This is a genomic window from Gallintestinimicrobium sp., from assembly GCF_046968865.1.
Taxonomy (GTDB): Bacteria; Bacillota; Clostridia; order Lachnospirales; family Lachnospiraceae; genus Gallintestinimicrobium; species Gallintestinimicrobium propionicum.
On sequence record NZ_JBKVPW010000005.1, the window covers coordinates 115343 to 199720 of the forward strand.

The 84378-nt window shown below is 47.8% G+C and carries 70 protein-coding genes and 1 riboswitch (1 of these 71 running past the window's edge); of the genes, 64 read left to right on the plus strand and 6 right to left on the minus strand.

What is annotated here, in order from left to right:
* The 6 genes from ACLTOQ_RS06300 to ACLTOQ_RS06325 form a co-directional block, all read left to right on the plus strand.
* A protein-coding gene (locus tag ACLTOQ_RS06300; protein WP_412319095.1) for a M28 family peptidase crosses the window boundary here: on the plus strand, nucleotides 1-369 show its 3' portion. It extends 1767 nt beyond the left edge of the window; 369 of the gene's 2136 nt are visible here — the last part of the coding sequence; its start codon lies beyond the left edge, outside the window; the stop codon is at nucleotides 367-369.
* Nucleotides 359-997, plus strand: coding sequence for a GNAT family N-acetyltransferase (locus ACLTOQ_RS06305; protein WP_021914249.1), 639 nt, complete (start codon nucleotides 359-361; stop codon nucleotides 995-997). Before ACLTOQ_RS06300 ends, ACLTOQ_RS06305 begins: the two co-directional genes overlap by 11 nt.
* A 698-nt stretch (nucleotides 998-1695) precedes the next feature.
* Nucleotides 1696-2085: a MerR family DNA-binding transcriptional regulator gene (locus ACLTOQ_RS06310; RefSeq protein ID WP_337425567.1), complete on the plus strand. Its 390-nt coding sequence runs from the start codon at nucleotides 1696-1698 to the stop codon at nucleotides 2083-2085.
* Nucleotides 2048-3211 (plus strand): RNA-guided endonuclease InsQ/TnpB family protein, encoded by a 1164-nt coding sequence (locus ACLTOQ_RS06315; RefSeq protein WP_412319096.1) that lies wholly within the window; start codon nucleotides 2048-2050, stop codon nucleotides 3209-3211. Before ACLTOQ_RS06310 ends, ACLTOQ_RS06315 begins: the two co-directional genes overlap by 38 nt.
* Before the next feature lie 172 nt (nucleotides 3212-3383).
* Nucleotides 3384-4334 carry a DUF5688 family protein gene (locus tag ACLTOQ_RS06320; RefSeq protein ID WP_337425988.1) on the plus strand — a complete coding sequence of 317 codons (951 nt, stop codon included), beginning with the start codon at nucleotides 3384-3386 and terminating at the stop codon, nucleotides 4332-4334.
* Nucleotides 4324-5601, plus strand: a complete 1278-nt coding sequence (locus tag ACLTOQ_RS06325) for a hypothetical protein (RefSeq protein ID WP_337425986.1) — start codon at nucleotides 4324-4326, stop codon at nucleotides 5599-5601. Before ACLTOQ_RS06320 ends, ACLTOQ_RS06325 begins: the two co-directional genes overlap by 11 nt.
* Before the next feature lie 46 nt (nucleotides 5602-5647).
* Here ACLTOQ_RS06325 and trhA read toward each other — a convergent pair whose 3' ends face one another.
* Complete coding sequence (gene trhA / locus ACLTOQ_RS06330) at nucleotides 5648-6298, minus strand: PAQR family membrane homeostasis protein TrhA (protein WP_021914040.1); 651 nt, start codon at nucleotides 6296-6298, stop codon at nucleotides 5648-5650.
* A gap of 478 nt (nucleotides 6299-6776) precedes the next feature.
* Entirely contained in the window at nucleotides 6777-7043 is a 267-nt protein-coding gene (locus ACLTOQ_RS06335; protein ID WP_021914042.1) for a hypothetical protein, read from the minus strand.
* A 191-nt stretch (nucleotides 7044-7234) separates the two neighbouring features.
* Between ACLTOQ_RS06335 and ACLTOQ_RS06340 the strand changes: the two genes are divergently transcribed.
* On the plus strand, nucleotides 7235-7885 hold the full coding sequence (locus ACLTOQ_RS06340) for a GTP pyrophosphokinase family protein (protein ID WP_021914043.1): 651 nt from the start codon (nucleotides 7235-7237) through the stop codon (nucleotides 7883-7885).
* A gap of 1173 nt (nucleotides 7886-9058) precedes the next feature.
* Here the strand turns inward: ACLTOQ_RS06340 and ACLTOQ_RS06345 are convergent.
* Nucleotides 9059-10366, minus strand: a complete 1308-nt coding sequence (locus ACLTOQ_RS06345) for an IS30 family transposase (protein WP_412319097.1) — start codon at nucleotides 10364-10366, stop codon at nucleotides 9059-9061.
* 313 nt (nucleotides 10367-10679) lie between these two features.
* Here ACLTOQ_RS06345 and ACLTOQ_RS06350 point away from each other — a divergent pair, with 313 nt between their 5' ends.
* The 12 genes from ACLTOQ_RS06350 (at nucleotide 10680) to ACLTOQ_RS06405 (ending at nucleotide 26532) form a co-directional block, all read left to right on the plus strand.
* Complete coding sequence (locus ACLTOQ_RS06350) at nucleotides 10680-11360, plus strand: hypothetical protein (RefSeq protein WP_021914519.1); 681 nt, start codon at nucleotides 10680-10682, stop codon at nucleotides 11358-11360.
* Nucleotides 11360-11938, plus strand: a complete 579-nt coding sequence (locus ACLTOQ_RS06355; protein WP_021914518.1) for a flavin reductase family protein — start codon at nucleotides 11360-11362, stop codon at nucleotides 11936-11938. The genes ACLTOQ_RS06350 and ACLTOQ_RS06355 overlap by 1 nt, the downstream gene beginning before the upstream one ends.
* Entirely contained in the window at nucleotides 11935-13515 is a 1581-nt protein-coding gene (locus tag ACLTOQ_RS06360; RefSeq protein WP_337598573.1) for a M23 family metallopeptidase, read from the plus strand. Before ACLTOQ_RS06355 ends, ACLTOQ_RS06360 begins: the two co-directional genes overlap by 4 nt.
* A gap of 251 nt (nucleotides 13516-13766) precedes the next feature.
* Entirely contained in the window at nucleotides 13767-15059 is a 1293-nt protein-coding gene (locus ACLTOQ_RS06365; RefSeq protein ID WP_412319098.1) for a UDP-N-acetylglucosamine 1-carboxyvinyltransferase, read from the plus strand.
* A gap of 90 nt (nucleotides 15060-15149) precedes the next feature.
* Nucleotides 15150-15275, plus strand: a riboswitch (SAM riboswitch).
* Nucleotides 15276-15420: 145 nt separating this feature from the next.
* Nucleotides 15421-16608 (plus strand): methionine adenosyltransferase, encoded by a 1188-nt coding sequence (metK, locus tag ACLTOQ_RS06370; protein WP_021914515.1) that lies wholly within the window; start codon nucleotides 15421-15423, stop codon nucleotides 16606-16608.
* A 199-nt stretch (nucleotides 16609-16807) separates the two neighbouring features.
* Nucleotides 16808-17512 (plus strand): LytTR family DNA-binding domain-containing protein, encoded by a 705-nt coding sequence (locus ACLTOQ_RS06375; protein WP_337426971.1) that lies wholly within the window; start codon nucleotides 16808-16810, stop codon nucleotides 17510-17512.
* A gap of 2 nt (nucleotides 17513-17514) precedes the next feature.
* On the plus strand, nucleotides 17515-18849 hold the full coding sequence (locus ACLTOQ_RS06380) for a GHKL domain-containing protein (RefSeq protein ID WP_337426970.1): 1335 nt from the start codon (nucleotides 17515-17517) through the stop codon (nucleotides 18847-18849).
* A gap of 91 nt (nucleotides 18850-18940) precedes the next feature.
* Entirely contained in the window at nucleotides 18941-21430 is a 2490-nt protein-coding gene (locus ACLTOQ_RS06385) for a glycoside hydrolase family 3 C-terminal domain-containing protein (RefSeq protein ID WP_337598572.1), read from the plus strand.
* On the plus strand, nucleotides 21427-22002 hold the full coding sequence (locus ACLTOQ_RS06390) for a GtrA family protein (protein ID WP_262585122.1): 576 nt from the start codon (nucleotides 21427-21429) through the stop codon (nucleotides 22000-22002). The genes ACLTOQ_RS06385 and ACLTOQ_RS06390 overlap by 4 nt, the downstream gene beginning before the upstream one ends.
* Nucleotides 21999-24938: a glycoside hydrolase family 3 protein gene (locus ACLTOQ_RS06395; protein WP_262585121.1), complete on the plus strand. Its 2940-nt coding sequence runs from the start codon at nucleotides 21999-22001 to the stop codon at nucleotides 24936-24938. Before ACLTOQ_RS06390 ends, ACLTOQ_RS06395 begins: the two co-directional genes overlap by 4 nt.
* The gene (locus ACLTOQ_RS06400; protein WP_262585120.1) at nucleotides 24935-25333 is read left to right on the plus strand and encodes a hypothetical protein; all 399 of its coding nucleotides are present in this window, start codon (nucleotides 24935-24937) and stop codon (nucleotides 25331-25333) included. The genes ACLTOQ_RS06395 and ACLTOQ_RS06400 overlap by 4 nt, the downstream gene beginning before the upstream one ends.
* Entirely contained in the window at nucleotides 25330-26532 is a 1203-nt protein-coding gene (locus tag ACLTOQ_RS06405) for a hypothetical protein (RefSeq protein ID WP_262585119.1), read from the plus strand. The genes ACLTOQ_RS06400 and ACLTOQ_RS06405 overlap by 4 nt, the downstream gene beginning before the upstream one ends.
* Nucleotides 26533-27065: 533 nt before the next feature.
* On the opposite strand, the gene ACLTOQ_RS06410 is transcribed toward ACLTOQ_RS06405, so the two are convergent.
* The gene (locus ACLTOQ_RS06410; RefSeq protein WP_412319099.1) at nucleotides 27066-28205 is read right to left on the minus strand and encodes an RNA-guided endonuclease TnpB family protein; all 1140 of its coding nucleotides are present in this window, start codon (nucleotides 28203-28205) and stop codon (nucleotides 27066-27068) included.
* Nucleotides 28206-28475: 270 nt separating this feature from the next.
* Between ACLTOQ_RS06410 and tnpA the strand changes: the two genes are divergently transcribed.
* From tnpA to lysS, 18 genes are all read left to right on the plus strand, one after another.
* Nucleotides 28476-28694 (plus strand): IS200/IS605 family transposase, encoded by a 219-nt coding sequence (gene tnpA, locus ACLTOQ_RS06415; RefSeq protein WP_262585245.1) that lies wholly within the window; start codon nucleotides 28476-28478, stop codon nucleotides 28692-28694.
* Nucleotides 28695-28773: 79 nt separating this feature from the next.
* Entirely contained in the window at nucleotides 28774-31125 is a 2352-nt protein-coding gene (locus ACLTOQ_RS06420) for a hypothetical protein (RefSeq protein WP_412319100.1), read from the plus strand.
* A gap of 14 nt (nucleotides 31126-31139) precedes the next feature.
* Nucleotides 31140-34589, plus strand: coding sequence for a DNA polymerase III subunit alpha (locus ACLTOQ_RS06425; protein ID WP_412319101.1), 3450 nt, complete (start codon nucleotides 31140-31142; stop codon nucleotides 34587-34589).
* Nucleotides 34590-34702: 113 nt separating this feature from the next.
* Nucleotides 34703-35677, plus strand: a complete 975-nt coding sequence (gene pfkA / locus ACLTOQ_RS06430; protein WP_021914512.1) for a 6-phosphofructokinase — start codon at nucleotides 34703-34705, stop codon at nucleotides 35675-35677.
* 83 nt (nucleotides 35678-35760) lie between these two features.
* Nucleotides 35761-36546, plus strand: a complete 786-nt coding sequence (locus ACLTOQ_RS06435; protein ID WP_308728507.1) for a TrmH family RNA methyltransferase — start codon at nucleotides 35761-35763, stop codon at nucleotides 36544-36546.
* An 87-nt stretch (nucleotides 36547-36633) separates the two neighbouring features.
* A complete protein-coding gene (gene proC / locus ACLTOQ_RS06440) occupies nucleotides 36634-37428 on the plus strand; it encodes a pyrroline-5-carboxylate reductase (protein ID WP_117959990.1) in 795 nt (264 codons plus the stop codon).
* A 432-nt stretch (nucleotides 37429-37860) separates the two neighbouring features.
* A complete protein-coding gene (locus ACLTOQ_RS06445; protein WP_412319102.1) occupies nucleotides 37861-38982 on the plus strand; it encodes a cell wall hydrolase in 1122 nt (373 codons plus the stop codon).
* A gap of 336 nt (nucleotides 38983-39318) precedes the next feature.
* A complete protein-coding gene (locus tag ACLTOQ_RS06450) occupies nucleotides 39319-40584 on the plus strand; it encodes a cell wall hydrolase (RefSeq protein ID WP_412319103.1) in 1266 nt (421 codons plus the stop codon).
* 56 nt (nucleotides 40585-40640) lie between these two features.
* Entirely contained in the window at nucleotides 40641-41129 is a 489-nt protein-coding gene (locus ACLTOQ_RS06455) for an NfeD family protein (protein WP_337427650.1), read from the plus strand.
* Nucleotides 41130-41151: 22 nt separating this feature from the next.
* Nucleotides 41152-42078 carry an SPFH domain-containing protein gene (locus ACLTOQ_RS06460; protein WP_021914506.1) on the plus strand — a complete coding sequence of 309 codons (927 nt, stop codon included), beginning with the start codon at nucleotides 41152-41154 and terminating at the stop codon, nucleotides 42076-42078.
* Between the two features lie 477 nt (nucleotides 42079-42555).
* Nucleotides 42556-43560, plus strand: coding sequence for an ornithine carbamoyltransferase (argF, locus tag ACLTOQ_RS06465; RefSeq protein WP_337623661.1), 1005 nt, complete (start codon nucleotides 42556-42558; stop codon nucleotides 43558-43560).
* Between the two features lie 81 nt (nucleotides 43561-43641).
* Nucleotides 43642-44436 (plus strand): biotin--[acetyl-CoA-carboxylase] ligase, encoded by a 795-nt coding sequence (locus ACLTOQ_RS06470; protein WP_412319104.1) that lies wholly within the window; start codon nucleotides 43642-43644, stop codon nucleotides 44434-44436.
* Nucleotides 44423-44797 carry a DUF6145 family protein gene (locus ACLTOQ_RS06475; RefSeq protein ID WP_021914112.1) on the plus strand — a complete coding sequence of 125 codons (375 nt, stop codon included), beginning with the start codon at nucleotides 44423-44425 and terminating at the stop codon, nucleotides 44795-44797. Before ACLTOQ_RS06470 ends, ACLTOQ_RS06475 begins: the two co-directional genes overlap by 14 nt.
* 62 nt (nucleotides 44798-44859) lie before the next feature.
* The gene (locus ACLTOQ_RS06480; RefSeq protein ID WP_021914113.1) at nucleotides 44860-45636 is read left to right on the plus strand and encodes a type III pantothenate kinase; all 777 of its coding nucleotides are present in this window, start codon (nucleotides 44860-44862) and stop codon (nucleotides 45634-45636) included.
* A 75-nt stretch (nucleotides 45637-45711) separates the two neighbouring features.
* Entirely contained in the window at nucleotides 45712-46680 is a 969-nt protein-coding gene (gene dusB, locus ACLTOQ_RS06485) for a tRNA dihydrouridine synthase DusB (RefSeq protein ID WP_412279732.1), read from the plus strand.
* An 8-nt stretch (nucleotides 46681-46688) separates the two neighbouring features.
* Nucleotides 46689-47459 (plus strand): hypothetical protein, encoded by a 771-nt coding sequence (locus tag ACLTOQ_RS06490; RefSeq protein WP_412279731.1) that lies wholly within the window; start codon nucleotides 46689-46691, stop codon nucleotides 47457-47459.
* 73 nt (nucleotides 47460-47532) lie between these two features.
* On the plus strand, nucleotides 47533-48015 hold the full coding sequence (greA, locus tag ACLTOQ_RS06495; protein WP_021914116.1) for a transcription elongation factor GreA: 483 nt from the start codon (nucleotides 47533-47535) through the stop codon (nucleotides 48013-48015).
* Between the two features lie 41 nt (nucleotides 48016-48056).
* Complete coding sequence (lysS, locus tag ACLTOQ_RS06500; RefSeq protein ID WP_412319105.1) at nucleotides 48057-50012, plus strand: lysine--tRNA ligase; 1956 nt, start codon at nucleotides 48057-48059, stop codon at nucleotides 50010-50012.
* A gap of 128 nt (nucleotides 50013-50140) precedes the next feature.
* On the opposite strand, the gene ACLTOQ_RS06505 is transcribed toward lysS, so the two are convergent.
* Nucleotides 50141-51373: a site-specific integrase gene (locus tag ACLTOQ_RS06505; protein ID WP_006874387.1), complete on the minus strand. Its 1233-nt coding sequence runs from the start codon at nucleotides 51371-51373 to the stop codon at nucleotides 50141-50143.
* A gap of 52 nt (nucleotides 51374-51425) precedes the next feature.
* A complete protein-coding gene (locus ACLTOQ_RS06510; protein ID WP_003501914.1) occupies nucleotides 51426-51626 on the minus strand; it encodes a hypothetical protein in 201 nt (66 codons plus the stop codon).
* 914 nt (nucleotides 51627-52540) lie between these two features.
* On the opposite strand from ACLTOQ_RS06510, the gene ACLTOQ_RS06515 reads away from it, so the two are divergent.
* The 27 genes from ACLTOQ_RS06515 to ACLTOQ_RS06645 all read left to right on the plus strand — a co-directional run.
* Nucleotides 52541-53608 carry a YqaJ viral recombinase family protein gene (locus tag ACLTOQ_RS06515; protein WP_412319106.1) on the plus strand — a complete coding sequence of 356 codons (1068 nt, stop codon included), beginning with the start codon at nucleotides 52541-52543 and terminating at the stop codon, nucleotides 53606-53608.
* Between the two features lie 14 nt (nucleotides 53609-53622).
* Nucleotides 53623-55896, plus strand: a complete 2274-nt coding sequence (locus tag ACLTOQ_RS06520; protein ID WP_412319107.1) for an ATP-dependent RecD-like DNA helicase — start codon at nucleotides 53623-53625, stop codon at nucleotides 55894-55896.
* 69 nt (nucleotides 55897-55965) lie between these two features.
* Nucleotides 55966-57123, plus strand: a complete 1158-nt coding sequence (locus ACLTOQ_RS06525; RefSeq protein WP_412185290.1) for a hypothetical protein — start codon at nucleotides 55966-55968, stop codon at nucleotides 57121-57123.
* A 42-nt stretch (nucleotides 57124-57165) separates the two neighbouring features.
* Nucleotides 57166-58959: a YodL domain-containing protein gene (locus ACLTOQ_RS06530; RefSeq protein ID WP_029465841.1), complete on the plus strand. Its 1794-nt coding sequence runs from the start codon at nucleotides 57166-57168 to the stop codon at nucleotides 58957-58959.
* Nucleotides 58960-58974: 15 nt separating this feature from the next.
* Nucleotides 58975-59223 (plus strand): hypothetical protein, encoded by a 249-nt coding sequence (locus tag ACLTOQ_RS06535; protein ID WP_118560440.1) that lies wholly within the window; start codon nucleotides 58975-58977, stop codon nucleotides 59221-59223.
* A 72-nt stretch (nucleotides 59224-59295) separates the two neighbouring features.
* A complete protein-coding gene (locus ACLTOQ_RS06540) occupies nucleotides 59296-60198 on the plus strand; it encodes a Cas9 inhibitor AcrIIA9 family protein (RefSeq protein ID WP_412319108.1) in 903 nt (300 codons plus the stop codon).
* Between the two features lie 25 nt (nucleotides 60199-60223).
* Nucleotides 60224-60766, plus strand: a complete 543-nt coding sequence (locus tag ACLTOQ_RS06545) for a hypothetical protein (protein ID WP_006874378.1) — start codon at nucleotides 60224-60226, stop codon at nucleotides 60764-60766.
* Between the two features lies 1 nt (nucleotide 60767).
* The gene (locus ACLTOQ_RS06550) at nucleotides 60768-62954 is read left to right on the plus strand and encodes a PcfJ domain-containing protein (RefSeq protein ID WP_412249094.1); all 2187 of its coding nucleotides are present in this window, start codon (nucleotides 60768-60770) and stop codon (nucleotides 62952-62954) included.
* Nucleotides 62955-63020: 66 nt separating this feature from the next.
* Nucleotides 63021-63278, plus strand: coding sequence for a hypothetical protein (locus ACLTOQ_RS06555; RefSeq protein WP_118560436.1), 258 nt, complete (start codon nucleotides 63021-63023; stop codon nucleotides 63276-63278).
* Nucleotides 63275-63598, plus strand: a complete 324-nt coding sequence (locus ACLTOQ_RS06560; protein WP_003501931.1) for a hypothetical protein — start codon at nucleotides 63275-63277, stop codon at nucleotides 63596-63598. The genes ACLTOQ_RS06555 and ACLTOQ_RS06560 overlap by 4 nt, the downstream gene beginning before the upstream one ends.
* The gene (gene ligA, locus ACLTOQ_RS06565; protein WP_412319109.1) at nucleotides 63598-65622 is read left to right on the plus strand and encodes an NAD-dependent DNA ligase LigA; all 2025 of its coding nucleotides are present in this window, start codon (nucleotides 63598-63600) and stop codon (nucleotides 65620-65622) included. Before ACLTOQ_RS06560 ends, ligA begins: the two co-directional genes overlap by 1 nt.
* A gap of 110 nt (nucleotides 65623-65732) precedes the next feature.
* On the plus strand, nucleotides 65733-67850 hold the full coding sequence (locus ACLTOQ_RS06570; RefSeq protein ID WP_412319110.1) for a hypothetical protein: 2118 nt from the start codon (nucleotides 65733-65735) through the stop codon (nucleotides 67848-67850).
* The gene (locus ACLTOQ_RS06575) at nucleotides 67847-70321 is read left to right on the plus strand and encodes a hypothetical protein (protein ID WP_412319111.1); all 2475 of its coding nucleotides are present in this window, start codon (nucleotides 67847-67849) and stop codon (nucleotides 70319-70321) included. Before ACLTOQ_RS06570 ends, ACLTOQ_RS06575 begins: the two co-directional genes overlap by 4 nt.
* Entirely contained in the window at nucleotides 70314-70943 is a 630-nt protein-coding gene (locus ACLTOQ_RS06580; protein WP_118560430.1) for a hypothetical protein, read from the plus strand. The genes ACLTOQ_RS06575 and ACLTOQ_RS06580 overlap by 8 nt, the downstream gene beginning before the upstream one ends.
* Nucleotides 70944-71179: 236 nt before the next feature.
* Entirely contained in the window at nucleotides 71180-71869 is a 690-nt protein-coding gene (locus tag ACLTOQ_RS06585) for a response regulator transcription factor (protein ID WP_039959333.1), read from the plus strand.
* Nucleotides 71866-72897, plus strand: coding sequence for a sensor histidine kinase (locus ACLTOQ_RS06590; protein WP_412319112.1), 1032 nt, complete (start codon nucleotides 71866-71868; stop codon nucleotides 72895-72897). Before ACLTOQ_RS06585 ends, ACLTOQ_RS06590 begins: the two co-directional genes overlap by 4 nt.
* 128 nt (nucleotides 72898-73025) lie before the next feature.
* Nucleotides 73026-73286: a hypothetical protein gene (locus ACLTOQ_RS06595; RefSeq protein ID WP_412319113.1), complete on the plus strand. Its 261-nt coding sequence runs from the start codon at nucleotides 73026-73028 to the stop codon at nucleotides 73284-73286.
* Between the two features lie 101 nt (nucleotides 73287-73387).
* Entirely contained in the window at nucleotides 73388-75808 is a 2421-nt protein-coding gene (locus ACLTOQ_RS06600; RefSeq protein ID WP_412319114.1) for an ABC transporter permease, read from the plus strand.
* 121 nt (nucleotides 75809-75929) lie between these two features.
* The gene (locus tag ACLTOQ_RS06605) at nucleotides 75930-76595 is read left to right on the plus strand and encodes an ABC transporter ATP-binding protein (RefSeq protein ID WP_003501940.1); all 666 of its coding nucleotides are present in this window, start codon (nucleotides 75930-75932) and stop codon (nucleotides 76593-76595) included.
* A gap of 14 nt (nucleotides 76596-76609) precedes the next feature.
* Complete coding sequence (locus ACLTOQ_RS06610) at nucleotides 76610-78994, plus strand: ABC transporter permease (RefSeq protein WP_412319115.1); 2385 nt, start codon at nucleotides 76610-76612, stop codon at nucleotides 78992-78994.
* A gap of 77 nt (nucleotides 78995-79071) precedes the next feature.
* Nucleotides 79072-81456: an ABC transporter permease gene (locus ACLTOQ_RS06615; protein ID WP_412319116.1), complete on the plus strand. Its 2385-nt coding sequence runs from the start codon at nucleotides 79072-79074 to the stop codon at nucleotides 81454-81456.
* Nucleotides 81457-81588: 132 nt separating this feature from the next.
* Nucleotides 81589-81912, plus strand: a complete 324-nt coding sequence (locus ACLTOQ_RS06620; RefSeq protein ID WP_412319117.1) for a PadR family transcriptional regulator — start codon at nucleotides 81589-81591, stop codon at nucleotides 81910-81912.
* Nucleotides 81909-82496, plus strand: a complete 588-nt coding sequence (locus ACLTOQ_RS06625; protein ID WP_412319118.1) for a DUF2812 domain-containing protein — start codon at nucleotides 81909-81911, stop codon at nucleotides 82494-82496. Before ACLTOQ_RS06620 ends, ACLTOQ_RS06625 begins: the two co-directional genes overlap by 4 nt.
* Nucleotides 82497-82508: 12 nt before the next feature.
* Nucleotides 82509-82928: a nuclear transport factor 2 family protein gene (locus ACLTOQ_RS06630; RefSeq protein ID WP_101879436.1), complete on the plus strand. Its 420-nt coding sequence runs from the start codon at nucleotides 82509-82511 to the stop codon at nucleotides 82926-82928.
* Nucleotides 82929-82953: 25 nt separating this feature from the next.
* Entirely contained in the window at nucleotides 82954-83130 is a 177-nt protein-coding gene (locus ACLTOQ_RS06635) for a hypothetical protein (RefSeq protein WP_002578900.1), read from the plus strand.
* A gap of 121 nt (nucleotides 83131-83251) precedes the next feature.
* On the plus strand, nucleotides 83252-83668 hold the full coding sequence (locus tag ACLTOQ_RS06640; protein WP_077138745.1) for a DUF523 domain-containing protein: 417 nt from the start codon (nucleotides 83252-83254) through the stop codon (nucleotides 83666-83668).
* 136 nt (nucleotides 83669-83804) lie between these two features.
* Nucleotides 83805-84378, plus strand: a 574-nt coding sequence (locus ACLTOQ_RS06645) for a response regulator transcription factor (RefSeq protein WP_412319119.1), incomplete at its 3' end; no start/stop codon positions are given.

The following is an 84378-nucleotide window of genomic DNA, read 5'->3' on the forward strand; positions in this document are numbered from 1 at the left end:
CTGAAAGAGGGAAGGCTTTCGGCGGCACTGCGCAAGCTGTATGAGATCGACAGCAACCGGTACGCATTTTTGTTTGAAGAAGAGGTTTATCGACATTTTACATCGTATGCATTGGATCAGAGTGCAGATCGGCTGAAATGGGGAACCGGAAGAATTATCGGGTTTGAAAACTTTTTCCCGGTTGTGACCGGACTTCTGGAAAAAGAAAAGACGGACTGCAGTGATTTTACGGAAGAAATTGCACAGCTGGAGGCTGCATATGAGCGCCAGAGCGATTTGTACCGGAAAGAAATCGATACGCTGTGCGTGCAGACGGAAAGGATGGAGCGGCTTTTGAGAGAAGCCGGAGTGGAATTTTATGGACAGTGAAAAACTGTATCGGGTACAGGAAGAGGATTTGTCGAAGCTTGAGGAGCTGTTGTGCCGTTCGTTTGCGGCGGACCCGTTGTATGTGGAGCTGATTCCGGATGAAGAGGTGCGGAAACGACTGATGCCGGAGCTGTTTCAATGCGACCTGACGGAATTTTATGAGACGTGTGAAATTTTTGCAGACAGTAAGGATTTAAACGGCATATTGGTCGTTTCGGATGAAACGGAGCCGTACCATCTGCTGCATCGTTATTTTACGGAGGTGCAGGCGACGCTGCGCACGGAGGGCTATCTGATCCGGGAGGATCACAGCCTGAAGACATTTTTTAATTTCGTGCTCGGCAGGGATTACCTGAATTCCAGCTGGACGGATCAGCTGCATCAGGATCGGAGACTGCATATCATTTATCTGGCGGTTGATCCGGAAATGCAGCATCACGGAATCGCGGCGACGCTGGTGGAAGAGGCGGTTGCATATGCGGAACGCAACGATCTGATGATTTCGCTGGAAACGCACAACCCGCGTAACGTTGCGTTTTATCAGCAGTTCGGGTTTAAGGTATACGGCGTCGTGGAAAAGCATTTTTCCCTGAAACAATATTGCCTGGTGCGGGAAATCCAGGCGTAATATTCTAACAGTTCACCGCGCCATTTCATTCGCAAAAGCGCATCTTCGATGTTTTCCGCTGCTTCGCAGCACCTTTTGCTCATGAAATGGCGCTCGGCGCTCCTTTCGTAGTTTCCTGGGAGCAGATTTTCCCGCAAGTGCGAAATCTGCTCCCAGGAAGCTACGAATGAACTGTAGTACCATATTTGGATCGGCTTGAAAGTCATACCGTTTACGGTATTCCCTTTCAAGCCGATTGTGCTATATAATGAGCACGAAAGAAAAACAAGCGACGCTGAAAGCGGCATTTGTTTTTCTCGTGCCATTAGAGAACGAGCAGCCTGCGAAGCAGGCGGTAGAGCGCGCCAGCGCGGGCTCGTGATCGAAGAAGAGAAGCGCGAGCGGGGACAGCCGGGCTGTTCATCGCAAAGGGCGAAGCCGGTTGCTGATAACCGGTTCATTATGTGATAGGAAATTCCTATCACATAAAACGCTCCGCGAGGATGCGCACCTCGCGGAAATGAAGTATATGCTTCGCATACCGCTCGGGCGCGAAAGAGTCGCGAGCGACTCTTTTTCATGACATGTTGGTTTGATCTTGTTATTTCTTTTATTATTCTGATGTTTCTAGTTCAATTCTACACAAGATTCCAGGCATGTACGCAATTTTTCACAAGGAGGTGATTGAACAGCTGAATAAGGCTTATAAAAGTATATAAATTATAGGTGTATCAGCACAGACATTACGAAATTGGGATTCTAATGGAAAACTTCATCCGCATCATACTACAACAAGTGGTTATAGGTATTATTCCGATGAACAGCTCAACCAGGTAATGAATGTAAAGCCTAAAAACCGTATTATCATTGGATATTGTCGTGTTTTAAGCCACAAACAAAAAGATGATTTAGAACGACAGATTGAGATTATTGACAATACTGAAGAATCTGAGCAACAAGAACTCGTTGAAGATTTAGTACAGATAATCACAGTATTTAGCTGCAAGTTACAAGGAAAACGAGCGAATAAAGCGAAGAAACTTATCCGAGAATTGATGCAGGAGGAGACCGATGGTAAAAGCCATAAAAGTAATGTTGATCCCAAATAATGTACAAAAAACTAAGCTGTTTCAGTACGCAGGTGCTTCAAGATTTGCTTATAACTGGGCTTTGGCCAGGGAAAAGGAAAACTATGAAAAAGGTGGCAGATTTATTCCAGATACGGAGCTTAGAAAAGAATTTACAAGGCTTAGAAATTCTGATGAATATGCATGGCTGCTAAACGTTTCAAACAATGTAACTAAGCAGGCAATTAAAGATGCCTGCTCAGCCTATAAAAACTTTTTCAAGGGTTTACAACGGTACCCAAGGTTTAAGGCGAAAAAGAAATCAATGCCTAAATTCTATCAAGATAATATCAAGATACAGTTTCGTGATACGCATGTTAAATTTGAAGGATTTTCTTTCAGCAGGAAAGCTAATAAACAAAAGCTGAACTGGGTAAAACTTGCTGAACATGGACGTATTCCCACAGATGCTAAATATAGGAATCCGAGAGTATCCTTTGATGGATTGAATTGGTGGATTAGCGTATGTGTGGAATTCCCAGACTGCAGGGACAGGTCTAATCATGATGGAATCGGTATAGACCTTGGAATTAAGGATTTGGCGATATGTTCTGATGGTAATACCTACAAGAATATAAACAAAAGCCAGACTGTTAAGAAGCTTGAGAAATGCAAGCGTAGATTGCAACGCAGCGTATCTCGTAAATATGAACACAATAAGAAAGGAGGAAGTTACTGTAAAACTAACAATATAGTAAAAAAAGAAAAACTTTTACTTAAAGTAAATCACAGATTAGCAAATATCCGAAAAGATTATTTGAATCAGACCACATCTGAAATCGTAAATCGAAAACCAAGATTTATCTGTATCGAAGATTTAAACGTTAGTGGGATGATAAAAAATAGACATTTATCTAAAGCGGTTCAGAATCAGGGATTCTTTGAATTTCGTAAACAGTTGGAATACAAGTGTAATGATAGAGGTATTCAGCTCATTGTGGCTGATAGATTTTATCCATCATCCAAACGTTGTAGTTGCTGTGGGAAAATAAAAAAGGATTTGAGATTATCTGATAGAACATATAAATGTGAATGTGGAAATGTTATAGATAGAGATTTCCAGGCATCACTAAACCTAAAAGCTTATGGAGAACAATTTGCAAGCTAACACTTAAATGTTAATGCAAATATGTACGGATGCGTTAATTCGGAATTTACGCCTACGGAGAGTACAAGAACTTGTGAGTAGATAGGTATTTATGCCATCAAAAGCATACTCGTTGAAGTAGGAATGAAACATAAAAGTTTATAACTTTTTATAAGTTTTCAGTAACGGGAGAATGGACGACACACAAAAAATGGAATATGCGAGGGCGTTTCTGCAAAAGGAGGTAGAGTCGGAATTTCCTTACCCGTTTCAGATTCTGACGGAGGAGGACAGTTTTTTATTCTGCTTTAAAAATGGACGCAGGGACTGCTGCGCCCGTTTAAAGGCGACAGAAGGGATGCTCAATAAGCTCTGCAGCGGGGATAAAAAGGTGCAGAAGCAGGAAAAAGAGCGGGTGCTTCGGGTTCTTGAGGCAGCAGTGGAAGCGCAGGAAAATACGACTCTTTCAGAAAAAAGTGAGTACGGAAAAATGAAAAATATGCTGATTCTTCGTCCGCTCAATCTGGATTTTTACCGAAGCGAGCTTGTAAACGTGCCGTATATCCGCATCGGGGATGTAGCGCTGGTGCTGTACTGCGTTTTATCTCATCTGGGAGGAGATTATTTTACGACGAAGGTGTACCGGGATCAGGTTCAGAAATGGATGGTCCCCGAAGCGGAGGTAATGCGGGCGGCGCTGGTCAATACGAGCTTTTTGTATCCGCCGCGGCTGTATTCGATCCAGTGCCTGATGGGCTGGGACGGAAAGCGGTACGAGAACGGCATTTTTATGGGGGAGGACGACGAACAGAAAATCCCGCCGGGCATGCGCAGCTATCTGTTGACAAATACGCTGGAAATCAACGGAGCGATTGCCGTTTTTTATCCGGGTGTTGCGGAGAAAATTGCGCAGGATCTGGGCGGTGACTTTTATATTGCGTTCACGAGTATTCATGAGGCACAAATTCATGGCGTCGGAATGATTTCTCCGGAAATAGTGGAGTACAGTTTGCAGGAAACGAACCGGGAATGTACCAGACCGGAGGAGGTTCTGTCCAATCATGTATATCTTTACAATCAGGAGAAAAAGACATTTTCAATGCTTATGGACGGCGATTTTCTGGAGGTAGAACATGAAGAATAGACGGGGAAAGTATCTGTATTTTTGCAGCGCAGAGCAGGACAGTCTGTATGCGTTGACGCTTTTTCGGGAAAAAGAAAAACAGGGAACGTTAAACGTACAGGAGACAGGATTGCTTCTCTGCATGGAACAACGCGCCGAAGATAGCTGGATTTATTTGATGCCTGCGGCGGTCTATGCGGCTGCCAACCAGAAAGGAGCGAGAAGCTGGATGAACCGGCAGAAGCAGGAGAAAATAGATCTCTGGAATGAGAAGGGGATTGCATGGATGCGCCGATATCCGGTATTTTTGGAGCAGTTTGGATGGAAACAGCGGCGCTACGCGATTCTGGCAGCGGGAATTTTTGAGCAGCTGGAAGAGGAATCCATGGACGAGTTTGAAAAAGGGAAAAATCAGGTTTGCCATTTTTTACAGGGAAGCTGGGGATTTCTCTGGAAGCGTATGCAGCAGTGCGACAGGCTGAGTGTGCAGGAATGGAAAGAAATGAAAGCGCCGTGGAAGGATTCTGTGCGGATGGACTGCGCGATGTCCGGCATCCTTTTATTGATGGCACAGCTTCTGAAAAAAGAACTGGAAGAGCGCGACCGGCTCTGCGTGGGATTTATGAAGCTGCAGCAGTTCACACAGGAGAGCCTGCGAACAAATGGTATCGCTGCGAAGCAATCTGCAAAGGCATCGGGAGTTGAACCAGTAGATGCATGCGGTACAGAAATCCGTTCTGTGGGCGTTGATACGAATCCCACCGCGCTTGTCGAAACCGAAAAGATGGGATGGCTGTTCCAGAAATTTCGCAATCCGGAGCGCCCTGCTTATATCCATGAAAAAGGGCGGATTTCCAGTGAATGGCTGGAACAGTTGCATCAGATTATGGAGCTGGCGGGACTTCCGGCAGGAACATTTGAAGCGGTCAGCCTTTCTGTGCAGGAGGTAAACGGCCTTGTAAATCTGATGGGAGAAAAGCTGACTGCGCGCCAGTATATGACGTTTCTGATGTTGTATTCGGTGTCGCGGGAACTTGCACAGGCAGGGCGCACGGCAGCAGCGCTGCAGTTTATCCAGACATCCCGCCTGAGGGGAGCATCGCCAGCTGCGATGGGGACAGGGATGACAGCGGCGGCACTGATGTCAGGCGGGGCTGGTGCAATGGTGGCGGAGCGAAGCAGGTACGGAGTAAGAAAAATGTCAGATGCAGATGGAAATCTGGTGTCTGCAGAGCAGCCGGCTTTGTATACACAGTCCGTGCCGCAGGCGTCACAAAACAGCTATTGATCGTACGAGGTTCCTTCGGTGTAAGGCGCCTGCGGAATGGAGATTTTTACGCAAGATAGCAGAACATAAACACAAAATGACACAGGCTGCCGGCCATGACGAACAAATGAAAAATTTCGTGTAAGCCGAACATCGGATGCCGTGCGTCAAACAGCGGCAGCCTGAGCGCGTAGATAATGCCGCCTGCAGTATAGATCAGTCCGCCGGCGAGCAGCCATAAAAAGGCGTGAAGCGGAAGCAGGGAAAACAGCTGTCCCAGAACGGACAGGCAGCTCCAGCCCATTGCGATATACAAAACAGAGGAAAACCATTTTGGACAGGTGATCCAGAAGCCTTTGATAAAAATTCCGACCAGCGCGATTCCCCAGACTGCGGCAAGCAGCATCAGACCAGAGGGCTTTGGCAGGGTCAGCAGGCATACCGGCGTATAGGTCCCTGCGATCAGGACGAAAATCATCATATGATCCATTTTCCGAAAGATACGCAGAATGCGCCCGGAGCAGTTAACAGAATGGTATATCGTGCTGGCGGCATACAATAAAACCATGCTGATCATAAAAACTGTCATTGCAGTGAGGCTTTTTACACCGGAGTGGACAGCTGCGCGGACTAACAGCGGGACTGCTGCGCAGAGAGCGAGCAGCATGGCGATAAAATGGGTGAGTGCGCTTCCGGGTTCCCGAATAGTTATGTTCATAGTAGTACCTCCTCCTTACATTTGGATACAATGGAATGCGTATTTTGCGGGCATTCTGGGTCAGGGATAGCAGAATGTTCGTTTAACAAGCGATGTGGCATTACAAAATATTATACGTAGTATTTAAAACTACATGTAATATATGCAGATACTACATGAAAAGTGACAAAATGTCAAGAAGAGATGATAGAAAAAAAGTTACCGTTCACACGCACCATTCGCAAAAGCGCATCTTCGATGCTTTCCGCTGCTTTGCAGCTCTTTTTGCTCATAAAATGGCGCTCCCTTTGTACCCTTCTGAGTTCAGATTTTCGTGCAAGCACGGAATCTGAACCCAGAAGGATACGAGTGAACTGTGACATAAAAAAAGAAACGAGCAGACCGCATTAGCAAATGCCGTACGGTTCTCGTTTCCGTTTCTATACTATATGATATTTAAGATGTCGGGGTCACAAGCTCCCGACCTTGATGCCTGCTTTCAATCCTCCTCAATCACCTGGATTTCCAGGTAATCGAAGTCAATTTCCTCAACAAAAGAATCCTGGCGGAAGCGTGTTTTGGCATGGCGGCGGAAATCATTGATATTGCTGTCGAGCCAGATTGGTTTGCCGAGGTCGAACTGCATGCAGACCTCCTGCAGCGCGTCGAAAACCTTATGGGTTCTGGTTTCTTCGCGGTCGTCGCAGATGACGGTATCGTTTAACATGTGGTTATTTTGAAATGTACGCGCCCATAAACGGAACATGAAAAATCTCCTTTGATGTGAAAGCTGTTTACGTCAGTATAGCATAAATCCCGGAGGAAGTGCATAAATATATTTGTGTAGTGAAAAACCGGAGGAAGATTGGACGGAATATCTAAAATTTTAATGAAATCCGTCTGTTTCCGCATCGGGTATGCTATAATAAAATTATCAAGAAAAGAGAGGCTGAAGGTATGGAACTTTTATTGGATGCAGAAAGCCAGATCGAAACGTGGCAGGAAGTGATATTGGTTTATAATGCCGCCCTGAAACAGATTAATACGAAGCTGGAAATTTTAAACGACGAATTTCAGCACGTTCATCAATATAATCCGATCGAACATATTAAATCCAGAATTAAGACTTCGGAGAGTATCGTAAAGAAGCTACGCAGGCATGGATATGAATCCACGATCGAAAATATGGTGAAGTATGTCAATGATATTGCGGGAATCCGTGTAATTTGTTCTTTTACATCGGATATTTACAGAATCGCGGAGATGATTCGACTGCAGAATGATATTCATGTCATCGCAGTCAAGGATTACATTCGCCTGCCGAAAGCGAGCGGCTATAAGAGCTATCATATGCTCGTGACCGTTCCGGTATTTTTGTCCGACCGCACTGTTGATGTAAAGGTGGAGATTCAGATCCGTACGGTAGCGATGGATTTCTGGGCGAGCCTGGAGCACAAGATCAATTACAAATTCGAGGGCAATGCGCCGGAGCATGTTAAGCGAGAGCTGATCGAATGTGCAGGCATGGTATCTGCACTTGATAACCGGATGCAGGAGCTGAACGAAGAGATTAAGGCATTAAGCAAGGAAGACACGGATGGAGCCTGACGGCTGACCGATCCTGTCAGGGTTCGCTTTATTCATGACAATAGAATGCTCGCGGAGCGTGCATTCTATTGTTTTCGAAAAACTTTTAGGGTATTGAGGCAGTTCGGACGCGGATGCGATCGGGCTGCTTTTTTATTGGCTAGAAACTGCGTTTCTAGCCAATAAAAAACGCTCCGCGAGGATCGCACTGCGGCGGAGAGGAATAATGTCGCTTACGCGACCCGCCGCAGGCGGAGAATCCTGTAAGACATGAAACGGAAAACTTCCCCCTAAAAATGAGGAGTGCCCAGGGCCTCCCGGCACCTGGGCTATTATGAAAAAATTATCTGTGTTTCCTTTGGTAGATCGTTAAGTTCTGTTCCTTAACGACAAACTCAGTATAGCAATTAAATATGAACAAATTATGAACACAATGTTAATATGTAGTTAATTAGCACAAAAACTCGAAAGGCAGAAAAGAAAAACAGTGCAAAATAAATAAAACATTACAGTTCACTCGTACCTTTTTGCGAGCAGATTTCATGCTTGCATGAAAATCTGCTCGCAAAAAGGTACGAAGGGAGCGCCACTTTATGAGCAAAAATGAACTGCGAAGCAGCGGAGAGCGTCGAAGACGCGGTTCATGACAATAGAATGTTCGCGAAGCGTACATTCTATTGTATTGCGAATGGCGCGTGTGAACAGTAGCAATAAAACAAAAGCGCGTCACTTGTAAAAGTTAATTCCACTTTGTAAGGGTAACTTCCACCTTGTAGGACTAACTTCCACGGGGTGGAAGTTTTTTCTTACAAAAATGGTGGTATTTATGTCAAAAAGCATCTATAATAAACCAAAAGCCGGAAAAATGCGCATCAAAATGAGAAGTCGAATTCACGTGGTCCTGGTAAGAGTTAGTGAATTCCACCCCTTAAGGTAACGATAGGAAACTCATCCAACTGCGTAGGACTCCGGCCTTTTGATTGTTTATAAGGAAATTTCTGCAGATGCAGAAATCTTTATCCTTACTTCGCCGGGGTACTTTTTATCTGATGAAATTAGCTGTGTCAAGGCCAAAGCTTTAAAAAGGTGCCTGCGGCAGCCTTGACACAGTTAATTCTCATCAGAATTGTATTAATCAAGCGAAGTAAGGATAGAAGTGTGCAATGCACACAGATAAAGAGAGTGCTTCTTTCTTTATTTGTGTTTCAATAATTCCGGTTTCAGAATGATTTCATTTGCAGGTATTTTGTGAATACCGAGTAAGTCTAATATTTCCTTGCCATAGTAGAATTCAAACATTTCATAAGGTGATTTATCACCAAGTTCAGGTCTTCCATAGGAATTGATGTGATCCATCATGAGATTGATTTCCGCCTGAGCGTACTGCCCAAGATCCGTGAATTTTGGAATGATTCTTCTTATGAATTCATGGTTATTTTCACAAGCTCCCTTCTGACCGGGAGAAGAGGGATCACAATAAAATACCCGAGACCTTATCACACCATCTGAGTCAACTTCAATACCGAAAGGATCTGAAAACTCGGTTCCGTTGTCGGCCAGACATAGGGGGAATAGTTTGGTGAAGTTATCAAACCCAAGTAATTCGTATAGATGATCAAATATGTCAGTCACAGATTTAGAGTCATTTGCTTCCCGCAAAAATGCCAGTTGAAGCTTTGGAAGTACAAAGTGAATGGTGAGTAATACAGAACCGCCCTTTATCCCTTCTACAGAATCAAGTTCAGTAACAGGGAGCGAAGGATTGTTCATTCTGTAAAGCTTATAATCATCATAGGTTCTGCCTATTCTGCAGGATTTATCAACTTTGAGAGGGACTGACTTTTTCTTTCTGGGCTTAAATCGGACCTTTCTGGGCATGTCTATGTTTCTGGCAGAAAAAAGACCACTATCGGCATAAATATAAGCGGTTTTTTCACAGCAGGAAATCTTGTCCTGATTGTTAGCAAGTATGTGATGGATAGATTGACCGTTTTTGAGTAAAGGACTTATTACGGAATCAAGCTGTTTCAATTCATCTTCGCAGAGATTAAAGCCTGAACGTGATTCGCTGCGCACCAATTCATACTCTTTTTGCGCGGAAAGAGCTTTATAGAATCTTTTCTCAAGGGTGCAGCTGTTTAACAGATCACAACCATTACATACGTAGGGAGCCTTGGATAGTTTGGGACATTCCTCTTTGGAGTAGTCCGAACAGGAGGTTGTACAATGCCCACAGGCACTGCATTTGTTACGGTTTTTATGACGTTCGCAGGCAAGGCATATATCGCCGTAATGGAAACAGTGCTTTCTGTTCAGGCAGTCGTTAAAAGGTCTATAAGGAGCACCTTTCTTTTCAAATATGATATGAGCTTTCACTTCTTTGGATACAGTGGTACAGTCCTTAAGAATCTGTTTGCCAATGGCTTTAAAACTCATATTTTTATTAAGAGAATGCTCAATTACGTATCTTTCATCAAAAACTAAATGTTTATTCTTATTCATATGTTTCTCCAGTTCCGGCCGGAGCTTAGAGATGGACGAATAAGAATAAGATAGCATTAAGAATAAGTAACTTCCACACCTGATGTTTGGAGGTAGTAAGTTCCACATCGAATTAGATAGGGGTGGAAGTAAGTTTTACAAATGAGTTAAAACAAAAGCGCTGAAAGAATCTCCGTTTTGATCTTGTTTCAAAATGGTAATAATGATACAATAAAACAGAGTATGCACTGTTGTAAAAAATGCGATTTTGGGGGAAAGGATACTTTGCCCCGGGACATAGGATTGGGAACGGAACAGACAGAGAGGAAAATACATGCAGGATTTGGAAGCAAAGCGTTTGAGAGAATCGCTTGTAGAATACGAAAATTACTTAAATGAAATCCGTCAGGTTACACGAAAAAATGTGGAAGCTCTGGATGTGATTCAGAAATATACGGATCAGAGCGCTGCCGGAATGCAGAATCTGGCGGAGCAGAGCATCGAAGGAATCCAGCGTGTGACGACGGAGAGCGCCGGCGGACTGCGTAAAATTATCGAAACCGGCACGAGCAATTTAAGCCGGATGGCAGAGGGAAGCCAGGACAGCATCAACCGCACCGCACAGGAATGTATGGTTAGACTGCAGAACTATACAAAAGAAGGACTGCTGCGCCTCGACGAAGCACAGCAGAAAAATCAGGAAACTGCAGAGCAGGTCAGTCAGATTGAACAGGCGATCCTGGAGCATATGGATGAGATCAAGCAGCTCTTAAAGCAGTCCGATGATTTTACCCATAAGGAAAACGTAAAGGTATACCGCAACGTACAGGCGGTTGTCGTAGATGAAGTAAAGAAGCAGACCGAAGCGATAGCGGCACAGAATGACGAACTTGTCCGCCGCAATGAGCATTTGCAGAAGCAGGGCAGAGGACTCAGACCTCTGATGATTATTACCCTCGTGACCGCGCTGGCGAATATTGTTCTGGCAGCGGCGCAGATTGCAGGGCTGTTTTAATGGGCCGCGTAAACTGGCGGCCGGGCAATATGCTTTACCCGCTTCCGGCGGTCATGGTTTCGGTTGCGGACAAAGACGGAAAGCCGAATATTTTCACCGTTGCATGGACAGGTACGGTCTGTTCCAATCCGCCGATGGTGTCGATTTCGGTGCGCCCGGAAAGATATTCCTATCATTGTATTGAAGAGACAGGAGAATTTGTCATTAACCTGACGACGAAGGAATTGACGAAAGCAGCAGATTTCTGCGGCGTCAGAAGCGGTCGGGACGTGGACAAATTTGCAGAAATGAATCTGACACCGTGGCCGGGACAGAAAGTGTCGGTACCGCAGATCGCGGAAAGCCCGGTCAGCCTGGAATGCCGTGTGACGCAGAAGATAGAGCTCGGCAGCCACACGATGTTTGTGGCAGAGGTCGTTTCGGTCAGTGTGGACGAGAAGTGGATGGATGAAACGGGACGGTTTCATCTGGAAAAAGCGGACCCGATCGTGTACTCCCACGGCACATATTACGGACTTGGGGAAGCAATTGGGACGTTCGGCTACAGCGTAGCCAAAAAGAAAAAGAAGAAAAGATGAACAGATTGAAGAAATATAGAGGACTGATCAAAAAGACCTGGTTTGCGACGACGGGAATCACATTGCTGGTACTCCTTTTTGGCGTGCCGTCTTTTCCACGATTTCAGAAAACAGGCGATAATTTTTATAAAGTCAGCATCAACGGAACGGAAATTGGCAACAGCAGCGACCCGGAGGAGGTAGAAAGGCTTGTTGCCGAGGCGCGCCGCGAAATCACTGAAACAGAAGGTGCGATGGTATATATCCCGGTTGAAATCACTTCCGAGGGGCAGGAGCTGCTTTTTGGAAATACAGACAGCCGGCACAACTTATATAAAGCGATTTATGATGTTTTAAAAAGCAGCATTTCCACAACGCTGCAGCATGCTTATACGGTAAAAATCAACGAATATACGGTAAACCTGGGCAGCAGCAGTGACGTTCGGGCACTTTTACAGGCTGCACTTGACCGGTACGATACAGAACATGCCTATCGTGCAGATATTGTGATTGACCCGGACAGACAGCTGAACGTCCTGACGACTTCGGTTTCCAAAAAAGACGACAGCACCGGACAGCTGCAGCACGCAGCGGGGGAAGGTGCCGGGGCGGAACGCTTTTTTGACGAGCTGTTTGAAGAGATTGAGCCGGATCAGGGAACGGTGGATTTTTCCCAGATGGAATACGGCACGGTTTCCGTCGATTTCGGTGATACGGTCGAGATCGTGGATGCCTATTTGATGGAAAACGAGATCACGCCGCTGGAAACTGCAATTTCCGAGGTGACGGCGGATCAGCAGAAAGAGCAGATTTATGAAGTAAAAGCGGGAGATACGCTTTCCCAGATCGCAGAGGATAACGGTTTGGCGATTGCGAATCTCGTTGCGATCAATCCGACTCTGGACAATGAAAATTCTGTCATCCGTACCGGTGATGAGCTGATCATCACCGTACCGGAGCCGGAGCTTTCTGTTGTGCATACGGAACAGATTTATATGGAAGATACCTACGAAGCAGATGTGGTATATATCGACAATGACGAATGGTATACGACAAAGACAGAGCTGCGTCAGCAGCCCTCTGCAGGCTTCCGAAAAGCAGCGGCACTTGTGACTTATCGAAATGATGCTGTGGAATCACAGGAGATTTTGAAGGAAGAGGTTATCGTAGAGGCTATTCCGAAGATCGTGGAGCGCGGAACCAAGGTTCCACCGACCTATATCAAGCCGATTTCCGGCGGACGGCTTTCCTCTGGCTTTGGCGGCAGAAAAGCACCCAAGAAGGGAGCGTCCACGAATCATAAGGGAATTGACTGGGCAACCCCCATCGGTACGGCGGTCATGGCATCCAGCGGCGGTACGGTTACAAGGGCAGGCTGGGGCAGCGGCTATGGCTACGTCGTTTACATTCAGCATGCGGATGGCAGAGAAACCCGTTACGGACACTTGAGCAAGGTTTTGGTCAGCGTCGGACAGAAGGTCAGCCAGGGGCAGAAAATTGCCCTGAGCGGAAACACGGGCCGAAGCACCGGACCGCACCTGCATTTTGAAATCCGGATTAACGGACAGGCAGTGAACCCGCTGAATTACCTGAACTGAAAGTTTTAGTTTACAAATGAAGTGGAATATGCTATAACCACAAGGACGGTAAAGGATTCTTTTTGCCGTTTTTGACGTGCATAAACGACGAAAAACAGAAGAAGATTATAATAAATAGATGCTGCGTGCAGAGGTTGCATGCGCAGCAAAACAGATTTGAAAATAAAATTCAGGGATTTCTTTTTTCAGGCGCTGAAAGAGGAAATTGATGCGATGGACAGGCTGCCTGTGCAGCAGAAATAAGAGGAAATATGGAACAGTATGCAATCAATGGCGGAAATCCGCTGGTCGGCGAGGTTGAAATCGGGGGCGCAAAAAACGCGGCGCTGCCGATTCTGGTTGCTTCCCTGATGACGGATGAGACCGTACTGATCGAAAATATGCCGGATGTACGGGATACGAACATCCTTTTGGACGCGATGGCGGGGATTGGCACTCATGTGGAGCGGGTTGACCGTCACACCGTTAAAATTAACGGTTCTCTGATTCATGACTTAACGGTTAATGGTGATTCTGTCAAGAAAATCAGGGCATCCTATTACTTTTTGGGAGCCCTTCTTGGGAAATATAAAAAGGCTACAGTTGTACTGCCAGGCGGCTGCGATATCGGCTGCCGTGCAATCGACCAGCATATCAAAGGGTTCAAGGCACTGGGCGCGACGGTTGAGATTGCGCATGGCATGATTACGGCGGAAGCGTCCCATCTGTGCGGTGCGCACATTTATCTGGACGTTGTCAGTGTCGGAGCGACAATCAATATCATGATGGCTGCAGCGCTGGCAGAGGGCAGAACAACGATCGAAAATGCTGCAAAAGAACCTCATGTTGTGGATCTGGCGAACTTTTTAAACAGCATGGGAGCCAATATCAAGGGCGCAGGTACGGATGTGATCCGGATCCGTGGTGTAGAGCGACTGCATAAGACGGAATATCCGATCATCCCGGATCAGATCGAAGCCGGCACGTTTATGTTTGCTGCCGCTGCGACGCACGGCGATGTGACGGTCAAAAACGTGATTCCGAAGCATCTGGAATCCATTTCTGCAAAGCTGTCGGAAATCGGCTGTGAAGTGACAGAGTCGGATGATGCTGTCCGGGTAGTGGCTTCCAGACCGCTCAAACATACACAGGTAAAGACTCTGCCGTATCCGGGCTTTCCGACGGATATGCAGCCCCAGATCGCGGTGACGCTGGGTCTGTGCTGCGGCACGAGCATTGTAACAGAGAGTATTTTTGAAAATCGTTTCCGCTATGTGGACGAGCTGATCCGCATGGGCGCAAGCATTAAGGTGGAAGGAAATACTGCGATCATCGACGGCGTTTCCCGATATACCGGAGCGAGCATCAATGCGCCGGATCTGCGTGCCGGAGCAGCGCTTGTTATCGCAGCGCTGGCAGCGGAAGGAATGTCTGTCATTGACGATATCCGTTATATCGAACGCGGATATGAGGATTTTCCAGCAAAATTACAGAGCCTCGGCGCCCAGATCGAAAAGGTGGAATCCGAACGGGAATTGCAGAAATTCCGCTTAAAGATTGGCTGAGACACTTTTCATAAATTGTCCTGTTGACAAATACAGGGCGCTATAGTATTTTAAATGAGTACCTGATAAGAAAATTCAATATTGTGCCTTCTCTTATTCAGAGTGGTGGAGATACATAGGATCTGTGAAGCCACGGCAACCCCGTTTTTTCGGAAGGTGCCAGCCTGAGCGAGTAGAAGTCCCATTTCCGGGACGGAAGCAATCGAACAATAAGAGGATTTGATTATCAAACTATCGGATCCGCTTTTTAGCGGATCTTTTTTGTACAGGAAGCTTTGTTTCCAATACAAAAATGCTCTACAGAAAAGAATCCTGTAGAGCAGGATCCTATTTTTCACAGCAAACATCTAAGGAGGAACAGATGGAAAAACGTTTATTTACTTCTGAGTCTGTAACAGAAGGACATCCCGACAAAATGTGCGATGCCATTTCCGACGCAATTCTGGACGCACTGATGGAAAAAGACCCGATGAGCCGTGTAGCCTGCGAGACAGCAAGCTGTACCGGTTTCGTACTGGTAACCGGTGAAATCACCACTAACGCATATGTAGATATCCCGAAGATCGTTCGTGAGACGGTTAAGGAGATCGGCTATGACAAGTCTGAGTATGGCTTTGACGGCAACACCTGTGCCGTTATGGTTTCGATCGACGAACAGTCTTCCGATATCGCAATGGGCGTTGACAAGGCCCTGGAAGCAAAAGAAAACCAGATGTCTGAGGAAGAGCTGGAAGCAATCGGCGCTGGCGACCAGGGTATGATGTTCGGCTATGCAACCAACGAGACAGAGGAATATATGCCTTACCCGATCTCTCTGGCGCACAAGCTGGCACAGCAGCTGACCAAAGTAAGAAAAGACGGCACACTGACCTATTTAAGACCCGACGGCAAGAGCCAGGTTTCTGTAGAATATGATGAAAACGACAAGCCGGTTCGTCTGGAGGCAGTTGTATTATCCACACAGCATGATCCCGATGTAACACAGGAACAGATTCACGAGGATATCAAAAAATATGTCTTTGATCCGATTCTGCCTGCAGAGCTGATCGATGAGAACACCAAGTTCTTCATCAACCCGACCGGACGTTTCGTAATCGGCGGACCTCACGGTGACGCTGGTCTGACCGGCCGTAAGATCATCGTAGACACCTACGGCGGATATGCACGTCACGGCGGCGGCGCTTTCTCCGGTAAGGACTGCACCAAGGTTGACAGAAGCGCAGCTTACGCAGCACGTTATGTTGCAAAGAACATTGTTGCAGCAGGACTGGCTGACAAGTGCGAAATCCAGCTGTCTTACGCAATCGGCGTAGCACAGCCTACCTCTATCATGGCAGACACCTTCGGCACCGGCAAGGTTTCCGATGAGAAGCTGGTTGAGATCATCCGTGAGAACTTCGACCTGCGTCCGGCAGGCATCATCAAGATGCTGAACCTGCGTCGTCCGATCTACAAGCAGACCGCTGCATACGGTCACTTCGGCCGCAACGATCTGGATCTGCCCTGGGAGAAGCTGGATAAGGCAGAAGATCTGAAGAAGTATCTGTAAGATCCACCCTTTTGTAAAATAAGGTACATTATAAAATCCCATGTTCCTGCCGCGGCAGCGTTATGTTGCTTCGGTGGTGGATGTGGGATTTTTTCGCCCACGGAGACACAGAAGAATTCCACTTTGCAGGATTTTTGTTTATTGCTATAATAAATGAAACAAATAGGTGATGCCAAAGATCAGGTGGAGGTTTTGATAAATGATTACCATTGCCATTGTGGAAGACGAGGAAGCTTATGCAAAGCAGCTGACAGAATATATTGAACAGTATCAACAGGAATCCGGCAAACGCTTTCGGGTAATACGGTTTACGGATGGAGATGAAATCGTAGAAAAATATACCGGAGAGTACGACATCATTCTGATGGATATTCAGATGCAGTTTATGGACGGGATGACAGCGGCGGAAGAAATCCGCAAGTTCGATACGAAGGTCGTCATCATGTTTATCACCAATATGACCAATTATGCGATCCGGGGATATGAGGTGGACGCGATGGATTATGTGCTGAAGCCGGTAACGTATTTTTCCTTTGCAAGGAAGCTGGAACGGGCGATTAGCAGAATTCCGCAGAAAACAGGAAAACCGGTAAAGGTTAATACCCCGGACGGCGTTGTGCGGATCGATGCAGGGGATGTTTATTATATTGAAAGCGAAGGACATAACCTGATTTATCATACGTCGAACGGAACCCTGAAAGAGCGGGCAAAGATGCAGGACGCGGCGGGAAAATTTGAACCGCTCGGATTCTTTCGCAGCAATAAGGGGTATCTTGTCAACCTGGAATATGTAGAAGGTGTAAAGGATGGATGCTGCACGATTCAGGGAGAGGCGTTGTTGATCAGCCGAGCAAGGAAGAACGATTTTATGACAGCATTGGCACAGTACATGGGGGAACATTGAAGATGGCAGAATTGCTGACAGGCACTTATGAGGATATTCCACGCTATTATACGGCGATTGCGGAATGGATATCCTGTATGTTGTTTTGTTATTTTTACAGAAGAAAAATAAAAAAGAGCTGCTTTGCAGGAATTGCGGCGGGAATGCTGGTTTTACAGACGGGATGGCTGATGCTTACCGGAAACGTCTCGACGCTGTTTTGGATTCCCTGTATGATCATTGCAATTGGAATGATGTTTCTGTTTTTATGGATGGTCATAGAGGCTACCTGGAAAATGGTAGCGTACTGCTGCATGAAAGCGTTTCTGACGGCAGAATTTATGGCTTCCCTGGAATGGCAGCTGGAATATTTTGCTTACAGGGGAAGGACTGAAAAAGGAGTTTTAAGCATTCTGACGCTGGCGATTGTGTATGGAGCAGTTACAATGATACTCTGGATCATAGAATCCCGGATGAAACGGGATGAGATTGAGCTGGAAATCAGCGTGAAGGAGCTGTACAGTACGCTGTTGATTGTATTGAGTGCGTTCATGCTGAGCAATTTAAGCTTCGTCTATCGCAATACGCCGTTCAGCGGATCCATTGCAACGGATATTTTTACGATCCGGACGCTGGTGGATTTTGGAGGGCTTGCAATCCTGTATGCCTATCAGAGCCTACGGCATGAAGTCGGCGCAGAAAAGGAGCTGTCCAAGATTCAGAGTATACTGACCGCCCAGTATGACAGCTACCGGAATTATCAGGAAGTGACAGACCTGATTAATATGAAATATCACGATTTAAAACATCAGATTGCGGGACTGCGGGCAGAACAGGACCCGGAAAAGCGGTCGAAATGGATTGATCAGATGGAAGACGAGCTGGCAGCCTATCAGCCGGAACGCCAGACGGGTAATCAGGTACTGGACGGTGTGCTGGACGGAAAGATGCCGCTGATCCGTAATGCCGGGATTGCATTTACCTGCGTCGCGGACGGAGAATTGTTGAAGTTTATTCATGTGACAGACATCTGTACGATTTTTGGAAATGCGCTGGACAATGCGATTGAGTATGTTTCCATGATCTCCGATCCGGAGAAAAAAATTATCCATATGGAAATTTCTTCGCGAAAGCAGTTTGTGTATGCAGAGGTCAGAAATTATTGCGATACGGAGATAAAAATTAAAAATGGATTTCCGATGACGACAAAACGGGATGCGGGAAATCATGGATTTGGGATTAAGAGCATTAGCTATGCGGCTAAAAAATATGGAGGAACGATGCAGTTCGGTGTAAAAGATCATTTCTTTTTCATAAGGATTTTGATTCCGAAAGAAGAAATAGAAAGCAGTTTGTGACAGATTTGGAACCATTCGTGCCAGAGGGATATTCCCTCTGGTTTTTTGGTTATAATGAGAATCACAAAAGGCGTCTAAAGAAAAAAAGGAGGTGGGTGAAAAAGTGCGGCATCAGGAGCTGATAGAGAAAATGACTTTGGAAGAGAAAGCCGCATTTCTGACAGGAAAGAATGAGTGGTGTTCCAGAGGCTATAAACATCTCGGAATTGAAAGTATTACCTTTGCAGATGGGCCGAGTGGAGTCCGCAGACAATATGGAAACGGAGACCATCTCGGTTTGAATCCATCGACGCCAGCCACCTGTTTTCCATCCTCGTCCACGCTGGCAAACAGTTGGGACGAAGCGTTGGAAGAAAAGGTTGGAAGCGCGCTGGGGCAGGAGGCGGCATTGGAAGATGTCGCCGTATTGCTGGCACCGGGGCTGAATTTAAAGAGAAATCCGCTTTGCGGCAGAAATTTTGAATATTTTTCAGAAGATCCGTATTTGTCCGGGAAAATGGCGGCAGCTATGATAAGAGGAATCCAGAGGGAAGGAGTCAGCGCTTGCGCAAAGCATTTTGCAGTAAACAGCCAGGAAACAAGGCGGATGGCAGTAAATGCTATGCTGGATGAGCGGACGCTCCGGGAAATGTATCTGACGGGCTTTGAAATCGCCGTAAAAGAAGGAAAGCCGGGAGCGGTTATGTCCTCTTACAATGAAGTGAACGGGGAGTATGCGAATGAAAACAGGTTTCTGATGAAACAGATTCTGCGGCAGGAATGGGGATTTCAGGGATTTGTCGTCACCGACTGGGGCGGCGGCAATGATTTTACAAAAGGAATCCGAAACGGCTCCAATCTTCAGATGCCGGGCTGCGGATTTGACTGCGCAAGACAACTTTTGGCAGCAATAAAGGATGGAAAGATTACAGAAAAAGAGGTGGATGAACGCGTTGATGAGTTGCTGCAGGCGGCGCTGAGCTTACCCAAACAGTCCCGAGAAAAGAAAAAAGAGCTGGAAAAGCAGAAAGAAGAACTGCATCGAAGCCATCACAGGCTCGCGCAAAAGGCGGCAGAAGAAAGCATGGTTTTGCTGAAAAATGAAGCAGAGATACTTCCATTGACTGCTGGAACAAGGGTTGCGGTGATCGGGGATTTCGCTTTTGAGCCGAGATATCAGGGAGTCGGGTCATCCAGTGTCAATGCGATCAGTGTAGAAAATGTAGTAGAAAAAATATCCGATACAGACCTTATGGTAGTCGGGATGGAAAGAGGTTACAGACGGGATGGAAAAGCGGATTACAATCTGGAAGCGCAGGCTTTGGAACTCGCATCCAAAGCGGAGGTGATCCTGTATTTTCTGGGACTTGGAGAAACGGAGGAATCCGAAGGACTTGACCGGAAAAATTTTGAAATACCGCAGAACCAGATTTCTCTTTTACAGAAGCTTACAGAAAAAAATCCGGCAATCGTCGCTGTACTCAGCACGGGAAGCGTTGTCGACATCGGATGGAAAATAGACTGTCGGGCAATTTTGCATACTGGATTGTCCGGCGAAGCTGGAGCTGGAGCTGTTTTGAATGTACTGACCGGGAAAGTTAACCCAGGAGGAAAGCTGACGGAATCCTGGATTTGTCATTATGACGATACGCCGTCCGCTTTTGTTTATCCTGCGAAGGAAAGAACTTTGCCATATGGGGAAGGAATCTATGTGGGATATCGCTATTTTGAAAAAGAACAGATTCCGGTATCCTTTCCCTTTGGATTTGGACTTTCCTATACGACCTTTACGTACAGCGGTCTGGAAGTGGAAGAAAACGGAATTCGCCTGCGGTTAAAAAATGTGGGAGAGATTGCCGGAAGCGAAATCGTACAGATGTATGTGGCGCTTCCGGACAGAAAAATCGAACGTCCGGAGAAAGAGCTCAAGGGATTTGCAAAAGTTTATCTGGAAGCAGGAGAAGAAAAGGAAGTCTGCATTTTATTCGATGACAAAACGTTTCGGGTGTTTGATGAAGAAGCCGGAATGTGGGTAGAGGAAGCGGGAACGTATCGGATTTTCGTCGGCAGCAGCAGTCAGGATATCCATCTGGCAGGAGAGATTTTCCAAACTGGATTACAAAAAGACGGGCAGCACATTCTGGAAGTCCCGGGGAGTAAAACACAGATCTGGAAGACAAGGATGCAGGCATGCAAAATGTCTGGGATGGGAGAAAATACCGGAAATCCGGTTTGGAATGGATATAAGGTTCTGCAAGCAAATGATCCGCTGTCGGATATGCGATATGCGAAAAATCCAGTCGCAAGGTATATTGCAAAAATGCTGAAAAATAAAATAGAAAAGGCGGAAGAAAACGGGCAGACGCCAGACTTAAATACACTATTTCAATATAATATGCCGTTCCGTGCGATTGCCAAAATGACAGGAGGAATGGTGTCCGCCAAAATGGTGGACGGACTTCTTCTGGCGGTAAACGGAAAGACAGGAAAGGGCCTTGTAACAGTAATCTTCGGTTTCTTTGAGAATTGGAAGGCCAATAAAGCTTATGCAGCGATTCTTGCACAGCAGGAAAAAACAGGCGGGGAAGAGGGTGAACTATGAAGGAGCTGAAAGAGTGGAAAGAAAAACACCCGGATATCTACGAATTTGTCATCTTCAATATCCTGTCAAACTGTGCGACAATTACGAATTTTGCAGTGATGTGGGTCTGTACAGAGGTTGGGTTTCGACGCTTTCGGGAAATCCCATTTCAGGTGTTTGTGTTTGACTACACAACAAAGGAAAGCAGGATGCTTTGTGGATTTTTAAGCTTTTTAGTGGCAACGGCAGCGGCGCAAACGGTAAATTTTTTTGTACAGAAAAACCTGGTTTTTCATTCGGATGCGGCATTTGGAAAAGCAGTATGGAAATATGCAATTCTGGCAGTCGTTCTGGTGATTGTTTCGACAGCGCTTCCGGCTTACAGCCAGAGGTGGTTTGCGGGGCTTGGCATTTCGGAAACGATTATTCCGACGCTCGCTAATATACTGAATATCCTTGTGCAGGTTGTGATCAGCTATCCGGCGATGAAATTCTGGGTAATGCCGGAGAAAAAGAAAGAGAGGACAGCAAAGGAGAAAGGAATGCAGAAGAAAAAGAACGATACGGAAAAAGAAGAGGGAGGAAACTTATGAAACGCAATACAGCAATTTTACGTGGACTGGCGGCTGTGACAGCACTGGGAACGATGCTTTGTACAACTGCGACCACACTGACATTTACTTATTCCGGAATTATCAATTCCTATCTGAATATCAATACAACGAAAATTATTCAGCCGGATAACGCGAACGGTGTTGTAGAAGCTGCCTATGATAATGAATATGGAACAGACAGCAGCAATAACCAGATGGCGATGCTTCTGGAGCTGGATGTGGCTTCGGAAAATATCACGCAGGCGGAAGAAGGAACGGTGCTTCTGACCAATCACAACAACGTGTTGCCGCTTTCCAAAGATGCAGGAGTAACTTTGTTCGGTAACGGTGCATTCCATTCCGTAGGGACTTCTTCCAAAAGCCCGTTTGATGCAATTGTGCCTGCAACGCTCACGTCTGCGCTTCAGGAAGCGCTGGGAACCGATCAGGTCAACGCAGTGCTGGGCGAGCAGGTATATGCGGAGCTTGGAACGACGAGCGGGACAACCATTGTAGAGGGAGATATCGCATCCGTAAAAGCGAACGAAAGCAGCTGGCAGAACAGCTGTAACGATGCGGCAATTGTTGTTTTATCCAGAGCCGGCGGAGAGAGCACGGACGCTGCAATGAAAACAGAGGAAGGCAGAAATTATCTGGCGCTTAGCAGTCAGGAAGAAGATCTGATGTCTTACTTAAAGCAGCAGAAGGAAGCGGGTGTATTTGGCAGCATAATCGTATTGGTCAATTCTGAGCAGGCGATGGAGCTTGGCTGGCTCGATGAGTATGACGTAGACGCGTGTCTGGTAGTCGGCAGACCGGGCGCAGTAGGTTATACCGGTATTGTAAATGTGCTGACAGGCGCAGCAAATCCTTCGGGACGTTTGGTAGATACCTATGCTTCCAATTCTCTGTCCGCACCGGCAACTGTTTTTGCAGGAGAAAATACACAGACCTGGGCAAATCTGGACTGGGTAGAAAACAATGACGTCGATTTTGGCACAGACGGTTCGGAAAACAACTGGATTGTGTATGCGGAAGGTATTTATGTCGGGTACAAATATTATGAAACCCGTTATGAGGATACGGTATTAAAAGCAGGAAATGCAGATTCTACGAAAGGCTCCAGTACTGGCAATGCATGGAACTATGCGGATGAGGTGAGCTTTACTTTCGGTGACGGACTTTCCTATACAACCTTTGAGCAGAAGCTGGATCAGGTAAAATATAATGCGGAAACCGATTCCTATGAGGCAGAAGTGACCGTGACCAATACCGGAGATGTTGCGGGAAGAGATGTTGTGGAGTTCTATGCGCAGACACCATATGGTGATTATGAAAAGGAAAACCATGTGGAAAAAGCGGCGGTTCAGTTTGTCGGAATGGGGAAAACAAAGCTGTTGGAGCCTGGAGCAAGCGAAAAAGTAACCGTGTCTGTGGACAGATATTTCCTTGCCAGCTATGACACTTACGGCGCAGAAGGCTATATTATGAGCGCAGGAGATTATTATCTGGCAGTCGGCAACAGCGCCCATGATGCACTGAACAATATTCTGGCAGCAAAAGGATATACTGCGGCAGATGGAATGGATGCTGACGGTAATGCAGATCTGACCTATACCTGGAACCAGGAACAGCTCGATACGGACAGCTACCGATATTCCGAAGAAAATGGAACAGAAGTGACGAATCAGTTTGACTTTGCAGATCTGAACTACTATGGAATTGACTTTACATATCTTTCCAGAAATGACTGGGACGGCACTTATCCGGCGATGATCTCTGTGGAAATGTCGGAAGAAATGTTAAAGGATATGGTGGCGAACTGGTATAATTCTGCAGATTATGATACCGGGGAAACCTATACGACCGGCGCAGACAATGGCATCGCCTTTGCAGATCTGTACTATACGGACTATGACGATGAAGAAACCTGGAACGCTTTTCTGGACCAGCTGACGATTGAAGAGATGCTGACCCTGCTTTCCGATAATGATGGTTACGAAGCAATCAACAGCGTTGGAATGCCCGGAATGAAACGGACGGATGACAATATCGGTATTGGTTCTCTGACCTGCACCGGAACCGATGCGCTGATCTGGGTTTCTGAGGTTACGACATCCAGAACATGGAATACAGAGAGATTTACACAGAGAGGTCATCTGTTGGGCATTGAAGCTGTTTTCTGCGATGCGAACGAAATCTGGTACGGCGGCGGAAACATTCACAGAACTGCATTTGGCGGAAGAAATAACCAGTATTATGCAGAGGACGGAAACTACGGATACCTTGTCGGCGCTTATGAAGCGGAGGCAATGCAGAACGTAGGCGTTATCTACTGCATCAAGCACTTTGCGTTGAATGATCAGGAAATCGGAAGAAATGGTATTTCCACTTTTACCAATGAGCAGGCACTGCGTGAGATTTACTTGAGATCGTTTGAAGGTGCATTCCGAGAAGGCGGCGCAATGTCTGTTATGACAGCCTTTAATCGAATCGGATGCGTTCCCAATAATGCAGATTCAGCGTTGTTGAATGATGTGCTGAGAGGAGAATGGAACTTTAAAGGACATGTTACATCGGATGGTTATTCTTCTCTGGCATATAAGAATCATTTCGCAGAGTTCCTTGTAACCGGTCAGGATTACTATTGCATGGATGCAGGAATGTATGGTTCTTCCATCGGAAAGCTGATCAATGAAGGAGACACGGCGCTAATCGGAGCGCTCAGACGTGCGGCGAAAAATGATCTGTATGTAGACAGCAGAAGTATTGCGGTAAACGGGCTGACAAACGGAAGCGTTGTTGTAACGATCGTACCGGGATGGCAGAAAGCACTGTTAATTGCTAATGCGGTATGCGCGGCAGGATTTGTCGGATGCCTGGTTGCAGGGATTGTAACCATGTTTACCGGTAAAAAGAGGGAGGAAAAAGTATGAAAGGGAAAAGTATGAGTGAAAAGCTCAGTTTGATCGGTGCAGGTATTGGCACAGTGACTCTGGTGATCTTCTGCATATACGGGCTGGTATATGATTATATGGATATTGCAGTTGCGTTCAGTCTTGTGTTGAGTGTTGCGTGTGGAGCAGGATATGTCCTGCTTCATGCGAAGGCTGTGGAAGTACTGAATCTGCTGCAGGTGATGTGCGTATCCTGGGGGATGGGGCTTTTTTTCTTAAACAGCTATCCCGTATGGGCAGACCGTTTAAATGGCATTGATATGTACGGATCGAGAGGCACGCTGCTGCCGGTTATTACCATTCTCGTACTGTGCTTTGCAACGGCGATTATCGGGATTGTTTCCTGCTTTATGAGAAAGGAGAAAGAGGCATGAGCGCAAAGAAAAAAATCGGAGTTGTCATGATGGCTTCCCTCCTCTGTGTCTGCACAGGCTGTGCAAGCTCTGTGGCAGATAACACGAATACTTACTTTTCTCAAGTGAATTCCACATTAAATACTTGGTTTGTGTCCAATCGTACAAAAAACGATGGAGAAGAAAGCTCCGGCAAAGCAAAACTGGATGCACCGGCAGATTTTACACTGGATGAAAACGGGAATTATTCGTTTACAGGAGTGGAAAACGCAGATTATTATCTGGTTTATTTCTGTGCACCGGATGCTGTAAACGATGAAGATGCGTTCCTGTATTCCAGCGATGCGCTGAAAGCAGACGGGAATGGCGGAGAAATCTATGAAGGAAATGTGGACGATTTATTACAGTACGGATACGGGGAATATCTTGTAAAAGTATTCGCGTTTCCCGATATGAATGACAATGAGCACTCGGTATCCGCGGCAGCATCGACGAGTTTCTCCTGTTCCGGAAATCAGGACGCGCCGGTCATCGATTACCTGTGGAATACGTTTGATGATACGGTTGAGGTACAGCTTTCCAATATCGATACCTATACCTATCAGAGCTATCCGGACCGTGTGGAAGTAACTTTTATCAATTCCGAAGACGCAAATGATGTGACAGTTATTACGATGGAGGATCTGTCCCCTGACAATAATACGCTGGTTTCGGGCGATTTGAAGAAAGGAACAACCTATGACATTACTGCGGTCAGCAAGAGCGACAGCGAGTATGTTTTAAACAGCGTATCGGATATGACCGATGTAGCGGAGGGCATAACATTTGATGATACAAACGTGATGTCGGAGAATTATTACTACACGGATGGAATTGCCAGAGCATCTTTCAGCTATCTGGAGGTTTGCGAGAATTTTGATCTGGAAAACGCAGGCGCGATGAACGAACCCGGCGTATCCGTAAAATTCACCTTCACAGCGACACCGACGGTTGCCAATGCGGGCTGTGCGTACAGCTATATTGTAGCAGGCGACTGCAGACCGTTCTCTTTTGAGGATGGAACGCTGGATCTGTATACAGACGGAACGTTTCTGATGTGCCAGAATTCGGAAATGCCTCCGGAAGGACCTTCGACCATTCAGGGAATCTGGAAAGATAACGGTGACGGGACAGCGACGTTGAGCTTTAACCACGCAACGTTGACGACATCGGTTGATTGATAGGACATTGACAGACGGATGATGGATGCTGGCAGATGCCAGCCGTCGATTCGGTTTCCTGAGATGCTTTTGTCGGGGACAGGCACTTAAACAAAATAACAATAAAATCCCATGTTCCTGCCGCGGCAGCGTTATGTTGCTTCGGCGGTGGATGTGGGATTTTTTGTGTTACAGAGCGGGACAAAGCGTTCTGGTATGGGCTGGCGAAACATTTATCGGAAGATGCCAGTCTGATAAGGATGGAATTTTCCAAACGGGCATGGTATACTCAACTCAACAAAATAAAGTGAGAAACAGAATCGGAACCGGTGGTGTAAAAATCAGCAGGAATCATAACAGAGCAGGAATTTTGGAATCCTGCATAAAATAAGGGGATCGATACGAGTCAACTACCCACGACCTAAAGGTCATGGGCTTGTAACTGCCCAGTCGTACTAACGGCTTACACCTCCGACCTTTAATCCCCGATAGATATTGCTATCTAAAGTGGCGTTACATCACAGGGTGGTTGACAGCACCCTTTGTAGCAGAGTTTACTCTGTTACAACTGTATCAGGTACTTGGCTATCAGCAAGATAGTTTATTCCCATACGATACAGATTCATAGCTCCAATACGGTCATCATTAGACGTATAACCGCAGTTTTTGCAAGTAAACAAATGTATTTTCTTATTACGATTAGACTTTTCAGTATGTCCACAAGCAGGACAGCATTGACTGGTATAACGAGGATCCACCTTTATTACAGAAGATTGATTCTGCTTCGCTTTGTAAATCAGCTTCTGCTCAAGGTCATAAAAAGACCATGATACAGAAACATAGCGTTTTTTTGTTTTGACACGTTCTGTAACATTGCGAATACCAGTCAAATCTTCTAATACAAAGAGAGTATGCTTTGGATTACCGGTGGCGAGTGCCTTCGATACCTGATGGTTAATATCCTGCATCCAACGGTTTTCTCGCTGACCGATAGCTTTTAGTCTTCGCCTTGAAGATGGCGTATGTCGCATTTGGAGTTTTTTACGAAGCTTGGAATAGTTAGCACGTTTCTGTTTAATAGCTTTACCACTAACAAATCCAGACTTGTGATGACTGTCATAGGTTGCAACAACGAAGTTAATTCCTCTGTCAATGCCTACGACATTACAAATGTCAGAAATATTACTTTCTTCGACATCATAAGTTACTGGTATGTGAAGATAATATTTACCATGTTTGTTTGTGAGCTTAGCAGTACCAAACCTATAGATTGTGTGGTCAAAATATTTAGACATACCTTCAGCGAAATATGGAAGTTTCACACGACCACTCAGCGTATTCACAGAAAAACAGTTTTGCGTTAAAGAATAATCTCTGTTCCAAACTAAATCATACTGAGGTTTCTTGAAGGTTGGTCGTATCCATTTATTATGATTTTCGAGAATAGTTCTATATCTTGCAATGACCGTTTTCAAAACGGACTGAGCCATTTGCGATTTCAGACCAAATTTTTCTCTTAGAGTAGAATACAAAACTTTATTCAGTGAAAACTGCTTTAAATCATGAGTTTGGAATACATAGTCTGAAACATAATTACAGGCATCACGATAAACAGACATAGTTTCATCAAGCAAAACTTTATCTGCATCAGTAGCGACTATTTGAACTTTTGCTGTTATAGTCATCTGTTCCATAGATGTACTCCCTTCATTGATATTTCACTAGATATAGTATATAATAATGGTTAGTGAGTGTCAATAATTATCAGAGGCAGGCTATGGACAATAGATATAATCGTCATAACAGACGAAAATACAGTCTAAAAGTACATATAGTTCTTGTTAACTAAATATCGTAAGAAACTACTAAAAGGTTCTATTGCCGACGATGTTAAGTAAAAGATTTTTGATATAGCTAATACTCGTGGCTACGAAATAATCGCTATGGAAGCAGACAAAGACCACATGCATTTCTTAATAAGTTATGATACGACTGATAGGGTTTGCGACATTGTTAAGATTGTAAAACAAGAAACAACATATTACCTATGGCAAAAGTATGGTTCGTTTCTGTCTAAACAGTATTGGAAGAAAAGGATATTTTGGTCAGACGGATACTTTGCTTGCAGTATTGGAGAAGTATCGTCAGCGACTATACAAAAGTATATTGAAAGTCAGGGTTAATGGCGAAAGATTCACAAGGCTCCTCCCACCACCTGAAGGTAGTGGGTTTCCGCCTATGGCAAACGAAAGGATTTAATTTATGAAAAGAAAACAGGTAACAGCAGCATGCCTGATGGCGGCAACGATGCTGTTTTCAGGCTGCACGCCGAATATCAGTGAATATGCAGCGCGAGCGCAGCAAGCCGGAAAGAGCTTTTGGGAAGGGGAAACAACAGACGCTATGGCGCAGGATAGCGATGCTGCGGCAACAGCAGAGGGCGAGACGTCTGTAGCAGGTGAAACACAGAATGTCAGTACAGGAACCGGCACCGCTGCAGCGAACGATGATGAGGTGCAGGATAGCACCGCTGCGACCGATGACGAGATACAGGGCGGCACAACAGCGACCGGCGGAGAAGCGCAGCACGGCGATACCGCGGCAACAGCAGACAGCGAGATGCCTGCGACCGGCGAAACGCAGACCGACACCGCTACAGAATCTGCGGCAGCAACAGCTCCTCAAATTCCGGCTCTGATGACAGAAGTGACCGACTCCGTTTATGAAGCATACGCGCAGAAATCGGATGCGTTTACCGGTAAGCTGGCGGGACACGACCGTCTGAGCCGTGCAGAAAACGCAGCGCTGGCGGCAGTTCTTTCACAGAAGGAGTACGGTGATAAGACGCTTTGTCTGCAGAACATGGCGAAGTATGACAGCAACGCAAATGAAAGCTTTCTGCTGATGTTTGAGAGCACGCCGTTGACAGCGCGCGGGCGGATTTCCGGCGATCTCTGGTATTATGACGGCGAGTCGGCAAGGCTTCTGGAAAAAGGAATCGTCGTAACCGGACTGCAGCAGGTGACGGGAATTGGGAATCCGTTTGTTATTCTGGAAACGGAAGTCTCCGGCAAAAAACAGGCGGCTGTCTGGACGGTAAAAGATCAAAAGTGCGAAAAGCTTCTGGAGGATGCCGAGACGATCGAAGCAACAAAGGACGGCGTTTGTACGTTTTATCCTGCGGAGAAGACTGTGTACGATCCGCTTGTTTCGGAATGGGACAGTGCAGAAGAAACGGTTCCTGTTTATTATGAAAGAACAGCGGATGGATTTGCAGAGCGTTCGTATCGGGAGCTGACAGCGTCGGAATATTTGGCGTATGTGTCTGCAGAGGATTCGGATGAAGAGGCACAGGCATGGAAGGAAAAGCTGGAAGAGCAGTTCTACACGCAGACGGATGAAAATACAGAATATACCTATTGGTTTTATGCAATTGGGGAGGACAAAATTGCCTATCGCTGCAGGGAAGTCGGGCAGTCGGTCGGACAGGAAGAAGGAATCGATCATGCGGTTGCAAAGTACAGCTGGTGTATCAGCAGCCTAGATCAGGGAAAGCTGACCAAAGCATCGGAGACGATCAGCGGGGATGGATTTTTCTTCCCGTCGAGATCGGAGCAGGAAGAAGCACTGGAGAGCCTGGAGGATATTCCAAACGAATTTACGAAAAACCGGTTGAATAAAGTGCAGAAAACAGCCCGCGCGACGGTCGGTCAGGCGGTTGCACAGATTCTGGAGGTACAGGAGTACCCGGATGATGCGCTGTGTTTTGCAGAGACGGCGGATTACGATGGGAACGGCAAAAAAGAAACGTTTGCGGCGATCGGCAGGTACGACGGAGCCTTCGGCGCGCCGGTATGCGACCTGTGGTTTGTCGGCGCGGACGGCGCAGTTTTGGAAGAAGAGAATTTTGCCTTTAAGGAGCTGGAAAAGCTGGGAAGCGCCTTTGTGCTGTATCGTGGCTACGAAGTGTCCGGCGTCAGCGACATGCTGTTTGGCGTGCAGGAGCAAGGAGCAGTGCGCCTGTTAAAACAGATGGGGCACTTTGAGCTGGACGATGACGGCGATCTGATGGCATGGACTGCCGGGACAGAAGCCGCGCCGGGATATTATGACATCAGCCTGCGCACACTGACAGAGTATCGATTAGAAGAAATCCGTGAAAAAGAGCTGTTGCAGTATAAAAACGGCAAGGCAGTGTTAAAGAGTATCCTGCGGCAGGTTGGATCAGATTCCGGGAAAATACAGATTTTATCCGGGGAAAACAATAGGATTCATGTCAACCTTTCGGACGCGGAAGGAAGCTGGTACGAGACATGGAAAGTGGAAAACGACAGACTTGTACTGACAGACAGCGGAGAAGGCAGTGTAAAAGAGGTTCATGAAAGCGGTGATGTGTCCGGACAAAACGCAGTCAGTCAAAACAGCGCTGTATCTGACCGGGAAGCAGACAGCATCAGTGAAAACAATGCGGCAGCATCCGACCGGACAGGCAGCATCGACACGAGGTCTGTAACAAAGAGCGGGCAAAAGTCAGAAAACGGGACAGAAAGCCCTGCCTTTGACTTTTCTGCGCCCGATGGGACAGCAAAGGAAACTCAGACAGAACAAGAATAGGAAATTACAAAAATATGGCATTTGCACATTTGCACGTCCATACAGAGTACAGCCTGCTGGACGGTTCCAATAAAATCAAAGAATATGTAAAACGAGTCAAGGAGCTGGGCATGACGGCTGCGGCGATTACCGACCATGGCGCAATGTACGGTGTGATCGATTTTTACCGTGCGGCGCGGGCAGAGGGTATCAATCCGATTTTGGGCTGTGAGGTCTATGTTGCGCCCAATTCCCGTTTTGACCGGGAGATTACCGGCGGGGATGACCGGTATTACCATCTGGTGCTTCTGGCGGAAAATAATACTGGTTACGCGAATCTGAGCAAAATCGTCAGCCGCGGTTTTACGGAGGGGTACTATTACAAGCCGCGTGTCGATATGGAGGTTCTGGAGGAATTTCACGAGGGAATTATCGCGCTGTCTGCGTGCCTGGCAGGCGAAGTGCCGCGCTATATCCAGAAAGGACTGCCGGAGGAAGCAAAAAAATGCGCATTAAAGTATCAGTCGATTTTTGGGAAGGATAATTATTTTCTGGAACTGCAGGATCATGGGATTCCGGAGCAGCAGACCGTAAACATGGCGCTTTTACAGATGTCGCGAGAACTGGACATTCCGTTAGTATGCACGAACGACGTGCACTACACCTATGCGGAGGACGCAAAGCCCCACGATATCCTTCTGTGTATCCAGACCGGCAAAAAGCTTTCCGACGAAAACCGGATGCGTTACGAGGGCGGTCAGTATTTCGTCAAAAGCGAAGAAGAGATGAAGGGACTGTTTCCCTATGCGTGGGAGGCAGTGGAAAATACACAGCGAATTGCAGACCGCTGTCATGTGGAAATCGAGTTTGGTAAGACGAAGCTGCCGCATTTTGATGTGCCGGAGGGCTATGATTCCTGGGGATATTTGAACAAGCTGTGCACTGACGGCATGAAAGAGCGCTATCCGGAGGACGACGGCACGCTGCAGAAGCGTCTGGAATACGAGCTGGGTATTATCAAGCGCATGGGATATGTGGACTATTTCCTGATCGTGTGGGATTTTATCAACTATGCCAGAGAAAACGGTATTCCGGTAGGACCTGGACGTGGAAGTGCAGCTGGAAGCATCGTTTCCTACTGCCTGCATATCACGAATATTGATCCGATCCGTTATAGCCTGCTGTTTGAGCGTTTCCTGAACCCGGAACGAGTTTCCATGCCGGATATCGATATCGACTTCTGTTATGAACGCAGACAGGAGGTCATCGATTATGTCGGACGCAAATATGGAAAAGAAAAGGTTGTGCAGATTGTCACATTCGGTACGCTGGCGGCAAAGGGTGTCATCCGCGACGTCGGGCGTGTCATGGATCTGCCGTATTCCTTTGTGGATTCGATTGCAAAAATGATTCCGAACGAGCTGAACATGACGATTGATAAGGCACTGTCAATGAACGCAGAGCTGCGCAAGCTCTACGAGAGCGATGAACAGGTGCACGTGCTGATTGATATGAGTAAACGGCTGGAGGGATTGCCGCGCCACACCTCGATGCACGCAGCAGGGGTTGTGATCTGTCCGGAGGCGGCAGATCATTTTGTACCGCTTTCACGGGGGTCGGATGGTTCGATCACAACGCAGTTTACGATGACGACGCTGGAAGAGCTCGGACTGTTAAAAATGGACTTTCTGGGGCTTCGAACCCTGACAGTAATCGACCACGCGGTCAAGATGATTGAGCATGACACCGGTGTGAAGCTCGATATGGAGCATCTGGATTATAACGATAAAAAAGTGCTGGATTCGCTCTGCACCGGCAGGACGGACGGCGTGTTCCAGCTGGAAAGCGGCGGGATGAAAAGCTTCATTAAGGAGCTAAAGCCCCAGAACCTGGAGGATATCATCGCGGGTATTTCCCTGTACCGTCCCGGGCCGATGGACTTTATTCCAAAATATATTAAAGGAAAAAACAATCATGACGAAATCACCTATTCCTGTCCGGAGCTGGAACCGATCCTGTCTCCGACCTACGGCTGTATCGTGTATCAGGAGCAGGTTATGCAGATTGTGCGCGACCTCGGCGGCTACACGATGGGACGAAGCGACCTGGTTCGCCGTGCGATGAGCAAGAAAAAGCAGTCTGTCATGGAAAAAGAACGGGCGAATTTCGTTTACGGCAATCCCGAAGAGGGCGTGCCCGGCTGTGTGGCCCGGGGCATTCCGGAAAAGGTCGGTCTGGAAATTTACGCGGAAATGATGGATTTTGCAAAATACGCGTTCAACAAGTCCCACGCCGCATGCTACGCGGTTGTCGCTTACCAGACGGCTTACCTGAAATATTATTATCCGGTGGAATTTATGGCGTCCCTAATGACTTCTGTAATCGATAACCCCGGAAAAGTGGCGGAATACATTCTGGTCTGCCGCCAGATGGGAATCGCGATTCTGCCGCCGGATATCAACGAGGGAGAGCCGGGATTTTCGGTATCGGGAAAATCAATCCGGTACGGACTGACTGCGATCAAGGGTGTAGGACATCCGGTTGCGGACGCGGTGATCGCAGAGCGGAAGCAGCGGGGCGTGTTCAAAAACCTGCAGGATTTTCTATCCAGAATGTCCGATACGGAAGTCAATAAGCGCAACGTGGAAAACTTCATCAAAGCGGGTGCATTCGACAGCCTTGAGGGAACACGCAAGCAGTTTATGAGCGTATTTGTGCAGCTGATGGATCAGAATCAGCAGAATCGGAAAAATAATATGGCGGGACAGCTTTCTTTATTCGATCTGGTGGACGAGTCGGAAAAGAAAAACTATGAAATCCGCTTTCCGGATGTCGGGGAATATTCGAAGGAAATTCTTCTGACCTTTGAAAAAGAAGTCCTCGGTGTGTATGTCAGCGGGCATCCGCTGCAGGAATACGAGCAGCTCTGGCGCAGGAATATTTCTAATACAACGGCAGATTTTATGCTGGATGAGGAGACAAACAGCGTCCATATTCAGGACGGAGCAAAGGCGGTCATCGGCGGAATTATCGAGGAAAAGAAGATCAAATATACCAAAAACGATAAGGTGATGGCGTTTTTACAGGTGGAGGATCTGGTTGGAACGATTGAAGTTATCGTTTTCCCGAAAACCTATGAGCAGTACGGCAGCAAGCTGATGGAGGATGAAAAGGTTCTCCTGCGGGGGCGCGTTTCCGCAGAGGAGGACAAAGACGCGAAGCTGATCTGTGAATCCGTGCAGACGTTTGACGAAATCCCCAAAAAGCTCTGGATTAAGTTTCCGACGATGGAAGCTTATCAGCAGCAGGAAAAAAAGCTGCTTTCGGCAATCGCAGCTTCCGACGGCAAGGATACCGTGGTGATTTATGTGGAAAATCCGCGCGCGATGAAGCAGCTTGGGGCGAATCAGACCGTTCATGGGGACGAGGCGCTTTTAAAGCAGCTGGAAGAGTTGTTTGGAGAAGAAAACGTAAAGCTGATGTAAGTTTCACAAAACCATTGAAAAGAAAGCCCGTTTCGATTAAAATAAAAAATGGTTTTACGGATTTTGAAATCTTAAGATTGAAGTCCAGCCCGCAGCGGCAGACAGGAGGAACAATGGCAGCTAAGATAAAGACAATTGGAGTTCTTACAAGCGGCGGAGATGCGCCGGGTATGAATGCGGCAATCCGTGCGGTTGTTCGGAAAGCGATTTGCAACGGCGTCAAAGTAAAAGGCATTAAAAAAGGCTATCAGGGCCTGTTAAATGAAGAAATCATAGATATGGATGCCCGCAGCGTTTCGGATACCATCCAGAAGGGCGGTACGATTCTGGGAACCGCACGTTGTCTGGAATTTAAGACCGAAGCCGGACAGAAAAAGGGCGCGGAGATCTGCCGCAGACACGGCATCGACGGTCTGGTTGTTATTGGCGGCGACGGCTCTTACAGAGGTGCGCAGGCGATGTCCAGACTTGGGATCAATACGATCGGTCTGCCGGGCACGATCGATCTGGATATTGCATGTACCGAATATACGATCGGTTTCGATACGGCAGTCAATACCGCGATGCAGGCAATCGATAAGGTAAGGGATACTTCATCTTCACATGAACGCTGCAGTATTATCGAAGTAATGGGCAGAAATGCCGGTTATATCGCACTGTGGTGCGGCGTCGGCACCGGCGCGGAGGATATCCTTCTTCCTGAAAAGTACGACTATGACGAGCAGCAGCTGATTAACAATATTATCAACAACCGGAAAAAGGGCAAAACCCACCATCTGATCATCAATGCAGAAGGTATCGGTCATTCTACTTCCATGGCGAAGAGAATTGAAGCAGCAACGGGTGTGGAAACCAGAGCAACCATCCTGGGGTACATGCAGCGAGGCGGCAGCCCGACCTGTCTGGATCGTTATTATGCTTCTATCATGGGCGCTTATGCGGCAGACATCCTCTGCGCAGGCAGCTCGAACCGTGTTGTGGCTTACAAACACGGTGAATTTGTAGACTATGATATCGAGGAAGCACTTGCGATGCAGAAAGAGATTCCCGAATATCATTATCAGGTCAGCAAAGCGCTGGCCACCTGACGATACAGGACGCAAAGGGGCGGCTGCACACGAAACGTGTGTGGCCGTTGTGCGTTTTCATAAAGATCAACGGAGGAACCTGCATGATTACTGCAGCATCCAACAGCCGGATCAAAAGGCTGGTACAATTGAATCAAAAGTCGAAGCTGCGCAGAACGGAGGACGTTTTTCTGGCAGAGGGTGTGAAGATGTTTCTGGAAGCACCGAGAGAGCAGCTGCAGGAGGTCTATGTTTCGGAATCCTTTCTGGAAAAGTGCAGCTGCAGGGAGCATCTGGAAGAGGTTGGCTACGAAGTTGTTTCCGACAGCGTTTTTTCTAAAATATCGGATACCTGCACGCCACAGGGCGTTTTATGCGTGCTGAAACAGTTTCACTATAATATAGAAGAAATGCTGCGGGACAAAGCACCGCTGTTTCTGCTTCTGGAAAATATACAGGACCCCGGCAACCTCGGTACGATGCTGCGAACCGGCGAGGGTGCCGGCGTTTCCGGGATTATCATGAGCAGGGATACAGTCGATTTGTACAACCCAAAGGTTATCCGTTCAACGATGGGCAGCATCTACCGCGTTCCGTTTTATTATGCGGACGATTTTGCGGCGGCGGTTCATCAGGTACAGCAGGCGGGTGTCAGCGTATACGCGGCGCATCTGCGCGGGAAAAATTCCTATGCCTGTCAGGATTACACAAAGGGGACGGCATTTCTGATCGGTAACGAGGGCAACGGTCTGCGGGAAGAGACTGCAGAGCTTGCGGACTGTTACATTCGGATTCCGATGGAGGGCAAAGTCGAGTCGCTAAATGCGGCGGTGGCGTCTTCGATTCTGATGTATGAAGCGCATCGGCAGAGGGCGACGCTTGAAAAATAACATTTTTCGAGCTCGAGATTTGTGTCTGCGCGCACTTGACACAAACTCGACATGCGCAAAAAGCGTGCGCAGAAATGAGAGGCACAGATGAAAATCGGTTTTATCGGACTTGGAAATATGGCGCAGGCGATGATTGGAGGAGTTTTGAGAAATCACCTGGCTGTGCCGGAGGAAATTTACGGTTCTGCAAAAACGGCGGAGACGGAAAGCAAAGTGCATGAAATGTTTGGCATCACGGTGACAGGCGATAACCTGGAAACCGCGCGGCAGGCAGAGCTTTTGATTCTTGCCGTAAAGCCGCAGTTTCTGGAGAAAGTGATCGGACAGATCAGCGACATTGACCTGACCGGTAAGACGATTCTGAGCATTGCGGCAGGCAAAAGTCTTGCGTGGCTGGAAGAGCAGTTCTGTGCGCCGCTTCCGTTTGTGCGTGCGATGCCAAATACGCCGGCGCTGGTCGGGGAAGGCTGTACCGGAGTCTGCTATGGCAGCAGGGTAACTCCTGAGATGAAAGAAAAAACGGCGGCTGTCCTGGACAGTTTCGGCAAGACGGTTGAGCTTCCGGAACGTCTGATGGATGTGCTGACCGGCGTTAGCGGCTGTGCGCCTGCCTGGATTTTTATGCTGATCGAGGCGATGGCAGACGGTGCAGTTGCGGAAGGCATGCCGCGCAGCCAGGCATATGAATGCGCTGCACAGGCTGTGCTCGGCAGCGCGAAGCTGATGCTTGAGACCGGAAAGCATCCGGGAGAGTTAAAGGATATGGTCTGCTCTCCGGCAGGCTCCACGATTCAGGCGGTACGCGTTTTAGAGGAAAAAGGCTTCCGCGGCGCAGTGACCGATGCGGTCATCACTGCGGTGGAAAAGTCCAGAAGCCTGTAAAATAGTTTGTTACAAAAATGTTAAAAACAGGAATAAAGGAAGATCTGATGGAAAAAATAATCCCGTCAGGTCTTCTTTTTTTGATAAAAAATCGAAAAAACCGCAGAAAATGGCTGTCCTTTTTATGAAAAGAGAATTTACTATGTTAAAGCGGCATTTGTTGAAAACTTTGAAAAATAGTAAGAAAAAGGCGATGATTTCGGAGGTTTGTTGTAGAAATATCACAATAGAAGAAAAATCTTTGTGGGGAACTAACGGAAATTTGTGGTTCCGGGCGAACGACTTGACATTTGATTGTAATATTGCTATCATATCATGCGTAACAATTGTTAATAAGTTTGTAACAATTGAAACAGCTCTGTAACAAGGAGCATCCCACAAAAAGCTCCTGAATTTCACCGGCAGAATGGTCGGGGAAGCAGAGTAAGATTTATGGAGGTAAGAATGAACGGAAAAGGCAGAAAGTTGTTTCGTAGTGCAGTCGGCATTTTAACATCTGTTATGATGATGGGTGCATATACGACAACCGCTATGGCAAGTGGTATCGGTGTCATTGATGCGAAAGACATGCTGGACATTCATGCAGAAGCAAATACAGCGTCTGCGGTGGTTGGTCAGGTCATGGAGGACGGTCATGTGGCGATCCTTGCAAAGTACAACGACTGGGTGCAGATCCAGGCGGGAGAAATTGCAGGATGGGTACCGGCTGAAAATCTGGTCGAGACAGAGATTTCCAACGAAGAGGCTGTTGCAGCCAATGAGCAGGTGATCGCTGAACGGACAGGAGCAACAGCATCCGAAGATGAATTCTTTGCAGAGGAAGAAGTACAGCAGGATGAAACAGCAGCTTTACAGGCAGAGGCGAGTGAAGCAGCACAGAATGAGATAGAAGAAGTACAGGCAGCCGAGGAAGCAGCACGCATCGAAGCGGAGGCGCAGGCAAAGGCAGCAGCCGAGGAAGCGGCGCGGCTTGAAGCAGAGGCGCAGGCAAAGGCAGCCGAGGAAGCAGCACGCATCGAAGCGGAGGCGCAGGCAAAGGCAGCCGAAGAAGCCGCACGGCTCGAAGCGGAAGCGCAGGCAAAGGCAGCAGCCGAGGAAGCAGCCCGCATCGCAGCGGAGGCGCAGGCAAAGGCAGCAGCCGAGGAAGCAGCACGCATCGCAGCCGAAGCCCAGCAGGCAGCTTTGGCTGCCCAGGCGGCGCAGACCGCAGCGATATCCGCAGAGGAATTAAAACTGCTTGCAAATATTATTTACTGTGAAGCAGGCAGTGAATCTTACGTTGGTAAGGTTGCGGTAGGCAATGTCATCATGAACCGCGTCAAGAGTGCATCGCAGCCCAATACGATCACCGAGGTTGTTTACGCAAAAGGACAGTTTTCCCCTGTTAGAAACGGTTCGCTGCAGAGGGCACTGAGCAGTGACAAGGCAGATGCAGCCTGCTATCAGGCAGCAATCGAAGCATTAGCCGGTGCACAGCCGGTCGGCGGCAAGCTGTTTTTCAGAAGAAATAACGGTCGTTCCGGACAGGTAATCGGACATCACGTTTTTTACTAAAACAGTATCATAGCCGGGGCATTTGTCTCAACAGCATTGTAAGGGAATCGTCAGAAGATGATAAGAATCCATTGTTTCTGACAGAAAAAGAGCGAAAAAAGGCATGTGGAAAAGGATTGTTTTTCACACGCCTTTTTTGTATTCATGACAATAGAATCCTCGCAGGGCGCACACTTGACAGTAATTGACGGATTTGATATGATGACGCTAATCATGTAATATAATTGTAACATTTGATGAGCCGATTTTGGGAGCGCCAAAGGCGCGGAAAATCAATGGAGGCTCAGCTATCGTTACTGTCTGCGGATATGAGGGGATAGAAAGGATCATCGATTTATGGGCTGGAGCAGAAAATGTGAGAAAAGGGGGAAGCACTGGCTGCGGGCTGCAGCGCTGGGAGTCGTCTTTTTGTGGACGGCCGGAAGCAGTCTGCAGGCAGAGGCAGAATCGAGCAAAAGCGCGCACTGGCACAAGGGCGTTGGCGTGGAGGCGTGGCTGACAGGAGCGGATAAGGAACAGGTCAGTCAGAACGCAGCATCCCAAAATGGGGCGGCAGATGCAGCGACCGGCGCAGCCGGCGGGCAGGAAACGGATGTAGCGTCTGACAGTGCGGACAGCAAAACCAAGGCTTCGTCCGGCGATGGAACGAAAATGGACGACCTGACCGGAACGATCGTGATGACGAGCGTCCAGAATGTATTGAATGTCAGGACGGAACCGGACAGTGAGGCAGAGCTTGCAGGGTATCTGTATGCAGACTGTGGCGGTACGGTGCTGGAACAAAAGGATGGATGGACAAAGCTTGAGTCCGGCGAACTGACCGGCTGGGCGAACAACGATTATCTGCTGTTTGGGGAAGAGGCGCGGAAAGAGGCAAAAGACGCGGGACGGATTGTGGCAACGACCAAAACAGGCGCTTTGAGAATCCGGAAAGAACCTTCAGGAGATGCTGCGATTTATGATCTGCTGGAAGAAGGTGCAAAGTATGAGGTCGTGGATGAAGAGCAGATCCGTTTCAGCGAGGATCAGGAAATCACGGCGGACTGGGTTGCGATCAATTACGGCGGAAAGACCGGATATGTGTCTTCGGAATATGTCCAGGTTGATTTTGAAATCGATTACGGAGAGACGGTTGAGCAGGTAAAAGCGCGCGAGGAAGCGGAAACGGCGAGACTGCAGGCGGAAAAAGAAGTTGCCGCACAGAAACAGAAGAAGGAAAAGGCAGCGCAGGCGGAAAAGGAAGCGAACAAGGCTGCTGCACTGGCTGCGGACGACAGCGTGCTTTTGGCGGCGCTCATTCAGTGTGAAGCGGGAGAAGAGCCCTACGAAGGACAGGTAGCTGTCGGCGCAGTCGTGATGAATCGGGTCAGAAGCGGCGCTTATCCGAATACGGTTAAGGGAGTTATCTATGCTTCGGGACAGTTTACACCGGCGGGAAGCGGACAGGTTGGACGCGTTGTCGCAAGTGGAAAGATCAAGGCAAGCTGCCTGCAGGCGGCACAGGAAGCGATGGCGGGAAGCACCCCGGTTGGAACGGCAACGCATTTTAGACGGGCAGGAAGCAGGGAAGGTATTGTGATCGGACATCATGTATTTTGGTAGACGGGGCATGATTTTTGTAGTATGATAGTCATAAGTCACAGGAAAGGAGGAGTTACATGACGGAAGTATTTGCCTGGCTGGCTCTGTTGATTTTACTTGTGCTGATTGAGCTTGCGACGATGGGGCTGACGACAATCTGGTTTGCAGCCGGAGCTCTTGTTGCGACGATTGCAGCTGCCTGTGGTGCGCCGGTTCTGGTGCAGGTCATCCTGTTTTTGGTAGTGTCCGTGCTGATGCTTGTTTTTACAAGACCGGTTGCCATGCGCTATTTCAATGTTGGAAGGGCGAAGACCAATGTGGACAGCATGCTTGGGGAACGCGGTATCGTGACCGGCAGGATTGATAACCTGCACAGCTGCGGACAGGTTACGCTCAAAGGCATGGAGTGGTCAGCAAGATCTCAGGAAACTGAGGGGACGATTGAAGAGGGTACCGTCGTCATTGTAAAAAAGATCGACGGCGTGAAGCTGATCGTTGTTCCGGACGAGATCGAAACAGAAGAACCTGTAACAAACAGCAGAGAGACTGCTGACAACATGCGGTAAGACCGCGGAAATGAGGGTAATTATGATAGGTGGATTGGTAATACTCATTATTTTAATTCTTGCAATTGCAATTGTAGCGTCCTGCATCAAGATCGTACCGCAGGCGCAGGCTTATGTCGTAGAACGTCTCGGCGCATACCAGGATACCTGGAGCGTTGGTCTTCACTTTAAAGTGCCGATTGTCGATAAAGTTGCAAAGCGCGTACTGTTAAAGGAACAGGTAGCGGATTTCCCGCCTCAGCCCGTTATCACAAAGGATAACGTTACGATGCGGATCGATACCGTTGTCTTTTTCCAGATCACAGATCCCAAGCTGTTTACCTACGGAGTTGAAAATCCGATCATGGCGATTGAAAACCTGACCGCGACAACCCTGCGTAACATCATCGGAGACCTGGAACTGGATCAGACCCTGACCTCCCGTGAAACGATCAATGCCAAGATGCGTGCATCCCTGGATATCGCAACCGATCCCTGGGGCATCAAGGTAAACCGTGTCGAATTAAAGAACATCATTCCTCCCGCAGCAATTCAGGATGCGATGGAGAAGCAGATGAAGGCAGAGCGTGAACGCCGTGAAGCGATCCTGCGTGCCGAAGGTGAAAAGAAATCTACCATCCTGGTAGCAGAAGGTAAAAAGGAATCCGCAATTCTGGAAGCAGAGGCAGAAAAGCAGTCTGCAATCCTGCGCGCAGAAGCAGAGAAAGAAAAGATGATCCGTGAGGCAGAAGGTGAAGCGGAAGCAATCCTGAAAGTCCAGCAGGCGACTGCAAACGGTCTGCGTTTCATCAAGGATGCAGGAGCGGATGATTCTGTACTTCGTTTAAAGAGTCTGGAGGCTCTGGAAAAGGTTGCGGACGGCAAGTCTACAAAGATCATCATTCCGTCCGAAATTCAGAACATGGCGGGACTGCTGACCAGTGCGAAGGAGCTTTTAAGCGACAAATAAGCTCACACGTACCATCTTCGATGCTATCCGCTGCCTGACAGCGTATTTCATCTTTACAAAAAAGGACCGTACATTCTATAATGAATGTACGGTTTTTTATTTTATGATGCCAGGGTCAAAAGGTCTAAGCCCACATGAGCTTGCTCATAGGTGGGTGAAAGACCTCTTGACCCGCCCAGATAGGAGCATAAAAGTGGGATGATAATCCCACGATATGCGACTATCGGGCAGGATTGTGGGAGTGCGCAGCACGGAACAATCCGTAGGCATCAAGGTCGGGGGCTTTTGACCCCGACATCATTTCATAGGAAAATGCGTCCTATGAAATAAAAACGCGCTACGAGGATGCGCACTCGGCGCAGGGGTAGATGGTTGCCGAAGCAACCGCGCCTCGGCGCGAGAATGTGCCAAGGCACTTTCTTTTTTATCAGGAAACAAATCCTGCAGCGCAGGATTTTATGAAGAGGAGGATACATCATGGACCTGACAGGACGTCATTTTTTGAAATTACTGGATTATACGCCGGAGGAAATCAATTATTTAATCGACCTTGCAGCGGAGCTGAAACGCCTCAAAAAAGCAGGCATTCCGGTCGATACCTTACGGGGCAAAAATGTTGCACTGATTTTTGAAAAGACCAGCACGAGAACCCGCAGCTCCTTTGAGGTTGCTGCACACGATCTTGGCATGGGATGTACTTACCTTGATCCGTCCAGCTCCCAGATTGGCAAAAAAGAGAGCATCCGCGACACCGCACGCGTTCTGGGACGGATGTTTGAAGGAATTGAATACCGCGGTTACGGACAGGAAATCGTAGAAGAGCTTGCAAAATATGCAGGCGTTCCGGTATGGAACGGTCTGACCAATGAGTTCCATCCGACCCAGATGCTGGCGGACCTTTTGACGATTCGCGAGCATCTTGGAAAGCTGAAAGGCGTGAATCTGGTTTATATGGGAGACGCCCGCTACAACATGGGCAATTCCTACATGGTCGTATGCGCGAAGATGGGCATGCACTTTACCGCCTGCGCTCCGTCCCGTTATTTCCCGGACAAGGCTCTGGTTGAGCAGTGTCAGGAAATTGCAAAGCAGACCGGCGGCAGCATTACGCTGACCGAAGACGTAGAGAATGGAACAAAGAATGCGGACGTTATCTGCACCGACGTATGGGTTTCGATGGGCGAGCCGGATGCGGTATGGATGGAGCGTATCGAAGACCTGATGCCTTATCAGGTAAACCGCAAAGTGATGCAGAATGCCGGGAATGCGATTTTCATGCACTGCCTGCCTGCATACCATGACCGCAACACCCAGATCGGCAGAGAAATCGGAGAGCGCTTCGGTATCTATGAGATGGAAGTAACGGATGAAGTCTTTGAATCCGACGCGTCGGTTGTATTCGACGAGGCAGAAAACCGCATGCACACCATCAAAGCAGTGATGGCGGCAACACTGGGCTGGAAAAATCCGACAGAGGTATAACGGAAGGACAGCAGCATTTGCTTCGGTGTATGACAATAGCACAGACGCAAAGTGTTTTGTTGCTGAAAAGGAGAAGAGTTCATGTTGGATCAAAAGAAGCTGGACAGCCTCCTTACAGGCTGTCGGTTTTGGGAAAAGGTTCAGTGCTTTGAAACGGTGGATTCGACGAATCTGATTGTCAAAGACTGGGCACGGCAGGGTGCAGAAGAAGGAAGGTGCGCAGTTGCGGAGGCACAGACGGCAGGACGCGGCAGAAGGGGAAGAAGCTGGATTTCCCCGCCCGGAGAAAATCTGTATTTCAGCATTTTGCTGCGCCCACAGGCGGAAGCGTCTCATGTGGCGATGATTACACTGCTGATGGCGATCGCCGTAACGCAGAGCGTACGGGAGCTTCATCTGGATGCGAAGATCAAATGGCCGAACGACGTGGTGGTAAACGGAAAGAAAATCTGCGGAATTTTGACGGAAATGTATCAGTCTGCAGCCGGCAGCTTTTTTCTTGTGATCGGGACGGGAATCAACGTCAATCAGAAGGAATTTCCGGAAGAGGTAAAAAAGACAGCGGGTTCTCTGGCGCTGGAGTTGGGAGCCGATGTGGACCGGGAAGTACTTCTTGCGTCCGTGCTGAGACATTTTTTGGATTGCTACGACAGATTTCTGGAAACAATGGATTTGAGCGGACAAAAAGAGCTTTACGAGAGCTTTCTTGTCAACAAAGGACGCGTTGTAGAGGTGCTGGATCCCAAAGGTGAATGGCAGGGAACGGCAATCGGCATTGAGAAGACCGGCGAGCTGCTTGTCCGGAGAAAGGACGGTTCCGTTGAAGCGGTCTATGCCGGAGAAGTATCAGTGAGAGGAATATATGGATATGTCTGAAACAGGAAAATTGGGAGAAAAAATCGTGCTCTGCGGGGCGAACGCCTACGAGCAGAAATATTATTTTAATCCAAGATTCAGCAAAATCCCGCAGTCCGTTCAGGATGAATTGCACATTATCTGCGTGCTGTTTACCCGGGAAGTGGGAGGAATTTTTACGATCGTATTTGAAGAGGACGGAACGCTCGCGTTTGAAACCAATGCGGCAGACGATGATTTATTATATGATGAAATTTCGAGCGGACTTCTGATTGCGGAAATCAAAAGAAACCGTCAGGAGCTTTTAGAATCTCTGACTTTGTATTATCGGGTTTTTATTCTCGGTGAGGATGTGTCCGCGCTTCTGGAGGAAGAAGATTGAAAAATAAGTTCCTGTTCACCCGCGGCATGCGCAAATGGCGTGCGCAGAAATGAGAGGAAAGAATGATTTTAGTAATTGATGTAGGAAATACAAATATTACATTTGGTGTATACGAGTCCAAAAAACTGGTTACGACGTTTCGGATGACATCCCGGACGATGCGTACTTCGGACGAATACGGCACGGAGATTCTGGCGATGCTGCAGAACAATCAGATCGACCGCCGGAAGGTCGGGGGCGCAATCATTGCGAGCGTTGTGCCGAAGGTCATGCATGCGCTGATCGGCGCGGTTGTGCGCTATCTGCATACCGAACCGTTGATCGTTGGCAGTGGAATCAAAACCGGCATCAAGATCACCTCCGAGAATCCAAAGGAAATCGGACCGGACAGAATTGTGGACGTAGTCGCCGCTTATGAAAAGTACGGCGGTCCTGTGCTGGTTCTGGATTTTGGAACGGCGACGACCTACGACCTCGTTACAGAGGACGGAAGATTTGGTGTCGGCATCACCGCACCCGGCATTCGAATTTCTGCAAAGGCGCTGTGGGAGGATACGGCGCGCCTGCCGGAGGTTGAAATTAAAAAGCCAGATTCCATTCTGGCGCGGGAAACGATTTCCAGTATGCAGGCAGGTCTGGTTTACGGACAGATCGGTCAGACCGAATATATCATCAATCAGGTCAAAAAAGAGACCGGTATCACAGATCTGAAGGTCGTTGCGACCGGCGGACTGGGACGGATTATTGCCGATGAAACAGATACGATCGACATTTACGACAGCGCCCTGACGCTGGATGGACTGCGGATTCTGTACGAGAAAAACTGCAGCGGAAAATAAGTTCCGGGCAGCAGAAGGGTGTGTTCTGCTGTCGGAAAACGCAGGAAGTAAAAATGCTTCCGAAAAAGGAGGAGTATGAAACAGCTTACGATCGGAAACGTGAGCCTTGCAAATCCTGTGATTTTAGCGCCAATGGCAGGTGTCAGCGACCTGCCATTTCGTTTGCTCTGCCATGAGCAGGGGGCAGGAATGGTCTGTTCGGAAATGATCAGCGCAAAGGCGATTCTTTATCATAACAAAAATACCGAAGAACTGATGCAGATTCATCCGGACGAGGGACCGGTTTCCCTGCAGCTGTTCGGTTCTGATCCGGATATCGTCAGCGAGATGGCAAAGCGAATTGAAGAACGTCCGTTTGCAGTGATGGATCTGAACATGGGCTGTCCGGTGCCGAAGGTGGTCAACAACGGCGAGGGCAGTGCCCTGATGAAAAATCCCCTGTTGGCGGGAAAAATTATAGAAAAAACGGCAAAAGCGATTCAAAAGCCCCTGACGGTAAAAATTCGCAAGGGCTTCGATGATGCGCACGTCAATGCGGTTGAAATGGCAAAAATCGCGCAGGAATCCGGCGCTGCGGCTGTTGCGGTGCACGGCAGGACGCGGGAGCAGTATTATTCCGGAACGGCGGATTGGGACATCATCACACAGGTAAAGCAGGCGGTAAAAATTCCTGTTATCGGCAACGGGGATGTCGTGGACGCGGCAAGCGCGCTGCGGCTGTTTGAGCAGACCGGCTGCGACGGCATTATGGTCGGACGCGGCGCACAGGGCAACCCGTGGATTTTCCGGGAAATTCTGGCAGCGCTGGAAGATCGCGAAATTCCGGCACGCCCGAACCGCCGGGAGCTGTACGAGATGATTATTCGGCATGCACAGCTGTCCTGCACCTACAAAGGCGAATATATCACTGTGCGCGAAATGCGCAAGCATCTGGCATGGTACACGACCGGCCTTCCCCACGCGGCCGGGCTGCGCAGGCAGATCAATAGCATGGAAACGATGGAAGAGCTGATGGAGGGAATGAAACTGCTGCTGGAAGCATAAACTGGCGTATGAGAGAAATCGCTTATTTTATGCTGGAGCCGCGTGCCAGGGAAGCGCCGTCAATCTGTTTGGGCAGCCGCGCACTCCGCTGGGAAACGCCTCGACTGGAACGTTTTTTGTGGCACGGCTATCGGGTCAGCCTGTATCTGTTTCCCTGCCGCCTCGAGGGCACGAAGCGACTGCGCTGGTGGATGGAGCGGATTGGCAGCGCCTTGGAAGAGCAGGGGACTGCGCTTTGGCTTGCGCCGGAGCTGGAAGCTGCCTGGGAGGATTGGCAGCCGCCGTTGCCGGATGCAGCGCTGGCGGCAGAAATTCTGCGTGGTCAGCCGTTTCGAGAAAATCTGGTGCTGCTTGCGGATGCAGAGGAAACGGCGGGACAATGGAGCCGTGGACGCGAAAACGGTATCCGTCCCGTGTCTCGTCTCTGGCAGGAGGACTTTTTACGACTGGTGTCAGCGGATTTAAACGGCTTGTATCTGGTGGGGCAGAAGGAAGCGGCGTGGGAGCATTTTTCAGACTGGCTGTATGGGGAAAGCGGTCTGCCGGTCTGTTTTGTGAATAGAATACCAGAAACGGATGGACGAAAAACCGTTCTTGTGGAGCTTCGGGCAAATGCCCGGATTTTGAAGGAACATCCGGAATTTGGAAGCCTGTATGTGGATTTGACGTCTGATGTCGAAAAAAGGCGGCAAATCAGGGAAAAAAGAGCCGATATCTCCTATATCTCCGCCCGAAATTACCTTGACACTGCCCTGAAAGCACGGTATAATGCGATTTGATTAAAAGAAACGAAAGGGCGCGGGAAAATATCCCTGCGCCCGAGATTTTTCATGAGGTAAAAGGAAAAGCAAAATGGAAGAAAAAAAGAATATCCTTACCTATCAGGGACTTCGTAAATATGAAGATGAGCTGCATGACCTGAAGGTTGTCAAACGTCAGGAAGTAGCACAGAAGATTAAAGAAGCAAGAGAGCAGGGCGACCTTTCCGAGAACGCGGAATATGATGCAGCAAAGGACGAACAGCGCGATATCGAAGCAAGGATTGAAGAGCTGGAAAAGATCCTGAAGAATGCAGAGGTTGTTGTAGAAGATGAGGTTGACTTAGACCGTATCAATATCGGCTGTCAGGTTAAGATCCTGGATCTGGAATACGATGAAGAGCTGGATTACAAAATCGTCGGCTCTACAGAAGCAAACAGCTTAAAGGGTAAAATTTCCAACGAATCTCCGGTTGGCAAAGCGCTGATTGGTGCAAAGATCGGAGATATTGTAGAGGTAGAAACCCAGGCAGGTGTGATTAAGTACAAAGTGCTGGAGATTGAACGTTCCAACTAAGGACAGGTCCGATCTGACCAGCTGGAAAAGGAGTAAGTAAGGTGGCAGACGCACAGAATAATCAGAAAAATCAGCAGCAGGATCTGAACCAGATCCTGAAGGTAAGAAGAGAGAAGCTTGCTGCACTGCAGGAAGCCGGAAAGGATCCGTTCCGTCATGTAAAATATGACGTGACTGCACACAGCAAGGACATTGTGGAAGGCTTTGAAGAGCTGGAGGGCAAGACCGTCAGCATCGCAGGCAGAATCATGTTCAAGCGTGTGATGGGCAAGGCATCCTTCTGCAATGTTCAGGATTTAAAGGGAAGCATTCAGGTATATGTAGCCCGCGACAACATCGGGGAAGAGCCCTATGCAGATTTTAAAAAATATGACGTAGGCGATATCATCGGTGTAAAGGGTGAAGTATTCAAAACCAAAACCGGTGAAATTTCTGTACATGCTTCCGAAGTGGAGCTGCTGACCAAGAGCCTGCAGGTACTTCCTGAGAAGTTCCACGGTCTGACCAATACCGACCAGCGTTATCGTCAGCGTTATGTCGACCTGATCATGAATCAGGATGTTAAGGATACTTTTGTAAAACGTTCCAGAATCATCAGCGCCATCCGTCGTTATCTGGATGGACAGGGCTTTATGGAAGTGGAGACTCCCATGCTGGTTGCAAATGCCGGCGGCGCTGCTGCAAGACCCTTCGAGACGCATTACAATGCGTTGGATGAGGATGTTAAGCTGCGTATTTCCCTGGAGCTGTATTTAAAGAGACTGATCGTAGGCGGTCTGGAGCGCGTTTACGAAATCGGCCGTGTATTCCGTAATGAAGGTGTTGACACCAGACATAATCCGGAATTTACCCTGATGGAGCTGTATCAGGCATTTACCGATTATCACGGCATGATGGATCTGGCAGAGAACCTGTACCGTTTCGTTGCGCAGGAGGTTCTGGGCACAACACAGATTCCTTACGGCGAGTATGTTCTGGATCTGGGCAAGCCCTTTGAACGCATCACCATGCTGGATGCTGTTAAGAAATATGCAGGTGTGGATTTCAATGAAATCCATTCCGATGAAGAGGCAAAAGCGGTTGCAAGAGAACATCACATTGAATTCGAAGAGCGCCATAAGAAGGGCGATATCCTGAGCCTGTTCTTCGAAGAATATGCAGAAGCTCATCTGATTCAGCCTACTTTCGTTATGGATCATCCGGTAGAAATTTCTCCTCTGACCAAGAGAAAGCCGGAGAATCCGGATTATGTAGAGCGTTTCGAGCTGTTTATGAACGGCTGGGAAATGGCAAACGCTTATTCTGAATTAAACGACCCTATCGACCAGAGAGCACGTTTCAAGGCACAGGAAGAACTGCTTTCCCAGGGCGATGAAGAAGCGAATACAACGGACGAAGACTTTATGAACGCACTGGAGATCGGTATGCCTCCTACGGGCGGTATCGGTTTTGGTATCGACAGAATGGTAATGCTGCTGACCAACTCTCCTGCGATCAGAGACGTATTACTGTTCCCGACAATGAAGACCCTGGAACCAAAGCGGGCTGAAAACAAAGCCGAAAAAGCAGCGGTAAATGGTTCTGCAGAGGATGCAACTGTGTCCGCGCCAAGCGTACAGATTGATCTTTCCAAGGTGAAAATCGAGCCTTTGTTTGCAGATGATGTAGACTTTGAGACATTCAGCAAGTCTGATTTCAGAGTGGTTAAGATCGAAGCCTGTGAGGCAGTGCCGAAGTCCAAGAAGCTCTTGAAATTCACACTGAATGACGGAACAGACCGGAAACGCACCATTTTAAGCGGTATTCACGAGTATTACGAGCCGGAAGAGCTGGTTGGTAAGACCTGTGTGGCAATCACAAACCTGCCGCCGAGAAAGATGATGGGTATTGATTCCGAGGGTATGCTGATTTCTGCAGTGTACGAGTATGACGGACGGGAAGGCTTAAATCTTTTGATGCTGGATGACAGTATTCCGGCAGGAGCAAAGCTGTACTAAAGAGGTCATTTACTACAAAAAATCGCGTTACTACAACTTTTCTACAACTTTTGCGCGAGACCCTACGAAACCGGATGAAGCAATATGAAAGGCGGATCTGCTTATAAAATGCAGATTCGCCTTTCTTTTTACATCAGCTTCATGTTCACACTAATGTTTTTTGCCTTCTCCTGCATATTCTCTTGTGTGATATGGGTGTAGATGTCCATTGTAGTAGAGAAATCGGCATGCCCCATGACTTGCTGAATGAATTTAACATCGTTGGTGCTTTCGCAGAGCCGGGTACAGAAGGTGTGCCGCAAGTTGTGAACACTAAAATGAGGGAGCAGATCCGGTTCACGGTCTTCCAGTTCAGCCTGATCCATTTCCTCCATGTTGTAAGTTACGCTGATTCTCTCAATCGCCCGATTGATATTGTGGGCGCTCATGAATGAGCCGGTTCTGTTGCGGAAAACAAAACCGTGAACTCCTCCTAACACCAGTTGATCGTCTGGATACAATGCGTCGATGGTTTCAATCTGGAGGCGAAGCTGCTCGGCCACCTCTGGATAGAGGATAGGGATAATTCGTGTACCGCTCTCAGTTTTGGGAGTGGTAATGTGAAATCCGGCTTTTCCGTCAATGACCCGGTAGATTAAGTTGTGGTTGACGGAGATTGTGTTTTCGCTCAAGTTAATATCGCTTTTGGTAATGCCGGTACATTCTGCTACACGCATTCCTGTTCCAAGGAGCACAGTCATGATGGGGAGCCAATGGCTGTATGTAGGGGACTTGGCAATAAAACGCAGGAAATTCTGCTGTTGCGTTTTAGTGAGTGCGATCCGCCGTTTAGGCTTTGGAGCGCTGCCATCCGTCTTGAGCTTGCGGTAAATGCCCTTGCTGGGATTTTTGCGGATGTAATCGTCGTCCACGGCCATTTCAAGCGTAGGGTGAACAATGGTGTTGATGCTCTCCAGTGAGTTGATAGCAAAGCCGTGTTTCAGCAGTTTGGTATAAAACGCGAGAATATCACTTCTGTGGATTTGTGGAAGAGGCATGTTAGCGAAAGGCTCTTCTTTCACATAGAAGTCCCACAGGTAAAGATAATTTGCTCTGGTAGAGGGCTTCAGTTTGATGTTGTTATTCATGTAGACCTTGAACATATCATTCAGGGTAAGCTTCATGGCTTCCTGAGTACGGATGCCATCATCCTTATCTTTGTTGATCTGCTTTTCTTTGACACGAAGACTTGCGAGATCGGAGTCGTAGAGATATTTCTTTTTAGTGCCTAATTTGTAGACATACATATAGCTGCCATCTGCCCGTTGTGTTTCTCCGGGCCGAAGATTTCGTCCTTTGTTGTCTTTTCTCACTTTTGCCATTACTGGTACCTCCTGATTATAAAAGTGTAGTGCGCCTTACTGGCATGGTTATTTAGCCGGAAATATCATAAAGATATTCTTTGATACGCTGGACACTCCATAGGACACGGGTGTTCATGGTAATGCGTGCATTGGCAAGATCCCCAATCTGTACTGCAGTGTGCCTTCCACAGCACAACAGTTTGCAAAGGGTATCGGTATCAACAGCCAAGCACTGCTCCGGCGGTAGGTCATTCGGTTTTCTTTTCTCCATAATCGTCCTCCTTTTTTCGATTACAATGATCCCTTACGATTTGTAGAAGAAGGTTTTCAACAAAAACAATGAAAACGGTCTTGAGGTCAGGAAGTATTGAAATAACAAAAGAACTCTAATGGGGCCATTTCCTACGCCAGAACGGTTCTGCCGTGTATTTCAGGCTGCTGCTGTGCAACACTTCGATTATGGGCGCGCTTCTGTGGTCATCGCACACTGTCCAGAATTCCTGTATAACTCCCCATAGAGGTTATGAACTTGTCAAGGTACTAAAAGAGCGTAGGGATCATCCGGTATTACCAAATGATCCGATACATCCTATAAATAGGCGGGGAAGAAAGAACTTCTGCAAAGAGGAAAGAAAATTTAAAGAAAATCCAAAATCAATATATAGAATGTTTGAATTGACAAGCACTATATATTGTGTTAGAATTGCAATGTAATTGATTTTTGTGCGTTGCCCGTCAGGGTACACAGGCTTTAGGGCTTGTGTTGCGGAGTAATGACTGCATTGCACACGCTGTTAATTTTGTACTTGTGTCAGTAGTATCACTGCGCCTTTTCAGGCCGGTATATTGCTGGCTTTTTTTATTTTACGGGATTTACCCACCATTGCGAGAATGACATCGGTTCATAGGCAACTATGGACGCCAGGCTTTATGCCGTCTGTCATTCTCGCTTTTTTATTGCCTGTAAGCCTGAAAGGGCTTTAAGGATAAATCAAAACTGAGAAAGGCAGGTCATGTACATGAATGTGAAGCAGAAAAGAAAGCAGAATGGTCGGCGGGTCAAGCCGGCACACTCCACGGACTGGAAGATGAAGAGACAGGCAGTATCTTCGCTCCGGCCCCAAAATGTTGCACCAATGGCGAGGGCAGTTATTTTGCCCCGAAGATCACGAAGGGGGATTTGATATGTCTGGCAGCAATAGTGCTGAACGAAAGCGGCATGAACCGCTGGTGCTGGTAGAAACGGCAGATCTTTCAGAAGAAGACTGGCTGGATTACCGGCGCCGTGGAATCGGCGGCAGCGATGTATCAGCAATCTTTGGCACTTCTCCATTCCGGACAGCCAGGGATCTGTACTACGACAAACTGAACATAGCGTCAGTGGAAGATGATGAGGGCAACTGGGTTGCCATGGAAATGGGGCATTTGCTGGAGCCTCTGGTAGCAAAGATATTCGAGCGGAAAACCGGATATCGGGTCTACCAAATCAAAAAGATGTTCCAGCACCCACAGTATCCTTGGATGCTGGCTGATGTGGACTACTTTGTGGAACTGCCGGATGGCACCACAGCGATCCTTGAGATCAAGACCACAAACTATAATGCCAGAGATAACTGGTGGATGAATGGGATGGAGACTGTTCCAGTCTACTATGAATCTCAGGGGCGTCATTATATGGCAGTAACGGATCTTGACCGATGTTTCTTTTGCTGCCTGTATGGTAACAACGAGGAGGAAGTTATTATCCGGGAGGTCAAGCGTGATTTCGAGTATGAGGCTGAGATGGTCTTTTTGGAGCAGTATTTCTGGGAAAACCATGTCCAGCGCCATGTGCCGCCGCCCTATACAGAAAGTGGGGCCTTGATTATTGAGAGCGCACGCAAACACTTTGGCCCGGCAGATAAAAATGCCCCGGCCGTTGCACTCGACCTGGATATGACTGCAAAACTTATGCAGTATTTGCGGCTTCTGGATGAAAAGAAAAATGCAGAGGTGTACTCCAAAGAAATCGACAAGGATATTCAGCGTCTGAAGGCGCTGTTGATTGCGGAAATGGGTACCAGCTGCACTGCAGTCTGTGAGCAGGAGGGAGTGAACTATACGGTTACCTATACCCCTGTTCGCAAGTCCGTCATCGACAAGGATAACCTGCTTCGGTTGAAACTGGAGCATCCGGATATTTACGAGCAGTTTGTTACAGTATCCGAATCCAGACGGTTCAGTGTTAGAGCCTCGATTATGGAGGCCGCTTAGTGAGGTGAAAAAGGATGAATTGTATTGGTACCTACGACGGGACGATTTTTTATAATCCTGCCAATAAGTTTTGTATCATCAGTGTAAAAACCGCAGACCAGAGTGTGCCAGCTGAGGCCAGGTCAAACAGGCGGTACAAAGACTATTTGATCCGCTTTACAGCTGTGGGGTATGAGATTCCACGGACAGATGCGGTAGAGTTGGAACTGGATGGTGAATGGGCAAAAGGCAAGTATGGTGTCCAGCTCCAGGTGGAGCAGTGGCGTGAAATTGTGCCCAGAACAAAAAACGGCGTAGAGGGCTACCTTGCCTCCGGGCTTATCAAAGGGATTGGTCCCAAAACTGCCGCAGACATTGTGGAGCGGTTCGGTGTGGACACATTGGATATTCTGGAACACCAGCCGGAGCGGCTGTTGGAGATCCGGGGCATTACGGAAAATAAATTGGAGGACATCAAAGCTTCTTATGCAGAAAACCGTATGCTCCAAGGAATTATGACCTTGCTGGCACCGTTTAAGATTACTCCCAAGACGGCATTGAAAATATATCAATATTTCGGCCCGACCAGCGTAGAGATTTTGGAAAAGAGCCCATTTGAGCTTTGCCAGATCTCCGGCTTTGGATTTCGGCGGGTAGATGCAATCGTACAAAAGAGCGGGGGCGATCTCCATGACCCCATGCGTATCAAAGGGGCTGTCTTTTGTGCGCTGGATGAGGGCAAGAGTAAACGAGGCCATCTGTACATCAGTTCTGAAGAACTGGAGAAATCAGCGCTGAAACTGCTCAATGAGAAGATACCTGTACCGGAGCTTCGCCTGCATCAGCAGGAAGTCAGGGATATGATGCAGGAAATGATCCTGAATGGAGCAATCGTTTCCGTGAAGGATAATATCTATCTTCCCAGAGTGTTTGCCCAAGAGGATGAAACGGCGCGCCGGATCGCCCAGCGTCTGGTCACCCAGATGCCAGTAGAGCATATTGCGCCGGTGCTGGAACAGGTCAAGGTTGAAATGGGACTGCGCCTGTCTGCACAGCAGGAGGCTGCGGTCTATGCTGCATTTAGGCATGGCTTGTCAGTGATTACGGGTTCTCCTGGTACTGGTAAAACAACAGTGCTGCGGACGATACTTGAGGTTTACCGGCGGCTGCACCCTGATGGCAAAATTGCTCTTATGGCGCCTACCGGTCGGGCAAGCCGCAGGATGTCGGAGAGTACCGGCTTTGAGGATGCCCGAACATTACACAGTGGTCTGGGACTGACCAGTGAAGAGGATGAGGGTAGCCGGAACAGAAAGTCAGAGCCACTGTCGGCCGATTTAATCATTGTGGATGAGTTTTCCATGGTGGATATGTGGCTTGCCGAGAAATTCTTTGAGCGCATGAAGGCAAATGCCAGAATCGTACTGGTAGGCGACCCAGATCAGCTTCCGAGCGTAGGAGCCGGAAATGTGTTTCGTGAGATCATCGAGACCCAAATCGTCCCGGTAACGGTGCTGGATCAGATTTTCCGTCAGTCGAAGGACAGTCTGATTGCCTATAACGCCAAATTTATCAACGAGGGCAATACCAAACTGTTTTATGGACCGGACTTTGTTTTCGTGTCTGGTGATAGTCAGGAAGACACCGCTGAAAAGATTACAGAACGGTATTGTTTGGAGATACAGGAGAGTGGCATTGAGAATGTGCAGATTCTTTCACCTTTCCGTTCAGAAGGCGCCGCATCGTCGGAACAGCTGAATGAAACCATTCGTGAATTGGTCAACCCATTCCGCTCTGCGGAGGAAGAAATCAAGTTTGGCCCCAGGATATTCCGGGTCAATGACCGCATCATGCAGACCAAGAACACAGAAAAGGTCTCTAATGGAGATCTGGGCTTCATCCGGTATATTAAGGACACTGACCAGGGTAAAAAAATCGGCATGGATTTTGGCGCTGGCAGAACACTGGAATACGGCGTAGATGATTTGAGCAATGTGGATCTGGCTTATGCTACTACGATCCACAAGGCTATGGGCTCTGAGTATGAGACCGTTATTATGCCGCTGCTCAAAGCGCACACCATCATGATGTACCGTAATCTGCTCTACACCGGAATCACGCGTGCCAAAAAGCGGGTGATTCTGATTGGGCAGAAACAGGTATTGTTTATGGCAATCCATCGTAATGAGATCGGCAAGCGGAATACGCTGCTGGGTATGCGTATTCAGATGTATTTCAAAGCCTACGCAAAGAAAGCCGGTATCCCCATTCCGGCTGCGTTGGAAGAACAATTAAAGAACGCAAGTTAAAAAAGAGAGGTCAGATGCAGAAATAGCACTTGGCGTCTCCTATTTTTATGTCAGAAAGGAGTTTCCAACATGAACGAAAAAAGTAATCCGATGCCTATGATGTACAAAACAATTCCGGCAGTGGCAGAACTGAACAAGGTGCCGGGCTTTGACCCGCTCAAATTTCTGCGCCATAAGGTATCCAGAAAGACCAATGAGGAAATGCTGCAGTTGGAATTGCCTTATCAGAAACTGTGGTTCCGTCTGCGTCACCCACAGGGCCGCATGAAACTGACTACCCTGCGAATCACGGAACAGCTTGCGATTATGGAGGCCAGAGTCTATCTGGACCGCAGTGATGCAGAGCCCATCAGCAGTTACATCTCGCAGCATAGTGCAGAAGAAGGTACTGACTATGTACAGGCTGCCCAGGATGAGGCATTGAGTGCTGCGCTGTCGGATGCCGGTTTCGGTCTGCAGTTTGCCGATGTTGCTGTTGACAGTACGGGCAAGGTGTTTGGAAGTAGTATTCCGCTTTCCGGGACGGCTCCTATCCGGCAACCGATGCCAAATGCGGCGCAGAGGCCCGTAGAAGCCCCTGGAGCGGCGCTGCGGCAATCTGGTGGGGAAGTTCATGCCCGGCCGGAAAGAGCGCCTCAGAACGCCGTAGAGGGCCGTAATACGCCTGCTCGTCCGGCGCCTATTCAGAAACCTGCGGCAAAGCCGGTTCAGAATGAACAGTCCCCGGTTTCTCCGGTACAGCCAGTTGTCCAACAGATGGTTGCAGAAGAGAAGGAGAATATGGATACACTGCCTGCCGGCAAGGTAGAGGAGAATGCTCCCAATATGGAGCTGCCGGTACCGAGCCGCGAGGTTACATTGGATAGCAGTCCAAAACAGGATGATGTGTCTGAGCAGCCGACCGCCTCCGTATTCCAATCGGATGAACCGGAAGAACTGCCTGTGGCGCCTGTTGTCCAACAGGAAGCACCCGATCAGCCTATGGCGCCTTCTTATACGGAGAGCACTCCGGTAGAAGACATCTTGAAGGTAATGACCTTTGAAGAAGCGCAGAATGTGGTGGTGGATAGTGGTCTGAGCAAAGGAAAGACCATGGCAACAGTTGCCAAGGAGCGTCCGGTGAGTCTGAAATTCTACCTCACCCCCGGCAACAAGAGCACCAACAATATCGTTCGTGCTGCGGCGCAGATCATGCTCGATGGTATGGCCGCACAGAAAGCCGGATGATAAGCAGCCCCATCTATGGGGCCAAGAAGGGAGGGAGAACAGATGGACTCATATCCAGGAGATTTTCCGTTCGGTATTATGGATGTAGTGGAACTTCTACATCTACGAATCAGACGCCGACAGGCAAACAGTGTATATGTGGATTGCCCGTTTTGTGGTGACCGCCGCGGTAAGATGAATGTGAATTTCGTCAAAAATGTCTGGCGGTGCAATTATTGTGATGAGCATGGCGGTATGCTTGCGCTTTATGCGCGGCTAAACAATACGACTACATCCGATGCGTATTGGGAAATAGGAGAAGCCCTGTGCAACGATTTTCACAGGGAACGGCCGAACTCTGGATATGAGATGGCAGGAAACCAGCAGGCTGGCACTGGGTCCCCGGTTTCGGGGACTCAGACCGACCTTGCGGGATATGAGAGGAGGGGCGAACTAAAAACAGTGCAGCAAGCAGAACGGGCCAGCGGACAGGAAATTCATCAAACGCTTTCGCTGCTGCTCGCTATGCTGCCTCTTCAGCCTGCCCACCGCAACCATCTGCACTCCCCAAAACGGGGACTGTCGGATGAACAGATCGACCGGATTGGGTTCAAGAGTACTCCACCCCCATTCCTTTGCCGCTCCATTACCGAGCGGCTGATGAAACAGGGATGCAAGGTGGAGGGGGTGCCCGGCTTTTATCTGGATGACAGCGGGCGCTGGACCATGAACTTCTACCGAAAAAACGCAGGGATTTTGATTCCGGCTGTGGGATACGACGGTATGATACATGGCCTGCAGATACTTTTGGATAGTCCGCTCAAGCAAAAAGATGATCCACCGGATAAGTCAGGAGCCAAATACATCTGGTTTTCGTCCTCGTCCAAAAATATGGGTGTCACATCCGGGAGCCCGGTACATTTTATCGGCAATCCATCTGCTCGGGTGGTCTATGTCATTGAGGGACTGCTGAAAGCAGACATCTCGCACTGCCTGACAAACCGGACTTTTGCGGCGATTGCCGGCGCAAACAACACAAGCCAGTTGGATACGCTGTTTGCACTGCTGGCACAGAATGGCACTGAGGAGATCATTGAGGCTCATGATATGGATAAGTACAGTAACCAAATGACCTCCAACGGGGCATCTAAGATCTATCTGATGGCCCGGAAAAATGGAATGGCATGTCGTCAGCTGACCTGGAATCCGAATTATAAAGGGTTTGATGATTGGCAGCTTGCCCTTCGGGAGAAAGAACAGAAGGAAAAGGAGGTGCAGAGAATGAATTTTAAGCAGCAATATCTGTGCGGTAAGTGTGACTTTACCTATATAGATGGCTGCGTCGAGCTTTGGCACACCAGAGCGGAGAAAGATTTGGACCTGACAGAGTATCTGGGGCTTACAAAGGAAGAGTATCAGATATTTCTTGCTCAGGGCAATCGGGCGCTGAAGGATATTCTGGACAGCCAGAGAGTTTTCCGGAGGTTTTGCATTTACCAGCTTTGCCTAAGTGAGACACAGACAGTACCATTCGCATTCAAGCGACTGGATGCGCTACATAAGGCTGGATATGAACAGCCGCCTGCCGCCGCCTATCAGACGGTATGGAGCGCAGAGGTCTGTTGCCCAAAGGGGCAGAATGACATGGAAGTGCTGGGGCGCCTGTTCCTGGACTTTAATGAGCATTTGCCGGAAGATTACAGAGGTCGCCCGTTGGCTCCATCTGATGTGGTGGAACTGGACTGCCAAGGCAAACGCACATACTTCTATGTGAATGACTGCCGGGATTTTGCGCCGGTACGCTTCTCCCCATTCTTGTGTAAAAGACTTCCGGAGCCTGCTCAAAAACAGGAATGAAGGGATAGGGGTCAGATGCGTATTGCAGAAAAGAAGAAAAGCCAGATTACAGCACTGTATGAGCAGTGCTCCAATCTTCCGGCAGATGTCAGAAGTTGTCTGGAGAATGGCTACTTTACCGTAACGGTACCTCCACCCTGGAATATGAGCAATCAAAAGGCTGCGCAGGAGGTGCAGGACAAAATCAAGGAATGGTCAAGGCAGTATACTGGCGTGGTCTGCTACTGTTTTGACAACTTCAGCACACTTTTATATGTGCTGTGAGCAACACACAATGGCATGGAAAGGGTCATAACGGCCTGCTCCATGCCATTTTTTGCGAAAGGAGATTTTACAATGGGTGTTTTTTCAGAAATAGCAATGGAGCAGCAAAACAGTATGTTCGATTCGTCTGCAGCCTTTGAGCTGGAGGAGATGGAATCTTTGCCTGTGCCGCCTGTAGGTACAGACACTGTCCCAGTATCGGCGGCTTCGGTTTCTGCCGGTGAGACTGCTTCGGCTGATGCAGAGGAAGAACCTGTGGATGAAGTAGCGTCTGATGGGGAAGAGAAGTCTGCTGAGGAGGGGAATTCGGCACAACCGCCCGCCGCAGAAGATGAAGAAAAAAAGCGTGCGGAGCATGAGGCGGCTGAAGCCCAGCGCAAAGCGGAATTTGACGCCAAACAGCAGGCGAAGAAAGCCGCGGAGCAGGAGCAGATCGCCCGTCTGGAAGCGATGAGTGATGAAGAAGTAATCGCGGCCTCTACCCAGAGGGTGAGTACCGATGTGGAAAAACTGACACGGCGAAATATGAAGGAATGTGTGTCCGAGCATATCCAGATGCTCTGTATGGAAGATACGGCGTTTGCCCGTCTGACGATGCATCCGAAAAAGAACATGATCCGCTGTTTCCAGTACATCAACCGAAAGGCATGGGATTATGTGCAGGATGAACTAAAAGCAAGCGGAACCCACCCTGGTCCCGGACAGCAGACATATGGCTGCGATGTGCCGGATGATATGTGCTATCAGTGGGCAGAAGATTATTTCCGTGACCCTGATGCCAAGGAAGACCATGAGGATGAGGAGAAGTTTGTTCCCAAGCCGTATGCTGGGAAGTCCTCTGCAAAGAGCAAACCCAAGAAGGCGGCAGAGAAGAAAAAGACGGAACCCAAGGCGGCACCCAAGCAGGAGGAAAAAAAGCCTTCTCAGGATGGGCAGATGTCGCTGCTGGATTTTGGGATGGCAAAGGCAGGCTGAGCCGGCAAAGGAGGAAAAATGAAGAATGATTGCTTATAAGGGTTTTCGCCCCGGGCTGATATGCCGTGGCTATCAGTTTGTGATGGGGCTCAATACGACTGAAAAAGCAAATTGCAGGGAAAATGGATTTCACTGCGCGGAAGACCCGCTGGACTGCCTTAGTTATTATTCCAGCCTGGAGCATTCGGAATATTATATTGTCAACGCCGGCGGCGACATCGATGAAGATGAGCATGACTCCAAAATCGCCTGTACGGAGCTGACTGTGATTAAGCGGCTCACCAAAGAGGAGCTGTTTTTACATGGTTTGGCCTACATGGCAGATCATCCGCGCAGGGTGTGGAGCTCCCATGTGGCAGCCAACCGGGCAATGGCGAACTGCGGCTATGCGGTGGTACGGGGTAAAGACCCCGTTGCCACCGGCAGACTGGGAGACATCCTTGCTTTTGCGAAGGAAGCACCGGATTCGGAAAGTATCGTACAGGTTGCAGTGGGCCGGATTGACGGCGTTACATTACTGCCTGATGTGTGGTATAGCGTAGATTTGACAAAGAGGATGGTGAATTGAGATGAAAAAAAGAGCCCTGATGGCACTTCCCAAGCTGACAGCGACGGATGAAATGAAGCAAATCGCGACTTCAGACCTGCCAAGAAAGGAAAAAACTGACTACGGATATGTTCGGGAAGTCTGTGAGTATTATACCTATCTAAGATGTATCAAACAGGATGGGATATTGAAGGTGGCTTTCTTTTTCCCGGAGCATCTTCGCCTGGATGGGAGTAATCCGGCCTATGAAGTGTATCTGGATAAAGAAAAGCGGCAGTTTATTACCTATAACAGCCTGATACAGAAATGGAGCGAATCCAAGCTGGACAGACTGGACTGGAAGCGGCAATACTGGTATACCAAAGCCTACTGGATCAGCGATGAAGATGAGACATCTATACAGGCATATCTGAACATCAATAAAAAAGCGGTAGAGGCAATCCGGCAGTTTCAGCGGGATGTGCGTGATGAACAGCTCGAACAGCGGCACCGGCGGGAAACTGACCCATGGGATAAGGATATGGAACAGGTGCCGGAGCTTCCAAAGGACTGGAGCCGCTGGGTGGATAAGGTTGCCATTCTGCAAAATTACATTTACTACCACTATAAAAAGGGCGGCGCCAAAACAGGTTACTGTACCTACTGCGAAAAGGAAGTGCCGATCAAAGTACATCCCCATCACAATCAACAGGGCCGCTGTATTTGCTGCCGGCATCCGGTAGTATTCAAAGCCTATGGACGAGCGGGGTATATGCAGACAGAAAAACATTTTGCCTACCTGATCCAGCGATGCAAAGACGGCTTTGTAGTTCGTGAATTTCAGGCTGACCGGACATATGGGAAAGAAAGCCTTCCAAACTCCAAGCTTTATTGTCAGGAAATCCGGCGCACGATTTATGACCGGGAAAGAAAACCAAGAACCTACTATTGGGGTCTGTATAAACAGCGAAATATGCGCTGGATTTCCGGAAGCCCCTGTTCTTATAGTTGGTCTGGTTCGCATGATGGACGGGTTTATGGCAAAACACTGCCAACTTTGGAACAGCAGGAACTTCGATGCACAGGGCTCGTCAACTGGATTCGGAAGCAGAAAAGCGTTGATCCGGAAAAATATCTGGCTGTGCTCGAACGGATACCTCAAATGGAACAGATCAGCAAGGTGAACCTGCCGAAGCTTACCAAGGAATGTTTCAGTTCCTGCGGAACAGTCAGCGAACTAATCAAAAACCATAGTGCCGGGAGTCTGATTAAAGCTCTGGGCCTTGACAGCAGGAGGTTTCAGCGACTTCGACTCCATAATGGAGGCTGTGATCTGCTGCGGTGGCTGCAATATGAAAAGGGCATCGGCAGGGAAATCCCGGATAATGTCCTTTTGTGGATGTGTCAACAGGATATTGAGCCTGGGGATGTCCAGTTCATTGCTGACCGCATGAGCATGGTGCAGGTCTATAACTATGTACGGCGTCAGATGCCATCCTTCCGGCGAAACAGCCATGAGGTACTGCGTACCTGGGAGGATTATCTTTCCATGGCAAAGAAATTGCACATGAATGTATATGATGAGATCGTATATCGCACCAGAAAACTGCGGCGGCGCCACGATGATCTGGTGCTCAAATGTCAGGAGAAGGATATTGAACTGCAGGCCGAGGAGATGGAGGAGAAATTCCCCCATGTTAATGCCATCTGTCAGGAAATCAAAGCGAAATATGAGTACGCCGATGCGGATTATATGGTAGTGGTGCCAGACGGTATTCTGGACATTATTACCGAGGGGCGTGCGCTCCATCACTGTGCAGGCAGCAGTGACCGCTACTGGGACCGGATTGAGCGGCGAGAAAGCTTTGTGGTGTTTCTGCGTAAAACGGCTGATCCTTTCCATGCCTATTACACGCTGGAAGTGGAGCCGGATGGAACAGTGAGGCAGAAACGGACGGAATATGACCGGCAGAAGAAGGACATTGAGCAGGCGACCGAGTTTCTGCAGAAGTGGCAGCGGGTGATTACTGCCAGGCTGACAGAAAACGACAAGGCGCTGGCTGCGGAAAGCCGGATTCTTCGTGAGAAGGAATTTATCCAGTTGAAGAAGGATCGTGTCATCATCCATACCGGTCATTTGGCAGGAAGGCTTTTGGCGGATGTGCTGATGGCAGACCTGATGGAAAACACGGATAGCATCCAGTCTCCGGTATTGGCTGCTGCAGCGTGACAAAATGAGAATGGCCGGGCGTCCTTGAGGGCGTCCGGTCATTGATGAAGAAGGAAGGAGCAGAGCATGAAACAAATTGGAAATCTGGCAGTGGTTTGCGCCAGGCGACAGGATGTGCTGCTGCAGGTTGGCAGTGAAAAGGTATGTGTCCATGTGGGAGCCGGGCCAGAGCGGAATACGCTTCACGCAGCGTGGAATGATGATGACGCCATTCAGCGTATTGTCCATGAATTGAATTTTGGCAGGTATGCAGCCGGCAGAAATGGGCTTCATACCGCACAGCAGGATTGCCCTGTGGGGCGGGGAAAGGAGAAAATCGCATGATCAAAAATCTGAATCAGCTGCGCAGGACACTTCGGGAAGGGACACAGTTGGAGATATTGGATCACTGTCGGCCGGAGTGTATTGGGCAGATACGGAACATTACGCTGGTAAACACGCAGGGCTTTTATAGTACCGTAGCGAATCAGCCGGATGCGTCTGCCAACAGAGGCAACGGCGGCCGCGGCCCGATCCTTTGGTGGGGCAGAGCCGCCCACTGGCAGTTTGCAGACGGTGTTTGCAGTGTTTTCGACAGTGAACAGAAGCATACGGAAGAAGAACTGGTTATGTCCTTCCGGGTACTTGAAAAGGAGGCAGCATAATGGAACGGAATATTTTTGAAAAGCAGAGGGAATTGAATGACCGGCTCAACCGCTATCGGGATGAGTATTATAACCGCAACGCTCCCAGCGTGTCAGATGAGGTCTATGACAGACTCTTTGACGAGTTGAAAGAGTTGGAACAGGAAACGGGAATCCAAATGGCAAATTCGCCAACCCAGACAGTAGGCTATCCTGCGGTGAGCAGGCTGGAGAAAACCAGACATGATATCCCGCTGCTGTCTTTGGATAAGACTAAGAGCAGTATGGATCTTCTGAATTTCATGGGTGAGCAGCAGGTGATGCTGATGCTCAAACTGGATGGCTTGACTGTAAAGTTGACCTATGAGAATGGAGAACTTCTGGAGGCGGCTACCCGTGGCGATGGTGACGAAGGGGAGATCATTACCCATAACACCCGAGCCATCAGCGGTATCCCTTCCCACATCACCTACAAAGAGAGACTGGTTGTGACGGGCGAGGGCTTTATCAGACCCAGTGATTTTGAGGAACTGAAGACCAGCCTACAGGACAGCAGCGGTAAGCCCTATAAAAACGGCCGCAATCTGGCTGCTGGTTCCATCCGTCTGATGGATGCCAAGACATGCCAGGAGCGTCGGCTGGTTTTCATGCCGTTTGGTGTGCTGGAGGGCTTTCCGCACCTGACCCGGAAATCAGATAAGCTACGGGAACTGCGTGCGTTGGGGTTCCAGCCCTGTAAGTATCTGGTCACAAAGCAGAAACTGACGCTGGAAAATGTGGAAGCCGGTATCTATCAGCTGCGGCAATATGCCACTGACAAAGATATCCCCATTGACGGTATCGTAGTTTCGTTTAACGACATCGCCTATGCCCAGAGCTGCGGCCGCACCGGTCATCACTATAAGGACGGTCTGGCCTATAAGTTTGAAGATGACCTGCATGAGAGCCTGCTGCAGTACATCGAATGGACGCCGGGCAGAACCGGAGAGATTGCTCCGGTAGCAGTATTTACGCCGGTGGAAATCGATGGCTGTGAGGTCAGCAGGGCCAGTCTGCACAACCTGTCCTTTATTGAGGATCTGGAACTGATGGCTGGAAACCGGATTCTGGTAAGCAAACGAAACATGATCATCCCCCACGTGGAGGAAAATCTGGACAGAGGCGGCTTCTCTATGGTGGATACGATTCCCCATGTTTGTCCCTGCTGTGGACAGCCTACCCGCATCCATGAATCAAGTGGAAAGGGTGAAAATGGCGAGGATCGCATCATCAAGACGCTGTACTGTGATAACCCTGACTGCGAGACACGTCGGCTGAAAAAGTTCGTCCATTTTGTCAGCCAGAAGGCGATGGACATTGAAGGGCTGTCGGAGGCTACATTGGAAAAATTCATCGGTCAGGGATTTATCCATAGTTATCTGGATATTTACCGTCTGGATCGTTACCGGGCTGAAATCGTCCGCATGGATGGGTTTGGTGAAAAGTCCTGGCAGCGCCTTTGGGACGCTATCCAGCAGAGCCGGAATACCACCTTTGAACGGTATCTGATTTCTATGGACATTCCTATGATCGGCAACACTGCCAGCAAGGTATTGGGTCGTGTGTTCCACTATGATTTGGATGAGTTTCGGGATGCGGTCTATGGCGGCTATGATTTCCGGCAGCTTCCGGATTTCGGGGAGACATTGCATAACAATATCCACGACTGGTTCTGTGTAGAAGATAATTTTTGTATTTGGGAGGAGTTACAGACTATGATGAGTATTCAAAAGCCTGCTGTGGCAGAACACAGCGAAGGCAGGGTGCAGGATAATCCCTTTGTAGGAAAAACTATCGTAGTTACCGGCAAGGTGGAACCCTACACCCGGGACGGAATCAATGACCTGATCGAATCACTGGGCGCCCATGCCGGCAGCTCGGTGTCCAAGAAGACGGATTATCTGGTCTGCGGCGAAAATGCCGGCAGCAAGTTGTCCAAGGCCAGGGATTTGGGCGTTACGGTACTGTCACCTGCGGAGTTCTTCAGCATGGCCGGCGCTGAGTAAGAAAATATAGCATACCATCGGTATGCTGTCAGTTGATCAATGGGGAGAGAGCCATGTTGCGGCTCTCTCCCCATATCTTTTATGGAAGATTTCAAGTAGGAGGGATTTTAATGCATATCGACAGGATACCGGTTTACCGGGTATATCAGAGGGCTATTGATTTGGAGCTTTACCATGCCTTTGCCGAATTGGTAGTACAGACTTCTCAGGACGATACGGCGGGAAGGACTTACCGACAAACAAGGGCGATGCAGATATGGCAGGTGGAAACGGATGTGTCCGGCTATTTTGAACCATATCATCTGCGTTATCCTGGCGAGGTGTTGGAGCAGTTTGAGGAAAAACTGGGCAATGATGTCCGAGTTCTCCGCGCTCTGGCTCTGGCGCTGGGAAATACCTGTGCGATCCAGTCTGACAATATGTTTGTGGGAAATCAGCGGGGAGCATTCCTCCAGAAATTGCGGCGGTCTGCCGGAGAAGATGTGTACCTGCAGGGCGCTCTGTATCTTTTGGAAACGGACGCTGCCCGGCGGCATGACCTGCTGGATGAGCTGGCGGCAAAGGTATATGTCAGAACGGAGGAGGCTTTGTTTGTACTGTCGTTGTTTGATGATAGGGAACATGGCTATGAGGTAATACATACCCAACTCAGTCATCTATTCACACAAAATCGGACACTTTCACTGGTATATGATTTTGGTGTGTTGGAATGGTTCATCCGGTTCTATGCAGAGCAGGCAAAGAAATACCGCGGAAAAGCCGACCTGGTGCTGCGCACGCTAATGAAACTGCCGTATATGAATATGAAGCCCGACAGCCGCGAATTTTCGGTTTTGACTAAAGCAGGGTATCGCTGCGATGAAATCATTTTGGCAAACTCTCTCGCTGTATGGGCGGACAGGCTGCCGGACCGGTTGAGTTCCAAGAGCATCACTGCCGAGAAAATCGCAACAGCGTGTGGGAGGATGCTTCTGAATGCTCCAAGGGATCTTTCGGAAGAATTTTACGAGTATCTTGGCTGGCTGTTTCGGTTCTATAACAGCTTTACGGTCAAGTACGAAGGATTTCAGGGACTCTGGGAAGCGGTTCAATATGGTTTGAACCCCACAGCGCCGAAAACACTGTTATGGATGAATCAAACGATACAGAAGGATTTTCCGTATCGCTTTGATGTGTTTGATTCTCAGTACGATGATTTGGCGAAGAAACTGGAGCGGGATAACTATATGGAGTTGTTTACCTTGCAAATGCTGCATTCCAGGCAGGCGATCCCTTTGAAACAGTGGCTTTCCAGATACCAAGAACTGACCGGAGCCGATTATGGAGAATATTTCAGAAGCTGCCGTAAAAACAGTAGGCGGGCGTTTGCATTTCTGGTGGAGAAGAAAGAGATCGATTTGTGGGAGTTTTTTGAGCAGCACCATCAGAATGGTGAATACGCACCACAGCTGAAGTTGCTGAGGGAGTATGCTCTGACGATTTCAAGCTGGAGGTGTTTCAGATTTGTGGAGAGACTGTTGGCTGAGTACACTTTTCCTCAGCTTCAAACGATTTTTGGCGAGCGGTTTTACTTTCACGAATGCTTTGTCAGGAGTGAGGGGTATTACAGCAGAAGGGAATATAAAACATACATCAGCCGTTCATTCCTATCTGCAGATCAGCATCGACAGCTCTATGACTGGGTGGAGCGTTCAGTTTTCCAGACTGAGCCAGAAAAATATGAGGACTTCGTTTTAAGTGCCTTAAAAGCACCGGAGATCCAACACCTTTATGATAAAAAAGCGCTGGCAGCGGTGTTGCGGCAGTTTTTGCTCCACAGCGAGTATAACGGCTATGAAATCAACCGGCTGAAGGAAACATTCTATTCCAAGGAAGAGTTGGAAGATGAGCGCAGAGCCGAAGCTGAGAGAAAGAAGCAGGAAAAACGACTGGAGCAGGAAAAACGGACCATACAGAAACGGGAAAAGCTGCAGCAACTTTATAACGGCAGCGCCGAATCTCTGGTTAAATTCATTGGGGGATATTATCATCAGGACGAGAAGAACGAGGTGCTGAATATGGCGTTTGACAAGCTGGTGGAATGGCCTGTCGGTTGTGTACGGACGATGGAAGCCAAAGGCGCACATGCCTTTTTTGAACTGTGTGGTGAACTGGTAAAGTCTGAACCCCGGCCAAGGCATGAGATTTTGAATATGGTACTGACACTGATTGGAGGTGAAGCAGCATGAGAAATACATTAAAACATCTGACCCTATTGACCAGAATGAAAGATGACGGATTGCTCCCGGCGCTTACAGGCAGCTTTTCAGAGGATGCCATAGAGCAGGCATGTGGACAGGTGGAGACACTTCAATTACAGAAACGGCTGCACATCCGAAAGACAAAGCGGATACAGGAAGAACTGATTCGGGTGCCGAACTTTGCAGCGCTCTATGGTGTGTTGTGCAGGCAGGAGATTGGCGATGAAGAAATTGCTTCAGTCTTAGAGTCAGCAGACGGGTATGGAGAGAAACTGACAGCGTATCCCCAAGAGCAGGTGCTGGCAGTCATGAAATTGGAACTGTTGCCTTCCCTGCGGTTTGAATACCTGAAATACTATTTTCCCTTTGTGATGTATGAAGAAGAGGAGCAGGTCATATTGGATAACCTGCAGACTTTTCCCATTGCGGAGTGGAAGGGACTTTCCATGCTGACGGAGCACCAGCGGGATATGATGCGGCAGCCGTTTCTTGGCTCGTATCTGTTTTTCTGGCATCAAAATGAACGGAAAGCTCTGGAACTGTTGGAACAGAATCGTCCGCTCCAGAGAGTCTGCATCTTGCTCTATCGGTATGGTGTGCGGCTGTTTCTGTCAGTAGAACGCCTGAAAGATCTCCGGTGGATGAAAATGACCGATGTGGGAAAATTCCGCCGGCTGTTGGCTGTATTTGAATATGACGCAGAGGATTTGTCTGCTTTTTTTGACCTCTGGCTGGACAACCATGCCGGACAATATGACCTCAACTGGTTTATCTCCCAGCCACATCCTTTGAGCAAGGAACGGAGGGAAGAAATTTTATGCAACCAACTGAGTTATCTGAATGCTCTGTATGCCGGCAGGCTCCATCTGGATTTTAATGCTGTCCGGCAATTCCAGTTTTCAATTCTCATTTATGCGGTGGAGCATAGAAAAAAGCATTTTTTGGAATTGGTGGATCAGAACAGTGAAGTGTTCCTGTCCTTGGGGCGATACTCTCTATTGTTTGAGCCGGGCTTTTGTGAGCACTGTAACATCAATTCCCTGACGCTGAAGAATTTGAAAGCCAGCGATTCTGTGAACCGCAGCGACAGCTTTTTTACGCTTCTGGAAGAAGGGCAGCAGTACACCTTTGAGGAAATGTATCAGCTTTGGCATCAGAAAGAGGTTTATGTCCGGTTATACACTATGCTGACACCTCTTTCCATAGATCAGCGTTTGCTGACACTGCGGCAGCTGATAAAACGGGATCTGGTCAGCCAGTATACAGGAGATGCAGAGTTGGAGCAGCTTGGAAAATGTCTGTTGGAAAGGCCGTTTAGCGAATGGTATCGGGGTTCATTTGGACATATCTGTGGGCTGACCCGGCGGATTGCCATGGGGCTGCTGCAACACTATACGCAGCTGCAGGCATTCATACCGGATTTCACTACAGAGTCGGATGCGGTATTTGCCCTCAATAATATGACGGCTCTTCTGGAAATGACGGATTGGAAGCAGGTGCGGAAAGATATTCTGACAACAGATGCAGACTGGCTGGATCTAAAAGAAAAACTGGCATTTTCAGACGATTTTGTGGAGCAGAACCGGGAGACTGTCACGGAATTTTTACTGCAGGGCGGCGCGGCTATGGTATGCGCTCTCTATGGGGAACTGGACGGGCAGGAGCTGGCTGTTGAAGCGCTGCGACGGATTGTACAGGCTGAATTGATGGGCCAGTTCTATAAACTCAAATATTTTGCCGGTGACCTGCAGCGTGAGATTCGCTACCCTGTCAGCGAGATGCAGGAGAGCCTCTGGAAGAAAAATCTTTCGTTGGCGCGAGGTGCATTTTTGGCAGGGGAGGAGGATGATTTTTACCACACGCTGCAGCTTGGCGAACTTCCTCATAGTACCTGTCTGTCTTACCGTACTGGAAGCCAGAGGGAGTGCCTGTTAGCTGCCTTCGACTCTAATAAGAAGATTGTCCTTGTGAAAAAGGATGAAGCGGTGGTGGCTCGTGCCTGTCTCCGCTTGACAAAGGGTGCATTTCAAAAACCGCCTGCCGTCGATTTTTCTTTTGCTGATCTGTCGCAGGAGAATACGGAGGCCGGAAAATCTGCCGCCGGTGAGAAGGCTGTGCTGTTTCTGGAGAGCATCTATACTTTCGGACTCAATGATATTGAAAAAAAGGAAGTAATGAAACTGGCAGTTTCCCTGACAACACAGAAAGCGGCAGAGCTGGGCGTTGTGGCTGTACTTGCAAGACGGTATCTGGGCTGCTATGAACGGGATGAGTATGTGCTTGCACCGTTCTATGTGTATATCTCAAAATCCAAAAACGGATGGCAGTATCTGGACTCTTTAGGCGGAGCGGCATATACCTCAGCAAAAGAGGAGTATGTAGAGCACCCCTTCCTGGTCATGCAGACTGCCATGCATCATGCAGAGGCAAATAGCAGAAATGAGGTGGAGTATGAATAATAGGACAATGGCAACAGTTTATGTGGATCAGGATAGCATTTCCGTCAAGACCCGTTCCAGAAAAGGCTGTTCGCCGCAACGCTTTATTATTTTGAAAAAGGAATTGCAGCGGCTGGAGGAGAAAAAGTATTTGATCACCAAAGATATTCATTCCTATGTAGAATTGCGGATATGTGATGCCGTAGGCGGTGCCAAAGTGCTGGAGCTTTCCTTCACATGGCTGAAGGATGCTGGCAGAGACAGCGTTTCCGGTTATACCGAGCGAATAAGACTGCCTTATGAGCCGTTCCGCTCATATGTGGCAGGTGAGGGAGAAACCGTTGATAGAACACGGTGGCGGCTGCTGTCCATTCTGGAACAGAACCGGCCAAAGCTGGAGTTTCAAAGCCGGAAAAATCTCAAGGCTGTAGTGGAGAATCCTATCCTGCGGCACAAACTGGGGAAATTTCTGGATCAGCATTTTAATTGGTACAACTACGAACGCATCGTCCTGACAGATGATTACTTGCCTTACAGCTTCTTTTTTGAGGGCTACATGGTACAGGGCGCAAAGACCTGCGGCGGAGTAATCCTGCATGGCGAAGAGAACATCCAAACGGCGAAATACGGGATACATACATAAAAACCTGTAGGAAGATTTTATACATAGTTAACACCGCCGCAATCGTATAGTTTGCGGCGGTGTTCTTGTTGTCCAACATGACATTGAAACTATTGTATGTATTCATATTTTTATTCTTGTGCTGAAAAGTAGGCTATCCTATAATTAAAAAGAAAAATATCTGATTAGGACATTTCTGTAACATTTTGTGTTTATCCTATCAGTATAGTTGAAAAATAAGGAAGGAAGTGAATGTCTTGAAGAAGATTCTAATTGTAGAGGACGATCAGCTTTTGAATCGGACATTGGCATACAATCTGACCTCTGATGGATATGAGGTTATTTCTGTTTTTAATTTTGACAGCGCGGTAAGAAAGCTGCGGGAAAATGAATTTGATGTGGCACTGTTGGATATTAACCTCCCCGATGGCAGCGGACTGGATCTGTGTGAAGAAATCCGGAATCGCGGTCAGCATACCTATATCATCTTTATCACAGCCAATGATAAGGAGAGCGATATGCTCAAGGGATATGAAGTCGGCGGTGCGGATTATGTGACCAAACCATTTTCTGTGACGGTGCTTTGCAAAAAAGTAGCGGCGGTTTTTGCAAATCTGGAACTGCGGACACCCCGGCATGATCTGTTTGATGATGGCTTTCTGAAAATCGACTTTTCCGAACAAAGTGCGTCCCTTGCCGGAGAATCCCTGGACTTTACACCGAAGGAATACCGCACCCTGTTCCTGTTCGTAAAGAACCCCCGGATTATTCTGACCAAGCGGCAGATTTTAGAGAAGCTGTGGGACATTGATGGGGACTTTGTGGATGAGCATACGCTGACGACGATCATCAGCCGTATCCGCAAAAAAATCGAAACAGACGAGAGGAAATATATTAAGACAGCTTATGGAATGGGCTATCAGTGGATCGGCGGTGAGCCTCGATGAAGCTGCAAAATTTATCTGTCAGGGCATTTTTGAGAAAAATTGTGGCGGGGACTCTGCTCACTGCCGCTTTGCTGCTGTTGATTTTTTTCCTGTTGACGAAAGATGTGCGTGTTGTCATCTGCGGCATTATTTTGACAGCTGCATTTTACATTTGGGGCATGGTTTTTCTGCACTATTTTCAAAAGAAACTTTCTCTGTTCACGGATGGTTTGTGCCAGACCTTGGATCACATGATGGACAGTACAGACCGGCCCCAGGTAGACTATGAAGCGGAAACACTGCTGTCCCGGATCAGCCACCGTTTGGAACGGCTCTATAATGTGATGCAGAAAACCAGACATACGGCGGAGGTGGAAAAGGAAGAACTGCAATCCCTGGTATCGGATATTTCCCACCAGACCAAAACCCCCATCGCAAATTTGAAGTTGATCAACGATACGATGCTGACAAGGCCATTGACAGAAGAAAAGCGCAAGGAGTTTTTGCAGGCCACAGGCACGCAGCTGGATAAATTGGATTTTCTCATTCAGGGAATGGTGAAAACTTCCCGTCTGGAAACGGGTGTCATTACGCTGGAGAAACAGGATGCTGCGATCGGGGATACGCTGGTGAGCGCCATCAATGGTGTTCTGGCTCCGATGGAGCAAAAAGAGATCAGCCTGTCTGTGGACTGCCCATCTGATCTGACAATATCCCATGACAGCCGCTGGACTTCCGAAGCATTGTTTAACATTCTGGATAATGCGGTAAAGTACACCTCTGCCGGTGGCAGCATTCAGGTGAGGGTACGGGATTGGGAAATGTATTTGAGGATAGATGTGACGGATACAGGCAGAGGCATCCCGGAGCATTCTCAGGGAACGATCTTCAAACGCTTCTATCGGGATGAAGCGGTGCATGATATAGATGGGGTCGGAATCGGCTTATACCTTGCCCGTGAGATCATTACCATGCAGGGCGGCTATATTACTGTCGAGTCTAAAGTTGGGGAAGGATCAACTTTTTCCGTGTTCCTGCCCATAAAATAATTCTGAGGCAGTCTGTTTTGGCAGGCTGCCTTTTTTGAAAAATTTTTAGAGGACAATGGATTTTAGGACAATTCTGCAACATTTGGGATTTATGCTGACAGCAACATCATGAATTTGGAGGTGGCCTTATGGAAATCACAAAGACATTACTTATCAATGCCGCTTGCTTGTTGATCCCGCCGGTTGTTGTTGTGCTGCTGCTCCGGCACTTTTTTCCAAGAAAAATCCGATGGTCGGCTGGAGTGGTAGCTCTGGTAGATCTGGTGATCTTCTGGACAGATATTTTTTATTATGAGAGCGTTTGGCTGACGCTGTTTTTTGTTGTAATTCAGTTAGCAATGGTTTTTCTTATATCTATCTGGCTTTATAAAAGAGACACACGAAAATGAATTGTCCTAAAATTGAAGCAATTCACCCTTAAACTGTTGAGCCTTTGGGATATTTCTGCAACATTTGGGGGTTAAGATGACAGAGAAAGGAGTGGATGACTATGACATTACCATTTGAAAATGATACTAGCCGGATTGTCAAAAAGTATGCCAAGCACAGTATCAGTCAAAGCCGGGTTAAAACATTTTTATCTGTTTTGACCATCGCGTTGGCAGTTGCCTTGCTGTCTGGCTTTGCTTTGTCTGTGATTGGGATGGAAACCGAAGCAAAACGAGAATTGCTTGTGTCAAGTCAGATGTTATATCACAATCTGAACGATGAACAGATGCAGGCCCTGCGGCATGATGAAAGAATTTCGGATTCAAAGATATATATGCAGGCGGCCAATACGCAGATTGAAAACTATCTGGTGATTCCTGTTTATATCGAGCAAAATAACAGCCAAATCGTTATGGATGAAATTGTGGAAGGACAGTATCCCATGGACCTTTATGATGTAGCTGTGGATAAGGCATATTTGGAGCAACTGGGGCTTCCGGTGGAGTTGGGGGCAACAATCACAATCCCGTTTTATGATGGAAATACGGAAAACTTTACTGTGGTAGGCCTTACAGACAGTGGTTCCACAGAACGGGTCTACTCCCTTTTCTGTTCCAAACAATATACGGAAGCGGGAAGCCAATTCCAGCATTCTGTAACAGCACTGGCTGTTCAATTTGCTCATGCGGATGAAATGTCCAAGCAGGCATTTGAGGCCATGACCAAGCAGATTGAAGCTGACTATGGTATTCCAGCGCAAAATTCTGATCCGAACGATGGTTTTCTTTCCTCTCTGGAGCCGAATTGGGAAGATATTCAGATTGTTATGATCTTTTCTTTTGCTGTACTTTTTGTTAGTTATTTGGTGATTTACAGTATTTTCTATATTTATGTGCATAATCAGGTGCGGGAATTTGGGCAGTTGCGTACAATGGGAACAACTGCAAAACAGATTAAGAAAATTCTTCGGGTACAAGGTAGGATTTTCTGTATTTATGGTACAGCTTTGGGGCTGGTAATCGGTGGGATTGCAGCCTTTCTGTTCAAGCCAAACGGATGGAGCTGGGGTAATACCGCAATAACCAGTATTGTAATTTTCCTTCTTGTCTATGGCATGGTATGGCTGGCTATGAGCAAGCCTGCAAAAATTGCAGGCAGCATTTCACCGATTGAGGCAGCAAAAAACACCGGATATGAGAGTTTTCCTGCTGTTTCAAAGAAACTGCATCGGAAAATCACCCCTTTTTCACTGGCTATTATGGGAAGTTCTCGTAACCGGAAAAAGTGGATTGTAACTGTTCTTTCGTTAGGTATTGCAGGAATCATGTTTATGGGCGGAACAACACTCCTTTCTTCTCTGGATATGGAGCGCCTTGCAAGACATGGGCTTTTAGAATATGGAGAATTTGAAGTTGAGCTTTCCCGAAATGCGATCAAGAATGACCCGCATGGACAAACTGGAGTCCAGTTAAAGAATCCTTTGAATGAAGATTTGATACAGACCATTGCGCAGATGGAGGGTGTTGCAGAAGTTTCGGAATATAAAACATTAGAGGCAAAATTTGAATACAACGGAGTGACTAAAAAAGAAAATATTACCCCATTCACACCAGATCAGCAGGCCCTCTTGGAAAAATATTTGGTGACTGGCACGGCTGATTATTCAACTATGTCTGAAAGTCATGAGATTCTGGTGCTGCGAAATGAATATGCAGACTACATCTACGACTGGACATTTCATGTTGGAGATACGGTGAAGTTCCGCTGGTTTGATGGGATACGGGAGCAGGAGACAGAGTTTAGAATTGCTGGAGAAATCAGCGATGGTATCTTTGAAGATGATGGTGGAGGTAAAATTTTTGGAAAAACAGGATTTTTCCTATTGCCAGAAGAACTAATGAATCAAATGATGCCATCTGGCTTTAACTTCAACAGTCAGTTGCTGGTTCGTATGGATGACCTTTCACAAGAGCCAGCCCTTCGGGAAACTATGAATGATCTGCTTGATACCACACCAATGGTAACAATGGAATCTCTCTATGACTACTATCAAGACAGCGAGGCTATGTATCAACGCACCAGCCTTGTGATATGGGGGCTGTGTGGATTTATCATGCTGTTTGCAGTTATCAATCTGGTAAATACACTGATTGCTACGACACTCTCCCGCAAACACGAATTTTCTGTTCTTCGCTCTGTTGGTATGGCCAAAAAGCAGTTAAGGCAGACAGTGCAGTGTGAAGGCATCTTGCTGGCTTTTTGGAACATTTGTATCACTGCCCTGATTGGAACTGCGGTCGGTTATGGGATTATTCGTTATCTGAATTATGTTGGCGACGATACTTGGGTGTGGCATTTCCCGGCAGTACATTTTGCTGGATATATGATAGTGGCAATTTTGCTTCCTGTTTTAATTGCTGCAGCTCTGATCCATCTTTTGGAGAAAAAGTCTATTGTGCAGCAGTTGAGAGAGATAGATTAAGCAATTAGAATTGTCCTAAAATTGAAGCAATTCACCATAGATTTTCATACCCTTTAGGACAATTCTGCAACATTTGCCCTTTACCCTATACTCAACAAATTAAGAAAGGCAGGTAACTGTTATGAAAATTTTGCAGACAACTGATCTTAAAAAATACTACGGCACAGAGCCGAACATTACCCGCGCCCTGGATGGCGTGAACTTCTCTGTGGAGGAAGGCGAATTTGTGGCGGTGGTCGGCACTTCCGGCTCCGGTAAGTCCACCCTGCTTCACATGATGGGCGGCTTGGATACACCCACTTCCGGCAGCGTGATGGTGCGGGATAAGGAGCTGGCGAAGATGAACGACGAGCAGCTTACTATCTTCCGCCGCCGCAATATCGGCTTTATTTTCCAGAACTACAATCTGGTGCCGATCCTGAATGTTCATGAGAACATCGTTTTGCCCGTGGAACTGGATGGGGATACGGTGGATCAGAAATTCATGGCGGATGTGGTGTCCATGCTGGGACTGGAGGATAAGCTGAAGAATATGCCAAACAACCTCTCCGGTGGCCAGCAGCAGCGTGTGGCTATCGCCCGCGCGCTGGTGTCAAAGCCTGCTATTGTCCTGGCTGATGAACCCACCGGAAACCTGGACAGCAGGACCAGCGCCGATGTGCTGGGGCTTTTGCAGAGAACAAGCCGTGAATTTAACCAGACGCTGGTGATGATCACACATAATGATGCCATTGCCCAGCTTGCAGACCGTATCGTGCGGATTGAGGATGGCAAAATCGTTGGATAAAGGAGGTGGCAGACATGACATTGCCTTTTGAAAATGATACAGGGCCGGTTATTAAAAAATTGGCGTCACGAAGTATTCAGACAGATAAGCGGCGCAACCTGTTTGTGATCGTAACGATTGCTCTGGCAGCCGCTTTGATGGCAGCGATTTTTTGTGCAGGAGCGGGAAGTGACAGAAAACTGGAGGCGGACATTCGGGGACAGTATCAGGCGGTTGTGGTGAATTGTGACCGTGATACGATTGAAAGACTGAAAGACTGCCCGGAAGTGGAACGCTGGGGCCTTTCCCAGAATTACGGTTCTGCCCGCTATGGTGACAGCGTTCTGACTGTGGAGTATGCGGATGCCAACTGGATGGAATTGGGTAAGAAGCCTTCCTTTACTGGGACACTTCCGCAGGCTGCCAATGAAATTCTGGTAGAACGGGCATTTCTTGATTATTTTGAAATCCCCGCAGAAGTCGGGCAGACCATAGAAGTGAATCTTGGAAACGGAAAGCAGACCTATACCGTCAGCGGTATCATGGATGTGGAGAATGACTCCCGTATGTTCCAGCTTTATGTATCTGAAGCATTTGTGGAGGAGATGGCGCAGGGAGAGCCGCTGTTTGAATTTCGGCTTCGTTATGCTGGTGCTGATAGTATGGAGCTGGAGCAGCTCAAGGCGGATATTGCAGCATTCCTTTCTGCCAACGATGTCTCAGAGGATCAGATTTTTTACAGTTCCAACTATTTCGATATGCAGGGCTTTAAGTCCGGCGTGATGAAATATTACATTCCCGTGGCAATCCTTTTGCTGGTTGCCTGTGCCGTGGTCATTTACAGTATCTTTTTCATTTCCGTAAAGGGCAAAATGCGGGAATATGGACGCCTGAAAGTGATTGGCACAACACCAAAACAGATTCGGCGGATCGTGCGGCGGGAGGGATTGCTGTTATCTCTTTGCGGTATCCCGCTGGGGCTTTTGGTTGGAGGAGCCATCGGGTTTGCCATTTTCCCGGCACATTGGAGCTGGATGGGCAATCTGCCCTATCTGGCTGCGACCGCAGCAGCCTGCGCCCTGACGGTATTTCTGTCCATTCATGCGCCTGTCCGAATGGCGGCGAGGGTATCCCCCATCGAAGCGGTCCGCTCCAGTGGTTATGAAACGGCAACAGACCGGAAGGATCAGAAAAACCACCGCATTACGCCGTTCTCCATGGCACAGATGAACTTTAGGCGGAGCAGGAAAAAGACGGTCATCACTCTGGTATCTTTGGGATTGACGGGTGTGTTTCTGGTAACAGCCGCTACGGTACTTAACTCCATCAGTCCCGAAAAGATGGCGATAGAAGCTATGGGAGATCACTGTAACTATGAGGTCAGCTGGATGGATTCGGGAGGCGCGGAAGGATTGCCTGCCATCGCACGGGAAAATCCATTGACAGAAGAACTTCGTCAGGAGCTTCTTGCCATAGATGGTGTGGAATCTATCACCAGCCATGAAGTGACATCCGTAACGGTGAAACTCCCTCAGGAAAGTGTTGCATTAAAGTTCCCTGTATTTGACAGAGAGCAGATGGAACAGTGGCTGCCGGAGGAAAATCTGGAACAGGGCAGCGCAGATTATGAGGAGCTTGCCGCGAACAACGGTGTGGTCGTGACTGATTCGGAAGATCATCTTTTAAGTATGTTTTATGGCTATACGCCTGCTGTCGGGGATGTGCTGACCTTTGAATCCATGGACGGTAAGACCATAGAAGTAACGGTCATGGGGATTGCGAAACCGTCAGTGACATCGGGCACCGGCGCATGGGGCCTGTTTACCCTTACAGAAGAACTGGCCGATCAGCTCTACCCGGACATTGAGAACAGAGAGGCTGTTTGGAATGTCCATACATCGGAGGACTCGGATGCGCTCAGGGCGTCTATTTTCAGCCTGCTGGAAAATCCGGTGCTGACGGTCTTTTCCAGAGCAGACCATGCGGCATCCCTGGAATCGCAGCTAAAGATGATGACCCGCGGTGTTTATCTGCTGCTGGCATTCCTGTTTGTGTTCTCCATGGTAAATCTGGTCAACACCCTGATGACCAATCTGCTGGCAAGGCAGCAGGAGCTTGGGATTTTGCAGTCTGTGGGAATGACCGGAAAGCAGGTTTCCCGTATGCTGATTGCAGAATGCCTGTGGTACGCAGGGGTTACGGTATTTTTGTCGGTTGGCATTGGCGGAATCCTGGGCTGGATTTTTGACTATGTGATCAGCAGTTTTAATATTTTTGGGGAATTGTCCTATCAATTCCCTTTGATGGAAACGGTTGTTTTTGTTCTGGCACTTTTGGTCGTGACCGGAATCTTCTCTGTGGTTGCTGTCCGTTACTCTAAACGGCTTTCCCTTGTAGAGCGGATCAAGACCATGGACTAACCAGAGGCGGCGGCTTCCGATGTGAAGTCGCCGCTTTGCTGACAGCAGAAATATAAGACTTAAAGGAGATGATCAAAATGACAGTACCATTTGAGAATGATACAGGAAATATTGTCAGGAAACTGGCAAGAAAAAGTTTGAAAAGTGAGAAGCGTCGGAATCTCATGGTGGTGATCGCCGTTGCGCTGGCATCCTGTCTGATCTGTTTTTCGATTGTGATGGCTTTGTCTACCCGGCAGATAGAGAAAAATCATGTGGAGGATACCTATGAGGCGGTCTACACGAAAATTACCGAGGAAGATGTGTCCTCCCTGAAGGGGCTGGATGACTTCTCGAGGGTAGGAGAGTATTATATGCTGGCTGTGGAACCTGCGGAGCAGGGATACAATGCCTCCTATATTTATTGTGATGAGGAAACGATGTATATTGCCCGTGACCAGATGAAGCTTTTGGAAGGCCGCCTGCCACAAAAAGAGGATGAAGTGGTGGTGAGCCGTTATTTCCTTTCCAATTACGGTGCAGACGCCGGGATTGGTGAAAAGGTTATGTTAAGCAGCGAGAGCTTTCACGGAGAATACACGGTGACTGGCATTATGGAAGGCTATAAGGAAAAAGAGGTAAATGGCACATCCATCCTTCTTTCCAAAGAAGCCCTGAAAGGATGGAGCGGCTACGACCCCGCTGATTATCGTGCCTATGTGCATTTTAAGAATGAGCAGCAGATGGATGAAACAGAATTGACTGCCCGTAGCCGGGAGATTGCCAAGGAATATCAGCTGGAAATGCCGGTCATGAACCTCAGCTATATGAAATTCTATAAGCAGCCGGTGAATGTCAGTATGCTTGCGCTGGTTGCCGGAATCGCAGTCCTGGTCATCATCGGAGGGTATGTTGTGATACAAAGTATCTTCCGAATCTCTATCAATGACAAAATTCAAAGCTATGGACAGCTGCGGACCATCGGCACAACACCAAAGCAGATCCGCCGTATTGTCAAAAAGGAAGGCCGTTTCTTAGGAGGGGCTGGTATCGGAATCGGTATTTTGCTGGGATGTGCAGCCGGGTTTGCGCTGTTTCCCCGTGGGTTTAATCTGCTATTTTATGCAGCCGCGATTGTTTTGACTGCACTGCTTGGCTGGTTTATGGTATCCATTGCGATCCGCAGACCGGTAAAGATTGCCGCCGGTATCTCCCCGATTGAAGCGGTCCGCTTTACCGGCAGTCAGAGCGGAAAGTCCCACGCGCATAAGAAGAATATGCGGTTAAATCCCTTCTCCATGGGAATTGCAAATTTCAGGCGTGACTGCAAAAAGACCATCAGTATCGTGGCTTCCCTGAGTCTGGGCGGGATAATCCTTTTGGTGACAGCCTCTATTCTTTTGGTTCGTTCGCCGGAGCGGATTGCAAGACAGTATTTCCCGGATGGGGATTATAAAATCTATATGAACTCTGAAAAAACAGAATATGAGGTAATGTCGGAGGGAAATCCTTTGAATGAAGCGCTTCGGCAGGAGGTGCTGGCTGTGGACGGCGTGACAGATGTGATCGAGAATCGTCAGGCGGTTCATGTGCGGTTTGAGAATGAGGAAAGTTCTTCCGGCGGAATGTGCGATCTGTTGAGTGACCGAAACAAGGATAAGATGGAAGCGGCGCTTGTGTCCGGAACTTTACCTCAAGATTCCCATAGTATTGCACTTGATATGGAGTATGCAGAAGATATGATCGGTGTAGATGTGGGGTCAGTTATCAAACTTTCCATAGGGGCTCAAGAGATTCCTGTCACTGTTTCCGGTCTGTTCCTAAACGACGGGCTTAAAAATGGTCATGGTCCTCTGGCATTGGACAGCACCTGCATGGTTGCAACCAAAGAGCTGTTTCAGGAAGCAATGCCCATGATCGATTGCTTTGATTATTCTTGGAGCATTGTCAGTGATCCCCAAAAGGCAGAGCAGATTGAAAACAGTCTGAGCGCGATCATTTCTTCTGATCCCGACCTTGCACTGGACACCATTGGGATACATAAGGATTATGAGGAAATGGAAAACCGGGTCGTTTTTGGAGGGCTTCAGGCACTGTCCTGGCTGGTATTCCTCTTTGGCGTGGTCAATCTCATCAACACCACCCTCTCCAATCAGATGTCCAGAAAGAGGGAAAACAGCGTCTTTCGCGCCATCGGTCTGACCAGAAAACAGCTTTGTCAAATGACCATCTATGAGGGAATTTGCTATGCGTTTTCTGCTGCGCTGGCAACCCTGGCAGTCGGCCTCCCGATTGCAGTAATAGCTGCCCGAAAATTCAGCGAAATGACTTTCTTTGGAGCGATCATGCCCTATTCCTTCCCCTTCCTGCAAATGGGGCTGTTCGTTCTGGTGCTGTTTGGCCTGGAGGTGATTCTGTCCTTCTGGACAATGCGCAGGCAGAAAAATCAATCGCTTGTGGAAGAAATGCGAGCGATGGAATAAGCATATAGGATCGGCGGGGCGGCGTGTGCTGCCCCGCTTTTTAAGTTTGCTGTTATATTTTGGATCGTTATTGACTTCTATTACGGTTAGTGATATATTTATTACAGTAACCGTAATAAGGAGGCAGGTGTTATGCGAGACAATGCGAAAGGTGGTGCGCTCACAGAGGTGACATTCTTTATTTTGCTCTCCCTTTATACCCCGAAACATGGATATGTTGTCATGCAATTTATTGAAGATAGTACAAAAGGGCGGCTCACGCTGGGGGCAGGTACTTTATATGGTGCGTTGAACTCGTTGCAGGAAAAAGGCTGGATTGCACCTTTTGGAGATAGTGCGGGACGGAAAAAAGAATATCTCATTACAACACAAGGAAAAGAAATTGCAGAAAAGGAACTGATAAGGCTCAATGAACTTGTAGGCGTAGCTAATGAAATTATTGGAGGTGCAGTATGAGCAAAAAGTATTATCGTTTCTTTGGCGGTTTGTTGACTGCCCAGGAACATTGGCTGAATAAAATGTCTGAAAAGGGCTATCGTCTGATTCGGGCGGAAAAAATGTTGTATGAATTTGAGGCGTGTAAACCGGATCAGGTAAAATACTGCGTGGAGTTTATCGGGCAAAAATCGAAGGCCAACGCATCCGATTATCATGAGTTTTTAGAGGGGATGGGTTACAAAGTATTTTATAAAAACATCAACCTGAACTACTCTGTTGGTAAAGTACGCCTACGGCCATGGGCTGAAAAAGGCGGACGCATAGCAACAAATGCCACCACCTTTAATCGGGAACTGTTGATCGTAGAAAAAGATAATGACGGTAAGCCGTTTGAACTTCATACTTCTTATGAGGACAAGGAAAACTATTACAGAAATCTGCGAAATCCGTGGTTGCTGATATTGCTCATGTTCGCAATATTTGCGTTTGCAAAATGTTCGGTAGTTTTTGGTGTGCTTGCCCTGGTTTCTCTGATTCCTGTTCTCGTATATCAAACCCAGGTTATGCAGAACAAACGCGAAGGTAAGACAAAAGAATGGTGAGGTGTTTATATCATGAATGAACGAGAAAAAACAATCCGATTATGGTTTGATATGTGGCTCAATCAGCAGGATATGGGGATTGATGATATTTTTACAGAAGATGTGATCTATACAGAAAGCTGGAGTCCCCAGTATAACAACCGAAAAACAGTAAAGCATTGGTTTCAGGAATGGAATACCCGTGGCAAGGTGGTTATTTGGGAAATCAAGCAATTTTTTCATAAGGGAGATCAAACGATTGTGGAGTGGTATTTCAAAAATGAAATGAACAATGGAAGTATAGAGGAATTTGATGGAATCTCGCTGGTTGAATGGACAGAGGATAATAGAATAAAGGCGTTAAAAGAATTTGGGTGTAATCGCAATACCTATAATCCATACCAGGAAGGCGGTACTCCTCAATTCAAAGCAGAAAAAGCGAATTGGTTTTGAATTGAGTGCTTATGGAGGTAAAAATATGATGTATCGGACAGAATTAGTAGAAGGAATTACCGTGGAAAATGTAACAGAGAAAATCAATGCAAAAATAGAAGAAATGGAAAAGGAAAGCTATCGACTTGTTACGATGTCTTTTTGGGGAACCGAAAGAGCTGTACTGGTTTTCAAAAAAGGGTTAAAGGGTAGTTTGCTTTAACACATAGTTTGCTTTTGAACTGTCGTCTATGGTGCGTTGACAGACTGGTAATCTCGACTATTCGTTAAAGGACTTTATTGTGGACTGTTCGAGCAAGCCATTGGGCTTTGAGGTGACAAATATGAAAGTATTGGTTAGTGCTTGTATTATGGGAGAGAACTGTAAATATAATGGGAAAAACAACAAAAATTCAGCAGCTATCCATTTTTTAAAAGATAAAGAAGTGATTTCTATCTGCCCGGAAGTATTAGCAGGAATGGAAACTCCCAGACCCTGCGCAGAAATTGTGAATGGGAGAGTAGTTGATGAAAACGGAAATGATGTTAGTTTAGAATATAATAAGGCAGTGGCAGTTGCATTATCGAAAATTCAGAATGAAGAGATTGATTTAGTTATATTACAATCCAGAAGCCCTACCTGTGGTGTTAATCAGATATATGATGGTAGCTTCACTGGAAAGTTAGTTTCTGGAATGGGTTTGTTTGCAAAGGCATTAAAACAAAAAGGATATCATGTCATTGATGTTGAAGAAATATAAGTTTACCATTTTTCATTTGTTGAGGGATAAGGTTCCTAACGCATTAAGGCTGCATTTTTATATTCGCCTGATGCAAATGTCAATGGGAGCATGAGCGACTATATCATAGAATATTATTTTTTTCACGGAGGCTGATATGAAAGAAAAAATATTGATAATAGAAGATGCTCCGTTGATACGGAATGAATTGAAAACGCTGCTGCAAAGCAATGGCTATGAAGCGGCGGCTCCGGAAGGTTTTTCTGATGTGATTGATCGGATCAAAGCCGAACAGCCACACTTGATTTTGCTGGACATCAAGCTACCGGGAACCAGTGGCTTTTCTCTCTGCACCGAGGTTCGCACATTTTCCGAGGTGCCGATCATTTTTGTGACAAGCTGCAACACGGATATGGATGAACTGAATAGCATCATGCTGGGCGGAGATGCTTTTATTACGAAACCCTATAACACAGCGATCCTGCTTGCGAAGATAGCATCTCTGCTGAAAAAAGCCTATCCCACGCAGCAAAGGGAACAGATCGTCTATGGAGATGCAGTGCTGCATCTGGAATCCAGCAGCCTGGACTATAACGGACATAGCGTAGAGCTTACCAAGAACGAATTAAAAATTCTCTATTACCTGTTCAAGAACGGAGGGAAAATCTGTTCTCGTGGAGATATGATTGAGTATTTGTGGGACAATCAGCTATATGTGGATGACAATGCTT

Bases quoted from the DNA above. Each gene is read 5' to 3' on its own strand.
- ACLTOQ_RS06450 (WP_412319103.1), top strand. From the start codon at position 39,319: ATGGGCTGGAGCAGAAAATGTGAGAAAAGGGGGAAGCACTGGCTGCGG.
- ACLTOQ_RS06360 (WP_337598573.1), top strand. From the start codon at position 11,935: ATGAACAGATTGAAGAAATATAGAGGACTGATCAAAAAGACCTGGTTT.
- ACLTOQ_RS06600 (WP_412319114.1), top strand. From the start codon at position 73,388: ATGACATTACCATTTGAAAATGATACTAGCCGGATTGTCAAAAAGTAT.
- ACLTOQ_RS06615 (WP_412319116.1), top strand. From the start codon at position 79,072: ATGACAGTACCATTTGAGAATGATACAGGAAATATTGTCAGGAAACTG.
- dusB (WP_412279732.1), top strand. From the start codon at position 45,712: ATGAAACAGCTTACGATCGGAAACGTGAGCCTTGCAAATCCTGTGATT.
- ACLTOQ_RS06515 (WP_412319106.1), top strand. From the start codon at position 52,541: ATGTCTGGCAGCAATAGTGCTGAACGAAAGCGGCATGAACCGCTGGTG.
- ACLTOQ_RS06530 (WP_029465841.1), top strand. From the start codon at position 57,166: ATGGACTCATATCCAGGAGATTTTCCGTTCGGTATTATGGATGTAGTG.
- ACLTOQ_RS06320 (WP_337425988.1), top strand. From the start codon at position 3,384: ATGGACGACACACAAAAAATGGAATATGCGAGGGCGTTTCTGCAAAAG.
- ACLTOQ_RS06555 (WP_118560436.1), top strand. From the start codon at position 63,021: ATGAAACAAATTGGAAATCTGGCAGTGGTTTGCGCCAGGCGACAGGAT.
- ACLTOQ_RS06425 (WP_412319101.1), top strand. From the start codon at position 31,140: ATGGCATTTGCACATTTGCACGTCCATACAGAGTACAGCCTGCTGGAC.
- ACLTOQ_RS06470 (WP_412319104.1), top strand. From the start codon at position 43,642: ATGTTGGATCAAAAGAAGCTGGACAGCCTCCTTACAGGCTGTCGGTTT.
- ACLTOQ_RS06305 (WP_021914249.1), top strand. From the start codon at position 359: ATGGACAGTGAAAAACTGTATCGGGTACAGGAAGAGGATTTGTCGAAG.
- ACLTOQ_RS06510 (WP_003501914.1), bottom strand. From the start codon at position 51,626: ATGGAGAAAAGAAAACCGAATGACCTACCGCCGGAGCAGTGCTTGGCT.
- ACLTOQ_RS06380 (WP_337426970.1), top strand. From the start codon at position 17,515: ATGGCAGAATTGCTGACAGGCACTTATGAGGATATTCCACGCTATTAT.
- ACLTOQ_RS06540 (WP_412319108.1), top strand. From the start codon at position 59,296: ATGGGTGTTTTTTCAGAAATAGCAATGGAGCAGCAAAACAGTATGTTC.
- ACLTOQ_RS06560 (WP_003501931.1), top strand. From the start codon at position 63,275: ATGATCAAAAATCTGAATCAGCTGCGCAGGACACTTCGGGAAGGGACA.
- ACLTOQ_RS06475 (WP_021914112.1), top strand. From the start codon at position 44,423: ATGGATATGTCTGAAACAGGAAAATTGGGAGAAAAAATCGTGCTCTGC.
- ACLTOQ_RS06625 (WP_412319118.1), top strand. From the start codon at position 81,909: ATGAGCAAAAAGTATTATCGTTTCTTTGGCGGTTTGTTGACTGCCCAG.
- ACLTOQ_RS06490 (WP_412279731.1), top strand. From the start codon at position 46,689: ATGAGAGAAATCGCTTATTTTATGCTGGAGCCGCGTGCCAGGGAAGCG.
- ACLTOQ_RS06455 (WP_337427650.1), top strand. From the start codon at position 40,641: ATGACGGAAGTATTTGCCTGGCTGGCTCTGTTGATTTTACTTGTGCTG.
- argF (WP_337623661.1), top strand. From the start codon at position 42,556: ATGGACCTGACAGGACGTCATTTTTTGAAATTACTGGATTATACGCCG.
- metK (WP_021914515.1), top strand. From the start codon at position 15,421: ATGGAAAAACGTTTATTTACTTCTGAGTCTGTAACAGAAGGACATCCC.
- ACLTOQ_RS06550 (WP_412249094.1), top strand. From the start codon at position 60,768: ATGAAAAAAAGAGCCCTGATGGCACTTCCCAAGCTGACAGCGACGGAT.
- ACLTOQ_RS06610 (WP_412319115.1), top strand. From the start codon at position 76,610: ATGACATTGCCTTTTGAAAATGATACAGGGCCGGTTATTAAAAAATTG.
- pfkA (WP_021914512.1), top strand. From the start codon at position 34,703: ATGGCAGCTAAGATAAAGACAATTGGAGTTCTTACAAGCGGCGGAGAT.
- ACLTOQ_RS06575 (WP_412319111.1), top strand. From the start codon at position 67,847: ATGAGAAATACATTAAAACATCTGACCCTATTGACCAGAATGAAAGAT.
- ACLTOQ_RS06595 (WP_412319113.1), top strand. From the start codon at position 73,026: ATGGAAATCACAAAGACATTACTTATCAATGCCGCTTGCTTGTTGATC.
- ACLTOQ_RS06620 (WP_412319117.1), top strand. From the start codon at position 81,589: ATGCGAGACAATGCGAAAGGTGGTGCGCTCACAGAGGTGACATTCTTT.
- ACLTOQ_RS06315 (WP_412319096.1), top strand. From the start codon at position 2,048: ATGGTAAAAGCCATAAAAGTAATGTTGATCCCAAATAATGTACAAAAA.
- ACLTOQ_RS06395 (WP_262585121.1), top strand. From the start codon at position 21,999: ATGAAACGCAATACAGCAATTTTACGTGGACTGGCGGCTGTGACAGCA.
- ACLTOQ_RS06355 (WP_021914518.1), top strand. From the start codon at position 11,360: ATGGGCCGCGTAAACTGGCGGCCGGGCAATATGCTTTACCCGCTTCCG.
- ACLTOQ_RS06390 (WP_262585122.1), top strand. From the start codon at position 21,427: ATGAAGGAGCTGAAAGAGTGGAAAGAAAAACACCCGGATATCTACGAA.
- ACLTOQ_RS06400 (WP_262585120.1), top strand. From the start codon at position 24,935: ATGAAAGGGAAAAGTATGAGTGAAAAGCTCAGTTTGATCGGTGCAGGT.
- tnpA (WP_262585245.1), top strand. From the start codon at position 28,476: ATGCATTTCTTAATAAGTTATGATACGACTGATAGGGTTTGCGACATT.
- ACLTOQ_RS06480 (WP_021914113.1), top strand. From the start codon at position 44,860: ATGATTTTAGTAATTGATGTAGGAAATACAAATATTACATTTGGTGTA.
- ACLTOQ_RS06340 (WP_021914043.1), top strand. From the start codon at position 7,235: ATGGAACTTTTATTGGATGCAGAAAGCCAGATCGAAACGTGGCAGGAA.
- ACLTOQ_RS06520 (WP_412319107.1), top strand. From the start codon at position 53,623: ATGAATTGTATTGGTACCTACGACGGGACGATTTTTTATAATCCTGCC.
- ACLTOQ_RS06410 (WP_412319099.1), bottom strand. From the start codon at position 28,205: ATGGAACAGATGACTATAACAGCAAAAGTTCAAATAGTCGCTACTGAT.
- ACLTOQ_RS06460 (WP_021914506.1), top strand. From the start codon at position 41,152: ATGATAGGTGGATTGGTAATACTCATTATTTTAATTCTTGCAATTGCA.
- ligA (WP_412319109.1), top strand. From the start codon at position 63,598: ATGGAACGGAATATTTTTGAAAAGCAGAGGGAATTGAATGACCGGCTC.
- ACLTOQ_RS06525 (WP_412185290.1), top strand. From the start codon at position 55,966: ATGAACGAAAAAAGTAATCCGATGCCTATGATGTACAAAACAATTCCG.
- ACLTOQ_RS06570 (WP_412319110.1), top strand. From the start codon at position 65,733: ATGCATATCGACAGGATACCGGTTTACCGGGTATATCAGAGGGCTATT.
- ACLTOQ_RS06435 (WP_308728507.1), top strand. From the start codon at position 35,761: ATGATTACTGCAGCATCCAACAGCCGGATCAAAAGGCTGGTACAATTG.
- ACLTOQ_RS06365 (WP_412319098.1), top strand. From the start codon at position 13,767: ATGGAACAGTATGCAATCAATGGCGGAAATCCGCTGGTCGGCGAGGTT.
- ACLTOQ_RS06535 (WP_118560440.1), top strand. From the start codon at position 58,975: ATGCGTATTGCAGAAAAGAAGAAAAGCCAGATTACAGCACTGTATGAG.
- ACLTOQ_RS06635 (WP_002578900.1), top strand. From the start codon at position 82,954: ATGATGTATCGGACAGAATTAGTAGAAGGAATTACCGTGGAAAATGTA.
- ACLTOQ_RS06590 (WP_412319112.1), top strand. From the start codon at position 71,866: ATGAAGCTGCAAAATTTATCTGTCAGGGCATTTTTGAGAAAAATTGTG.
- proC (WP_117959990.1), top strand. From the start codon at position 36,634: ATGAAAATCGGTTTTATCGGACTTGGAAATATGGCGCAGGCGATGATT.
- ACLTOQ_RS06420 (WP_412319100.1), top strand. From the start codon at position 28,774: ATGAAAAGAAAACAGGTAACAGCAGCATGCCTGATGGCGGCAACGATG.
- ACLTOQ_RS06505 (WP_006874387.1), bottom strand. From the start codon at position 51,373: ATGGCAAAAGTGAGAAAAGACAACAAAGGACGAAATCTTCGGCCCGGA.
- ACLTOQ_RS06325 (WP_337425986.1), top strand. From the start codon at position 4,324: ATGAAGAATAGACGGGGAAAGTATCTGTATTTTTGCAGCGCAGAGCAG.
- ACLTOQ_RS06375 (WP_337426971.1), top strand. From the start codon at position 16,808: ATGATTACCATTGCCATTGTGGAAGACGAGGAAGCTTATGCAAAGCAG.
- ACLTOQ_RS06445 (WP_412319102.1), top strand. From the start codon at position 37,861: ATGGAGGTAAGAATGAACGGAAAAGGCAGAAAGTTGTTTCGTAGTGCA.
- ACLTOQ_RS06630 (WP_101879436.1), top strand. From the start codon at position 82,509: ATGAATGAACGAGAAAAAACAATCCGATTATGGTTTGATATGTGGCTC.
- ACLTOQ_RS06580 (WP_118560430.1), top strand. From the start codon at position 70,314: ATGAATAATAGGACAATGGCAACAGTTTATGTGGATCAGGATAGCATT.
- ACLTOQ_RS06335 (WP_021914042.1), bottom strand. From the start codon at position 7,043: ATGTTCCGTTTATGGGCGCGTACATTTCAAAATAACCACATGTTAAAC.
- greA (WP_021914116.1), top strand. From the start codon at position 47,533: ATGGAAGAAAAAAAGAATATCCTTACCTATCAGGGACTTCGTAAATAT.
- ACLTOQ_RS06345 (WP_412319097.1), bottom strand. From the start codon at position 10,366: ATGAATAAGAATAAACATTTAGTTTTTGATGAAAGATACGTAATTGAG.
- ACLTOQ_RS06605 (WP_003501940.1), top strand. From the start codon at position 75,930: ATGAAAATTTTGCAGACAACTGATCTTAAAAAATACTACGGCACAGAG.
- ACLTOQ_RS06350 (WP_021914519.1), top strand. From the start codon at position 10,680: ATGCAGGATTTGGAAGCAAAGCGTTTGAGAGAATCGCTTGTAGAATAC.
- ACLTOQ_RS06405 (WP_262585119.1), top strand. From the start codon at position 25,330: ATGAGCGCAAAGAAAAAAATCGGAGTTGTCATGATGGCTTCCCTCCTC.
- ACLTOQ_RS06640 (WP_077138745.1), top strand. From the start codon at position 83,252: ATGAAAGTATTGGTTAGTGCTTGTATTATGGGAGAGAACTGTAAATAT.
- ACLTOQ_RS06545 (WP_006874378.1), top strand. From the start codon at position 60,224: ATGATTGCTTATAAGGGTTTTCGCCCCGGGCTGATATGCCGTGGCTAT.
- trhA (WP_021914040.1), bottom strand. From the start codon at position 6,298: ATGAACATAACTATTCGGGAACCCGGAAGCGCACTCACCCATTTTATC.